Raw genomic sequence first — 115,343 nt, forward strand, 5'->3', positions numbered from 1 at the left:
GGCCTTCCGCCTGGCCCGCGAGGAAATGGGCACCGAGAACGAGCGCATCCGCATGCTGCGCGACCGCCTGTACGCCGGCCTGACGCAGATCGAAGAGGTCTACGTCAACGGCAGCATGGATAAGCGCGTGCCGCACAATCTGAACATCAGCTTCAACTACGTCGAGGGCGAGTCCCTGATCATGGCCATCAAGGAACTGGCCGTGTCCAGCGGATCGGCCTGCACCTCGGCCAGCCTGGAGCCTTCCTACGTGTTGCGCGCCCTGGGCCGCAACGACGAACTGGCGCACAGCTCCATCCGCTTCACGTTGGGCCGCTTCACCACCGAGCAGGAAGTCGACTTCACGGTCGAACTGATCAAGAGCCGGGTGGGCAAGCTGCGCGACATGTCGCCGCTGTGGGAAATGGCCAAGGAAGGCATCGACTTGAACACCGTGCAATGGGCTGCGCACTAAGCCCCGACGAATACGCAGTGGAGAAACATCATGGCATATAGCGACAAGGTTCTGGATCACTACGAAAACCCCCGCAACGTGGGCTCGTTCGAAAAGGGCGACGCCTCGATCGGCACCGGCATGGTCGGCGCGCCCGCCTGTGGGGACGTCATGAAGCTGCAGATCAAGGTCGGCCCGTCGGGCGTGATCGAAGACGCGCGCTTCAAGACCTATGGCTGCGGGTCCGCCATCGCGTCGAGCTCGCTGGTCACCGAATGGGTGAAGGGCAAGACGCTGGACGAGGCGATGAGCATCCGCAACACGCAGATCGCCGAAGAGCTGGCGCTGCCCCCCGTCAAGATCCACTGTTCCATCCTGGCCGAGGACGCCATCAAGGCCGCCGTGCAGGACTACCGTGCCAAGCACGGCGAGTCCGCCGAAGCTGCCACGGCGCAATCCGAGGCCGTTGCAGCGAGCTGATCATGGCAGTCACCCTGACCCAGCAAGCGGCCAACCACATCAGCCGCTACCTGACCAAGCGAGGCAAGGGCATCGGCCTGCGTCTGGGCGTGCGTACCACGGGCTGCTCCGGGATGGCCTACAAGCTCGAGTACGTCGACGAGGCCGACACGGCCGACCAGATGTTCGAGAGCTTCGGGGTCAAGGTGTTCGTCGATCCCAAGAGCCTGTCATACCTGGACGGTACCGAGCTCGATTATGCGCGCGAGGGCCTGAACGAGGGCTTCAAGTTCCGCAATCCCAACGAGAAGGCGACCTGCGGCTGCGGCGAGTCGTTCACGGTGTAGGTCTTGGCGGCGGACGATCACTTCAGCCTGTTCGGGCTGCCGGCGCGCTTCGACATCGACACCGGTGCGCTGGAGCGCGCCTGGCGCGACGTGGCGGCGCGCGTGCATCCCGACCGCTACGCCACGGCCAGCGCCGCCGAGCGCCGCGTGGCCATGCAATGGGCGGCGCGCGCCAACGAGGCCTACCGGCAATTGCGCGATCCGCTGCTGCGGGCGCGCTACCTGTGCGAGCAGGCCGGCGTCGACCTGCAGACCGAGAGCAACACCGCGATGGACCCGGCGTTCCTGATGCAGCAGATGGAGTGGCGCGAGATGCTCGACGACGCGCGCCAGGACCCGGCCAAGGCCGCTGGCCTGCAGGCCGAGCTGGACCAGGCGCGCGCCGGCATGCGGCGCACGCTGGCGGACTTGCTCGATGCGCGCGGCGATGCCGCGCAGGCGGGGCAGAAGGTGCGCGAGTGGATGTTCATCGAACGCCTGGCGCAGGAGTTGTCGGCGGTGCAGCCGCTGCATTAGTATCCGCCGCAGTCCGCCGGCCCCTGCCGGCGCCCTGGCCCGTCCGCCTTACATACGTCCAAGAATTCAAGCGAGATATGGCTTTATTGCAGATTTCCGAACCCGGCGAATCGCCCGCGCCGCACCAGCGTCGGCTGGCGGTGGGCATCGACCTGGGCACGACCAATTCCCTGGTGGCCGCGGTGCGCAGCAGCGTGGCCGAAGTGCTGAACGACGATACGGGGCGGCCGCTGCTGCCTTCGGCCGTGCAGTATCTGCCGGGCGGCCGGGCCGTCACCGGCTATGACGCCCTGGCGCAGCAGGCCAGCGACCCGGCCAACACCATCGTGTCGGTCAAGCGTTTCATGGGCCGCTCGCTGGCCGAGGCGCGCGCCAGCGGTGCGCCGTACGAATTCGTGGATGCCGTGGGCGTCGATACGTCCGGCGTGGATACGTCCGGCGTGGATAAGCCGCAGGCGAGGGCCGCCGCCACCGCGGGCGCCGGCATGGTGCGCCTGCGCACGGTGCAGGGCGACCTCAGTCCCGTCGAGGTCTCGGCGCAGATCCTGGCCGTGCTGCGCCAGCGTGCCGAGGACGTGCTGGGCGACGACCTGGTGGGCGCCGTCATCACGGTGCCGGCCTATTTCGACGATGCCCAGCGCCAGGCCACGCGCGACGCCGCTCGGCTGGCCGGGCTGAACGTGCTGCGCCTGCTGAACGAGCCCACCGCCGCGGCCATCGCCTACGGGCTGGATAACGCGGCCGAGGGTGTGTATGCGGTGTACGACCTGGGCGGCGGCACGTTCGATGTGTCCATCCTGCGCCTGACGCGCGGCGTGTTCGAGGTCATCGCCACGGGCGGCGACACCGCGCTGGGCGGCGACGATTTCGATTCGGTCATCGTCGAGCGCGTGCTGGCGCAGCAGGCCGGCATGACGTCGCGGGACGTGGCGTCGCAGCCTCGCGCCGGCAGCGGTGGCGGCGACCGCGCAACCACCGATTCATCCGCCGCCACGCAAGCCGCGCGCGCCGACCGCCGCCGCCTTCTGGTGGCCGCGCGCGCCGCGCGCGAGGCGCTCAGCTCGCAAGAGCAGGTGCGCTTCGAGGCCATGCTGGACGACGGCACGGCTGTCGCCTGCGACCTGAGCCGCGCGCAATTCGAGGAATGGGCCGCCGAACTGGTCCAGCGCACGCTGGACAGCGCCCGCCGCGCATTGCGCGATGCCCAGCTGAAGCCCGCCGACGTGCGTGGCGTGGTGATGGTGGGCGGCGCCACGCGCATGCCCGTGGTGCGCCGCGCCGTGGGTGAACTGTTCGGCACCGAGCCGCTGGTCGATCTCGATCCCGACCAGGTCGTGGCGCTTGGCGCCGCGCTGCAGGCCAACCTGCTGGCGGGCAATCGCGCGCCGGGCGAGGACTGGCTGCTGCTGGACGTGATCCCGCTGTCGCTGGGCCTGGAGACCATGGGCGGCCTGGTCGAACGCATCATCCCGCGCAACAGCACCATCCCCGTGGCGCGTGCACAGGAATTCACCACTTTCAAGGACGGCCAGAGCGCGATGAGCCTGCACGTGGTGCAGGGCGAACGCGACCTGGTGTCCGACAGCCGTTCGCTGGCGCGCTTCGAGCTGCGCGGCATTCCGCCCATGGTGGCGGGCGCCGCGCGCATCCGCGTCACCTTCCAGGTCGATGCGGATGGCTTGCTCAGCGTCACCGCGCGCGAACAGAGCACCGGCGTCGAGGCGGCCGTCACGGTCAAGCCCTCGTACGGCCTGTCCGACGACGAGATATCCAGCATGCTGGCCGACAGCGTGCGCCTGGCCGACAGCGACGCGCGCGCCCGCATGTTGCGCGAGCAGCAGGTCGAGGCGCGGCAGCTGGCCGAGTCCGTGCGCGCCGCGCTGCAGGTCGACGGCGACCTGCTGGAAGCGGATGAACGCGCGCGCGTGGACCAATGCCTGGTGGCCGCCGATGGGGCCGAAGCACTGGACGACGTGGAGGCCGTGCGCGCCGCGGTGCAGGCGCTGTCCGACGCCACTGAAGACTTCGCCGCGCGGCGCATGGATCGCAGTATCCGCCGCGCCCTGGCCGGCCGTAAACTCGACGAAATCGCCTGACCGACATGCCCAAGCTGACTGTATTGCCTCATCCCGACGTGTGCCCCGAGGGCGCCGTCATCGAGAACGCGCCGCAGGGCGTGTCCATCTGCCGCGTGCTGCTGGACAACCACATCGACATCGAGCATGCCTGCGAACTGTCGTGTGCCTGCACCACCTGCCACGTGGTCGTGAAGCAGGGATACGCCTCGCTGGAAGACGCCACGGACGCCGAGGAAGACCTGCTGGACCGCGCCTGGGGGCTGACCTCCACGTCGCGGCTGTCGTGCCAGGCCAGGATCGCCGACCAGGACCTGACCGTGGAAATCCCGAAGTACACGATCAACCACGCCAAAGAGGCGCACTGAGATGAAGTGGACCGACACCTATGACGTCGCCGCGGCACTGGCCGACACGCATCCCGACGTCGATCCCAAGGCCGTGCGTTTCACGCAGCTGCGCGAATGGGTGTTGGCGCTGCCGGGCTTCGACGACGATCCCGCGCGCAGCGGCGAGAAGATCCTCGAGGCCATCCAGATGGCCTGGATCGACGAGGCCGAGTAAGGTCCTCCCTCCTGGCGCGGCATTCCCGCGGCCGGGAAATCGAGCGGCTCCGCCAGCGATGGCGGAGCCGTTTTGCTTGTCCGGGCGAATGGCCAGCTGGGTGCGCGGACGCCGGCACATCACGATCCGCAAGTAATATCGAGGGCATTCCCTTCCAAGGTGCCCCTTCATGACCGTTCGCCTGCGTTTCGGACTCGCCGCCAACCGCCTGCATCACGAAACGGCCGACGCCGCGTTGTTCGACTGGCTGCGCGCCAGCTCGGCCGGCATCCGCGAGCTGGGCATGGAGCTGCACACGGTCGGGCGCACGTACGACGCCATCCAGCGCGAGGAGATGCTGCAAGGCTATCGCGGCCTGATCCGCTATCCCTATGGCCGCGAGGGCGGGCTGATGAAACTGGTGGCGCGGGTCACCGAGGGGCGAGACGGCGCGGAGCCCTTCGATGGCGCCATCTACCTGATCGACCCGGTGGATCCCTCGTCCATCTTTCCCGAGGCGCTGGCGCTGAAGCGGCAGTGCATCACGCATGGCCGGCCCTTCATCTCGACGCTGGCGGGCGCCATCGAATGGATCGAGGCGGAGCGGGTGCTGGCGGGGCTGGCGCCCGATCCCGCGGTGTCGCGCCATTTCGATTTCGGCCGCCAGACGCTGGCGCTGATCGCGCACGATGCCTTGAAAAGCGAGATGCTGACGTTCGCCGCGGAGCACTTCGATCTGCTGTCGCAGTTCGCCGGGCGAGTGGCCACGGGCACCACGGGCGGACTGTTGAACGACTTGGCCTGGTCGCGTGGCTGGCCGGCGGACAAGCCTTGGGTGCGGCGCTACCTGAGCGGTCCGCTGGGCGGCGACGCGCAGATCGCCGAACTGGTGCTGGAACAGCAATGCCAGCGGGTGGTGTTCTTCGAGGATCCTCACGTGGCGCGTCAGCACGAGGCCGACATCCAGCTGCTGGAGCGCGCCGTCCGGGTCGTCACGGCGCACGCTGCGTGCGCGACCTCGCCGGTGGTGGCGCGGCGCTGGGCGCAGGCGGCGCGGCTGCGTGCCGAGCGGGCAGCCGCGTAGAGAGGCAGTCGGTCCGCGCGGAGGCTCTCTGCCCGCGCCGCTCTGGTCGTCAGGGCGATCGGCCGGCTCCGTCACGATGTGTGAGTCGTGCCTGCGTTCCGCCGACTTCGATTGCGGTCCCCCGAATTGTCGTGAAAATCCAACATCCATCCGCCATCCGGGTGAAATCCTGCTGTCACTTATTTAAACGCTAACGAGAACAATTAACATTTGTGCTCCAATAATCATTATTCCGGAGCTGTTCCCGTGCGTTCCTACTTTGTCTACCGCCGCGCCACCCTGGCCGCGGCGCTCGGCCTGCTGCCCACCGTGCTGATCGCGCAGCAGGCCCCCGTGACGACCTCCACGCTGCCGGCCGTCAAGGTCGAAGGGGTAGGCGAAGAGACCGCGACCGGGCCTGTGTACGGCTATTCGGCGCGACGCTCGGCCACGGCCACCAAGACCGACACGCCACTGATCGAGACCGCCCAATCCATCACCGTGCTGCCGCGCGAGCAGATCGTGGATCAGGGCGCCACCAGCCTGCAGGACGCGCTGGGCTATGCCGCCGGCGTGCGTTCCGATGCCTATGGGGTGGACTCCCGCTCGGACGGCGTGCGGGTGCGCGGCATCGATCCGGTGATTTACCTGGACGGCCTGCGCCAGGCGTACGACTACTACACCAGCACGACGCGCACCGATCCCTACATGCTTGAGCGCATCGAGGTGCTGCGCGGTCCGTCGGCCATGCTGTACGGGCAGGGCAGCACGGGCGGCGTCGTCAACATGGTCAGCAAGCGGCCGTTGGACGAGGCGCAGCGCGAGGTGGGCGTGCAGTTGGGCAATCATGGCCGCAAGCAGGCCCAGATCGACCTGACCGGCCCCGTGACGGAAGACGGGCAGTGGCTGTACCGCCTGGTGGCGCTCAAGCGCGACGCCGATACCCAGGTGCACTACGTGCCGGACGACCGTTCGCTGGTGGCGCCCTCGCTGACGTGGCGTCCCAGCGCGGCCACGTCCCTGACGCTGCAGGCGCTCTACCAGAAGGACAAGTCGGGCTCGACCGCGCAGTTCATGCCGTGGGAGGGCATGCGCCTGGACAACCCGAACGGCACGATCCCCACCTACCGCTTCATCGGCGAGCCGGGCCATGACCGCTACGATTCCGAGCGGCGCAGCATCGGCTGGCTGTTCGAACACAAGTTCAACGACCAGTGGTCGTTCAGCCAGGGCTTTCGCCACGCGCGCAACAAGGTCGACTACCTGACCCACTATGCGGACTCGTTCACGGTGCCGGGCGGCTGGTCGCTGGATCCCATCGACAAGCGCATCATCGGCCGCTACGCGGACGACTCCATCACCAAGGTGCGGATGAACACGCTGGACCAGCACCTGCTGGGCAAGGTGCGCACAGGCATCATCGAGCATCAGGTGCTGGTGGGGCTGGACTGGTCGAATTACCGTCGCGAACGCCGCAGCGGTTTCGGCTACGACTCGATCGACGCCTATGCGCCGGTGTACGGCAATTACGTGGCGCCCGAGCTGAGCCGGGACCCGCTCTACAAGCAGCGCCAGACCGGCTTCTATCTGCAGGACCAGATGAAGATCGACCGCAACTGGATCGTGACGGCGGGCGTGCGCCACGACCGCGCGCGCAGCGAGCAGGAAGGCAGCGAGGCCGAGAAGGCGCAGGCCACCACCAAGCGCTTCGGCCTGATGTACGCGTTCGAGAACGGCTGGTCGCCGTACGTCAGCTACAGCGAGTCGTTCGTGCCGGTGGCCGGCACCACGCGCACCACGCCTGACGGCGATGTGCCCGAGACGTACAAGCCCTTGCGCGGCAAGCAATGGGAAACCGGGGTGAAGCACCAGTCCGCCGACGGGCGACGCATGTTCACGGCGTCGGTGTTCCACCTGAAGGAAGAGAACCAGCTGGTGCCCGATCCCTCGGGCGGCCTGAACAACGTCCAGACCGGCGAGACCACGACCAAGGGCCTGGAACTGGAATGGCGCGGCCAACTGACCTCGTCGTTCGACCTGCTGGCTCACTACAACTATCTGGACCTGGATTCGAAGCTGGAAGGCATCCCGCGCCACCAGGCGGCGGTGTGGGGCAAGTATCGCTTCGCGGTGGGCGGCCTGGACGGCTTCGCGGTGGGCGCCGGCACGCGCTGGATGTCGTCGTTCCATGATGGCGCCGGTCCGCAGATCGCGTCGGTCACGCTGGTCGACGCCATGCTTTCGTACGAGTCGAACCAGTGGCGCTATGCGCTGAACGTGAACAACCTGGCCGACAAGACCTACGTGGCGACGTGCCTGTCGCGCGGCGATTGCTGGTATGGCGCGCGCCGCAGCGCCATCGTCAGCGCGACGTACAAGTTCTGAATCTGGCGTTTTGGAGCCGGTCAGTCCATGACGGCCGCGGCGGCGTCCTCGCGGGAGTCGCCGGGTTCCGGGGCTTCCCTCCTGACCGTATCGAGGAACCGCCGCAGCAACGGCGCGTCGTCGTCGGGCCGGTACGCCAGCAGCAGCTGGCTGGCGGCATCCGGCGTGTCGATCGGGCGATAGGCCACCCCGGGCACGCTGCTGCGCGCATAGGTCTCCGGCAGGATGGAGATGCCCATGCCGGCCGCCACCAGCCCCAGGATAGTGGTGCCTTCCCGGGCTTCCTGCACCAGGCGCGGCGCGTAGCCCGCGCGGCTGGTCAGCACCATCACGTGTTCGAACAGGCCGCAGCCGAGGCCGCGCGGAAACAGGATGAAGGGCTCGTCGCGCAGCGCCGCCAGGGACAGCGGCCGGGTGCCCCGCGACAGCGGATGATGGTCGGGCAGCACCGCGACCAGGCGATCGCTCCACAGCGGCAGCGTAGCCAAGCTGGCCGGCGGGCAGAAGAGCAGGGACGGGCGCAGGAAGCCGACGTCGATGCTCTTGTCCGCCAGCGCGCGCAGCTGCTGGCCCGTGGACATGTGGGCCAGGTCGGCGCGCGCCTGCGGATGGGCCGAGCGAAAGCGCTGGATCAGGCGGGGAAAGGCCTCGAACATGGGCAGCGAGGCGGTGAACGCCACGCGCAGCTCGCCGGCCAGGCCGCGCGAGGCCAGCCGCACCACCTCGCCCGCGCGGTCGACGTGCCGCAAGGCGGCGCGCGCCTGTTCCAGGAACAGCGCGCCGATCTCGGTCAGCGCCACGTGGCGCTTGCTGCGTTCCAGCAGTATCGATCCCAGTTCCTCTTCCAGCGCCTTGATCTGCAGGCTGAGCGGCGGCTGGCTGACGTGCAGGCGCCGCGCGGCGGCGCTGAAGCTCAGTTCCTCGGCGACGGCGACGAAGTAGCGCAGCTGGCGTAGTTCCATGGTTATCTGGAAGCCAAATAAATAGGTGTCGGAAAAAGTATTGGATCATATTACTGGTCCCGCGGGATGATGGTCGCCTGCATACCCACAATGGGACGCCCCTGGCGTTCCTCACCACAGGAGACAACTCATGCAACGGACTTCCCCCGTCCTGAACCGGCTGATGCGCGCCTGCGGCCTGGCGTTCGCGCTGGCCCTGGCGGGCGCGGGCGCCGCCCACGCCGCCCAGCCCTTTCCCGACAAGCCGATCCGCGTGGTCGTGCCGTATTCGCCGGGCGGCGGCGTGGACATCGTCACGCGCCTGGTCACGCAGAAGATGGCGGAAAACCTGGGGCAGCCGGTCATCGTGGACAACCGGCCGGGCGCCGCCACCAACATCGGCATGGAAGCGGTGGCGCGCGCGCAGCCGGACGGCTATACGCTGTTGACGGCCTCGAACACGCTGGCCGCCAACGGCGCGTTGTTCTCCAGGCTGCCTTTCGATCCCGCCAAGGATTTCGCGCCGGTGGGCGCCATCGGCTACGCCTCGCTGGTGGTTGTGGTGCCGTCCGACTCGTCCTACAAGCGCCTGCGCGATCTCGTGGCGTACGGCCAGGCCAATCCGACGAAACTGACCTATGCCTCCGCGGGCAACGGCAGTTCGGGCCACCTGGCCAGCGAGCTGCTCAAGACCGAGGGCAAGTTCCAGGCCCTGCACGTGCCGTACAAGGGCGGCTCGCCGGCCGTGACGGACCTGCTGGGCGGGCGGATCGGCTTCATGTCCATCAATCCGCTGGAAGTCGTGCCGCACATCCAGTCCGGCAAGCTGCGCGCGCTGGCCATGCTGGACGACAAGCGCTCGCCTTTGCTGCCGGACGTGCCGACCGCCGCCGACCAGGGCCTGCCCGGCGCGCAGGCGTCTGTGTGGTGGGGGCTGATCGGGCCGGCGGGCATGCCCGCGCCGGTGGTCGAGCGCCTGAACCAGGCCTTGCAGAAGGCGCTGGCCGATGCCGCCGTGCGCCAGCGCATGGCCGAGATGGGCGCCGAGCTGACCCCGGGCAGCGCGGCCGATTTCGGCAAGTTCGTGCAGGCCGAGACCGTGAAGTGGGATCGCGTCATCAAGCAGGCCGGCGTGCGCGCGGACTGAGGCCTGCCGTCGTTTTCGTTATGGAGAAGCCCATGAGCAGCACCCAACAACAGACCGGCCTGGTCGTCAGCGCCCATTCGGCGGACTTCGTCTGGCGCGCGGGCGGCGCGATCGCGCTGTATGCCAGCCGCGGCTGGAACATGGTCGTCGTGTGCCTGTCGTACGGCGAGCGAGGCGAGTCGGCCAAGCTGTGGCGCGAGCCCGGCATGACGCTGGACCGCGTGAAGGCGGCGCGCCGCGAAGAGGCCGAACGCGCCGCGGGCATCCTGGGCGCCTCGGCGCGCTTCCTGGACTGTGGCGACTATCCGCTGCGCGTGCCGGACGAAGCCCTGTTCCAGCTGGTCGACATCTACCGCGAACTGCGGCCGGCCTTCGTGCTTACGCATTCGCAGCGCGACCCGTACAACTTCGACCACCCGCTGGCCACGCACGTGGCGCAGGAGGCGCGCGTGATCGCGCAGGCGCATGGGCACAATCCCGGACAGGGCGTGGTCGGCGCGCCTCCGGTGTTCCTGTTCGAGCCGCACCAGCCCGAGCAATGCGGCTGGAAGCCCGACGTGCTGCTGGACATCTCGCCGGTATGGGAGACCAAGCGCCGCGCGTTCGAGACCATGGCGGCGCAGGAACACCTGTGGGAGTACTACACGCGCGTGGCGCTGCAGCGCGGCGTACAGGCGGCGCGCAATTCGGATCGGGCGATCCGGTATGGGGAAGGGTACCAGCGCGTGTTCCCGCAGGTGACGGGGGAACTGGCCTGAGCGGGCCCCGCACGGGCGTGGGGAGGCCGCCCGGCCCGGCCGCGTGCGGCGCCTAGCGGCGCCGCTTCAACAACGCCACCCCGGCGCAGGCCACCGAGATGGCCAGCAGCACGCCGGCCACGGGCAGCAGCGTGCTGCGTTCCTGGCCGGCGCCGGACGACAGCTGGCCCAGCCAGAAGGCCACGCAGCACAGCGACGCGATCAGCATCACGACCGCCGTCAGCAGCAGCGCCGCGTAAGTGCGCTGGTCCGTGCCGGGCGGCGCGGCCAGCACGCCGCGGCGCGGCAGCACCACATACATCAGCAGCACCAGGAAGGCGACGATGACGAGGATTTTGCCGATCATGGCGGGGTCCGTCAGTCTTCGCGGCGCAGGTGCGGGAACAGGATGACGTCGCGGATGCTGGGGCTGTCGGTCAGCAGCATGACCAGGCGGTCGATGCCGATGCCGCAGCCGCCGGTGGGCGGCATGCCGTATTCCAGGGCGCGGATGTAGTCCGCGTCGTAGAACATGGCTTCCTCGTCGCCTGCGTCCTTGGCCTCGACCTGGGCGCGGAAGCGGTTGGCCTGGTCTTCGGGATCGTTCAGCTCGGAGAAGCCGTTGGCGATCTCGCGGCCCGTCATGAACAGCTCGAAGCGTTCGGTGATGCCTTCGCGCGTATCGGAGGCGCGCGCCAGCGGCGAGACTTCGACCGGGTAATCGATGATGTAGGTCGGGTTCCAGAGCTTGGACTCGGCCGTTTCCTCGAACAGTGCCAGTTGCAACGCGCCCAGGCCGGCGCGTGACAGCACCGGGCCGGCGACGTCGGCGCCCAGTTTCTTCAGCTCGGCGCGCACGAACTCGACGTCGTCCAGCTGCTGCTGCGTGTAGCCGGGGGCATACTTGATGATGGCTTCGCAGATGGTCAGGCGGTCGAACGGCCTGGACAGATCCAGCTCGCGCTCTTGATACGTGAGCACGGCGCTGCCGGTGGCGGCGATGGCCGCGCCGCGGATGACCTGCTCGGTGAAGTCCATCAGCCAGCGGTAGTCCGCATAGGCCGCGTAGAACTCCATCATCGTGAATTCGGGGTTGTGGCGCGGGCTGACGCCTTCGTTGCGGAAGTTGCGGTTGACCTCGAACACGCGCTCGAAGCCGCCCACGATCAGGCGCTTGAGGTACAGCTCGGGCGCGATGCGCAGGTACATTTCCATGTCCAGCGCATTGTGGTGCGTGACGAAGGGCTTGGCCGCCGCGCCGCCCGGGATCGGGTGCAGCATGGGGGTCTCGACTTCCAGGAAGCCGGACTCCAGCATGAACTGGCGGATGCTGCCCACGGCCTTGCTGCGCGCCTCGAAGGTGCGGCGCGTGGCGTCCGTCATGATGAGGTCGACGTAGCGCTGGCGGTAGCGCAGCTCCTGGTCGGCCACGCCGTGGAACTTGTCGGGCAGCGGGCGCAGCGACTTCGACAGCAGGCGGGCGGTGGTGGCGTGCACCGACAGCTCGCCCTTGTTGGTCTTGAAGACCTTGCCCTCGATCGCGATGATGTCGCCGATGTCCCATTGCTTGAACGCCGCGTAAACGTCCTCGCCCAGCGTGCCGCGCTCGAGGTACAGCTGGATGCGGCCGGTGCCGTCCTGCAGCGTGGCGAAGCTGGCTTTGCCCATGACGCGCTTGAGCATCATGCGGCCGGCCACCTTGACCTGCACGGCGGCGGCTTCCAGGGCGGGCTGTTCCTGATCGTCGTACCTGGCGTGCAGGTCGGCGGCGCGGGCGTCGGGTACGAAGTCGTTCGGGTACGCGACACCGGCCTCGCGCAGTTTGGCCAGCTTGGCGCGCCGTTCGGCGATCAAGCGGTTTTCGTCCTGGGCGGAGGCGGCGGAGAGGTCGGTCATGGCGGGTTCAGCGGTAATTGCGAATGTCGTCGATGTCAGTGGTGCCGAAATCGTCGCGGTCCAGGTAGGCGAGGATGCGCGCGGCAACGTCGGCGGGAGCGGCCAGTTGGCCGGCGGTCTTGAATTCCTGGAACTTGGCCAGGTTGGGGAAGCTGGCGGGATCGCTGCCGCGAATCGCTTCCTGCATGTCGGTGTCGACGATGCCGGGCGCCAGCGAGACGGCACGCACGCCGCCTTCGCCCTGCTCCTGCTTCAGCACGCGGGTGTACATGTCCAGCGCGGCCTTGGTGGCGCAATACACGCCCCAGCCCGCGGTGGGGTTGCGGCCTGCGCCGGACGAGATGTTCAGCACCCGGCGGTCGGCGGCTTGCAGCCCTTGTACGGCCTGCACGAAGCGGGCGGTGAGCAGCATGACGGCGCTGACGTTGAGGTTGAACGCCGCCGTGATGGCGGCGGGGTCGTCCAGTTCCGCGCAGGACGCCACCGGCTGCACGGTGCCGGCGTTGTTGATCAGCAGGTAGCGTCTCGCGTCGCGCGGCAGCGCGTCGGCGATGCGGTCCGCCGCCGACTGGGCCGCGCCCAGGTCGGACAGGTCGACCTTGATCTGCTCGAGCTGCGCGCCCTGTGCGCGGGCGTGTTCGGCCAGCTCGGCGTCGTCGCGGCGCGCCAGCGTGATCAGGCGCACGCCGGGGCGCGCCAGGCCACGCGCGAGCGCGGCGCCCAGGCCGCGCGAGGCGCCCGTGAGGATGGCAATGGTGTCGGTCATGCGGGGCCTCGCTGAGCGGATGGGGGCAGGGGTCAGACGCCTTGCTTCAGGCTGGCCTGGATGAAGGGGTCCAGGTCGCCGTCCAGCACCTTCTGCGTGTTGGAGATTTCGACGTTGGTGCGCAGGTCCTTGATGCGGCTCTGGTCCAGCACGTACGAACGGATCTGGTGGCCCCAGCCCACGTCGGTCTTGGAGTCTTCCAGCTTCTGCTGTTCGGCCATGCGGTTGCGCATTTCCAGCTCGTACAGGCGCGACTTCAGCATCTGCATGGCTTCGGCGCGGTTGCGGTGCTGCGAGCGGTCGTTCTGGCACTGCACGACGATGCCCGACGGCATGTGCGTGATGCGCACGGCGGAGTCGGTCTTGTTGATGTGCTGGCCGCCCGCGCCGCTGGCGCGGTAGGTGTCCACGCGCAGGTCGGCCGGGTTGACCTCGATCTCGAACGAATCGTCGACCTCGGGATAGACGAACACGCTGGCGAACGAGGTGTGGCGGCCGCCGGAGGAGTCGAACGGGCTCTTGCGGACCAGGCGGTGCACGCCGGTTTCGGTGCGCAGGTAGCCGAAGGCGTACTCGCCCTCGAGCTTGATGGTGGCCGACTTCAGGCCCGCCACTTCGCCCTCGGATTCTTCCAGCACCTCGGCCTTGAAGCCCTTGCGCTCGGCGTATTTCAGGTACTGGCGCAGCAGCATGGAGGCCCAGTCCTGCGCCTCGGTGCCGCCGGCGCCGGCCTGGATGTCCACGAAGCAGTTCAGCGGATCGGCCGGGTTGGCGAACATGCGGCGGAATTCCAGCGCTTCCAGGCGTTCCTGGAAGCCGTTGGCGTCCTGCTCGATGGCTTCGAGGGTGGCGTCGTCGTCGTCGGCCGCGGCCAGCTCGAAGAGTTCGCGCGCGTCGGCCACGCCGTTGCCCAGTTCGGTCAGCGTGGTGACGACGTCTTCGAGGGATTTCTTTTCACGGCCCAGGTCCTGGGCGTGCTTGGGGTCGTTCCAGACGGCCGGATCTTCGAGTTCGGCGTTTACGACCTGCAGGCGTTCAGTCTTGGCATCGTAGTCAAAGATACCCCCGTAACGCCAGCTCGCGCTGCGCGTAGTCGGCGAGGCGGGCGGCGATCTGGTTCTGGCGTTCGGCTTCCATGGCTATCCTTGATGACTTTTCTGCGAAACCTGGCATTTTAGCTTGTCTGGGGCGGGGTGGTTCTCTCTCCCTAGCGAAAGCTGCGAGCACGTAATGCGCCGTCACCGGCCTTCGCATGCTGGCGTGCCGCCGGCGGGCCCGGGCAGCGATGGAATGCCCGGCCTGCGTGCCGCGCATTCCCCCGGTGCCGCAGCCTATTCGGCGTGCTCGATCACCAACTGCGCCGACACCATGCCGTTCCACACGTTCTGCTCCAGCCGGTAGGCGACCTGCACGTGCTCGGGCACGGACTGGTCGTGGCCGAACCAGATGGCGTCGAAGCGCTGGTGGCCGCGCTCCAGCGACAGCTTCAGGTGCTTCTCGCCCACCAGGCGCTGCGCGCGCACGGTGAACTCGTCCAGGAACAGCGGCGCCGCGAAGCCCGCGCCCCAGACCTGCTGCTGCAGCAGGCCGGCCACTTCGGCGTTGGCGTAGCCGGATTCCAGCGCGCCGTCGGTCTCGATCAGCGGCTCGAAGCGGTCGCGGCCGGTCAGCTCGCGCACGGCCGCGTCGAAGGCGGGGGCGAAGGTGGCGAAGTCGTTGCGGCCCAGCGTCAGGCCGGCCGCCATGGCATGGCCGCCGAACTTGCGTATCAGGTTGGGATGGCGCTTGGACACGAGGTCCAGCACGTCGCGCAGGTGCACGTCCGGAATCGACCGGCCCGAGCCGCGGATCTCGTCGTCGCCCGCCGGCGCGAAGGCCAGGGTCGGGCGCCAGAATTTTTCCTTCAGGCGCGAGGCCACCAGGCCCACCACGCCCTGGTGCCAGCCAGGATCGAACACGCAGACCGTGGCGCCGGGGGCGGCGGCCGGGTCGGCCATGGCGGCCAGCGCCTGCTCGCGCATCTCGGCCTCGATGGTGCGGCGTTCGCGGTTGATCTGGTCGAGCTGTCGCGCCATGTCCAGCGCCTCGGCCTCGTCGTCGGTAGTCAGGCAGGCGATGCCCAGGCTCATGTCGGCCAGGCGGCCCGCCGCGTTGATGCGCGGGCCCAGCGCGAAGCCCAGGTCGAAGCCGCTGGCCGTGCGCGGCTCGCGGCCGGCCACGGCGAACAGAGCGCGCAGGCCGGGCTGCATGCGGCCGGCGCGCATGCGCTGCAGGCCCTGCGTGACCAGCAGGCGGTTGTTGGCGTCCAGCTTGACCACGTCGGCCACGGTGCCCAGCGCCACCAGATCGGACAGCGCGTCCAGGCGCGGTCCGCCGTCGGCCGGGTACACGCCGCGGCGGCGCAGCTCGGCGCGCAGCGCCAGCATCATGTAGAAGATGACGCCCACGCCGGCCAGGTTCTTGGACGGGAATCCGCAGCCGGGCTGGTTGGGGTTCACGATGGCCAGCGCGTCGGGCAGCGTGTCGCCCGGCAGGTGATGGTCGGTGACCACCACGCCGATGCCCGCGGCATTGGCCGCGGCCACGCCGTCGACGCTGGCGATGCCGTTGTCCACGGTGATGATGATGTCGGGCTTGCCGCTGCGGTGCGTGCAAGCCAGCTCGATCACCGCGGGCGACAGGCCGTAGCCGGTCTCGAAGCGGTTGGGCACAAGGAAATCGACGTCCGCGCCCATGGCGGCCAGCGCGCGCAGGCCGACTGCGCAGGCGGTGGCGCCGTCGCAGTCGTAGTCGGCCACGATCAGCAGCTTCTTGCGCTGCTGGATGGCGTCGGCCAGCACGCCGGCGGCGTGCGCCGAATGCGTCAGGCCGCTGGGCGGCAGCAGTGCGGGCCAGGCCAGGCGCGTCTGGTCGGGATGCGTGACCCCGCGCGCGGCCCACAGGCGCGACAGCAGGGGATGGATGCCGGCGGATTCCAGCAGCCTGCAGGCTGCGGCGTCGGAGGAGCGTACGGTCAGACGGGGCGAGACCACCAGGTGTTCCAGTCGTGCTTGGGCGCCGGCAGCCATTTCAGCAGGCCGGTGCGCGGTTTCAGGGTGAGCCGGACGCGGCGATCCTCGCCCAGCAGCAGCAGTTCGGTCGGCTGCGCGGGCAGGGCGGACTTGGCCGGCCCGGCCAGCGGGGCGATGCGGGCCTGGTCCACGCGGGCCAGGGCGTCGAGCCAGGCGGCCCAGTCGCCGGCGCGATGCGCGGCGTCCAGGTCGGCGATGACGTGCACGCCGCCGGCGGATGGTTGCATGGCCCACGGCGCGGCGCCGCCGTACAGCCACAGGCCGTTGACCGGCGCGACGCCGCGCGCGCCGCGGGCCTCGTTCACCGGATGTTCGTACCAGGCCATCTGGATCTCGTTGACCAGGCGGCGCCAGGGCCGCATGGCGGCATCCTGTGCCCACCAGGCGTTCAGGCTGTGGCCGGCCACGGCGCGCGGGCTGCCGGTGTGGGGGCGCAGGCCCTCGGGCAGGTGCAGGCGCCAGCGGTTTGGCGCCAAGGGTTCCGCGCGAAAGACGGTGCCGTCGAACAGGGGCGCGGCGGCGGCGTGCAGGGCCGCGGCTTCCTCGGGGCGCAGGTCCATCTGGTCCGGGTCCAGCAGCGAGGCCTGATCGGTGCCCAGGGCCATGTGGACCAGTTCGGCGAGCCAGATGGGGGCGTTCGCGGACGCCGCGGAGGCGGCCGGAGGCGGCACCGCGGAGCTGGCAGAGGCGTCGCCCGTCGCGGCGGGCAAGGCTGGGGGCGGGGCGTCCGCGCCTGCCTGGGCGGCCAGCAGCGGACCGAGGCCCGCGCCAAAGGGCAGGCCGGGCTGGCCGCGAAAGCCGGCCTGTTCCAGCCGCCACGCCTCGAAGGGCGTACAGCCCTGCGCGTGCACGTCGAAGGCTTCGGCCTGGGCCTGGCCTGCCTGCAGCCAGGCATGCAGCGCGGGCGCCTGTTTGGGCAGCCGCTTGGCCAGTTCGGGCGCGACGGACGCCGGGGGCAGGGCGCCGGGAATGACGATGAGCATGGCCGGGATTGTAGTGCGATGAATCCGGCACTGCTCGGACCGGCGGCCGCCAGCGCCGCCCTTGACGGCACGGGCCGGCGGCTTGCCGCCGCCTGCCCGGCTGCCCGCTGCGCCCCGCTACAGGCCCAGGTGGTCGCGCTCGTCCGCCGTCAGCGCGCGCGCCCCCGCGGGCGCGGAGGCGCCCCGGCCCACCACCTGCACCATGTGGTTGGGCGTGTAGTCGCTGGTTCTTTCCCGCGACCGGGCGGCGGGCGAAGCAGGCGTGGGAGCGGTCTCGTCGCCGAAGCCCAGCACCTGCACGCTGATGATGGACGGCAGGGCCTGCTGCGCCGCGGCACGCGACCGGGCGACGGCGTCCTGTGCCGACGTGGCCGCGCTGCTGGCCGCCGCGCTGGCGCTGGTCAGCGCTCCCACGTTCACGGACGCCACCACCGGGATGCCCTTGGACTCGCCCTGCACCTGGATGTTGGCCGCATTGACCACCTGCAGGGCCGCGATGTTGACGTTGCCCGACACGCGGATGCCCGCTTCGCCCGCGTCGATGGTGCCTTGCGGCGCGATGAGGTCCACGTCGCCCGGCGGCACTTCCTGGATCGGCGCCAGCGTGGCGATGCCCGCGCCCGTCGATGGCGTGTTGGGCGACAGCCTCATGTTGCCGACGTCGTCGTACACCAGCCGAGGCGGCGTATAGACCTGGGTCGTCTTCGAACCCCGGCCCGCGTTGATGTCGCCCTCGGCCGACCAGATCTGGATGCCGCCGCCGAAGGTCGTCATGATGCGCGACAGGCCCAGCAGCACGCTGCCCCGCGAGTACATCTGGATGTCGCCCGAGCCCTGGGTGATCAGGCCCGCGGGGTTCACCACCTGCGTCCCCACGGATACCGCCGGCGTCACGCCCTCGATGCCGACGATGGTCTGCCCGCCGGGTGTGAGCGTCTGGATGGCGCCGCCGCTGACCGTGCGGATGCCGGCGTTGGCGAAGGCCCCCTGCGCCGACTGGAACATCGTCAGGTTGCCGACGCGCGCGATGGCATTGCCCTGTGCATCCGTTTCGGGAAACAGGGCTGCGATGGCATTGCGTCCGCGCAGATAGCTGCCCAGGCGCGGACCGGCCGCATCGTTGTATTCGCGGCCGCCCGCCAGCAGTTCGGCGTAGTACACCTTGCGCACGAAGATGCGCTGCTGCTCGCCAGGCAAGGCGAGGAAATACGCCAGCGCATCGGCCGCCGTACCCGCATGGAACCCGAAGCGGGCGCCCAGCCACTGTTCGAGCTCGATGTCGTAGGTCTTGGCCACCTTGCCCGGCTGGTCGGCCAGCGGATGGTCGGGCGCGAGGTCGGCCTGGTTGGCCGGATCCAGGTACAGGCGGGCGAAATCGTCGTAGCGAGTGGCGCCCACGCCGGGCGCGCCCGCACCCAGGCCGGCCTGCACCGCGATGTCGGCACCCGCCCGCGTATCGCCGCTTGCGATGGGACCCAGGCTGTTCAGGCTGGTCGTGCTGCCCTGGTACAGCTGGCCGCCGGCCGAAACCTCCAGCGTGCCCGGGCCCGCGATCGAGAGACCGGCATAGAGGATGTCGCCCTCGGCGGCGACCACCGAGACGTCGGTGGCGTTGCCCTGGACGATCAGGCCTCCGAGGTTGACGATGTCGCCGCCCGCCAGGACGCGGACCGGTTTGGAGGCCTGGTAGTAGGTCTGGGCGGGACCGTTGCCGGTGCTGGCGACGGCCCTTCCGATCTTCATCCCCAGCAGGTCTCCGTTCACGGCATAGAGGTGCGACAGCGCGCCCTGGCCATCGGCGGAGCCGTCGGTCACGGTATTCGGCCCGAACATGAACAGGGTGCCGCCCAGGCCCGAGCCCTGCAGGGCGTAGGTGTCGTACTGGTAGTCGTAGATGCTGGGGACGTCCGTCGGCGCGGCCGCGTCGCCCCAGTAATTCGAGTCCCTCAGGACATGATCCTCGCCCGCGACGCGCCAGGCGGCGTGCAGCGGGGTGGCCATCGACGTCGAGGCCGTGCCCAGCGTGGTGATGGCCGAGGTGGAGTACTGCGCGGTGATCAAACCGTGCGCCAGCAGGTCCAGGTAGCCATCGGCCGCGGGCATCAGCAGGGTGGGCTGTCCCTGGAAGAAATCGTCGTAGTAGATGTTGCCGCTTGCCGCCACCACGCTGACGTGGGCGGGAACGACCTGCGAGATGTTGGCGACGTCGAACACCCCGCCGGCATCGACGCTGCGCCCCCCGAACGGCGACACGTTGGCGCCCGCCGAGTACAGGTCCACCGCCGTCCTGCCGGTCCACAAGGTGAACCAGGAGGCGGCCGAACCTTCGGCGCCGTTGAACGAGGCCCGGGTGTCGGTGCGCTCGCCCACCCGGCCGGCGTCCAGCAGCCCGCCCATGACGGCGTCGCCCAGCGTACGCACGCGCAGCACCCCGTCGCCGGGCGCGAAATTCACCGCGTCGCGGCGTTGCGACGCATAGGCGGTGTAGGGATCGGCGGGACGCGGATCCCCGGGATTGGCCGTGCCGTAGCCGTTCAGCACCAGAGTGCCGAGCTCGGCGGCGGACACCGCGATGTCGCCGCGCAGGTTGGCGTACAGCCCGCCGCTGATCTGGCCGCCGGCCGTGACCGTCAGCGTGCCGCCGCCGCTCTGCGCCAGCGTGCCGTCCTGCGCGACGCGGCCGCTGCCCGCGACCGCGGCCAGCAGGCCGCTCCATTGCTTGCCGGCCACGCCGATGTCGCCGCCGGCGTGGACGGCGGCATTGCCGCCGCCCAGCGCGCCCACCCCGGCATAGCCGGCCAGGCCCAGCGCGGGCGGCACGCCGATGCCCGTGAAATCGGTCACGTAACTGCCGAAGTTCAGGCCCCACGCGGTGCGCTGGCCCAGTTCGGCGCCGCCCTGGCGCCACAGCCAATCGCCCAGCGACAGCGTCTGCGGCTGCAGGTAGCCGACGATGTCGCCCTGCGCCGACAGCGTGAAGTCGCCGCCGTCCTGCGTGAACCACAGGCGCTGCGCGGCCAGCGTGCTTTCGTAGTCGCCGTACTGCGCGCCCAGCACCGTGCCATCGGAATTCAAGGCGCGCGGCGCGTTGTAGCCGGAATCCGGCCCGGTGCCGGCCACCTGCGTGCCGGCGGTGTAGACGCCGTACAGCGAGTCCTGCCGGTAGTCGCTGCCGACGTACAGGTCCAGGTCGCCCGTGCCGGTGCGTACGACGCTGAGCGCCTGCACCGGCACGCTCGTCGTCGCGGCGTTGTGCGGGTCGTCCAGCACCATGTTGCCGTGTCCTGCCAGTTGCGCCGCCGGCCGCAGCGCGCGGCTGTCGGCGGCGTCCAGGTCGGCGCCGCTGACCAGCCGGATCGACGCCGACAGGCTGCCGGCCGCGAGCATCGGCGAGACGGCCCACATGCGGCCCGGTTCGGCTCGCGGGCCATTGAGCAGGATGTCGGCGCCGCCAGGCACCGTGGAGGTCAGCACCGTGCCGGCGGTGATGGTGACCGTGCCGTACAGCAGGCCCGGAATCTCGGCGCCGGGGCCGTAGAAGGCACCCGTCGAGTCGGTGACGGAGCCGGACTGCACCACCGGGTAGCCGACGCCGGTGAGGGCGCTGGGGAACAGATAGTAGTAGTCGCCCCAGGGCGCGTAGAAGGGAATGTCGAACGTGATGTCCTGCGGCACCGCCTGGCCGCCCAGCGCGATTTGCTGGCGCAGCAGCCAGCCACCGTCGTCGGGCGTGGCGGGCGCAGGCGCGAAGCCGTCGTTGATGCTGCCGTGCAGGGTCAGGTCGCCGCCGGCGCGCAGCACCAGCGCCATGGGCTCGCCCGCCCCATACCGGGCCGACGCCGGATCGCGGTCGGCATCCGGACCGTAGCGGTAGCCGGACAGGTCCAGGTCGCCCTTGACGGTGAGGTTGCCGCCCGGCGTGCGGCTGTCGATCTCCACGCCGGGGCGCAGGTGCCAGGCCGTGCCGTAGGCCGCCAGGCCGGCCGTGCGCGCCTGCAGGTCGGCATTGCCGCGCGCGGCAGTGTCGAAGGCCTGGCTGTCCCGGTCGATCGCATCGAGGTAATCCTGAGTGATCACCTGGCCATTGCCGTCGCCCGGAGCATTGCCATACCGCGCCATGCCGTTCAACGCGATGCTCTGCGCGCCGCGTATCGTCAGCGGGCCGGACGCCGCGATGGCAATGTCGCCGCCGGTGGCGTTGGCCGGGGTGGCCGGGTCCGTGCCGCCGGGGTCGGTGGCGCTGGCGCCGGTGCTGCCCACCCGCGGCGCTTTGATGTCCAGATGGCCGCGGGCGACGTGGTCGGGCGAGCCGAGATCCAGCGTGGCGCCCGGAGTCAGGCTGACCGCGCCGTTCACGGCGGACAGCGTGATCCTGGCGCGGTTGGACGCGTCGATCGGCGCGCCGTAGCTGTCGGTGATCAGCGTATTGCCATGCGCATCGAGCACCGCGCGCCCGGTCAGCGTCAGGCTCCCTTGCGCCGCCAGTTCGATGCGGCCGGGGCCGTCGCCGCTGGCATCGATGGCGCCATCCACCGTGAGGCTGCCGCCGTCGGTGGCAATGCTGACCTGGTGCGCGCGTACGCCATCGCCCACCGTCAGGTCGCCCGTCTTTAGCACGAAATCGCGCGCGCCGAAGAAGCCGGCATCGTTCAGGCGCTGGTTCAGCGCCGTGAAGTCATCGCCGCCGATGCGCAGCGCGGTATAGGCGAAGCGGCCGTCCTGGAAGCCTTCGGCTGCCTGTCCCGCCAGCGTGCCGCCCAGCGTCACCGTGCCCGCCGCCGCGCGGGCGGCCAGTGAGCCGGCGTCGCCGCCGCCCGCCGAGACGTCGATGCGCGATCCGGCCGCCTGGACGATGTTGCCGCCGGCGCTGGTGATGTCGACGCTGCCGCCCCAGCTGTACTTGGTGATGTCGAAGAACGTCACCGCGCGGCCCGAGAGATTCACCTGGGCGCCATCGCCCAGCATGACGTCGCCGTCCGAGACGATGGTCAGCGAACCGCTGGGCAGCGCCACCGCCGTGTTCAAGGCCACGCCGGGACCTTGCAGCGTCAGCGAGGCGCCCAGCTCGTCCACCGCGGCGGTGTCCCCGGCGGCCGCGCCCGCGGGCGCCGACACCGAGATCGCGCCGCTCGCGACATAGCGCATGGCCGAGCCCGCCTGCCCCGTCAACAGCGGCGTCACCAGCGACAGCGAGCCGCCGTGCAGCGTGCCATCGGCGTCCTGCGACTGGCCCACTGTCAGCACGCCCTTGTTGTTGGCGGTGATGCGCTGCGCGCCATCGATCTGCACCGACGCGAAGCCCAGCGCCAGGCGCGGCAGTTCGGCCTGGCGCTGCGGCTGGCTCAGGACGTCATAGCCGAACTGCACGGTCTGCGCATCGATGAGCAGCCGGCCGCTGCCGGTCCCCGGTCCGCCGGGCTGAACCGCGACCGGCTGCACGCCGGCATACGGAGCAGCGCTGCTGCCATCGCCGCCGGCAATGCCGTTCCACACGAAATCGCGCGTGGCGATGCGCACCACGTCGCCATCGCCGCCCAGGCCATAGAAGGCGGGGGTGTTGAACACCATCTGCGCCGACGAGTCGCCCGTGTCCAATGCGACGGACCCGTAGAAATTGAACGCTCCGCCGGCCGTCAGGCTCAGGCGCTCCAGCGCCGGCACGCCGGCCGACGTGGACGGGCGCAGCAGCCGGTCCAGTGTCTCCTGCGTCAGGCGCAGGCCAGGCTGCAGGGTGCCGGCGGCCTGCGCCGCGGCCAGGCTGGCGCTGGTGCCGATGTTGACCTGGTCCTGCGACACGGCCACGTAGCGCGCGCCCAGGTTCACCTCGCCCAGGTCCAGCCCGCCGGGCGCGGCGAAGGCCACCGTGCCCTCGGTCAACAGGCTTGCCCCGTCGCGCACCGTCATGCGTCCCGGTCCCCGTGATGGCAGGAAGTCGACCCAGCCATTGCTGACCGTCAGCACGGCGACGTCGGACCCGGCGCCGTACAGGTAGCCCAGCCTGGAATCGATGCCGGGCTCTCCCATGCCGCGCGTATCCAGCACGGCCGAGCCGTCGACGGTGATCTGGCTGCCCACCAGGAAGATCTGGCCGGCGCGCAGCGTCGCGCCGTCATGCACCTCGACCGCCCCGCCGCCGTAGGGGCCGCTGCTGAAGAAAAGGCCCGTGTCCTGGTCGAGCGAACCCTGTCCATTCACGTACTGGTACGGGCCGCCGATGGCCAGCGTCCGCGCACGGAAGGCGCTGAGCGTATCGGCCGACACGGTGATGGCGCCGGGCGTGGGCTGGGTCACCGCACCGCCCACGATATCGATCGGCGCGTTGCCAACCACCGACACCTGGCCGCGCAGGCCGCCCTGGGCCGCATCCAGGATGGCGCGGCCGTCGAATCGGAGCGTCACGGCCTCGTCGTTGCGCTGCAGATTGAAGGCAAGGATCTTGCCGTCCGACGGCAGCATGGGGCGCACGTTGCCGAACAGCGCCGCCTGGGACGTGGCGAAGTCCGAGTACGGCATCTCGTTGTATTGCGAGAACCGCCGCACGGCCTGGCCAGGGGTGATCACCACGTGGCTGGGCAGCGCGTCGCGCACGGCGGTGTGGGCGGTGGCCAGCACGGCCTGGGTGGCCCACGAACCGATGGACGTGGCGGCCACGCCGGCGGCCAGGGCGCCCACGTGCGCGCCGATCTCGACCCGGTACGCGCCCGGCATCAGCGCGTAACTGGACGGCAGCAGGGTATAGGTGCCGGCGGGCAGGCCCGGCACGCCAGCGCCTACCGTGATCTGGCGGCCGATGGCTGGATCGCCGGCGCCCTTGTCCGCGATCAGCGGGGCGTAGTCCGAGGCATAGCCGGGCCAGATCGCATAGACGGCGTTGCCCGCATTGCTGTATTGGTTGGCCACGGGATTGGCGTTGGCCAGCGGCGTGGTCAGCACGTCGACCGAACCGCCACGGCCGGTAATGAAGCCCGCGCCGCGCAGGTCGCCGCCACCCGACAGGTCCAGCACCGCGCCCGCCTCGGCAACGATCGAACCGCCGCCCAGCGTGATTCCCTGCGGCAGCACGCCCGTATCTGGCGATTCGTTGGGATTGGCACGGTTGACGACATTGCCGGCCAGGCTGAAGAGCGTGCCGTCGGCGCCGCGATAGGTCAGTCCATCCGACGTCCCGCCATAGGGCATCGCCAGGCCGGCCGCGCTGACGGAAGTCAGGCTGCCGTCGCGCAGCACCAGCTGGAGGGTGCCGTCCGGAGCCGGGACGACCGGCCATACGGTGAAGCTCAGCGCGCCGCCCTTGTCGTTCAACGCGATCGTGCCCAAGGGCGCGCGCACCACGCCGCCCTGGTCCAGCAGCGGCGCGGCCAGTATCAGCACGCCGAACACGGAATCGGGCACGGGCGCGGGTCGGCCGTTCGAGCGGATCACCAGGCTGCGGCCCGCGTCCCATCCCATTCTTTCGTTGTCCTGCGTGACCACGCCGGCCACCACCATGCCGCGCTGGCCGCTGGCCGGATAGATCTGCGCCGCATCGATGGTGAGGTCGCCGCTGACCAGCAGGGCGAACGGGTCGTTCAGGCGCACGCCGCCGCTGTTAAGACGCACGTCGCCCGTGCTTTGCAGCGCGACGGTGGCGAAGCCCGGCGCCTCGACGGCCCGCGGCGCGCTGACACCCGAGAAGCCCGACGGCGGCATGATGAAGCCCTCGCCGGCCATGCCCACCAGCCCGGACTGCACGCGGCCGTAGATATCGATCAGGTCGGCCGACAGGGTCAGCCTGCTGGCGCCGTCCACGTGGCGGCCGGCCCCCACCTGGTACACGCCCGGACTGTAGAAGCCGGGAGTGCCTGCCCAACTGCCGCCATTGAGCCGGATGTACGGCGCGGCCAGCCGCACCTGCGCATCGTGCGTGGCGGACGCGGTCGACAGGAAGCCGTTGCGCAGGTTGAGGCTGCGGCCCAGCGACAGGTCGATGTCGCCGTCGAACACGAGCAGGTCGTGCGTCGCCAGCGTCAGGGCGTCGAAGCCGCCCGCCTGCACCTGGTCCACGCCCAGCACCGCGGTGCCGTATCGCAGGGCAGCATCGGCCTGTCCCGGCGCCAGCCCGTCGGCCAGCCCGCTGGGCCTGTGCTGCTGCACCAGCGTCAGGTTGTGCAGCACCTGGTATGCGGCATCGATCATCTCCTTGCCCGGGGTGTAGAGCCGGTTGGCCATCTCCACGGTCAGCGATCCGCCGGCCGCGCCGGGTCCGCCGGCATGGGCCGACAGTGTGCCGTCGATGGCCATGCCGACATAGGAGTGCAGGCCGATGCTGCCGCCGGCGCCGGCCAGTGGCAGCGGCCGCGGCAACGCGGTGGCCGGACCGCCGGCGGTCCCGTCCAGTTGCGCCGACGCGCCGGACGCATCCAGCACCGCCCCCGGCCGGATGACGATGAATGCATCGCTCATCCCGATGTCGATCGAACCGCCGTCGGGTGCGGCACCATAGGCGCGGCCCTGCTGGTCGCGAGCCACATGGGCGCGCCCCGCGACGTCCAGCACCGCATCGTCGCCGATCCACACCGAACGCGTGGCGGAGGCCTGATATGCATCTTGCGTCCCGGGCAACGTCGCGATCGAAATGCTGCCGCCCCAGGCGTTCAGCCGGCCTTCTATCGTCACCTGTCCGCCATTGCTGCGCAGGTCGATGGACTGGCCCGGATCGACGGAGACCGTGGCGCCGGCGCCCACCGTCAAGGGCGAGGCCACGACGGCGGACGCGGGTGAGCCGGCCTGCAATGCGAGGCTGGCTCCGCCACGCTGCGACAGCGTCGCGCGTGCGGCATCTTCCTGATAGAGCGGTGGCGTCCAGGCCGCGAAGCGCGCCGCAAGGCTGCCGCCCGTGGCCAGCGCCTGGACCGCGGCAGGGTCCACGTGCAGCACCGGCATGGCCACGTCGAGCGCGGTGCCCTCGGCGACCGTCAGGCCGTCATGCGCCGATATCCCGTAGTGTGCGAAGCCGCTCTGGAACAGGCCCGCGTCCAGGCGCGTCACGGATTGCACGGCGGCCTGGCGCGCGAGGGCCTGGCCCGCCATGATGTACGTGCCTGCAACGGCGGTCACGTCCGATATCGCGATATCGCCCGTGTGGAACCGCATTCGCGCGGGCGCGACGAGCGCCAGGCCGTCCGGAAAGGACTCGGCCGATACATAGTCGCCCGTTCTCAGTCCGCCATTGAAGGTGGTGAGCACCGTGCCGGCCGGCACGATCTGTCCGCCGATGTACCTGTCGCCCGTCGATGAGAAGACGGTCAGCGTGTAGGGCACGGCCCATTGGGCGCGCACGGTCACCGTCTGGTCCGGCGCCAGGGTGGCGGCCTCGGCCAGTTGCCGGCCTGGCACCAGCGTGCTGCCGGGCACCTGCATGTCCGCTGGCAGAATTTCCCCCGCATGCACGACGTAGTCGGCGGCCAGCCGCAGATTGACCGTGGCGGCCTGGCCCGGCCGCAGCACGCCATTCCCGGCCAGCAGATCCGCGCCGATGCCGATGGCGCGGCCCGATTCGATCGTCAAGGTGCCGCCGCCCGCGACGCCGTAGGCACGCAGGTCGCCCAGCATCCGCAGCAGGCCGCCGGCGCCGGAGCCCGCGGCGCCGGTGTCGGCGATGAAACCGGCCGCCAGCGCCACGTCGCCGCCCATGCCGCCATGCAGCGAGCCGTCGCGCAGCAGCGCCGCGCCGGAAGATACGTCGATCACGCTGCCTGGCGACAGTGTCACGTCGCCGGTGCTGCGGATCGTGACGGCGCCGCCGTCCTGGTAAGGCAGGAACCCGAGCTCGTCCGCGTCCCGCCGCAGGTTGGTCCACAATCCTGCCGCATCCAGGACCACGTCCGCGTCCACCACGGTTTCGGCAGGCGCATCGCCCGCGGGCAGGGCGACCAGCACGGATTTGCCCACCACGGTGCGGGAAAGCACGTCGCCCAGCACGATGCCGCCGCCGCGCGCCGTCAGGTCCGCCCCCACGTGGACCTGCGGGGCGTGGAGCTGGATCGTGCCGCCGGGCGCCACCTGCAGGGCGCCGTCCACCGACAGGCTGTCGCTGGCGGCGGCCAGGATGCCGCCCAGCCGCCAGCGGTCGAACGCGGCGCTGTCGATATAGACGGCGTTCTGGCGATCGGCGGGCAGCGGCACGGGAGCGGCCGGCGCATGATCCCCGCCGTCGCCGTCCGTGCCGCCTTGCGCGCCGCGCACCGGCGGCATCAGCGCATCGGCGATGGCCCCGGGGGCGCCGAACACGATCTTCTGCTGTGCCGGCGTCAGGTTGTAGAAGACGCCGGCTGGCGCGGTGGCGGCGTCGGACTTGAAATCGGTCTGGTACTTGCCCAGGATCAGCCGCGCGCCGCGCGCCGCGGCGTTCTGCGATTGCAGATAGCCGTCCCAGCCGCCGTCGGCCGCGTTGACCTGGCGCATGCCCTGGTAGGTGTCCGCCACGAGATCGCCTTCGAGCACGGCGGCCCTCGTGGAAACCACCAGCCGGCCGGCGTCGCGGCCCGCCGTGTAGCCCGGCTCGTTGCGGCTGGTCGGCGCGATGACGGGGTTGTAGAAGTAGCGCGTGGCGTTGTCGCCCCAGCGCGCGTGGGTGTCCTCGAAGCCCTTGTACAGGCCCTGGTACGTGAGGTCGCCCGGTGCAGTCGATATCTCGTACAGCCGGCCATCCGCGCCGCGCATCCAGCTCATGTGGATCCTGCCGCTCTGCACGTCCAGCGTGCCCCCCGACACGTTGATGGACGAGCCTTGCTGCGTGACCAGTTCGCCGCCGTCGAACACCACGGTGCCGCCTTGCGCGGCCCATTCGCCGATGCCGTGCGGCTGCAGTCCAAGATAGCCGCCGACCTCCAGCAGGCCGCCTGCCGTGTACCAGCGGTCGCCGTTGTAGCCGCCCACGCCGGGCAGCACGTGCACCAGCGTGCGCTGGTCCACCCATACGTCGCTGTTGTTCAGGTTTTTGGCATCGCGCGCGCCGGGCGCATCGCGCTGCTCGTTGCCCTGGATGTTGATCTGGATGTTGTTGGACTCCATCGCCACCCGCACACCCACGGCGCCGGCGGCATCCAGCGTGGACCCCTTGGCGACCGTCGTGCGGCCGGCCGCGCCGGCCATCACCTGGCCGCCCGTGGCCAACGTCATCGAACCCGTGTCGAACTGCGCCGTCCCGCCCGATACGATTTCGATGCGCGACAGGTCGCGCCGGTCATCCTGCTTCGACAGGTTGGTGAATGGATCCGCCGCCGCGATCCGGCGCGCCTGGTCCTGCCTGGCCGACTCCCGGATCAGCGCGTCCCGCTGGCTGTCCAGGGCCGTGCCGCCGCTGTCGTCCAGCAGGATGGCCGTCGTCGAGGCGCCGCCCAGGATGACCGTGCCTTGCGCGTCGTCGGCGGGGGTCGACAGATGGATGGTGCCGCGGTTGTTGATGGTGGTGGTCGACAGCGCCACGCCGTCCTGGATCACCGCGCGGCCCGTCAGCGTGATGTCGCCCTCGGGCGACTGGATCAGGCCGGTATTGGCCACCCGGCCCGACGCACCGCTTCCATCGAGACGGCCCAGGACTTCGTTGCCACGGGTGGTGGAGTACTGGTTCGCATCGGTGCCGACGCCGCGCCGGATGAGGAAGCTGTCGCCGGCCGCCAGCATCGCCTGGCCCCGCGGCGTGGTGATCGAGCCGGCGTTCTGCACGTCCGCGCCCAGCAGCATCACATAACCCCCGCCTTGCGTGGCCGTGGGCGGCATCGGCGTGGCCAGCCGCGCGCCGGCCTCCACGCGCACCGTGCCTCGCGCGGCCGTGAAGGCCGGATCGTAGCTGCCGTTGGCCTGCAGGCTGTAGATGCCGCGGCGGGTGAACTGGTCATCGGCGATCGCGGCGGCCGCCGCCACCAGATTGCGCACGTTGACCTGGCTGCTGCCGCTGAACACCACGCCGTTCTGGTTCACCACCAGCACCGTGCCGTCACCCTTGATCGCGCCCTGTATCTGGCTGGGCTTGCCGGCAGCGCCGACGACACGGTTCAGCACCGCGTCGGTGGACTGCTGCTGGAACTGCACCGTCGTATCGCGGCCGACGTTGAAGGTATCCCAGTTCAGGATGGCCCGGGCGGCGGTCTGGTGGATGGACACGGTCGGCCTGCCGCCGGCGCTGGACACCGCAGGACGGTCCGCGCCGCTCCAGGCCAGCGCATTGCCCGCCGCATCCTTGTCCCAAATGCCGCCCGGCGCATAGCCGTCGGGCACGCCGACGCCCGCCTGCGCGGCCGAGCGCTGCGCGGCCTGGGCGGCCTGAGCCGCCGCGATGGCGGCCACCGAACGGTTCACGTTGTCCAGCGAACGCTGCAGTTGCTGCCGCGATTGCGCCTGCTGGCGCGCCGCGGCGTCCTGGCCGGGCAACAGGCTGCCCGCGCGTTGCAGGTTGCCCGACGAAAGCGCCGACCTGCCGGCCTGCGGCGCGGCGAACCACGCGCCGCTGCCTGCGCGGGCCTGGGCAGGCAGCCCGGTCCCCGTCAGCAGCGCCGCGGACAGCGCCACCGCCAGCGGCGTGAGAGACCAGGGCGCGCGACCGGGGCACCGTGCGGAGCGCGGGACGGGGCGGCGGGGGGGCGAAGTCGACGAAACAGGAAAAGTCATGGTCTAGGCGAGTCCAGGTCGGACGGGAACGTGGCGTCCCGCGGAAAGCAACGTTCACTAGACGTTTGACTTCCGATACCTGGAAATGAATTGCCGTGAATATTTCGTGACACGTCACGCCATTGGTGTTGGGCCCTCGCCGCGCGCGCCGCGGCTAGCCGACCAGCACCAGCTGTCCCATGCGCCGTACCGGCACGTGATAGCGCGCCTCCAGCAACCGGAGCGCCTCATCCAGGTCGGCCACCTTGACGCGCGCCGAGAATCGCCGGGAGGCCAGCGCGGTGTCGACCAGCACCACCCGTCCTGCGCGATAGCGGTTGATCTCCTGCACCACCTCGCCCAAAGGCAGGTCGTCGAACACCACCACGCCCTGTTGCCAATCGGACGCAGCCGGTCCCAGCGGCGTCGGCAGGCCGACCTGGCGATCGTCGTAGACCACCTCCTGCCGCTGCCGCAGCCCCACGGCGCGGACGGGGTGATGCAGCATGGCGCTGCCTTGCTGGCAGCGCACGCGCACGCGTCCGTCGGCCAGCCGCCGGATTTCCAGGTCCGCGTGGTCCATCACCACCCGGCCCATGCCGGCGGCCACGGTGCATCCGGCGCGCGGCGCGGAAACGGCGGCTTCGCCGGACAGCACCTCGATGCGCGCTGCGGCGGCGTCATCGTGCACGGTGATGCTCGTACGGGTGTTCAGCATGACGCGCACCGCCTGGGCGAGCATCACGGTGCGCTGCTCGCCGGGGGCGGTGCGATAGTCGGCGCCCAGGTCCTGCCAGGATGGCCACAGGCCCAGCGGAGGCCGCACGATGCCCGCTACGGCCAGGGCGCCGGCGCCCGAGACGGCGCCGGCCAGGAACAGCCGGCGGCGTTGCCGGAAGCGCTCGGGGCGGGGCGCCGGCTGCGTCGCGGCATGGCGCCGCGCCGCGTCCTCGACCTGCCGCCAGTCGTGCGCGGCGCGGGACCAGGCCTGGGCGTGTGCCGGGCTTTGCGCGCACCAGGCGCGCAAGGCCGCCAGGTCCCGCACGGAGGGACGGCCCGTTTTCAGCTTCACCGCCCAGGCGCGCGCCTGGGCCGACAGCCTTGGGTCAACCATTGCCGTCCTCGCTGTCCAGCGCCGTCATACAGGCGGACGCGGCCTTCTGGATCTCCAGCCGTACCATGCGCGTCGAAATCCCCCAGCGTCGGGCCAGCGCGTCGATGGCCTCGCCATTGACGCGATGCGCCACCAGCAGGGCGCTTTGGCGCGAAGGCAGCCCCTGCAGGACCCCGACCACTTGCGACAGGCGCTGGCGGGCGGCCAATTCGGTATCCACGCCCGGCTGGGCCTGGCGTGCCTGTTCGAAGACCGATTCGATCTCGTCGTCGCCCAGCAGGCGCGAGTCGCTGCGGATGCGGTCGATGGCGGCGTTGACCGCGGTATTCACAAGATAGGTGCGCGGATAGCGCACCTGGTCCAGGTCTCGCATGGAGGCCAGCCGCACGTAGGCGTCATGCAGTGCGTCCGATGCCATGTCGGTGGAACCGCCCAGCCTGCGCGCCACCCGCAGCCGCAGGGTGTCGTAGCATTGCCCCAGCAGTTGCTGCAGCCGCGTCAGACCTTCGCTCATTTCGGACAGCCTCCCCAACGCGCCGCGGCCTGCGGCGACACGATCATGACCACCGGCTGCGGCACGTCCGGTGGAGGCTGTGTCAGCGAGATGTTCGTCAGTGCGCGGCGTACCAGCGGCTCCAGTTCGGGCTGCTCCGCCACGCGCACGCGCAGGTCCTGGATGCGCGAGGACGCCACCGAGAACCGCATTGCGATGCGCTGCCGGTCGGCGCGCAGGCCGGGTTCGGCGCACAGCGCCCGCATGACGGCCTGTTGCAGGTATCCGTCGTAGTGGGGGTCAGGGCCGCTGCCGCGTACCGGGCTGGCGGCTTCGGAGGACGGCACCGGCTCGACGGTGACGACCTGCGGCGACAGCGGCCAGGCCCGCATGCCCGTGCCGGCCAACAGGCGGCGCAAGGCTTCGTCGCGGTCCAGCCGGCCGTGCACGGGTGCGGAGCGCCGGCCCGCCAATTGGCCGGTTTCGAAGAATATGGATCGGTCCGCCGCCTCGCCATAGCGGCGCAGGGCTTCGGCCAGGGGCAGGATGGGCAGGTCGAAAAAGGCGTCCGAGGATTCGGCGGCCACTGTCCGGGGGACCTGCGTGTCCCCCCAGGCCGGCATGCCTGCCAGGCCGGATGCCAACGCGGCGAGCGCGGCGCCGGCCATCAGTGTGGCTGCCGCACGCATGGTGCAACGCTCGAGAATGTGGGGATGACCGGCACGAGAGGGACGGAAAGAGGGCCCGGCAGGGTAGCGGACGGCAAGTCTAGGGGCGGGATATGGCCGAAGTATGACGGCCGCTCGTCCCGGCGGCGCACCGGGCGGTTTGCCTGGCGCCGGCGGTGATCGTCGCCACGGGGTCGGGGGAACCTGGGGACACATCGGCGCTCCAATATCGACCCGGGCCCAGGCTCCTGCACTCACTAATGCCATAATCCCGCTCGTGCTGAAAATCCCCTACGAACTCTGGGTAGGCGCCCGTTACGCGGGTATGGCCTCCATGCGCGGGCGCCGCGGGCGCGACCGCTTCGTCTCCTTCATCGCCGCCTCGTCCATGGCGGGCATCGCGCTGGGCGTGGCCGCCCTGATCGTGGTGCTGTCGGTCATGAACGGCTTCCAGAAGGAAGTGCGCGACCGCATGCTGTCGGTGTTGCCCCACATCGAACTCTACGTGCCCGGCGCCGCGCCCGAGCGCGTGCTCACGCTCTGGCAGCAGTTCGCCGGCGACGCGCGCACCAACCCGGCGGTCACGGGCCAGGCGCCGTTCGTGGCGGCGCAGGCCATGCTGGTGCGCGGCGAGGCCGTGCGCGGGGTGCAGGTGCGGGGCATCGATCCGGCCAGCGAGGGCGCGGTGTCCGACATCCCCCGCGAGATGACCAGCGGCAAGCTCGAGTCGCTGTCGCCCGGCAGCTACGGCGTGGTGCTGGGCGAGGAACTGGCCAAGGCCATGAACGTGAAGGCGGGCGACACGGTGCTGATGCTGTCGCCGCAGGGCCGCAACGATGCCAATGCCAACGCGGATGCCAATGCCGAGGCGGCCATGCCGCCGGGCGGCTTCGCGCCGCGCATGCGCCAGTTCACCGTCACCGGCATTTTCTCGTCGGGCCACTACGAATACGACTCCTCGCTGGCCTTCGTCAACGACCGCGACGCGGCGGCCGTGTTCGCCGACAGCGGCACGGCGGGCGTGCGGCTGCGCGTGAACGACATGCAGCGCGCGCCCGAGATCGCGGCCGAGCTGCAGCAGTCGCTGCCGCCGTACGTCATGGCCAGCGACTGGACGCGCAACAACCGCACCTGGTTCGCGGCCGTGCAGACGCAGAAGCGCATGATGTTCCTGATCCTGGCGCTGATCGTGGCCGTGGCCGCCTTCAACCTGCTGGCTTCGCTGGTGATGGCCGTGAAGGACAAGCGGTCCGACGTCGCCATCCTGCGCACGCTGGGCGCGCGGCCCGGCGAGATCGCGCGCATCTTCCTCGTGCAGGGCTCGCTGATCGGCGTGATCGGCACCGCGCTGGGCGTGGCGGGCGGCATCCTCATCGCCTACAACATCCACATCATCGTGCCCTTCATCGAGCGCCTGCTGGGCATCCATTTCCTGGCGCGCGAGGTGTATTTCATCAACGAACTGCCGTCCGACCCGCAGATGGGCGACATCCTGTCCATCGGCCTCACGTCGCTGGCGCTGTCGCTGGTGGCCACCCTGTACCCCAGCTGGCGCGCCTCGCGGCTGCAGCCGGCCCAGGTGCTGCGGCAGGACTGAGCCATGCTGAAGATTCCCTACGAATTCTGGATCGGCGCCCGCTACGCGGGATTGGTCTCGGCGCGCGGCCGGCGCGGACGGCGCGACCGCTTCGTGTCCTTCATCGCCGGATCGTCCATGGTGGGCATCGCGCTGGGCGTGGCGGCGCTTATCGTGGTGCTGTCGGTCATGAACGGCTTCCAGAAGGAAGTGCGCGACCGCATGCTGTCGGTGCTGCCCCACGTCGAGCTGTCGCAGCCCGGCGAGACTTCCCAGGCCGTGCTGGCGCAGTGGCGGACGCTGGCCGGCGATGCGAAGAAGAATCCCGCCGTCATCGGCGAGGCCCCCTTCGTGGCGGCGCAGGGCATGCTGGTGCGCGGCCAGGCGCTGCGCGGCGTGCAGGTGCGCGGCATCGATCCGGCCATCGAGGGCGCCGTGTCCGAGCTGCCGCGCCAGATCAGCAGCGGCAAGCTGGCGGCGCTGGCGTCCGGCAGCTACGGCGTGGTGCTGGGCGACCAGTTGGCCAACGGGCTGGGGCTGCGGGTCGGCAGCACGGTGCTGATGCTGGCGCCGCAGGGCTCCATCAGCCCGGCCGGCTTCACGCCCCGCATGCGGCAGTTCACGGTGGTGGGCATTTTCTCGTCGGGCCACTACGAATACGATTCCACGCTGGCCTTCATCAACGCCGAGGACGCGGCGCGCGTGTTCCGCGACAGCGGCACGGCCGGCGTGCGGCTGCGCGTGAACGACATGCAGCGCGCGCCCGAGATCGCGGCCGAGCTGCAGAAGGCGCTGCCCGAGGGGGTCAAGGCCAGCGACTGGACGCAGAGCAACCGCACCTGGTTCGCCGCCGTGCAGACCGAGAAGCGCATGATGTTCCTGATCCTGGCGCTGATCGTGGCCGTGGCCGCGTTCAACCTGCTGTCCTCGCTGGTGATGGCCGTGAAGGACAAGAAGTCCGACATCGCCATCCTGCGCACGCTGGGCGCGGGGCCCGGCGAGGTCGCGCGCATCTTCCTGGTGCAGGGCGCCCTGATCGGCGTCATCGGCACTATCGTGGGCGTGGGCGGGGGCATCCTGCTGGCCTACAACATCGACGTCATCGTGCCTTTCATCGAACGCCTGTTCGGCATCCAGTTCATGCCGCGCGAGGTGTATTTCGTCAGCGCGCTGCCGTCCGATCCGCAGGCCGCGGACATCGTCACCATCGGCGTCACGTCGCTGGTGCTGTCGCTGCTGGCCACGCTCTATCCCAGCTGGCGCGCGTCGCGCCTGCAACCGGCACAGGTATTGCGCCATGACTGACAGCCAAACGAATCTCCACGGCGACAAGACCTCGCCCGCCCTGCATGCCGAGAACCTGGCCAAGATCTACGACGAGGGGCCTGCCCGCATCGAGGTGCTGGGCGGCGTTTCGCTGACGGTGCAGCGCGGCGAGATGGTCGCCATCATCGGCGCGTCGGGCTCCGGCAAGAGCACGCTGCTGCACATCCTGGGCCTGTTGGACGTACCCACCAGCGGCAGCGTCACCGTGGACGGCGTGGCCGCCCAGGGCCTGGGCGAAGCCGCCAAGAGCCAGCTGCGCAACCGCAGCCTGGGCTTCGTCTACCAGTTCCACCACCTGCTGCCCGAGTTCTCGGCGCTGGACAACGTGGCCATGCCGCTGATCGTGCGGCGCCAGTCGCGCGAGTCCGCCCGCGCGGCCGCGCGCGAGGTCCTGGCGCAGGTGGGGCTGGCGGCGCGCGAAGGCCACTTCCCGGGACAGCTGTCCGGCGGCGAGCGGCAACGCGTGGCGCTGGCGCGCGCGCTGGTCACGCGGCCGGCCTGCGTGCTGGCCGACGAGCCCACCGGCAACCTCGACCGCCATACCGCCCACGGCATGTTCGACCTGCTGGCGCGCGTGAACCGCGAGTCGGGCACGGCCTTCGTCATCGTCACGCACGACCGCGAGCTGGCGGCGCGCGCGGACCGGCAACTGCACATGGAACGCGGTAAGCTGGTGCAGGACCTGGTGCCGGGCTGACGGGCACGAGGCTTGCTCGACCTTTTTCATGCTGATCGACACCCACTGCCACCTGGACGCCTCCGAGTTCGACGCCGACCGCGCCGAGATCGGGCAGCGGGCGGAGCAGGCCGGCGTGCGGGCCATCGTCATTCCTGCCATCGCGCGCTTCAATTTCGACGGCGTGCGCGACCTGGCGCACGCCACGCCGGGCGGCGCCTACGCGCTGGGCATCCATCCGCTCTTCGTGCGGCAGTCGCGCGACGAAGACCTGGACGCGCTGCACCAGGCCGTGGCCACCGCCATGGACGATCCGCGCTTCGTGGCCATCGGCGAGATCGGGCTGGACTTCTTCGTGGAAGAGATCGCCAGCGGCGCGCAGCGCGACAGGCAGGAACAGTTCTACGCCGCCCAGCTGGACATCGCCGCCGAGTTCGGCCTGCCGGTGCTGCTGCACGTGCGCCGTTCGCAGGACATCGTGCTCAAGCACCTGCGCCGCAAGCCCAGACTGCGGGGCGGCATCGCGCATGCCTTCAACGGCAGCGCGCAGCAGGCGCAGGGCTTCATCGACCAGGGCTGCGCGCTGGGCATCGGCGGCGCCATGACGTTCCCGCGCGCCTTGCAGATCCGCAGGCACGCGGCCGAGCTGCCGCTTGCGCACCTGGTGCTGGAGACCGACGCGCCCGACATCCCGCCCGCGTGGCTGCACGAGCCGGACCGCCGCAACGCGCCGCATCAGGTGGCGGGTATCGCAGCGTCGCTGGCGGAGCTTCGTAACGCGTCCGTCGAGGCTGTAATGGCTGGAACGGGAGCAACGGCGCTACGGGTGCTTCCTCGTTTGGCCGCCATCGCCGCCGGGTCCTGATTTTGGCAAGGGTGAGGCGGCTGCGGTAATCGAGCCAGCAGATCAAGTCTCAAGAACGGTCGTTTCACCCAATTCCGAGAAATTGCTGATCCTGACGGCCCCGTCCGGAAACCGGGCAACGATATCCAATTGGCCGCCCATGGCTTCTATGTGGCTACGCAGCGTGGAAATATACATGTCCGTCCGCTTTTCCATCTTTGCTATGGACGGCTGTTGAACGTGCAGTATTTCGGCCAACACTTTTTGAGACAGGCCACGGGCTTGCCTCAGTTCCTGAAGCGGCATTTCGCTGAGCATTTGTTCTGTCGCAGCCTTCGCGCGAGCCCGCGACGCGGAGGGCATGGCAGCCCGCAGCGCTTCAAATTTTTTTGCCATTGATCAACCCTTCTTTCCTTAGTTCAGCCAGGTGCGCGTCGTAGAGTCGGTCGGCCAAGGGGATGTGTCTGTCGTACCAGCGTTCATCTCCCGTCTTGTCTCCACCGATCAGCAAGATTGCTGTGCGTCTCGGGTCGAATGCATAGAGGGTCCGTATAGGATTGCCACCAGACTGGGTTCTCAACTCCCGCATGTGGTCATGCCTTGATCCATTGATTCCGCTGGAGTGAGGAAACTCGAGGCTTGGTCCCCTTGCTTCCAGCAGGCCTACGGAAGCCGCCACCGACTCTTGCTCCGTAGTGGACAGTGTCAGCCACCACGCTCAAACTCATCCGTATACTCAACTTCTCAAGCCATCGTTTCCCGCTGCGCTTGTCATTCATTCGTTGAATTATTCCTTCAAGGGAATATTCCGTCAAGGGAATTCACTAGATGGCTCAGATGGCCTGCGCCACCACCTGCGGCAGCTCGACCCTTACCACCAGCCCGCGCGGCTTGCGGTTCCGCGCGCGGATGCTGCCGCCGTGCGCCTCCACTGCGGCGCGCGCGATGCTCAGTCCCAGGCCCGCGCCCTTGGCGCGCGAGGCGGCGCCCGGCACGCGGAAATACGGTTCGAACAGGTTGCCCACGTGCTCGGCCGGCACGCCGGGACCGTTGTCCTCGATATCCAGCAACAGTCGGCCCTCGTCGGCGTGCAGCGCCACGTGGATGGCCGCGGCCGCGCCGGCGTAGCGCAAGGCGTTGCGCAGCACGTTGTCGACGGCGCTGGCCAGGCTTTGCGGGTCGCCGCTGACCCACAGCGGGGCCGGCGCGGTCCAGGCGATGCCGATGCGCTGCGCGCCGGCCTCGAAGCGCGCGTCCTGCACCAGGGCGTCCACCAGATGGCTCAGGTCCACCGGCGCGCGCGGCGTGTCCAGGGCGGACAGCCGCGCCAGCTGCAGCGTGTGGCCGACCAGGGCATCCAGCCGTTCGCATTCGCGCTCGATGCGGTCCAGCTGCAGCGCCAGCGTATCGTCGTCGCGGCGCGCCAGCTCGGTGGCCAGCCGCAGCCGCGCCAGGGGCGAGCGCAGCTCATGCGCCACCGTGTGCAGCAGCTGCTCGCGCGTGTCGACCAGGGACTGCAGCCGGTCCGCCATGCCGTCGAAATCGCGCGCCAGCAGGCCCAGTTCGTCGCGCCGCCGCGCCAGTTCGGGCGGCGTGCGGGCGTCCAGCCGGCCCTGCGCCAGCGCGCGGGTGGCTTCGCGCAGGGTGCGCAGCGGCCGCGTGATGTGGCGGGTCAACGCCCAGCACAGCGGCGCCGTCACGGCCAGCGCGAAGGCCAGCAGCGCCACCACCACGGGCGTGAAGCTCAGCAGTTCCCAGTGCGACGAATCGAAGGGCAGGTACAGCATCAGCAGGGTGGCGCCATCGGGCAGCCGCAGCCATTGCGGCTCCCACCACGACGCGCGCACGCCGGGCTGTTCGCGCATCTGCTGCTGTTCCTCTGGGATCGACACGGCGTCCTGCGAGGACCGGTAGGCGTTCAGCCAGTCGTCCAGGCGGCGCGGCAGGCGGCGGCCCAGCAGGTCGCGGTCCTCGCTGTCCACCACGTAGATGTTCAACGCCGAATAGCTTTCGGACATGGCGCGTATCCAGCGCTCCAGGCCCTCGGCGCCCTGCGTGCGCGCCACCTGCTGCGCCTCGCGCGCCAGGCCGCCGGGGCTCAGGCCGTCCAGCGAATTGAAGCGATACCATGCGGCCGCCGCCGTCAGCAGCATGCCGCAGGCGACGATGACGGCCATCGCGCCCCATACCGACAGGAAGGCGCGCCAGTACAGCGAACGGACCATGAAGCGGCCCATCAGGCCGCGCCGGCCAGGATGTAGCCCACGCCGCGCAGGTTGCGGATGGCGGGCGCCTCGGGGTGACTGTCCAGCCGCAGCTTGCGGCGCAGGCTGCTGATGTGGGTATCGATGCTGCGGTCGTAGCGGTCGGGCGCCCGGCCCAGCGCGTACTGGCCGATCTGCTCGCGGGCGATGACCTGGCCCGGCGCGCGCATCAGCACTTCCAGGATGCGCTGCTCGGCGCCCGTCAGCGCCACTTCCTCTACGCCCATGCGGGCCAGGCCCGTGGCCGGATCCAGCGACAGCGCGCCCACCGACAATCCGGGCGCGGCCGCCGCAGGCGTTTCCTGGAAGCGCCGCAGCACCGCCGTCATGCGGGCCTGCAGCTCGCGCGGGCTGAAGGGCTTGGCCAGATAGTCGTCGGCGCCCAGTTCCAGGCCCAGCACGCGGTCGGTCTCGCCGCCGTGCGCGGTGAACATGATGACCGGGCGGCGCGAACCCGCCCGGTATTGCCGAAGCAGGTCCAGTCCGCTGCCGTCGGGCAGCATCAGGTCCAGCAGCGTCAGGTCGAAGTCGTCGCGCGCCAGCAGGGGCAGGGCCTGCGCGCGGGTGTGCGCCAGCGTCAGCTGGCAGCAGCTGGGTTCCAGGTATTCGCGCAGCATCTGCGCCAGTTCGACATCGTCGTCGATGAGCAGAACGCGGCGCGTCGCGGTGGGGGGAGCGTAGGCCATGTCGATGCTTCCTGCGGCCGTCCGCCTGTCTGTCCCGTGCCGGCGGCGGCGCTGTGTGAAGAAGTGCAAAGAAGATAAAAGTTGGGGAAAGCGCGTTGCGGCAATCCTTACAGTCAAATTCTAATATGAGAATCGTTTTCATTCATAAGTGCATTTGCACGGGGAACCGCGGGCCGGGGGGCGTGCGGACCGGGTAACAGGAGAAGCAGAAGAATGAGCAGCAAGAATACGGGCGGGCGCGGCATGGCCCTGGGTCCGCGCACGCGGCTGGCCGCCGCCCTGTGCGCGGCGGGTTGGGGCGTGGCGGGCGCCGCCTGGGCGCAGCAGGCTGATGCGGACACGCGGACGCTGGACACCGTGGTGGTGACGGCCAGCGGCTTCGCGCAGCAGATCCAGGATGCGCCGGCCTCCATCAGCGTGATCACGCGCCAGGACCTGGAAAAGAAGTTCTACCGTGACGTGACCGACGCGCTGCTGGACGTGCCGGGCGTGGTGGTCACGGGCGGCGCCGACCGCCAGGACATCAGCCTGCGCGGCATGGCCTCGCAATACACGCTGATCCTGATCGACGGCAAGCGCCAGAACTCCCGCGAGACCCGCACCAACTCCGACGGCCCGGGCGTTGAGGGCGGCTGGTCGCCGCCGCTGGCCGCCATCGAGCGCATCGAGGTGGTGCGCGGGCCGATGTCCTCGCTGTACGGCTCGGACGCCATGGGCGGCGTGATCAACATCATCACGCGCAAGGTGCCGCAGGCCTGGGGCGGCGAGATCCGCATGGACACCACCATCCAGGAGAGCAGCAAGTCGGGCGACATCTACCAGGGCAACTTCTACCTGGCCGGCCCGATCAAGAACGACCTGCTGGGCCTGCAGATCTACGGCCAGGGCACGCAGCGCGACGAGGACGACATCTACAACGGCTTTCGCCAGCGCGCCGCCAGCACGGTGACCGCCAAGCTGGCGCTGACCCCGACGCGCGACCACGACATCGTGCTCGAGGCCACGCACTCGCGCCAGAAGTACGAGAACACGCTGGGCAAGACCGTCGAACCGCTGGCGCCCGGCGTGGCGTGCGGGCGCACCGGTTGCCCGGCTTCGTCCGAGACCGACTACCGCAGCAACAAGTGGGCGCTGTCGCATACCGGCCGCTGGGGCTGGGCCGTGTCGGATTCGTACGTGCAGCAGGAAGAGTTCGACAACCGCTCGCGCCAGATGAAGATCAAGAACACCGACCTGAAGACCAGCTGGTCGGTGCCGCTGGGCAGCCACATGCTGTCGGTGGGCGGCTCGTTCCTGGAACAGAGCCTGGACGACCAGACCGGCAACCAGCTGGCGGGCGGACCCAGCCACGTCGAGCGCTACCAGTGGGCGCTGTTCGCCGAGGACGAATGGCGCCTGACCGACAGCTTCGCGCTGACGGGCGGCCTGCGCATGGACAAGGACGAGAACTTCGGCGACCACTTCAGCCCGCGCCTGTACGGCGTGTGGCACCTGGCCGAGCGCTGGACGTTGAAGGGCGGCGTCTCCACGGGCTTCCGGGCGCCGGACCTGCGCCAGACCGTGGCGGGCTGGGGCCAGGTCAGCCGGGGCGGCAACATGTACGGCAACCCCGACCTGAAGCCCGAGAAGTCTGTCACCGAGGAGATCGGCCTGCTGTACGACGACGGCGCGGGCTTCAATGCCGGGCTGACCCTGTTCAACAACGACTTCAAGGACAAGATCACCCGCGTGGCTTGCCCGCTGTCGCAGTGCACGGAAGGCCCCAACCAGTTCGGTTCCAATCCGACCACGTACCTCAACGTCGACGAGGCGGTGTCGCGCGGCGTGGAGGCCAGCATGCGCCTGCCGCTGGACCGCGCCTGGTCTCTCACGGCCAGCTACACGTACACGGATTCGGAGCAGAAGTCGGGCCAGTACAAGGGCCAGCCGCTGAACCAGCTGCCGCGCCACCTGTTCACCACCACGGTCAACTGGCAGGCCTCCGACGCGCTGCAGGCCTGGGCGCGCGTGAACTACCGCGGCAAGGAAAGCCAGCCCATCACCGGCCCGTCGTCCTCGTCGGTGGTGGCGCCTTCCTACACCTTCGTCGACCTGGGCGGCTCGTACGCCGTCAACAAGATGGTGTCGGTGTACGCCGGCATCTACAACCTGTTCGACAAGGACGTGGGCTACGACGACTACGCCTACGTGGAAGACGGCCGCCGCTACTGGCTGGGCGTGGGCATGAAGTTCTGAACATGGAGCAGGGAGCACCCGCAATGACGATGCAAACACATACCCGCCGCTGCGCACGCCGCTGGCTTGCCGCCACCGCCCTGGCGTTGGCGCCGGCGCTGGCCGCCGCGCAGGCCACGGTCGAGGTCAAGCACGCCCGCGGCGTCACCGCCGTGCCGGCCGATCCCGCCAAGACCGTGGTGATGGACCTGGCCGTGCTGGACACGCTGCACGCGCTGGGCGTCGACGTGGCCGGCCTGCCGGCCGCGGCCAAGCTGCCGCCGCAGCTCGCGCAATACCAGGACAAGCGCTACCTCAAGGTGGGCTCGATGTTCGAGCCCAACTACGAGGTGATCCACGCGGCGGCGCCGCAGGTCATCTTCGTGGCGGGACGTTCGGCGCCTAAGTACGACGAGCTGGCGAAGCTGGCGCCCACGGTGGACCTGACCGTCGATCCCAAGGACCTGCTGGGCAGCGTCAAGCGCAATACCGAACTGTTGGGCGGCCTGTACGGCAAGCAGGACGTGGCGAGCCGGAAGATCCGGGCGCTGGACGACTCGGTCGCGGCGCTCAAGTCCAAGGCTGCCAACGCGGGCACCGCGCTGATCCTGCTGACCACGGGCGGCAAGATGAGCGCCTATGGCCCCGGCTCGCGCTTCGGCATCATCCACGATGCCTTCGGCGTGAAGCCCGCGGTGCCCGGCCTGAATGTGTCCAACCACGGGCAGGCGGTGTCCTTCGAGTTCCTGGTGCAGAACGATCCCGACTGGCTGTTCGTGATCGACCGCGACGCCGCCATCGGCCGCGAAGGCGTCTCCGCCAAGCGCCTGCTGGACAACGAGCTGGTGCACGCGACCAAGGCGTGGCGCACGGGGCACGTGGTGTACCTGAACGCCTACGACTGGTATCTGCTGGGCAGCGCCGGCCTGACCGGCATGCAGCAGAACGTCGATGAACTGGCACGCGCGCTGGACTAGGAGTTGCTGTCGATGAAGGCGGTTGCGGGGACGCGCGGGTGACGTTGCGGTCGTATCTGCAGGGGTGGGGCGGGCTGGCGCTGGTGGCGGCGCTGCTCGTGGTGCTGTGCGTGGCCAGCATCGGGCTGGGGGCGGGCGATTTCTCGTTCGGCGCGCTGCTGGGCGGGCCCGACGCGGCCCGCACGTGGAAGCTGCTGCTGGTCAGCCGCGTGCCGCGCACGCTGGCCCTGCTGCTGGCCGGCATGTCGCTGGCGGTGGCCGGGCTGATCATCCAGATGCTGGTGCGCAACCGCTTCGTCGAGCCCTCGACGGCCGGCACGCTGGAGTCCGCCACGCTGGGCATCCTGGTGGTGACGCTGGCGATGCCCGACATCCCCGTCATCGGCAAGATGCTGGTGGCCACCGTGTTCGCGCTGGCCGGCACGCTGCTGTTCCTGGCGCTGCTGCGCCGGGTGCCGCTGCGCACGCCGTTCATCGTGCCGCTGATCGGCCTGGTGCTGGGCGGCGTGATCAGCGCGGTCACCACCTTCGTGGCCTATCGCTACGACCTGCTGCAGTCGCTGCACGCCTGGACGGTCGCCGACTTCTCCGGCGTACTGCGCGGCCGCTACGAGCTGCTGTGGATCGGCTTCGCGCTGACCGGGCTGGCCTGGCTGACGGCCGACCGCTATACCGTGGCGGGCATGGGCCGCGCGTTCGCGTCCAACCTGGGCCTGAACCACGCGCGGCTCACGCTGGCGGGCCTGCTGATCGTCTGCGCGATCTCGGCCATGACGGTGGTGACGGCGGGCAGCATTCCGTTCCTGGGCCTGATCGTGCCCAACGCCGTCAGCCTGGTGATGGGCGACAACATGCGGCGCGCCATCCCGTGGGTCGCGGTGCTGGGCGGCGGCTTCGTGCTGGCCTGCGACATCATCGGGCGCCTGGTCCTGTATCCCTATGAAGTGCCCATCGGCGTGGTGGTGGGCGTGATCGGCAGCGCGCTGTTCCTGTGCCTGCTGCGCAGCCGGAAGACGCGTCTTGGCTAAAGTGCTGCAATCCCTGTCTCCCGAAGCGCGCCTGGGCTGGCTGGCCGCCCTGGCCGTGCTGTGCTGCCTGGCCTTCATGACGCTGGGCGCCAACGGCCAGTGGTCGTTCGTCATCCCGTTTCGCGGCGGCAAGCTGCTGGCGATGCTGCTGGTGGCGTACTGCGTGGCCGTGTCCTCGGTGCTGTTCCAGACCATCACGCACAACCGCATCCTGACGCCCGCCATCATGGGCTTCGACGCGCTCTATGTGCTGATCCAGGCGCTTGTCATCTACGGCTTCGGGCTGTCGGCCACGGCCACCGACGATCCGGTCTGGAAGTTCCTGCTGGAAGCTGGCGCCATGACGGGCTTCGCCTGCCTGCTGTTCCGCTGGCTGTTCTCGGGCGAGGTGCGCAGCCTGCATCTGATGATGCTGGTGGGCATCGTGTTCGGGCTGCTGTTCCGCAGCCTGTCGGGCTTCGCCATCCGCCTGATCGATCCCAACGAATTCCTGATGCTGCAGGACCGCATGTTCGCCAGCTTCAACGCCGTGCGATTGGGCCTGCTGCCCATCGCGGCGGGCGCGGCGCTTGCCGTCACGCTGGTGATCTGGCGCATGCGCCGGCGCTACGACGTGCTGGCCATGGGCCGCGACATCGCCGTCAACCTGGGCGTGGACTATCGCGGCACGCTGCTGGCCACGCTGGCCTGCATCGCGGTGCTGGTGTCGGTGTCCACGGCGCTGGTCGGTCCCGTCACCTTCTTCGGCCTGTTGGTCAGCAACCTGGCCTATCACGCCATGGGCAGCGACCGGCACCGCCATACCGTGCCGGCCGCCGTGCTGCTGGGCGTGCTGTTCCTGGTGGGCGGGCAGGCGCTGCTGGAGCGGGTGCTGGCTTTGAACACCACCGTCAGCGTCGTCATCGAGTTCGCCGGCGGCCTGATGTTCCTCATCCTGGTCCTGCGCAGGGGGCGTAGATGATAGAGATCCGAGCAGTCACCAAGCGCTACGCCGACAGCGTGGTGGTGGACGACGTCACCCTGACGCTGCCCGCCGGCGGCATCACCGCCATCATCGGGCCCAACGGCGCGGGCAAGTCGACGCTGCTGTCCATGATGAGCCGCCTGCTGGCGCCGTCGTCGGGGCAGGTGCGTGTGGACGGCCTGGACGTGGCCCGCGCGGACAGCCGCGAGCTGGCGCGCCGCCTGTCCATCCTGCGGCAGGACAATCACCTGCCGCTGCGCCTGACGGTGCGCGACCTGGTTGCCTTCGGGCGCTATCCGCACACGGGCGGGCGGCCGACATTGGACGACAAGGAGCACATCGACCGCGCCATCGACTACCTGGCGCTTGCGCCCATGGCCGACCGCTACCTGGACGAGCTGTCGGGCGGCCAGCGGCAGCGCGCCTTCGTGGCCATGGTGCTGTGCCAGGACACGCGCTACGTGCTGCTGGACGAGCCGCTGAACAGCCTGGACATGAAGCACGCGGTGGCCATGATGCGCATCCTGCGCCGCGCGGCCGACGAGCTGGACAAGACCGTGGTGCTGGTGCTGCACGACATCAACTTCGCCTCGTGCCATGCGGACCGCATCGTGGCGCTGAAGCAGGGCAGGGTCGCGTGCCAGGGCACGCCCGGCGAGATCGTCCGCCCCGAGGTGCTGCAGGCCCTGTACGAGCTGCCCATCTCGGTGCACGAGCTGGACGGGCAGCGGATCTGCACGTATTACCGCTGAAAAGGGGCCGGACGGCGGTCGAGTATCATGCTGGCGCCGGGCCCGCACGGGGCGCGGCTCATCCGGAACCCGCATGCCCATCATCGAATTCACGCTTGCCGAAGGCAGCCCCTACATCGAAGTCAACCAATTGCTGAAGGCCACCGGCGTCTGCGACAGCGGCGGCGCGGGCAAGATGCTGGTGGCGGAAGGGTACGTCAGCGTGGGCGGCGTGCTGGAGACGCGCAAGACCGCCAAGATCCGCGATGGCCAGATCGTCACGTGCGGCGACGTGCGCATCGTGGTGCGCGCGCATCCGGCCGTGCAAGAGGATTGACGCGGCACGCCCGCCGCCACCCCCAACACCGCCACGCCGCGAGCCGCCATGAAAAGCACCCGATTCCAGAATTCCATCTTCGCCAGGCTGTCACGTTCTCCGTGGTGGTGGAGCGCGGGCGTGGCCGTGCTGCTGAGCGTGGGCGGCTTCGCCGCGCTGCCGGTCGAGTTCGCGGCGATGGGCGTGTTCGCCGCCATCCCCTTCGTGGTGGTGGCGATCGTCGCCGCGGTCAAGCAATGGCGCAATCCTTCGGACGCCCGCGTGCAGGCGGTCGCGCAGGCTGCGGCCGGCATGTCCTGGGCCACGTTCTCGACCCTGGCCGAGGCCGGTTTCACGCGCGACGGCTGCCAGGTGCAGCGCCTGCAGACGGCCGGCGCGGATTTCTCGCTGACCAAGGACGGCAACGAGGCCATCGTCAGCGCCAAGCGCTGGAAGGCGGCCCGCATCGGCATCGAGCCGCTGCGCGAGCTGCAGGCCGTGCGCGAGAAGCGCGGCGCCCGCGAGGCCATCTTCATCGCGCTGGGCGAGGTCTCCGACACCGCCATCCAGTATGCGAGGACGCAGGGCCTCGCGCTGATGACGGCGCCGGAACTGGCCAAGCTGCTGCGCGACCAGAAGTTCTAGCCGCGCGCCTCGGTTCGCCGGGCCTGCGCCTGCCTTCGCGTGCGCGCCCGGGTCGCGCGCCGCGTCACATCCGATAGCGCAGCGTCAGCATCGCGTTGCGGCCATCGCCGAACACGCTGTAGAAGCGGCTGGGCGGACGGATGTAGTAATCGCGGTCGAACAGGTTGTTCACCTGCAGCGCTAGCTCCACGTCCGGATTGAAGCGGTATCCCACCTGCGCGTTGTAGATGGCGTAGCCGCCCTGGGTGACGCCGCGCGTGATGGCGCTTTGCGCCAGCATGCCGCCGCCCACGCTGAAGCCGTCCAGCACGCCTTCCGTGAACTTGTAGTTCGTCCAGAGCTTGAACAGGTGCCTGGGATCCGTGCCGTCGGTCAGATCCGGTTCGTCGTTGTCGTACCGGACGTTCAGGTAGGTATAACCGGCCGTCACGTTCCAGTTCGGCGTGGGCTGGCCCGACACTTCCAGCTCGACGCCCTGGTTGCGCGCGCGGCCGCCCGGAATGCTGCCGGCCGGATGGTCGGGATCGCCGACCGCGCGGTTCTCGTCATTGATGCGGAACAGCGCCAGCGTGGTGTTCAGCCGGTTCTCGAAGAACGCGTTCTTCACGCCCACTTCGTATTGCTCGCCCGTGCGGGGCGGCAGCATGGCGCCCGTGTAGTCCGTGCTGGCCTGTGCCGTCAGGAAGCGCGAGAAGTTGGCGTAGGTCGTGGTGGACGGCGTGACGTCCCACACGATGCCCGCCGAGGGCAGGAAACGGTGGTTCACGCGGGCGATGGTCTCCCAGTCCTGCGGCGTGGGAATGACGGACTGCGAACGCTGCTGCAGGAAGGTCTCGCGGGCCCCCAGCACCAGCGTCAGCGGCTCGGCCAGCTTCACGCGCGCCTGGCCGTAGAAGCTGTACTGCTCCATGCGGCCCTTGCTGCCGAAAGTGTAGGGCACGTCGACGTCGGGCACGTCGTTGGGGCTGTACAGGCTGAACAGTCCGCCCGGGTACGGCCCCGCCACGACCCGAAAACCGCGCTTGTCGGTATTGGCCAGCTGCGAGTAGTTGGCGCCCATCGTCAGCGTATGCGTCAGGCCGAAGGCCTGGATGGGGCCCGAGGCGTGGGTGTCCAGGCCGAACCAGTTGAATTCGCCGTATTGCGCCTGGTCGCCAAAGCGCGCCAGGCCCTGCTGCGTGGCGCCGGGGCCGGAATAGGCGTACTTCGACCGCAGTTCGCCGTGGCGGTAGAAGGCCGTCGTGCCCCAGGTCCAGCCGTTGTCGAAGCGGTGCGTCAGGTCCGCGTTCGCCTCCGTGGTCCTGACGTTGGACCAGTTCCAGTCCGGGCTGTAGTTGTCCGAATACGAACCCGGCACTCGGCCGACCAGCGCCGTCAGGGTGGAGTCGAAAACGCCGGCCGCGCCGTAGTCCACGCCGTGCACCGAGTTGACCTGGTATCCCGCGGACAGCGACAGCGTGGTGCGCGGCGAGAAGTCGTAATCCAGCGCGCCGTAGACCATCAGGTTCTTGTTGCGCGTGCCATCGACCGACTGCAGCGCGTTGCTGCCGGCCACGACCGCGCGGCCGCGCAGCGTGCCTTCCTCGTTCAGCGGACCCGTCACGTCGACCATCTGGCGCAGGCTGCCGAAGGTGCCGGCCTGCGTCTCGCCGGCCATGTGGAATTCGTCCTGCGGACGCTTGCGCACCAGGTTGACCGTGCCGCCGGGCTGGCCCAGCGCATCGTCCGTCACGCCGGCCGGGCCGCGCAGCACTTCCACGCGGTCGTACATGGCCATGTCGAACTGCTGCTGGTACTGCAGGCCGTTCATGATGGACACGCCGTCGAATTCGATGCCCATCTGGTTGCCGCGTGCCCGGTAATAGGCCGTGCCGTCGCCGTAGTCCGTGGATCCCACGCCGGTGACGTAGCGCAGGCCCTGCTGGATGGTGGAGACGTTCATGTCGTCCATCTGCTGGCGCGTCAGCACGGACACCGACGCGGGGATGTCCCGGATCGGCACCGGAACCTTGCCCACCGTGGCCGTCGTGGCGGCGTAAGAGCCGCTGCCTTCGGTGGTGGCCTCGGCCAGGGCGCTGCCCACCACGCGCACCGCGGGCAGGGTGTTGGCGGTGGCGGGCGCCGGACGCAGCAGATAGCCGCCGTTGTCCTGCCGCACCGCCTGCAGGTCGGTACCGGCCAGCAGCGCCGCCAGCGCGGCGCGCGGCGTATGGCGGCCGTGGATGCCGCCCGTGGTCCTGCCGCGGGTCTGGTCCTCGGTGAAGGTCAGCAGCACGTTGGCCGAACTGGCCAGGCTGCGCAGCGCCGGGGCCAGGGGACCGCCGGCGATGTCGAAGTCCTGCTGCGCGTCAGCGCGGTCCGGCGCGGCCGCCTGGGCCTGCGCCTGGGCAGCGGCCGGCAGCGCGGCCGACAGCGCCAGGCCGCACGTCGCGGCGGCCAGGGCATGCGCCACCGGCCGCAGCCGGGCATGGCCGGGCGTGCGGCGGTTGGAAGATTGATTGAGACGCGCACCACGGCGCCCGGCGATCCGCATGGTTTCCCCATAAATTTGGCGGTTGGAATGAAGTCCTCATGGGATATGTGCCGCGAGAAAGCGGATCGGGCAGTCCGCGCCGAAAAATTCTCGAGGCGGGAGGAAATCAGCCGCGGCCTTCGACCGTCACCCAGTGGCGGGTGCGTTGCCGGACCTGCACGGGCAGCACCTTGGGCAGCATGGCCAGCACGCGATCGGTGTCGTCCAGCGGGAAGACGCCCGACACGCGCAGGTCCGCCACGGCCGGGTCGCAGCGCAGCAGGCCCGGCCGGTAGCGCGCCAGGTCCGTCAGGAAGTCGGCCAGCCGCGCGTCCTCGGCCACGATCTGGCTGCGGGTCCACGCCAGGTCGTACTCGGCCAGGGCCGACGGCATGTCGACCGCCAGGCGGGTGAAGGCGGTGCGTTCGCCCGCGCGCAGCAGCCGGGTCTGGTCCTGGGCGGCGGCCGGCGCGATCTCGACGGCGCTTTCGGCCACCGCCACCAGGGTGCGGCCATCGTCCTGGCGCACGGCGAAGCGGGTGCCCAGCGCGCGCACGCGGCCTTCCCCGGTCTGCACGATGAAAGGGCGAGGATCGGGTACGCCATCGATCGGGGCATGGCCGGTGGCGATCATGGCTTCGCCGGCCAGCAGCGCTACCAGGCGCGTGTGGCTGTCGAACCGGACGTCGATGGCGCTGGCGGTGTTCAGCAGGATGCGGGTGCCATCGGCCAGCGCGATGCCGCGCTGCTCGCCCGTGCCGGTGCGATAGTCGGCCGCGATGCGATGCCAGGTCTGCGTGTGCGAAGCCAGCAGCGCCGTGCCGCCGAGGACGCCCCCCCACGCCAGCAGGCGCAGCGCCTGCCGGCGGCCGCGCGCGGCGGGGCCGGCGTAGGGCGACAGCGCCTGGTAGGCGGCATGGCGCTGCAGCACGCCCAGCCGGCCAGCCATCACGGCCTCGATGTGCTGCCAGGCGCGTTCGTGCTCGGGATCGGCGGCGCGCCATTGCTGCCAGCGCGCGTGGTCGTCGTCGGTGGCTTCGCCGGACAGCATCACGGTCAGCCATTCGGCGGCCGCGTCTGCGGTGGCCTCGCGGATGGGCTGGCCGCCGGCCATGGGCCGCGAGGCGTCCCGCGGGGCGGCGGGCGGATTCGTCGAGGGCGTACAGGAGGCGGCAGGCATGACCGACGCGGGTTCTTCTAGGCCGACAGGCAGAACAGGCACTGCCGGTGCGCGCGCGTCAGGTACTGCTTGACCGAACTGGTGGACACGCCCAGCCTGGCAGCGATGTCGGCGTAGCTGAGCTCTTCCAGGTGGGCCAGCAGGAAGGCTTCCTTCACCTTGGGCGGCAGGCCGTCCAGCACGCGGTCCACCTCCTGCAGGGCCTCGATGGCCAGGGCCTGGGCTTCGGGCGAGGGCGCCAGGGGCTCGGGCAGCGCGGCCAGCATCTCCAGGTAGCTGGTTTCCAGCAGCTGGCGGCGATGGCGATGCGCCAGCAGGCGGCGCGCGATGGTCACCAGGAAGGCGCGCGGCTCGCGGATCGCCACCGTCGCGTCGCCGGTCATGACGCTGACGAAGGTGTCCTGCGCCACGTCGGCCGCGTCGAAGCTGTTGCCCAGCCTGCGCCGCAGCCAGCCGGACAGCCAGCCGTGGTGATCGCTGTAGAGCGTGTGCAGATCGTGCTGCGCGGGAAGATCGGCGACGGGCATGGGGCGCCGCGGCGAGGCGCGGTCCGGACGTTCGTAATTATCGAATAAGAATCTTTATCATTTATAACTCAGGTGGAAGAGGTTGCGCAATGTGCCCGGCATGGGCGCCGCCGGGCCGGATGCCTGGCGGCGCTCGCCGCTCGCCGCTCGCCGCTCGCCGCTGGCCGCGCGCCGCTGGCCGCGCGCCTACGGCTTCAGGTCCAGTTTCCGTACCAGCGCCTTGAAGGTCTCGTTCTGCCTGTCGATGTCCGCCGCGAAGGCCGGGGTGTCGGCCCACGACAGGGTGAGGTTCTGTGAAGTGACCGACTTCTGGAAGGCCGGCGTGTCGTACACCTTGCGCGCCACCTCGCGCCACGCGCCCAGCGCTTCCTCCGGCGCGCCCTTGGGCAGGCCGATGCCGCGCCACACGCTGAACTGCAGGTCGTGGCCGCGCTCCTTGAACGTGGGCACGTCGGGAATCGCGGGCAGCCGCTGCGCGGACATGACGGCCAGCGGCTTCAGCTTGCCGCTTTCCACGTACTGCCGCAGCTCCGCGTAGGCCACCGTGGTGGCCTTCACGTCGCCGGCCAGCAGGCCCATGATGGCCGGCGACGAGCCTTGGTACGGCACGTGGGTGAAGGTGGCGCCGATGCTGTTGCCCAGGGCCGCGGCGGCCAGGTGCGGGATCGTGCCGTTGCCGGCGTTGCTGACGGTGACGGCTTCGGGATTGGCCCGGGCGTACGCGATGAACTCCTCGATGGTGTTCCAGGGCGCGTCGGCCCGCACGGTGATGGACGAGGGATCGTCCGTGAAGCGGGCCACGGGCTGGAAGTCGGCGATGGTCGCCTTGCCGATGCCCATCAGCGGCACGAACAGCATCTCGGGATTCATCAGCAGGACCTTGTAGCCGTCGGGCTTGCCCGCCAGCACATAGGACCAGCCGATCGAGCCGCTGGCCCCGGGCCTGTTCGAGACGTAGACCGGCTGGGGCAGATGCTGACGCGCCACGTCCGCGATGGCGCGGGCGGTGTTGTCGCTGCCCCCGCCGGGCTGGTAGGCGACCACGAGTTCCACCTGCTTCGCGGGATACGGCGGGGCGGCCGTTGCAGCGGCCGCGGCGCCGGCCAGGAGCAGCACTACGAGTTGAGGCAAGGTTTTCATGATGGAGATTCCATCCGCGCAAGGCACCGACCATGTCGGCCATACCGGGGTGCCGTTCCGGTACGGCCCGGGAAAGCGATGGGAACGCCTCGTCGTCCGGCGTCCCGGTGCGTGCGGCGGGGCCGCGGCGGCGCAGCCTCAGAACCGCGTGACGGCGTACGGGCGCAGGTCCATGGCGGCCTGGCGGCCGTCCAGCAGGTCCGCGACCAGTTCCGCCGTGGTGGCCGATTGGGTCAGCCCCAGGTGTCCATGGCCGAAGGCATACAGCACGCGGTCGCCGCGTGCGGACGGTCCGATCACGGGCAGCGAATCGGGCGTGGTGGGCCGGTTGCCCATCCATTGCCGGGCATGGCGCTCGTCCAGGCCGGGCAGGTAGCGCCGCGCCAGTCGCAGCAGCGCGTCGCTGCGCCGGTAATTCGCGGGCGCGTCCAGGCCGGCGAACTCGGCCGCGCCGCCGATGCGCAGGCCGATTGCCAGCGGCGTGGCCACGAACATGCGCTCGGCGAAGATGACTTCGCGGTTCAGCAGGGTCGCGCTGCCGGGCAGCGTGGTGTTGTAGCCGCGCTCGCTTTCGAGCAGCACGCGGTCGCCGATGGACCTGGCCAGGCGCGCGGACCAGGCGCCGGCGGCGACGATGACGCGCTCGCCGGATATCTTGCCTCCTCCGGCCAGCGTCACGCTGGCGGCCTGCGCCCCCACGCCATCCAGGGCCAGCCCGACGGCGTCGCCCGCCAGCAACGTCGCGCCCTGCGCCGCGACGTGGTCGCGCAGCCGGTCGACGATGCGCCTGGGATCGTCGATGTGCGCCCAGTCTTCCAGCATGACCGCATGCGCGAACACGGGCGCCAGCCCCGGCTCCAGCTGCCGCAGTTCGTCGCGGGACACCGGGCGCCAGCGCACGCCGCGCTCGCGCTTGAACTGCCAGGCGTGCTGCTCGCGCGCATAGCCGTCCTCGGTCTCGTACACCGTCAGCGCGCCGCGTTTGTGCAGGTCGCCGGACAGGCCGATCTCGGCCAGCAGCGATTCGAAGTCCGCCAGCGATCGCCGGTTCAGCGCGGCCAGCGCATCGCCGATCCGCGCATGGTTGAGCGGTGTCGAGGCCCGGCGCAAGGCCATGTACCAGGGCAGCAGGTTCGGCGCGTGTCCGGGCCGGATGGCCAGCGGCCCCAGCGGGTCCAGCAGCCACTTCAGCGGCTTCCACCCCATGCCGGCCAGCGAAAGCGGCACGCATTCCGACACGGCGATGCCCCCCGCGTTGCCGTGCGAGGCGCGGTCGCCCTCGAAGTCGCGATCGACCAGCGTGACCCGCCAGCCGCGCCGCTGCGCCGCGAGGGCGCAAGCCAGGCCGACGATACCCGCGCCGACGATGACGGCATGACCCATGTGCTCGTTCTCCGGATGCTTGAATGAATGCGTCGCTGCGATTGCCTGCCCGCCTACTTCAGCAGGAAGCCCTTGTACAGCGGGTCGCGGTCATCCACGAAGATCGTGTTCAACCCCGTCACCCGCGCCCAGCCTTCGACGGTCGGTCGGATGCCGTCGTACTCGCCCACCCGCACGCGCTCGGTCGCCATGCCGTTGAAGGTCGTGCCGATGATGCTCTCGTGCACGAAGGCCTGGCCGATGTCCAGCTGCCCCCTGGCAACCAACTGCGCCATGCGGGCCGAGGTGCCCGTGCCGCACGGCGAGCGGTCGATGGCCTTGTCGCCGTAGAACACGGCATTGCGCGCCGATGCGCCGGCGCCTTGCGGCGTGCCCGTCCACATGACGTGCGACAGGCCGTTGATGGCCTCCGTCTCGGGATGGACGAAGCGGTACTTCTCGTTGGCCTTGCGGCGCAGGATGGGGCTCAGGCGCTGGATGTCGGAAGGCGTGAAGTCTTCCAGGTCGCGGTAGTTCGGCTGGCTTTCCACGATGGCGTAGAAGTTGCCGCCGTAGGCCACGTCGAACCGGATCTCGCCCAGGCCGTCCACCTCGACCGACAGGTCCCGCGAGTGCAGGAACGAGGGCACGATGGTCAGGCGCACGGAGCGCACGTGGCGGCCGTCCATCTCGTAGTGCGCCAGTACCAGGCCCGCGGGCGTGTCCAGGCGCAGCACGCCGGGCTCGCGGGGCGTGACCAGGCCGTGCTCGATCAGGAAGGTGACGGTGCCGATGGTGCCGTGGCCGCACATGGCCAGGCAGCCGCTGACCTCGATGAACAGGATGGCGACGTCGCAGTCCGGCCGGGTGGGCGGATAGAGGATGGTGCCCGACATGACCTCGTGGCCGCGCGGCTCGAACATCAGCGCCGTGCGCACCCAGTCGAAGTCGCGCTCGAAATGGGCGCGGCGCTCGATCATGGTGTTGCCCTGCAGGGCGGGCGCGCCGCCCGTGACCAGGCGCACGGGATTGCCGCAGGTGTGGCCGTCGATGCAGAAGTAGGTGTGGTTCATGATGGTGGTTTCCAGGTCGGTGGGTTCGTTCCGGGACGGCCTTTCAGGCAAGCGCCGCGCCGGGGTCCTTCACCCAGGCGCCGTCCTTCATGATGCCCACGATTCTCTCCCCCTGGTTGTGCACGAGCACCGACATGTCGGCCAGCGGGTCGCCGTCCACCACCAGGATGTCCGCCAGCGCATTCTCGGCGATCACGCCCAGTTCGCCCGCGCGGTCCAGGATCTCGGCGCCGATCGCGGTGGCCTGGCGGATCACCTCGTAGTTGCCCAGCACCGCGGCGCGCAGCGTCAGCTCCTCGGCCTGGCACTGCTGCATCTCGCCAAGCAGGTCCGTGCCGATGCCCATCTTCACGCCGTGGCGCGCCAGGATCTCCAGCGCCTTCAGGCCCTGCAGGCGCACGTTCTCGTTCTTGGCCAGCACGTCCCGGGACAATCCCTGCTGCGCGCCGAAGCGGTTCATGGCGTCGTAGGTGACCAGCGTCGGCACGGCGTAGGTGCCGTGCTCGGCCATGACGGCCGCGGCCTCGTCGTCCACCAGGTTGCCGTGCTCCACGGTCTTCACGCCCAGGGCGGCGACCCGCTTGATGGCGGCCGAGGTGTAGGCATGCGCCATCACGTAGGTCTGGTGCGACTGCGCCTCTTCCACCACCGCCTTGATCTCGTCCACCGAGAACTGCAGGTTGCCGATGGGATCGGTGGGCGAGGCCACGCCGCCGGACGCCATGATCTTGATCTGGTTGGCGCCCGCCCGCATCTCTTCGCGCACGGCCTTGCGGATGGCGTCCACGCCGTCGACCACGCGTCCGATCGCGCCCGCGTTGCGGTTGCAGCCGCACGGGTCCGGGTCGGAGAAATCGAAGCGGTCGCGGAAGTCCGCATGGCCGCCGGTCTGCGACAGCGCCTTGCCGCTGACGAACAGGCGCGGGCCGTCGATGGTGCCGTCCTGGATGGCGCAGGACAGCGCGTAGTCGGCGCCGCCCGCGTCGCGCACGGACGTGAAGCCGCGATGCAGCATGGCCTGCAGAATGGGCACGGCGCGCAGGATGGCCAGGGCGTTGGGCAGCTTGCCGTTGAGCCCCAGGCTGGCCACGGAGGCGATCACGTGGACGTGGCAGTCGATCAGGCCCGGCATCACGGTCCTGCCGCCGACGTCGATCACCTGGACGCCGGTCGTGTCCACGCCGGTCGTATCCAGGCGGCCCTCGTCCACGTCGCCCGCCACCACCTTGGCGATGCGGTTCCCGGACACGACGACGCTGTAGCGCACGTCCTCGTCGCGATGGGACACGTCCAGCAGCTTGGCGTTCTTCAAGACAATCATCGGTTTTCCTTCAGACTTCACGCTTCATACGGATTCCAGGCCTTCCACGGAGGCGTCGGCCGACAGCGTGTCGACCCGCCTGCGCAGCCTGGGGGCGATCAATTGCGCGGCGACGCTGGCCTGTGAGACGTCCAGCGCGTCGTAGTGCGCCGCGCCGTGCAGCAGGTTCAGCGAGCCCAGCACCTCGCCGTCCAGCCGCACCGAGACGTTCAGCACGCTCTGCAGGCCGTGCGACAGCAGCAGTGCGTGGTCCGAGAACACGGCCCGGATGTCGTCGGCGGACGAGCCCAGATAACCCTCGCCACGCACCAGCACGCTGTCCACCCACGCCGACTGCGTGACCCGCTTCATGCCGCCCACCGGGTTGATGTCCGGCCGGCTGCTGTACAGGCGCTGCATCACGCCGGCCGAGCGGTTGTAGGCCAGCAGGGTGAACAGGCCATGCCCGTACGATTCGGCCAGCGTTCGGTCCAGGCATTGCCATACGACGTCGTCGTCCGCGCCTTGCGCCAGCGCGCGGGCCAGGGAAAGCAGCGGGGTAGGGGCGGGGCGCGGCATGGCGTCGGTCCTCGGTCGGCCGGGCCTACAGGCCCTGTTGCTCGCGGGTGCGGGAGATGTCCTCCAGCGTGCGGTTGTTGGTGTTGATGCCGAAGATCAGCACCACCAGCGCGCCCGTCAGCAGCACCACCGTGGTCATGCCGAACACCCCGCCGAAGCCCAGGACGGGATAGATGGCCCCCACGATGGTGGGCGAGGCGATGGCGCCCAGGCGCGCGAACGACGAGGCCGATCCCATGCCCGTGGCGCGGATGCTGGTGGGATAGAGCTCGGGCGTGTAGGCGTACTGGCCCGCGTTCACGCCGTTCATGCCGAACGACAGCAGGATGGACGCGATCAGCACGTGCGTCGGATCCTTCACGAACACCAGCGCCATCGCCGACGCGCAGGCGAACGCCATGTACATCACGATGGTGTATTTGCGGCCTATCCTGTCGTTGAAGTATGCGGCCGAGTAGTAGCCCGGGATCTGGGCCAGGTAGATGGCGATGGAGTAGCCGAAGCTCTTGGTGATGGTCATGCCCTGCTGCACCAGCAGGCCCGGAATCCACGTGAAGAACGCGTACGAGCAGAACGTGATCGACAGCCAGAACGTCCACGTCATGGCGGTCACGCCGCGCCAGTTGGGCGACCACAGCACCTTGAACTGCTCCAGGAAGGACGTCTTGGCGCGAGTGATCTGCGCGTCGTCCTCGACGCGCGGCGGCATGGGCGGCAGCGGGCGGCCCAGCGCGGCTTCGGCGCGGGCCTCGAAGCGGTCCACCACCGCGCTGGCCTCGTCGTGCCGGCCCTGGCTTTCCAGCCAGCGCGGCGACTCGTCCAGCGCATGGCGCCACCACAGCAGCACCACCACGGGCACCGCGCTGATCACCAGGATCCAGCGCCACCCGTTGTCCGACAGCGGCACGATGAAGTAGCCCAGCAGGGCCGCGGCCACGAAGCCGAACGAGAAGAAGCCGGCCAGCGCGCCCGTGAAGCGACCGCGGTACTTGCTGGCCACGAACTCGGCCAGGAAGGGCGCGATGATGGCGCCTTCCGCGCCCATGCCGATGCCCGCCAGCATGCGGAACAGGAAGAACAGGTGCCAGTCGTGCGTCATCGCGTTGGCGATGGACATCACGCAGAAGATGGCCAGCGCCCACATCATCACGCCGCGCCGTCCGAAGCGGTCGCCCAGCAGGCCCGCCAGCAGCGCGCCGATCAGGAAGCCGATGTAGGTGCTGCTGGCCAGGAAGCCCACTTCCAGGCTGGACAGGCTCCACTGCGTGCGCAGCACCGGAAGAATGAAGGCGATGATGCCGGCGTCCAGGGCCTCGAAGGCGAAGCCCAGGCCCCCCATGACCAGCAGTTTGAAGTGCGCCCGGCAGAACGGGATGCGTTCCAATCTGGCTGCGACGTGAGACATGATGTGTTCCCTTGCTTGTGGATGTTCTTCGTTCGGGGGTGCGCTCGGTCGGGCAGGCCGGGACTCGCCGTGCAAGGCCTGGCCCGCCGCGGGCCTTCGGTAGGCGGGCCTCGTCAGTAGCCCAGCGCCTTCAGGTCGGCCAGGGTCTGCTTGACGATGGCGATGGTGCGTTCGCGCTCGGCGCCTTCCAGGTTCAGGCGCGGCGGCTTCACGGTTTCGGCCGAGCCGCTGATCAGGTTCTCGGCCAGCTTGATGTGCTGGACCAGCTTGACCACGGTGTCCAGGTGGAACAGGGGCGTCAGCGCGCGGTACAGCGTGCGTGCCTTGGGCAGGTCGCCGGCCACGGCCAGGTCCAGCAGTTGCACCGACTCGCGAGGCAAGGCATTGGCCATGCCGGACACCCAGGCGGTCACGCCCAGCGCGGCGCTTTCCAGGATCAGGTCGTCCACGCCGCACACCACGTTCAGGCGGTCGCCGAAGCGGGCGATCAGGTCGGTGACGCGGGTGGTGTCGTACGACTCTTCCTTGATCGCCACGATGGTCGGCTCGGCCAGCAGCTGCTCGACGACGTCGGGCGTCAGGTCCACGCCATAGCCGCGCGGATTGTTGTACAGCAGGATCTCCAGCTTCGAGGCGCGCGCCACGGCCTGGTAGAACGCGATGGTCTCGCGCGTGTCCGACTTGTACGTCAGGCCCGGGAACACCATCAGGCCGTCTATGCCCAGCTTCTCGGCTTCCTTGGCGTAGGCCACGGCCTTCTCGGTGCTGGTCTCCCCCAGGCCGGAGATGATGGGCACGCGGCCCTTCACGGTCTCCTTGGCGGTGCGCAGCACCGTCAGCTTCTCCTCGGGCGACAGCTGGGCGTTCTCGCCGACCATACCCATCATCACGACGCCGGCGACGCCGCCTTCGATCAGGCGCTCCAGTCCCGCGCGGATAGCCTCCACGTCCAGGGTGAAGTCGGATTTGAGCTTGGTGGTGACGGCGGGAAACACGCCATTCCATTGAATCGTCATGATTTTCCTGTGAAGACGGAGCGGCGACGGTGGGCGCCTCAGGTAAGGATAAAAAGTACTTTATATTGGATCCAATCGTATTCGGCGTAAAAAAACAGCGCTTTTCGCTGTAGGTCGCCGGCTAGGAAAACGGACTCCTGGCCGGAGGATTTTGGATCCAATATAATCAAGGTAAACCAAGCAGACCTCGCGTGTCTTCTCGGGTTTTCCCTGAACTTCCCGGATCGTACCTATCCATGCAGCCCGCCTCTCGAACGAAAATCGTCAGGAAGACCACGACCGAACTGGCGGCGGATGCGATGCGCGACCGCATCCTGTCGGGCGAATTCCCGCCGGGCACGGCGCTGCGGCAGGAACTGCTGGCCGATGAACTCGGCGTCAGCCGCATCCCCATCCGCGAGGCCCTGCGCCTGCTCAGCGCCGAGGGCCTGGTGGACACGGTGCCGCACAAGGGTGCGTTCGTCACCATGCTGTCCAAGGCTGAGGTGCGCGAGTTCTTCGACATCCGCAAGCGCCTGGAACCCTGGATCTTCCGCGAGGCCATCCCCAATATCTCCGAAGCGGACCTGCAGCGCGCGGAAAAGCTGGTGCAGGAGATGGTTGCCATCGAGCCCGGCCAGTGGGGTGCGATGAACTGGGCGCTGCACGAGAACCTGTACCGCGCGGCCGGGCGCCCCGCGGCGCTCGGCATGGTGAGGGCGCTGCACGAGAAGTCGGAACGCTATTTCCGTTTCCAGGTGGTCAACGCGCCGATTCGGCAGCAGGCGCACCGCGAACACATGGAGATGATCGCGCTGTGCCGCACGGGACAGGTCGAGCGCGCGGAAGCCCTGCTGGAAAAGCACATCGACGATGCCGCCCAGCAGATCCTGGTGATCGTGGACCGGCTGCTGGACCACACGGCGGCGCAGGCGGGCTGATCCGGGGCGGTTGGCCGCCGCACGATTGCCGGCGGCAGGCGAAGGCGCCGGGCGAGGATGCCGCCGTGGCCGCCCGACCTGCGCCGTCGCGACCAGCCGGCGTCAGCGCGGCTTCAGGCGCCGGACCACTCCGATCGACAGAACGGCCGCCACCGCAATGGCCGCGGCCACATAACCCAGGTTCTGCTGGCCCAACGCCGCGATGCTCGCGCCGCCCGCCACCGCGCCCAGCGCGATGCCCGCGTTGGCGGCCGAGACGTTCAAGGTGCCGGCCAGCGCCTGGGCACTCGGCGCGGCCTGCATGACGCGCACCTGGCAGATGGGATACAGCGCGGTGTTCGCGATGCCCCACAGCGCCAGCGCCGGGACCAGCGCGCTCCAGTGCGCGGCGAACAGCATGGTCGACGCCATGCCCACGGCTAGCAGCAGCGTGAACAGGCCGGTGGCCTTCAGCGCGGATCGTTCGAGCCCGCGCCCGCCCAGCCAGTTGCCCACCAGGCCGATGGCGCCGAATCCCATCAGCCACCATCCCACCTGCGCCGGCGGCACGTGCGCGACAGTTTCCAGGATATCGGCCAGATAGGTGTACGCCGTGAAATTCGCTGTGAAGACCAGCGCCGACAGCGCGATGTTGCCGACGAAGAACGCATCCTTGAAGATCCGGGCCTGCTCTTTCAGGCTCACGCGCGCGGCGGCTGCCTGGCGCGGCATCTGCGTCCACAGCAGCAGCGCGCACAGCAGCGACAGCCCCGCCAGCAGCCAGAAGGCGCCGCGCCAGCCGATGCCATCGGCGGCCAGCGTGCCGACCGGGATGCCGAACAGCATGGCCGCCGAGATGCCCGAATACACCGTCGACACCGCCCGGCCGGCGCGCGCCGGGCCCGCGATCTGCGCCGCGGTGTCGCTGGCCGTGCCCCAGAAGACGGGCAGGGCCAGTGCGGGGATGATGCGCGCGACGGCCAGGATCCAGTAGTTGGCCGAAAGGGCGGCAAGCGCGTTGGAGCCCGCGAACAGCAGCAGGATCAGCACGAAAAGCTGTCTGCGTTCCCAATGCGACAGCCACGCCGTCAGGATCGGTCCGCACACCATGACCACGAAGGCGAACAGCGTCACCAGCTGGCCCGCCGTGGAGATCGGGATCGACAGGTCGCGGGCGATCGGCGGCAGCAGGCCGATGATGAGGAACTCGGTGGTGACGATGACGAAGGCGGCCACCGCGAGCACCAGCGTGGTGGCGCTGCCTGTCTGGTCGGGCGCCGTCTCGGCGGTCGGCGGCAACTGCGCCGCGCGTGCGTGGGTCAAGATGAGGCTCCAGCTGCTTGAACGAAGCCACGGAGCATATTCGGGAACCGGGTTTCCATCGCCGATGGAAATTCCAGGCATTCAGGAACTTGGTTCCTCTATTGTTTGACCGGCCTATATGCGCAAGGTCCTGGCCAGGTGCTCGATCAATAGATCCACCCTGGGCAACACCTGCCGGCTGCGCAGCCACAGCACGTAAAGCGGCAAGCCCTGCACGCGCAGGGACGGCGCCAGCTCGACCAGCTCCCCGCTTTCGAGATGCGTGTCGATCAGCCACGTCGGCAATTGCGCCACGCCGAAGCCTCGCAGCACGGCCTCGACGTGCGCCTCGGCGCTGCCGACTTCCAGCCGCGCCACGGGAAGATGGTGTTCGACCGGCCCCTGGTCGCGCTGGATGAACCACGGGCTGGGCGTGCCGTCCGCGCGGCTGTACAGCACGGCGTCGCACTGTTGAAGCGCCCGCAGGGAACCGACCTCGCCGTCCCGCCTGGTCAGATAGGCGGGGGCGCAGCAGAACACGCGCCGCTCATGGCCCAGGTAGCGATGCCCGATCTGCGCGGGCCAGGTGTCGCTGCCGCCGATGCGGACCGCCACGTCCACGCCGTCCTCGTGCAGGTCGACGAAGCGGTCGGTGAAGGAGATCTGCGGCACCACGGCGGGATGCTGTTCCAGGAAATCCAGTATCCGCGGCATGGCCCGCAGCTTGCCGTAGGTGGCCGGCAGATCCAGCCGCAGGCGGCCCGCGACGCTGGTGTTCTCCGCCTTCAGGATTTCCTCGGTGTCTTCCAGTTCGCCCAATACGCGCAGGCACGTGCGATGGAAGGCCAGGCCGGCGTCGGTCAGGGCGAGCCTGCGCGTGGTGCGCGCAAGCAGCTTGACGCCCAGCCGCGCTTCCAGCCGCGCCACGGCCTTGCCCACGGCGGAGTTGGTCAGGTTCAGGCGCTCGGCGGCGGCGGTGAAACTGCCCGCCTCGACCACGGCGACGAAGACGTCGATGCCCTTGAGGCGTTCGGAGGAGTACATGGTGGGAAATGAATTCCGTGGATTCCGATTGAACGCCTGGATTTTAGAATCCATTTCACAGGCCGACGGGCGGCTTGGGGTGATGGCCTGCGGGCGGACTCGGCAGGGATGCCATGAACGGTCCGGGCCGTGCGAGCCTGAGCGGTCTGCCTCGCGGCACAGGCACGTCCGGCCACGTCGGCGCGACAGGCTGCCCTGGGGCGAAGTCACGCCCACCGGCGCCGGCACGACGTGCGGTGATCGAATGATCTCCCTGTGTCCCGATGCCCATCGCGCTTCGATAAGCTGCCGGCTTTCGGAGCCTTGCCATCGCCGGCCGTTTCTTCCTGATTGCATTCATGCTGGGCAATGGGTCCATCCACACCATGGCCCGTCTGCCCGCCATGGGGTGGCTGTGGTTCGCCGCGGGCGCCGCGTCGCTGGCGGGCATCGCCGCGGTCCGCGTGGCCTGGCGCCGGCGCTTGCCGCGCCATGCCTGCATCCTCGCCGCGGGCCTGCTCGCAGGCATCGCCAACGCCGGCCTGCAGGCCCAGGCGCGCCTGTCGGACGAACTGGCCGACCGCCACCACGACCACGTCACGCGCCTGACCGTGCAGGTCACCAGCCTGCCGCAGGACGACGAAGGCCAGCGCCGCTTCATGGCCCAGGTGGACGACGGCCGCCCGGACGGCATCCCCGCCCGCATCCGCATCGCGTGGCGCGCCCGGCCCGGCGAGGTCGACCGGTTGCCCGACGTGCTGCCCGGCCAGCGCTGGCGCATGGCGCTGGTGCTGCGCCGGCCGTACGGCGCGGCCAATCCGTATGCCTGGGATGCCGAACTGCGCGACTTCGCCGACGGCGTGCGCGCCGTGGGCACCGTGCGTGGCAGGCCGGTGTTGATCGAAGACCAGCCCTGGGCATCCGTCGGCATCGCCATCGAACGGCTGCGCTACCGCATCCGCGCGGGCATGCGCCAGGCGCTGGAAGGCGACCGCTACGGTCCCGTGCTGGTCGCGCTGGCCATCGGCGACCAGGCCGGGGTGGCGCGCGCCGACTGGGACGTGTTCAACCGCACCGGCATCACGCACCTGATCGGCATCAGCGGCATGCACATCACCCTGCTGGCGGCCTGCAGCAGCCTCCTGGGCGCATGGCTGTGGCGCCGCGCGCGCTGGCGCGGCACCGGCCTGGCCGAATACCTGCCCGCGCAACTGGCGGGCAGCATCGTGGCGCTATGGGTGGCGCTGGGCTATTGCCTGCTGGCCGGCTGGGGCGTGCCCGCGCGCCGCACCTTCTTCATGCTGGCCGTGGTGGCCGCGGCGGGCTGGTCGCGCCTGCCGCTGGGGGCGTCGCGCATTCTGATACTGGCAGGCGGTTGCGTGGTCGCGATGGACCCATGGGCCTTGCTGTCGCCGGGCTTCTGGCTGTCCTACGGCGCGGTGGCCGTCCTGATGCGCGTGGCCGAGCGGCAGACGAAAAAGCCGGATGGACTGCGCGAACGCCTGCGCGGCCTGGTACGGGAGTTCGTGCGCGTGCAAGGCGCCATCACGCTGGCGCTGACGCCGCTGCTGGCGTTCCTGGTCCATCAGGTGTCCTTGTCGTCGCCGCTGGCCAATGCCATCGCCGTGCCGCTGATCGGTTCGGTGGTGACGCCGCTGGCGATGTTGTGCGCGGTGCTGGCCGTGGTGCCGGGCGCGCAGCCGGCGGCGTGGCTGGCCGGCTGGGCGGGGCACGCGGTGTTCGAGGCAGCGATGGTGACCGTGACGGGGATCGCGCAGTTGTCGTGGGCCAGCGTCGACGTGGCGGCCGCGCCCTGGCCGCTGATGGGGCTGGCGCTGTTCGGCTGCGTGTGGGCGATGCAGGTACGTGGCTGGCCTCTGCGGCATCTGGGATGGGTGTTCGCGCTGCCGCTGCTGTGCTGGCGGCCCGACCGCCCGTTGCCCGGCGAATGGCGCATGGCCGCGCTGGACGTGGGGCAGGGCATGGCCATCGTCATCGAGACGGCCACGCGGACGCTGGTCTACGACACGGGTCCGCGCCGCTACGACGGCACCGACGCGGGCGAGCGCGTGGTGGTGCCGTACCTGCACGCACGTGGCATCCGGTCGCTGGACACGCTGGTGGTGTCGCACGCGGACGTGGACCACGCGGGCGGCCTGCGCAGCATCCTGCAGGCCATGCCGGTGCGGACGTCATATGCCTCGTTCGACATCGCTGCGCATCTGCGCCGCGAGGGAGCGCTGCAACGGGACCCGGCCGCGAAGCCGCCCGCCATGCCCGCTGACGCGCAGGCTTGCGAGACCGGCGTGCAATGGCAGGCCGACGGCGTCGCCTTCCGCTTCCTGCATCCGCCGCCGGGCCGCGTGCGCAAGGGCGCGCGCGACGGCGACGACAACGCACGCAGCTGCGTGCTGCTGGTGCAGGGCGCCACGCACGCCGCCCTGTTGCCCGGGGACGCGGGCACCGCGCAGGAAGCGATCTATGCACAGGAGATGCCGCACGTGGACGTGGTGGCCGCGCCGCATCATGGCTCGTCCACGTCGTCCGGGGCAGCGCTGGTGAGGGCCGCGGGCGGGGCGCACGTCATCGTGCAGGCGGGCTACCTGAACCGCTTCCACCATCCGTCCGGGCCCGTGATGGCGCGCTGGCGCGCGGCGGGGTCGCCGTTGTGGCGCACGGACCTGCAAGGGGCCGTCGTCGTGGCATCGACGGAAGCGGGGCTGTCGGTAGTGGCGCATCGAGACGTGGCGCGGCGGTATTGGCATGCGCCGTTGCCGGCGCCCTAGCGGTCGTCCGCGCATCCGTTCATCCCTGCATGGCGGCGTGGCCGGACGCCGGACGCCAGGCACCACGCGCGCACCGTGGCCGCCTTTGACTCCGCCCAAGCCGCGCCCCATCGCATGGCGATAAGATGACCCCTCGCAGATCCATCACCCCGCCTCGGAGCCCTCAGCATGCTGGAACCCCGTCTCGACTACGTCACCTGCGCCAGCCCGGCCGGCCTGCACCGCATGGCCTACTGGGAGTGGGGCGATCCGGCCAACGACCAGGTCGTGGTCTGCGTGCATGGCCTGACCCGCACGGGCCGCGACTTCGACGAACTGGCGCGACAGCTGGCCGGCCGCTACCGCGTCGTCTGCCCCGACGTGGTGGGCCGCGGCGCATCCGACTGGCTGGCCAATCCGGCGTTCTACACCATCCCGCAGTACGCGGCCGACATGGTCACGCTGCTGGCGCGCCTGCGGCCCGCGCGGCTGTACTGGGTGGGCACCTCGATGGGCGGCCTGATCGGCATGGCGCTGTCGGGCTCGGCCACGATGGCGCGCGCCATCCGGGCCGGCGGCGCCTATACGGGCGGCCACCCGCAGGCCTTGCCGTCCACGGGCGGCATCCGTTTCGACAAGCTGGTGCTGAACGACGTCGGCCCGCGCCTGGACGCGCAGGCCTTGCAGCGCATCGGCGAATACGTGGGCGCCAAGGGCGAATACGCCACCCTCGCGCAGGCCGTGCAGGCCGTGCGCGAGAGCTCGGCCACCTTCGGCCCGCATACCGACGCGCAATGGGAAACCTTCACGCGCCGCGTCTATAGCGAGCGCGACGGGCAGTGGGTCAAGCACTACGACCTGGGCGTGGCCGTGCCGATGGCGGCGCAGGGCCCCGAGGTGCTGTCGGCCGGCGAACAGCTGCTGTGGCAGGCCTACGATGCCGTCGACTGCCCCATCTTCATCCTGCGCGGTGCGCAATCCGACCTGCTGTCGGAGGCGACGCTGGCCGAGATGCAGAAGCGCAATCCGCGCGCGCGCGCCGTGTCGTTCGACGGCGTGGGGCATGCGCCGACCCTGATGGCGGCGGACCAGATCGAGCCCGTGACGCGGTTCCTGGACGAGGCCTGAACCTTGCCGGGGCGCGGCGGGCGAGCCCGGCGCCCACGTCGCGCGCGGCCGGATGCGGCGACGCTGCGCGGGCCGTCCGCCGATGCCGCAGGCCACATCGCAGCGCGGCCGCTCACATCGCCGCGCCGCCGCTCCGTCCCCGTTCGCGATGTCATGGTGGCTCGCCCGCCCACCCGCCTCTACAATACGGCCATGGACACCGCCATGCTCAACTTCGACCTGCACTGCCATTCCACCGTTTCCGACGGCGCCTTGCCGCCGGCCGAGGTGGCGCGGCGTGCGCACGCCAATGGCGTGGACGTGTGGGCATTGACCGACCACGACGAGATCGGCGGCCTGGCCGAGGCCGGGCAGGCGGCGCGGGAACTGGGCATGCGCTTCATCCCCGGCGCCGAAATCTCGGTGACCTGGGCGAAGCAGACCGTGCACATCGTGGGCCTGAAATTCGACCCCGCCAACGCCGCCCTGGTCGCGGGCCTGCGCGCCACGCGCTCGGGCCGCGCCGAGCGCGCCAAGCGCATCGGCGAACGCCTGGCCGGCATGGGTATGCCAGGCGCCTACGAAGGCGCGCTGCCGTTCGCGGGCAACCCCGAGCTGATCAGCCGCACGCATTTCGCGCGCTACCTGGTCGAGGCCGGCTACTGCCCCGACGTGCAGACCGTGTTCAACCGATACCTGGGCGATGACTGCCCCGGCCACGAGCCCATGCAGTGGGCGACGCTGGCCGACGCCGTGGGTTGGATCCGCGGCGCGGGCGGCCGCGCCGTCATCGCCCATCCGGGCCGCTACAAGTACACGCCCGTGCAGTTCGGCGCGCTGTTCGACGAGTTCATGCAATTGGGCGGCGAGGGCATCGAGGTCGTCACCGGCAGCCACACGCCCGACGAGGCCCGCCAGTATGCCGACGTCGCACGCCGCTACGGCATGCTGGCCTCGCGCGGCTCCGACTTCCACAGCGAACGCGAGAGCAAGGCCGACCTGGGCATGCTGCCCATGCTGCCCCCCGACCTGAAGACGGTCTGGCACGACTGGGTCTAGCGCTGTGCGGCTACCCGGCCAGACCTGATCCGGCCCAACCCGATGTTTGCTTCGGGCCAGCTTCCATGGTCCGCGATATATTCCCCCCATGAACAAGGCTTTCGTCAAAGAATCCGACCGCGACGACGAGGACGACGTCCCCGAAGCCGCGGCATTGCCGGCCGGCACGCGCAACTACATGACCCCGCAGGGCTACGAGCGCCTGCGCGGCGAACTCACGCACCTGATGAACGTCGAGCGTCCGTCCGTGGTGCAGGTGGTGTCCTGGGCCGCGTCCAACGGCGACCGTTCCGAGAACGGCGACTACCTGTACGGCAAGAAGCGCCTGCGCGAGATCGACCGTCGCATGCGTTTCCTCACCAAGCGCCTGGACATCGCCGAGGTCGTCGATCCTGCCCTGCAGCCCAATCGCGACCAGGTGTTCTTCGGCGCCACCGTGCAGTACGTGGACAAGGCCGGCGAGGAACACACCGTCACCATCGTCGGCGTGGACGAGGCCGAGCCGCTGGCCGGCCGCATCAGCTGGATCTCGCCGGTGGCGCGCGCGCTGACCAAGGCGCGCGAGGGCGATACCGTCGTGCTGCGCACGCCGGGCGGCGTCGACGAGCTCGACATCCTGGAAGTCCGCTATCCCGAGTGATGGCACGGCTATCGGACCCGGCGCATGGCATGCCGCGTGCCGCACCTGCACAGGGTCATCCCCTCCGCAGCCGCCATCCCGTTCGTTGACAGCACAGCCGCGCGTCAATACGATTGAGTCTCTCTGAAGACGCCCTCCCGGTCCGCCGGGAGGGCGGTTCTTTTTGACTTCCTCCTCATATCAGGGAGCGTCTGAAATGAACCCGCCTTCCAGCATCACCCCCGCGGCGCTGGGTTACGTGCAATACGGCAGCGGTCCCGCGCACGTGCTGGTGCTGCACGATTGGCTCGGCGACCGCGCCAACTACGACGCCATCATTCCCCACCTGGACGGCAGCGCGTTCACCTACGTCTTCGCCGACCTGCGCGGCTATGGGTCCTCCATGCACCTGCCGGGCGCGTACACGGTCGACGAGATCGCCGCCGATTGCCTGGCACTGGCCGACCGGCTGGGCTGGCAGCGCTTCTACGTGATGGGTCATTCGATGACGGGCCTGGCGACGCAGCGCATCGCGGCCGATGCGCCCGAGCGCGTGGCCGGCGCCATCGCGGTCTGCGCGGTGTCGGCGGCCGGCAAGCCGCTGGATCCGCCGTCCTATGCGTTCTTCCGCGCCGTGGCCACCGACGACGACGCCTTTCGCCGCCTGGTGGGCGTGGTGGCGCCCGGCTTGCCCGCCGACCAGGTCGAGGCCAAGCTGCTGCGGCACAGGCAGTCGACCGCGCCGAAGTCGCGCGTGCCGTACCTCGACATGTTCGTGCACGCCAATTTCGCGCAGGCGGTGCACGGCCTGCCCACGCGCTACCTGGTGGTGGCGGGCGAGCACGACCAGGGCCTGGACGTGGACATGATGCAGCGCACCTTCATGGTCCAGCATCCCAACGCCCGCCTGCACGTCATGAAGAACTGCGGCCACTATCCCATGCAGGAGCGGCCGCGCGAGTTCGCGGAGCTGGTGCAGGGCTTTCTGCGCGGCTGAGCCCGCCGGCGCCGCCGCGCATCCGCCCGCCCATCCGGCATCGCAAAAGAAAAAACGGGTGCCGGCTTTTGACCGGCACCCGCCGATGGGCAGGACTCTACGTTCCATGCCCGCGATGGGCGACGTCTGGCGCCGCCATCTCCCCTGGGCTGCTGCTTATTTCTTGCGGGCGGCGATGGCCTTCTCGGCCATGTTGACGAGGTCTTCGCCGATCTGCTTCTTCCATTTCTCGTAGACGGGCTTGGTGGCCGACACGAAGGCGGCGTGCTGCTCGGGCGTCAGCGCGTTGACGGTCACGCCGTGGCCCTCGATCTCCTTCAGCAGCGACGCGTCTTCAGGCGTCACGCCCTTGCGCGCGATGACGATCTGCTGCTTGGCCGCCTCCTGCGCGGCCTGCCGCACGATCTCGCGGTCCTTCTCGGTCCACGAGTTCCACACGTCGCGATTCACCACGAAGATCAGCGGATCGGCCACGTAGTTCCACAGGGTCAGGTACTTCTGGCCCACGTTGTACAGCTTCGAGCCGGTGTAGATCGACAGCGGATTCTCCTGGCCGTCGACCGCGCCGCTGGCCAGCGCCGGCTGGGCATCGGCCCAGCTCATCTGCGTGGGGTTGGCGCCCAGCGCGGTGAAGGTGTCGATGTACAGCGGCGAGCCCACCACGCGCAGCTTCATGCCCTTCATGTCGGCCGGCTTGGTGATGGGCTGCTTCGAGTTGCTCAGCTGGCGATAGCCGTTCTCGCCCCAGGCCAGCGGCACCACGCCCGCCTTCTCGACCAGCTTGGCCATTTCCTTGCCCACGTCGCCTTGTACCAGCGCGTCGATGGCGGCGTAGTCGGGCATCAGGAAGGGCAGGGAGAACAGGTTCAGCTGCTTGACCTGCGGCGACCAGTTGATGGTCGAGCCCACGGCCATGTCGATCACGCCCTGGCGGATCGCGGTGAACTCGCGCGTCTGGTCGCCCTGGACCAGCGAGGTGCCGGGATAGACCTTGATGTTGATGCGGCCGCTGGTGCGCTCGCGCACCAGGTTCGACCAGATCTCGGCGCCCTGGCCCCACGGGAAGGTCGTGCCCACCACGATGGATAGCTTGTATTCGGACTTGTAGTTCTGCGCCTGCGCCGGCATCACGCCGAACGCGGCCGCGGCGCACAGGGCGGCACCCAGCAGTTGCTTCAGTTTCATGGTCGTTCTCCTCTCTTTTGTCCTTGGGCGGCCGGCAGGCCGTTGCCATCGTTGTTGTCCCGCGATTCCCGCACTGTCCTAGTAACCCAGCCGCTGCGGCAGCCACAGCGCCAGCTGTGGCCAGATCAGCACGGCGACCAGCACCAGGAACATCGACGCCAGCATCCACACCACCCAGCGCACCGTGGACTCCATGGGCACGCGGGCGATGCGGCACGACACCATCAGGTTCACGGCCAGGGGCGGCGTGAACTGGCCCAGCGCCACCTTCAGCGTCAGGATCACGCCGAACCACACCGGATCCCAGCCGTAGGCATTGGCGATGGGCATCAAGAGCGGCACGAAGATCAGGAAGATCGAGATGCCGTCCAGGAACATGCCCACCGTCATCAACAGCAGCACGATCAGGGCCAGCACGCCCCATTCGCCCAGGCCCGAATTGACGATGGCGTGGGTGATGGGATCGATCACGCTCAGCGTGGACAGGGCCCAGGCGAAGATGCCGGCCAGCGTGACCACCATCATGATCACGGCCGACAGCTCGGCGGCCTCGCGCAGGATAGTGAACAGATCGCGGACCTTGATGGTGCGATGGATGCACATGCCCACGAACAGGCCGTAGAACACCGCCACCACGGCGGCTTCCGTCGGCGTGAACCAGCCCATGCGCATGCCGCCCAGTATCAGCACCGGCGCGGCCAGGCCCCACAGCGCGTCGCGCAGGCTGGCCCAGAAGGGCGGGCGGGGCAGGTGGGCCTCCAGCGTGCCCAGCTTGTGGCGGCGCGCCAGCCACACGGCCGGCACGATCAGCGCCAGCCCCGTCAGGATGCCGGGCACCATCCCGGCCGCAAACAGCGCGGGCACCGAGGCGCCGGGCACCAGCACCGAGTAGATGATGAAGGCCACCGAGGGCGGGATCAGGATGTCGGTCGCCGCGCCGGCCGCCACCACCGCGGCCGAGAACGAGCCCGGGTAGCCCGCGCGCGACATGGCGGCGATCATCACCGCGCCCACCGCGGCCGCGCAGGCCGGGCCGGAACCCGAGATGCCGCCCAGGAACATGGCGACCATGATGGCCACCATGGGCAGCATGCCCGGGCCGCGGCCCACGATGGCGATGGCGAAGTCCACCAGGCGTTTCGCCACGCCCGAGCGGTCGAAGATCGAGCCCACCAGCACGAACATCGGAATGGCCAGCAGCGGATACTTGGCCAGCCCGGCATAGAAGTTCTGCGGCACGGCCAAGAGGCCGAACCACGACACGTCCAGGTTGGACAGCACGATGGCCACGGTGCCCGCCAGACCCAGGGCCACGCCCACGGGCGTGCCGACCAGCATCAGCGCGATGAACAGCGCGAAGAGGATGCCGGCGATCATGATGCCGGCGCTTCGCGGAGCAGGCGGCGCAGCATGCCCAGCACGCGCAGCGAAATGGCCCCGGCCATGATGGGCATCCAGATCGAATACCACCAGGTCGGCACGCCGATGGCGGGCGAAGTCTCTTCGTAGATGAACTCGTCGTACACCAGCCGCGTGGACAGCACGGTCAACAGCACGAAGAATCCGAGCACGCAGCCGGTGGCGGCCAGCGCCATCAGCTTCTGGCGTCTGGCGGAGCCCTTGTCGGCCAGGATCTCGATGCGGATGTGGTGATTGCGCACGAATGCCGACGCGCCGCCCGCCATGGTCAGCACGATCAGCAGGAAGATGGAGATTTCCTCGGTCCAGGCGAACGACTGGTCGGTGAAGTACCGGACCAGCACGTTGGCGAAGGTGATCAGCGCCAGCGCGGCCAGCACGATGACGGCCAGCCAGTCTTCGATGGCCAGCGGCACCTTGACCGCCGGATCCGGCTCGGGGGGGATGATGGGCTCGACGGGTTCTGCCGGATCGTCAGAGGAATGCATCGGACAACGTATGGGATGGATGGCGCCGGGGCGCGACTGCGGACGGATGCATCCTAACCAAGCGTCGCCGTGGCGTTACCTCGTGTTTTCCCGTGGATGCGGGGTGCGTGCAACATGTTGCGCAGCAATATGCGGCGCGGGTTTTGCGACCGCTCGCTGGCCGATGGCGAAGGTTTGAAAGGGAATTGCAAGCCATGTGCGCCGCAGCAATCGGTCCGATGCGTCGCGGAATTTTTTTGTAACTTCGACGGGTCATGGGGACGGCCCGCTTGCCCTCGGAGGGCGCGGGCCGCCGTGGCGCCGGGCGCGGCCGGACGAGGCGCCGCCCGCCCGCGCTGCCGCCCCGCCGCGTCAGTTCGAGCCCTTGACCCCCAGCGACTGGATGATCTTGCCCATGGCTTCGTACTCGGCGTCGATGCGCTGGCGCAGTTCGGCTTGCTTGTAGATATGGACCTTCTCGGCGTTGTCCTTCAGGAATTTCTGCACCTCGGGGGCGTCCATCGCCTTGATGAAGGCCTGCGTGATGTTGTCGATGACCTTCTGCGGCGTCTGGTTGGGCACGATCAGCGCGCGCCACAGGACGGTCTCCTGCGCCGGGATGCCCAGGTCGGTCAGGCTGGCCGCCTTCGGCAGCAGGGCGACCTTGTCGGCCTGGGTGACGATGAAGCATTTCGCCTGGCCGCTTTCGACGTGCGGAAGAATGGGCGGGATCGAGCCCACGTAGATGTCCACCTGGTTGCCCAGCGTGGCCAGCAGCGTCTCGCCGGCGCCCTTGTAGGGGACGTCGCGCTGGCGGATGCCCTGGGTGGCGAATACGCGCATCGCCGCGATCTGCGCCAGGCCGCCCGGACCGTCGGTTCCGTAGGTGTACTTGTCGGGGTTGCGCTTGAGCAGGTCCAGGAATTCCCGGGCGGTGTTGGCGGGGAATTGCGGCTTCGTGCACAGCGTATAGGGCGTGCTGCTCAGTTCCAGGATGGGGGTGTAGTCGTGCAGTCCGTAAGGCACCTTCAGGGTATGGGGCGCGACGGTGATCGGGTTGGTCCAGACGGCGGCGACGGTCGTGCCGTCCGGCGCGGACCGCACCACGCGGTTCAGCCCGATGCTGCCGCCGGCGCCGCCGACGTTGTTGACGATGATGCTGGCACCGAGGTGGGGTTCCGCCGCGCGCGCCACCATGCGGAAGAAGCCGTCGGTGCCCCCGCCGGGCGGCGTGGGGATGACCAGGTTGATGGGCGGTGCGGCCTGGGCCGCGCCGCCGGCCGCGAGTGCGGCCGCGATCAGCATGCTGCGTAGGGGTTTCATTGGAGTCTCCTCGAATTGGTATCTTTGAACCCGTCCTGCCTGCGGCGCGCGCGGCGGGACCGCCCCGCGCGCCGATGCTGCCCTCTCATCGATCGAAGCCGAACAACGCGCGCGGCGTGTCGACCAGAATCTGGTTGCGCGCGCGTTCGTCGGGCACCCACTGGAACATCCAGTCGATGCATTGCCGATACGTGATCTCCTTCTCGAACTTCACCCACGGACAATCGGTCGCCCAGACCAGCCGCTGCGGACCGCCCGCGCGCAGCAGGGCATCGACGTAAGGCTGGACATCGTCGACACCCTGGCGATAGGGCGCCGACAGCTTGACCCAGGTATTGCCCTGGGCGACCAGCCCGAGCAGGTACTGGAAGCCGGCGCTGCGCACGCCCGTTGCCGGATCAGGATGGCCGAAATGGTCGATGACGATCTTCGGGCCGGCGCGCTGGATGTTCGGCACCACCCTTTCCAGCAGCTCGCCTTCCAAAAATACTTCGACGTGCATGTCCAGGTCGCGCAGGGTCGCGAACAGCTTGAGGTAGTCGTCCGACCCGCTGTCGGGCAACGCGTCGCGCCGGATCCAGTTCAGGCGCACGCCGCATGCCCCGCGGTCCCGCATGGCCGCCAGCGCCTGCCGCGTGATGACGGCGGGATCGACGATGACCGTGCCGCGCAGGCGGCCCCCGGCGGCATCGAGCGCCTGCAACAGCAGCGTGTTGTCCGGACCGTAGAAACTCGGCGCGGTGAGCAGTGCCGAGGTCACGCCGTGCCGGTCGAGCAGCCCGAGGTAGTCTTCGAGCGTGAAGTCGAAGGCCGGGGCGGAGTGGCGCTCGGCGACCAGGGCCGCGTCCCTGAGCATCACGTGCGCGTGGCAATCCACCGCGCCCGGCGGCAGGCGCTGCCCGCCGTGGTCCTCAGTGGCCATGGCCGTGCCCTCCGACCGCGACCGGTGCGATGGCGTCGTCCCGGTACTTGGCGGCTTTCTGGGCCGGCGTCAGGTATTGCTGTTCGAGCCGCGATATCTCCGCCATCCCCATGATCTCGTTCAGTTCCTCGAACGACACCAGCGCGTCCGGACGGTCGACCACCTGGCCTGTCTCCAGCGATTCCTTCAGGTGCTGCAGCCCTTTTTTCATGCCCATCAGCGCGCAGGCCGTCAGCATGCGCGGATAGATGACGGCGGCCACGCCCAGGTCTTCCAGTTGCCGCGCGGACATCAGCGGCGTGGTCGAGCGCTGGCGGATGCCGAAACCCATGTTCACGCACAGCGGGCCCGGCACGTTCTTCACGACCGTGGCGATCTGGTCGGCGGTCAGCAGCGCATCGGCGAACAGCAGGTCCGCCCCGGCTTCCGAATACGCGGTCAGCCGCTTGATGACTTCGTCGACGCCATGCGTGGCCAGCGTGTCCGTGCGCGACTTGATCACGAAGTCCGGGTCGCGGCGCGCCTCGGCCGCGGCGCGGATCTTCTCGACCATCTCGTCCATGGGGATCACTTCCTTGCCCTTCATGTGGCCGCACCGCTTGGGCCAGACCTGGTCTTCCAGCATCAGGCCGGCGGCTCCCGCCCGCTCGAAGGCCTGTGTCGTGTAGTACGCATTCACGGCGTTGCCATAGCCCGTGTCCCCATCGGCAAGCAGGATCAGGTCGGTGCAGGCCGACATGCTGCGGCAACCGGCGACGTTCTCCTCCAGTCCCATGATGCCGACGTCGACCATGCCCAGACGGGACTCGCTGACGCCGCTGCCGGTGATGAACGCGGCCTCGTAGCCGCTGTGTTCGATGATGCGGGCGCTGAAGCCGTCGAAGCACGAGGGCAGGGGAAGGATGCCGGGGGCGTTGATCAATTCGCGCAGGCGCTTGGCCTTGCTCATGGTTGTCTCCTTGGATGTGGGGTGAATCACGGGTGACGAGCTGCGTGAGCCATGCTATCAATAAAGAAAATCCGCATCCAATGAGTTCCAGGCCGCAAAATCTATAAGAATTTCCAATGAAAAGTCCTACGCTACTCCAACTGCAAGCCCTGCTGGCCGTGGTCCGCACCGGAAGCTTCAGCAAGGCGGCCGATCAGTTGAACGTGACGCAGCCGTCCATTTCGCTGCGGATCAAGGAGCTGGAAGCCGTGCTGGACGCAAGCCTTCTAGTCCGCCAGGGGCGCAGCGCGGAGCCGACGCCGGAAGGGCTCGTGGCCGTCAGATATGCAGAGCAGGCGCTCGGGCTGCTCGACGAGCTGGGAACGCGGCTGCGCACCGGCGACCCACTGCACGGCTCGCTCAGGCTCGGGTCGTCGGAGACGATATCCATCACCTGCCTGCCCGAGATCATCGCGCTGCTGGAGGACACATTTCCCAACCTGCGGGTCGAACTCTCGATCGCCAACAGCTTCCTGCTGTGCGACCAGGTGGCCCGCAACAAGCTGGACATCGCGTTCGTGACACGGCCCGATTCCGACAAGCACGTCTCGCTCGAACCCCTGGCCATGGCGGAAATCGCCTGGCTCGGAAGCGCGAGGCGCCCGCTTTCCGAAGTGCTGCGGCCGCGCGACCTGAGCGGGCTCAAGATCCTGAGCACCCCGCCGCCGTCGCCGCTGCACGACGTCGTGACGAAATGGTGCGCCACGGACCGCATCCCGCTGCCGAACTTCAGCACCTGCAACAGCACCGCGGCGCTGGCGCGCCTGGTGGCGCGGGGCGTGGGGATGAGCGTGCTCCCGGTGTGCGTCCTGGCGGAGGAAGTCCGGCTGGGCAGCGTCGTCCGCTACCGGCAGCGCGAAGCGTTCAAGCCCCTGCGCATCTACGCCGCCCGTCCGGCGGCCGTGGAGCCCGCCCGGCTGGACACGGTGGTGCGCATCGCGCGCCACGTGATGCAGAAACAGCACTTCTTCAAGCCGATCCCGGCATAGCTGGGCGCCCGCGCGCAGGATGCGGGCCCCCGGTGCCACGAAAAGGTAAAATCCCGCTTTATCTTTCAGCCCCGGTTGCCTCCATCGTGTCACTCGTCCAGCATCTGCCCGGTTCTTCCGTCCTGTCCGCCTTTCGCCGCGAGCGTCTGCTGGCCCAGTTGAAGGCCGCCGGCCTGCCGGTGGCCGACGTCTCGGCCCGGTACGAGCACTTCATCAGCCTGGACGCCGCGCTGGACGCCGACGCGCAGCGCCGCCTGGACGAACTGCTGGACTACGGCACCCCCGAACCCGACCGCGCCGCCGCGAAGGGCCAGCTCGAACTGCTGGTCATTCCCCGTCCCGGCACCGTGTCGCCCTGGGCCAGCAAGGCCACCGACATCGCCCACAATTGCGGCCTGGACGCCGTGTACCGCATCGAGCGCGGCATCCGCTACGTGCTGACCCCCGAGCGCGGCCTGCTGGGCGCCAAGTCCTTCGACGCCGACGTGCTGGCGCGCGCCGCCGCCTGCCTGCACGACCGCATGACCGAAACCGTGGTCGACGCCGGCTTCGACGGCCAGGCGCTGTTCACGCCGCTGGCCGGCAAGCCCATGAGCACCGTGCCCGTCGGCGCGCAGGGCCGCGGCGCGCTGGTCGAGGCCAACACGGCCCTGGGCCTGGCGCTGTCCGAGGACGAGATCGATTACCTGGCCGAGTCCTTCGGCGCGCTCAAGCGCGACCCGACCGACGTCGAGCTGATGATGTTCGCGCAGGCCAACAGCGAGCACTGCCGCCACAAGATCTTCAATGCCCAGTGGGTCATCGACGGCCAGCCGCAGTCCGAGACCCTGTTCGGCATGATCCGCGCCACGCACAAGGCGCAGCCGCAGGGCACCGTCATCGCCTATTCCGACAACGCCGCCGTCATGGAAGGCGGCGACGCGCAGCGCTTCGAGGCCGGCGTGCCGGCCGACGGCGGGCAGGGCGTGCAGGCGGCGGCCTATCGCCGCCGCGCCGCCACCATGCACACGCTGATGAAGGTCGAGACGCACAACCACCCGACCGCCATCGCGCCGTTTCCTGGCGCGGCCACGGGCGCGGGCGGCGAGATTCGCGACGAAGGCGCCACCGGCCGCGGCTCCAAGCCCAAGGCGGGCCTCACGGGCTTCACGGTGTCGCACCTGCGTTTCGACGACGCGCTGCAACCCTGGGAGGCCGACCACCACGGCCTGCCCGACCGCATCGCCAGCCCGTTGTCCATCATGATCGAGGGCCCCATCGGCGGCGCCGCGTTCAACAACGAGTTCGGCCGTCCCAACCTGCTGGGCTACTTCCGCAGCTTCGAGCAGACCGCCGGCGGCACGCGCTGGGGCTACCACAAGCCCATCATGATCGCGGGCGGCCTGGGCAGCATCGACGCCGGCCTGACGAAAAAGGAAGTCATCCCGCCGGGCGCGCTGCTGGTGCAGCTGGGCGGCCCGGGCCTGCGCATCGGCATGGGTGGCAGCGCCGCGTCCAGCATGGGCGTGGGCAGCAACTCCGCCGACCTGGATTTCGACTCCGTGCAGCGCGGCAATCCCGAGCTCGAACGCCGCGTGCAGGAAGTCATCGACCGCTGCTGGCAGCAGGGCGCGGCCAACCCCATCCTGGCCATCCACGACGTGGGCGCGGGCGGCCTGTCCAATGCCTTCCCCGAACTGGTCAATGACGCCGGCCGCGGCGCCATCTTCGACCTGAAGCGCGTGCCGGTCGAGGAATCGGGCCTGTCGCCCGCCGAGATCTGGAGCAACGAGTCGCAAGAGCGCTACGTGCTGTCGGTGCTGCCGCAGGACCTGGAACGCTTCGACGCCATCGCCCGCCGCGAACGCTGTCCGTACGCGGTGGTGGGTGTGGCCACCGAAGAACGCCAACTGCGCGTGGTCGACGGCGAAGGCCTGCCCGGCCTGGACGCCGGCCGTCCGCAAGCCGACGGCGAGGTGCGTCCGGTGGACGTGCCCATCGACGTCATCCTGGGCAAGCCGCCGCGCATGACGCGCGACGTGCAGCGCCTGCCGGGCGTCAGCGGCCCGATCGACCTGGCCGGCATCGACCTGACCGAAGCCGCCTACCGCGTGCTGCGCCACCCCACCGTGGCCAACAAGACCTTCCTCATCACCATCGGCGACCGCACCGTGGGCGGGCTGTCCAGCCGCGACCAGATGGTCGGCCCATGGCAGGTGCCGGTGGCCGACTGCGCCGTCACGCTGGCCGACTACGAAGGCTTCCGCGGCGAAGCCATGTCCATGGGCGAGCGCACGCCGCTGGCCATGATCGACGCGCCGGCCTCGGGCCGCATGGCCGTGGCCGAGGCGCTGACCAATCTGGCGTCGGCCGACGTGCAGCGCATCGAGGACATCAAGCTGTCCGCCAACTGGATGGCCGCCTGCGGCGTGCCGGGCCAGGACGCGGCGCTGTACGACACCGTGTCGGCCGTCAGCGAGCTGTGCCAGGCCGTGGGCCTGTCCATCCCGGTGGGCAAGGATTCGCTGTCCATGAAGACCTCGTGGCAGGAAGACGGCGAATCGCGCCAGGTGGTGGCGCCGGTGTCGCTCATCATCACGGCCTTCGCGCCCGTGGCCGACGTGCGCGCCAGCCTGACGCCGCAGCTGCGCACCGACGCCGGCGACACCGTGCTGATCCTGATCGACCTGGGCCGCGGCCGCCACCGCATGGGCGGCTCCATCCTGGCGCAGACGTACGGACAGATCGGCGAGCAGGTGCCGGACATCGATCACCCGCAAGACCTGCGCACGTTCTTCATCACCATCCGCACGCTGGCCGAAGCCGGCATCGTGCTGGCCTACCACGACCGTTCCGACGGCGGCCTGTTCTCCACGCTGACCGAAATGGCCTTCGCAGGCCACACCGGCATCTCGGTCAACCTGGACATGCTGACCATCGATCCCAACTCGGCCGACTGGGGCGACTACAAGATCCGTCCCGAGCAGGTGGCCGTGCAGCGCGACGAACTGACTTTGAAGGCGCTGTTCTCGGAAGAGGCGGGCGCCGTCATCCAGGTGCCGGCCTCGCAGCGCGACGCCGTCATGCAGGTGCTGCGCGGCGCCGGGCTGTCGGCCCATTCGCACGTCATCGGCGGCCTGAACGACGCCGACGAGGTCGAGTTCTTCCGCGACGGCCGCAAGGTCTGGAGCGCGCCGCGCGCCGAACTCGGCCGCGCCTGGAGCGAAGTCAGCCACCGCATCATGGCGCGCCGCGACAACCCGGCCTGCGCCCAGGCCGAGCTGGACGTGTGGAACGATGCCGCCGATCCCGGTTTCTCGCCCCGTGTGGCCTACGATCCGCAGGAAGACGTGGCCGCGCCGTTCATCAGCACCGGCCGTCGTCCCAAGGTGGCGATCCTGCGAGAGCAGGGCTGCAACAGCCAGGTCGAAACGGCCTGGGCCTTCGACACCGCGGGCTTCGACGCCATCGACGTGCACATGACCGACCTGCTGTCGGGCCGCATCGACCTGACGGGCATGCACGGCCTGGTGGCCGTGGGTGGCTTCAGCTACGGCGACGTGCTGGGCGCGGGCGAAGGCTGGGCGCGCACCATCCGCTTCAACAGCCGCCTGTACGACCAGTTCGCCGCGTACTTCGCGCGTCCCGACACCTTCGCGCTGGGCGTGTGCAACGGCTGCCAGATGATGGCCGCGCTGGCCCCGATGATTCCGGGCGCGCAGCACTGGCCGCGCTTCACCCACAACCAGTCGGCCAAGTACGAGGCGCGCCTGTCGATGATCGAAGTGGTGGAGTCGCCGTCGATCCTGTTCGCGGGCATGGCCGGTTCGCGCATTCCGGTGGCGGTGGCGCACGGCGAAGGCTATGCCAACTTCGCCCAGCAGGGCGATGCCGCGCAGGTGCTGGCGGCGGCCCGTTTCGTGGACAACCGCGGCGCGGCCACCGAGACCTACCCCTTCAACCCCAACGGCAGTCCGGGCGGCCTGACCAGCGTGACGACCGCCGACGGACGCTTCACCGTGATGATGCCGCACGCCGAACGCGTGACGCGCAACGCCATGATGTCGTGGGCGCCGCAGACCTGGGGCGAAGCCGATACGGGCGGCCAGTTCAGCCCGTGGATGCGCATGTTCCGCAACGCGCGGGTGTGGCTGCGCTAAGCGCGAGCCACGCTGGTGGCTCGAGGTAATCAGGCCCCGAAGGTTGGATGTTCATCCGGCCTCGGGGCCTGTTCTTTTCTGGGCTGGTCTTCTTCGGGGCCTGTTCTTTCCGGCGCGGAAATCCCGGTTCGGCCGCGGCGGCGGAAGGCGTCGGTCAACGGCCCACCGCGCGCAGGAAGATCCTGTACAGCAGCCCGCTGGTGCCGGCCAGCACGAAGCCCAGCATCCAGCGCAACAGGTTGTACTGGCCTTCGCTGGTGCGCTGGAACTGCTCGAGCTTGTGTTCGATGGACGTGAGGCGGGCGTCCAGCCTTCGTTCGCCGACATCCATGCGCGTCTCCAGGCGATGTTCGACATGCGTGATGCGGGTATCGAGCTTGTCTTCGGCGGCGGTCAGGTCGGATCGGGTGGCGGCATCGAGCGTGTCGGCGTTGACCACGGCGGCCAGCACCGTCGCCTGTACCCTCGCTTGTTCGCGGGAGAAGCCGCCGCGCTCCAGGCGTTCCACGACGTCGAGCGTATCGAATTTGATGGCCATTGCTGTCATGCGGATCTCGTGAATGAAGGGGAGGGGATGCAGGCGTCCGCGTTGTGCGCAGGGCCTGCGGAAGAACCTTCATGGTGCCTTCATCCCCAACGACAGGCTATACGTAGATGCCGCAAATCCGTCCCTGTTCGCCAACAACCAGACCGATCCTACGTCTCAGTGCCTCACGGCGCGGGCAGCAGTTCGAACGCCAGCAGCAGCGTGACCTGCTCCGCGTTGAAATTGTCGTCGGACACCAGCACCAGGCTGTCATGGCCGTTCGACAGCTTCGGCCCCCACGCGATGCCTTCGATGTTGTCCAGCCGGGGCAGGCCCAGCGTGTTCAGGTCCAGCACCAGCCGCTTGGCGGCGGGTTGGACGTTCGCGTCGGTCAGCGACGCCAAGGCCGCCACGTCGGTGGCCTGCGAGACATCGGCTTCGTAGAGGCGGATGTAGTTGGCGAACTTGCCGTCGGCAGCCTGCACGCCGGAGCGTTCCAGCACCAGCAGGCGCGTGTCGTCCAGCGCCAGGATCTCGGACACGCCGTTGTCCGCATACTTGCCGCGCCCGGGCTGGGCCGGGATCGGATCGACCGGGTAGGCCACCTGCCGCAGCGCCTTGCCCGTGCGGTCGTATTGCGTGAAGCGCGCCAGCGCCCCGGCCTGGGGCGTCGGCGGCTCGCCGTCTTCGTGGATCGGGCCTTCCATGCCGACCCATAGCGACTGCCCGTCGGGGGCGAACGCCAGGCCCTCGAAGGACAGGTTGTTGCGCGCGCCCTTGCTGCCGAACACGTGCGTCTGGAACATGGGGGACGTGGGCAGTTCCGCCAGCAGGCGGCCGTCGCGCGAGACGTGCCGCACCACCGGATCCAGGGCCAGCAGGCGGTCGCCTTCGCTGGCGTACCAGATGCTGCCGTCTCGCGGATCGACGCGTATCGATTCCGCGTCGGGTACGCGGCCGCCCAGCAGCCGGCTGGGGTAGGGCGTGCCGTCGTCGCGCAGCAGCGGGGTCACGCCGGTCAGCCCGACGCTGGTGAAGCCCTGCGCGTCGTAGCGCAGCGCCGCCGTATACCAGCGCGCCGGCCCGAAATCGGAACGGTCGTCGCTGATCATCACCCAGTTGCCGCTGCGCGGATCGTAGTCGATGCCGGACAGCCCGCCCACCGTGGTGCCCTGGTACGCCAGCTTGTGGGCGATGCGCTGTTCGCCGATGAAGCGCAGCGTGCCCATTACATGCGCGTCCGCCGGCTGCGCCCGCGCGGAGCCGGGAAACCAGGCAATGGTGCATGCGCACAGCATGGCCAGCACGGACGGATACGAGCGGAGCAAGAGGAGCATGGCGGGACGGGGACGCTGCGTGGACGGGTTCGAATCATAGGCCACTGGCGTGACAGGCCCAGGTCCGCATGCCGCGCTTTCGGCACGCCGGGCGTGCACGCAAGCGTGCGCGTGCACCGGAAATCGCACCATCGTCGTGCCGGTGCGGCCGCCGTTCGTCCCGCATTCCCCGGGGAAGCCTCCTGGCACGCAATTTGCTTGAGTCTTATGCAAGTGACTTGCATGAGATGCATGGAACTTACGCGGCGGGCATGTTGCCCGTGCGTGTACGACTCGAGGCCCAGGGGAATTGCGATGCTGTTACGTCACGTTGTAGCGGGAGTCTTCGCCTTGCTGGCGGCCGGGGCGGCGCATGCCGACCAGCTGGATACCATCAAGGCCAAAAAGGAAATCGTCATCGGCACCGAAGCGCAATTCGCGCCGTTCGAGTACCTGCAGGACGGCAAGATCGTGGGCTATGGCCCCGACCTCATGAATTACGTGCTGCAGGATCTGCCCGGGGTGCGCGTCAAGCAGCTGGACCTGCCGTTCCAGGGCATCCTGCCCGGCCTGGCGGCCAAGCGCTTCGACTTCGTCATCACCTCGGTCACCATGACGCGCGACCGCGCGGCCAAGTTCGCCTTCACGGTGCCCATCGCGGACGCCACGACCGCCCTGGTCAAGCGCAAGGACAATGCCGCGCTGACGGATCCCGCGGGCATTGCCGGCAAGACCGTGGGCTCGCAGGCGGGCTCCGCCCAGCTGAAGGCCTTGCAGGACTACGCGGCCAAGCTGCAGGCGCAGGGCAAGCCGGCGGTCACGGTCCGCGAGTACGTCAGCTTCGACGAAGCCTATGCGGACCTGGGCGCCGGACGGCTGGACGCGGTGGCGCAATCACTGGCCAACCTGTCCACGCTGGTGAAGACGCGTGGCGACGTCTATGCGGTCATCGACCAGCCCATCGGTCCCAAGACCTATTTTGGATGGGTGGGCCGCAAGGACGCCGACAGCGCCTCGCTGGTGAAGCTGTTCAGCGACGGTATCGCGCGCGCCCAGCAGACCGGCAAGATGAAGGAACTGCAGATGAAGTGGTTCGGGTTCACCATGGACGTGCCGACGGGTTCGGTGCCCGAGCCCGAGCTTTGATCCTCGGGACCGCAGCATGAACGCAGCCACCTTGCCCGAACGCCTGTACGCCTACCTGCCCGTGCTGCTGGATGGCGCGGCCTACACCCTGCTGGTGTCGGCCGTGGCCATCGCCGCCGGCTTCGGGCTGGGCGCGCTGCTGCTGGGCCTGTCCCTGGTGCGCGGCGGGCGCGGCCCGCTGCCCGCGCTGGTGGCGGCGTACGTCAGCTTCTTCCGCGGCACGCCGATGCTGGTGCAGCTGCTGATGATGTTCTACCTGCCGGCGGCGATGGGCCTGGACCTGCCGCCGCTGCTGGCCGCCATGATCGCCATGGCGGCGAACTCGGCGGCCTTCCAGTGCGAGATCCTGCGGGCCGGGCTGTCGGCGGTGCCGGCGGGGCAGGTCGAGGCGGCCCTGTCCTTCGGCATCTCGCCGCGCCAGGTCTTCCGCTACGTGCAGTTGCCGCAGGTGGCACGCGCCGTCTGGCCCGCGGTGGTGTCGGAGGCCATCGACGTGATCAAGAATTCCGCCATCGTCTCGGTCATCGCGGTGGCCGACCTGGCCCGTGGCGGACGGCAGATCGTCGCGGCGAATTTCCGTCCGCTCGAGGTCTACCTGGCGGTAGGCGGCATGTACCTGCTGATGACGGGCGCCGTATTCCTGGCGGGCACCCTGATCGCGCGCCGCATGGGCATGGGCGGCAGGATCAGCGCCCGCGTGATCAACCGCAGGGCGATACGCACATGATCGACTTCACGTTGCTGGGACAACTGCTGCCCGTGTTCGGCCTGGCGGCGCTGCGCACCGCGGCGCTGGTGGCGGCCGGCGTGGCGGGCGGGTTGGCGCTGGGTTTCCTGATGAACGCCGCGCGCGAGACCGGCTGGCGCCCGCTGTCCTGGCTCTACTGGGCCTATACCGGCATCTGGCGCGGCGTGCCTTTCCTGGTGCATCTGTTCATCGTGTATTTCGGATTGCCCAACATGGGCATCCGGCTCGACCCCTTCCACGCGGCCGCCGTCACGCTGGCCGTCTACAGCGGCGCCTATTTCGCCGAGATCTTCCGCGCCTGCTGGCAGGCGATTCCGCGCGGCCAGATCGAGGCGGCCCGGTGCATGGGCCTGACCCGCCGCCAGGTGTTCGTGCACATCTGCTGCCCGCAGGCCCTGCGTGCGAGCCTGCCGCTGATCGCCAACCAGACCATTCTGGTCATGAAGGAATCGGCGCTGGCCTCGGTCATCACCTATCCCGAACTGACCATGACCGCCGGCAAGGTGGTCGCGGAGCAGTTCGTGTACGTCGAACCCTATCTGATGCTGGCCCTGAGCTACTGGGTGCTGGCCGTGCTGATCAACCGCCTGGGCCGCCATCTGCGTCGGCGCGCCGCGCTTTGAATGAGGACATCGATGCATAACGCTGCCGAATCCGCCGTGCCCATGATCTCGCTGCGCGGCGTGGGAAAGTCCTTCGACGGGCACCGCGTGCTGTCGGACATCGACCTGGACATCCGCCAGGGCGAGGTGGTCTCCTTGATCGGGCCATCGGGCTCCGGCAAGACCACGCTGCTGCGCTGCATGAACTTCCTCGAGGCGTACGACGTAGGCGAGGTCTGGATCCGCGGCGCCCTGCTGGGCTACCGCAAGACCGCCGGCGGCACGCTGGCGCCCGAGAGCGACCGGGGCATCGCCGAGGTGCGCGCGCCCCTGGCCATGGTGTTCCAGCAGTTCAACCTGTGGCCGCACATGAGCGTGCTGGCCAACGTGACGGCGCCGCTGACCCTGGCCAAGGGCATGCGGCCCGACCGCGCGCGCGACGTGGCCCGCCAGGCGCTGGCGCGCGTGGGCATGCAGGCCAAGGAGCATGCCCTGCCCGGCGAGTTGAGCGGCGGACAGCAGCAACGGGTGGGCATCGCCCGCGCGCTGGCGGTGCATCCCGAGGTGATGCTGCTGGACGAGCCCACGTCGGCCCTGGACCCTGAGCTGGTCGACGAGGTGCTGGAGGTGATCAAGTCGCTGTCGCGGGACGGCATGACCATGGTGATGGTCACCCACGAGATGAGTTTCGCGGCCGAGGTGTCCGACCGCATCGTCTTCATGGAAAAGGGCAGGGTCGTGGTGACTGGGTCCGCGGACTTGATCCGGCGTCCGGAGCATCCGCGGCTGCAATCCTTCCTTCAGCCGTGGATACGGCGCAGTCTGCAAGGCGCCGAGGCGCCGGTACGGGAGCACGCATGAACGCGTCCATTCACGAGGAAGGCATCGTGGTGCAGGGGGGCGGCCAGGACTTGCCCGCCCGCGTGGCGCGGGCCGTCGATGCCGAGCGCCTGGAGCGCCGCCAGCGCGGGCTGGCCGGGTTCGGTGGCGTGGCCTCCGGCGGGGTCGCGCGGCAGGCATTGACCGCAGAGGAACTGGCGGCGCGCCGGTGGCTGGTGGCGGATTTCGCGGCGCGCCCGGGCTACGGCGTGGGCGTCGACGTGGCCGGCAACGTGCATCTGCGTCGCGACGGCGCCGAGCCCGGGCTGACGCCGGTCATGACGGGCAGCCATATCGACACCCAGCCGCTGGGCGGCTGGCTGGACGGCGCGTTCGGCGTGGTGGCCGGCCTGGAGGTGTTCGACGCCCTGGACGCCTGCGGCCTGCGCACGCGCCGTCCGATCGACGTCGTGATGTGGACCAATGAAGAGGGTTCGCGCTACGCGCCGGGCCTGATGGGCTCGCATTCGTATGCCGCGCCGCATCGCCTGGACGGATTCCTGGATGTGAAGGATGGCGGCGGCCTGCGGTTCGGCGATGCCTGCGAGGCCGCCGTGGCGGACCTGCGCGCCGCGGCGCGCGAGCATGGCTGGGCCTGGATGGACGTGGAACTGGGCCGCCCCGTCCATGCCTACCTGGAGGCGCACATCGAACAGGGACCGGTGCTCGAGGCCGAAGGCCTGCAGGTGGGCTGCGTCGACGCCATCCAGGGCGTGCGATGGTTCAGGGTGACGATCACGGGCCGCAGCGCGCATGCGGGAACGACGCCGCTGGCCGCGCGCGACGACGCGCAGGCGAAAGCCGTGCATCTGGCGCATGCGCTGCTGGACCATGCGCGGACCTGCGGCGACGAGCGCCTGCGGCTGACTATCGGCCGCTGGGAGTGCGCGCCGGGCTCGATCAACACGGTGGCGGACCGCGTGGTGTTCACCGTCGACATGCGCCATCCCGAGGCCGGCGTGCTGGACACGGTCCAGGCCTTGCTGGCGCGCGCGCTGCCGGCGGGCGGGCGCATCGACGTCCTGCAAAACCAGCCCACCGTGCGCTTCGACGCCGGCCTGACGGCCCTGACGCGCGAGGCCTGCGCGGCGCTGGCGCTGCGCCACCGCGCCATGCCATCCGGCGCCTTTCACGACGCGATGCCCATGGCGGGCTTCTGCCCGACGGCGATGCTGTTCGCGCCCAGCATCGCGGGCGTCAGCCACCACCCCGGCGAAGACACCCCCATCGACGACCTGGCCGCGTGCACCCGCGCGCTGGCCTGGTGCCTGGCGCGGCTGGCCGAGCCGGCCGTCGCGCCCTGATCTCCCGATTTCCATGCACTGCCCCCAATGACCAAGGAGCCTTCCATGCAAGCCATCACCCCCGCGGCCGACAACGGCGATCCCGTAGGCCAGAACGGCACCTGGCGCGAGCCGATCTCGAAGGACGGCCTGCCCGAACTGGGCAAGGTCTACGAAGTGCCCGCGCGCCACGGCCGGGCGGTGCGGCTGGCCAAGGGCCAGGTGATCCGCATCATCAACACGCACGGCAGCCAGGTCTGCGACACCTGGGCCTTCAAGGCCGACGACCTGAACGAATTCATGTCGATGGAGCACGCCCGCGCGGTCATCGACCGCATCATTCCCAAGGCGGGAGACCCGCTGGCCACCAACCGCCGCCGGCCGATCATGACGCTGCTGGAGGACACCTCGCCCGGCGTGCACGACACGTTGATGGCGGCCTGCGACGCCTATCGCTACCAGAACCTGGGCGTGGAGCACTATCACGACAACTGCGCGGACAACATGCGGCTGGCGCTGAAGGCCATCGGCCTGCGCGCGCGCGAAGTGCCGCAGCCGTTGAACCTCTGGATGAACATCCCCGTCGGCGCCGAGGGTGGCGTAGACTGGCTGCCTCCGGTGTCCAAGGCGGGCGACCACGTGGACCTGCGCGCCGACATGGATTGCGTGGTGGTGATGTCCGCCTGCCCCCAGGACATCGTGCCGATCAATGACAACCGCCCCGTCGAGGTCCATTTCATGGTCATGGCGGGCGCATAAGCGCCGGCCCGCCGCCGCCAACGCCTCGAACCCATGGCAAAGAAGCACACCGATCCGGTCACTCCCTCCGACGACAACGCCGGCATGATCGCGCTGGGCCCCCGCCTGCGCCACGCCCGCATGGTGCATGGCCTGACGCTGAAGGCGCTGGCCCAGGCCGCCGAGTGCTCGGAGAGCCTGCTGTCGCGCGTCGAGCGCGGGCAGGCGATGCCTTCGCTGGCGACCCTGCACCGGCTGGCGCGCGCACTGGACACCAACGTGGCCGAGCTGACGGTGGCGCAGGCGCTGCCGGCGTCGCCCGTCACGCGGGGCGGCCAGCGGCCGGTCATTTCCTTCACCGGCCGGGGGCGGCGCAAGAGCGGCGTCAAGCTCGAACGCGTCATCGTGCCCACGCGCGGCCAGTTGCTGCAGGCCGACATCCACGTGCTCGAACCCAAGGCCGAAAGCCTGGAGAAGATCGCGCATGCGGGCGAGGAAATGGGGTACGTCATCGAAGGCGAGTTCGAACTGCGCCTGGGCGACGAGGTGTACCGGCTGGCGGCCGGCGATTCCTTCTATTTCTCCAGCGACGTGCCGCACAGCTATCGCAATCCGGGCCTCGAGCCCACGCGCGTGCTGTGGGTGAACACGCCGGCGACCTTCTAGGCGCGTGGCCGGCGCCGGCCACGCGCGGGACGACTCATGGCTACCGATACTTCCATGCAGAAGCTGCCGCGCTACAGTGGCATTCCCACGTTCATGCGCGTGCCGATGGCGCACAGCCTGGACGAAATCGACATCGCCATCGCGGGCGTGCCCTTCGATGGCGGCGTCACCGCACGCAGCGGCGCGCGCCATGGCCCGCGCGAGATCCGCAACATGTCGTCGATGACGCGCGCGATCCATCACGTGACGCGCTTCAACCCCTTCGAGGCCTGCCGCGTCGGCGACGTGGGCGACGTGCCGTTCACCGACGTCTATCACCTGGAGCGTGCGCACGCCGACATCCGCCGCTTCTTCGAGCCGATCTATGCGGCGGGCAAGCGCACGCTGGTGGCGGGCGGGGACCATTCCATCACGTTCCCGATCTTCCAGGCGATGGCGCCGCGTCAGCCGCTGGGCATGGTGCACATCGACGCCCATACCGATACCTGGGACGAGTTCCTGGGATCCAAGTTCAACCACGGATCGCCGTTTCGCCGGGCCGTCGAGGCCGGCCTGCTCGACCCGAAGCGCACCATACAGATCGGCATCCGCGGCGCGCAGAACTCCGACGAGGGATGGCGCTATTCGCTGGAAACCGGCATGCGCGTGGTGTTCATCGAGGAGTTCGACGCCCTGGGCGTGGCCGAGGTGGTGCGCGAGGCGTGGCGGGTGGTGGGGGAGGGGCCGGCCTATCTGTCGGTGGACGTGGACGGGCTGGACCCGGTGTATGCGCCGGGTACCGGCACGCCGGAGGTGGGCGGACTGTCCACGCGGGAGGCCCTGAGCCTGCTGCGCGGCCTGGAAGGCATGGATTTCCGGGGCGCGGACGTGGTCGAGGTGGCGCCGCCCTACGATCCCAGCGGCAATACGGCATTGCTGGGCGCTACGCTGATGTACGAATGCCTGTGCCTGCTGGCGCGCCGTTATTAACGCGCACGGCCGGCTTGGGAATAAAATCGGGGGTTTCCGCCTATGCACGCCGGAGCCGCCATGAACGCCCGAATCCCCGAAGAAGCCCTGCCGCCCCTGAACCCGCAGACGTTGCAGGCCTTCGTCGACGACATGTGGGACAGCCGCATCATCCCCGCGCTGACCGACTACATCGCCATTCCCGCCAAGAGCCCGGCCTTCGACGCCGACTGGGAAAAGAACGCCTACATCGACCGCGTGGTGCGCGACGCCGCCCAGTGGGTGGAATCGCAGAAGGTGCATGGCCTGACGCTGGAGATCATCCGGCTGCCGGGCCGCACGCCGGTCATCTTCTTCGATGCGCCGGCCACCCGTGCCGACAACGGCGACACCGTGCTGCTGTACGGCCACCTGGACAAGCAGCCCGAGTTCTCGGGCTGGCGCCACGACCTGGGCCCCTGGACGCCCAAGTACGAGGACGGCAAGCTGTACGGCCGAGGCGGCGCCGACGACGGCTACGCGGTGTATGCCTCGCTGACGGCCATCATGGCGCTGGACAAGCAGGGCGTGCCGCGCCCGCGCTGCGTGGGCATCATCGAGACCTGTGAGGAATCCGGCAGCTACGACCTGCTGCCCTACATCGACGCGCTGCGCGACCGCCTGGGCAACGTGGCGCTGGTGGTTTGCCTGGACTCGGGCGCGGGCAACTACGACCAGCTGTGGATGACCACGTCGCTGCGCGGCATGGTGTCGGGCACGCTGGAAGTGCAGGTGCTGGACGAGGGCGTGCACTCGGGCGACTCCAGCGGCGTGGTGCCGTCGTCGTTCCGCATCCTGCGCCACCTGCTGGACCGCCTGGAAGACAGCTCCACCGGCCGCCTGCTGCCGCAAAGCCTGCACTGCGAGATTCCCGCCGACCGCATCGAGCAGGTGCACGCCACCGCGAAGATCCTGGGCGACGAGGTGTGGCGCCGTTTTCCCTGGAGCTGCGGCGCCGACGGCGGCTTCGTGCTGCCCATGACCACCGAGCCCGAGCAGGCGCTGCTGAACCGCACCTGGCGTCCCACGCTGTCGGTGACGGGCGCCGAAGGCCTGCCGCCGCTGTCGTCGGCCGGCAACGTGCTGCGCCCGCGCACCGCCTTCAAGCTGTCGCTGCGCCTGCCGCCGCTGATCGACGCCGTGGCCGCCGCGCAAGAGATCAAGACCCTGCTGGAAGACGATGCGCCGTACAACGCCAAGGTCATCTTCCATGCCAACGAAGGCGCCGCCACGGGCTGGAACGCGCCGACCTCGGCGCAGTGGCTGTCCAGCGCGCTGGACCGCGCCTCGCAGCAATACTACGGCGCGCCGTGCGGCTACATCGGGCAGGGCGGCACCATCCCGCTGATGAGCCTGCTGCAGAAGGGTTTTCCGAAAGCGCAGTTCATGGTGTGCGGCGTGCTGGGCCCGCGTTCGAACGCGCACGGCCCGAACGAGTTCCTGCACGTGCCCTACGGCAAGAAGCTGACCGCGGCCGTGGCGCAGACCATGGCGGCCATGCCGGGTTGATGCCGTGACCCACCGCTGCACCAAGGAACCGGCATGATCCTGCCTCCCGATGACCTGACCGCCCGCGAGGTGGCCGACGCCACGCGCCATTGGCTGGAGAAGGCCGTGATCGGCCTGAACCTGTGCCCCTTTGCCAAGGCGGTGTACGTGAAGGACCAGGTGCGCTACGCCGTCAGCGACGCCATCGATGCCGAGGGCGTGCTGACCGACCTGGAAGACGAACTGCTGCGCCTGCATGAAGCCGACCCCGAGGCCATCGACACGACGTTGCTGATCTTGCCCGACGCGCTGGACGATTTCCTCGACTTCAACGAATTCGAGGATTTATCCGACAGGCTGCTCAAGCGGATGCGGCTGGTGGGCTCCCTACAGGTGGCCACGTTCCACCCGCGGTTCCAGTTCGCCGAGACGGACCCGGACGACATCGAGAACTACACCAATCGCTCGCCGCATCCCATCCTGCACCTTTTGCGGGAAGACAGCGTCGAACGCGCGGTGGAAGCCTTTCCCGAGCCCGAAAGCATCTACGAGAAGAACATCGAGACGATGCAGCAGCTGGGGCTGGAGGGGTGGAAGAAATTGATGGCGGGGGGCGGCACGTAAGCCGGACGGTGGGTGGCGCCCTCCGCCATCCCGCCGTGGTCAGACGAAGGACTTGACGACCAGCGCGATGACGCCCGCGGTCAGCGTGCCCAGGATCCAGCGCATCGTGCCCAGCTCGCCGCGAAGATCGGCGGACAGGGTTTTCATCTCGCCACGCAATTCTGTGGAGACCTGCTTCATTTCTCCGCGCAGATCCTTGCCGAGTTGGGTCATCTCTGCGCGCAACTCCTTGCCGAGTTGGGTCATTTCTCCGCGCAACTCCGTAGAGAGTTGCTTCATTTCCGCTCGCAGCTCCGTGGAAAGTTGCTTCATTTCTCCACGTAGCTGGGTAGCTGATTGCGCCGTTTCGCCACGCAACTCCGTGCCCTGTTGCCGGATTTCGGCGCGAAGTGTGGTCGTTGCCCGTTCCAGGTCGTTCTTGGACGGTAAGTCCTGCATGGCAGTCTCCATGGCTTGCGCAAGGGCGTCTGTCTGCGCTTGCGCCTGGGCGTCGCTTGCGCCGGCTTGGATAAGGCGGCTCGAGTACTGCAGCGTGTCAAAGGCTGGCATGGCTTGGCGCACGGCGGGTCCTGGAAAGAGACGATGCGATGTACTGATCAGCATATCCAGCAGACCTGGGCCTGTCAGCGACCCCGGGACACATTCGCGACACCATTCCTGATCAAGAGAAAGGGGTGGTCAGCATCCCGGCGACGTAAGGCTAACGCCGTCCTGATGCCTGTCGTCCTCGTTCCGCTGCATTTCGGACTCTTGTACGGCCCATGTCGGACCGAAGCACATCCTGTACGCGCCGCACTCAGCCAGCCGTCTCCACCCGCGGCACGAAGAACCGGTCCCGCAGCTCCTGCAGCCCTATCCGGTCCAGGATCTCGGCCAGCCGCTCGGCCGGCTTGCGGCGCGGGCGGTCCTTGTACTGGGCCACGATCAGTTCGTTCTTCATCGAGTGTTCCCAGCCCACCAGCTCGGTCACGGTGACCTGGTAGCCGTGCGCTTCCAGTTGCAGGCAGCGCAGCACGTTGGTGATCTGGCTGCCGAACTCGCGCGTGTGCAGCGGATGGCGCCACATCTCGGCCAGCGGGTCGGCCAGCGCCGCCTGCTTGTGCCGGCGCAGCACGCCGGCCACTTCGGCCTGGCAGCAGGGCACCACCACGATGTGGCGGGCGCGCTTCTTCAAGGCGAAGCGCAGCGCGTCGTCGGTGGCCGTGTCGCAGGCGTGCAGGGCGGTCACCACGTCCACCGTGGCGGGCAGGGCCTTCGACTCGATCGAATCCGCCACCGACAGGTTCAGGAACGACATGCCCTTGCCGAAACCCAGCCGGTCGGCCAGCTCGCGCGAGCGCTGCACCAGCTCGTCGCGCGTCTCGATGCCGTAGATGTGCGAGGCGTCGTGCAGATCCTTGAAGAACAGGTCGTACAGGATGAAGCCCAGATACGACTTGCCCGCGCCATGGTCGACCAGGCTGACCGTGCCCTGGCTGTCCTTCACGTCTTTCAGCAGGGGCTCGATGAACTGGAACAGATGGTAGACCTGCTTCAGCTTGCGGCGGCTGTCCTGGTTCATCTTGCCGTCGCGCGTCAGGATGTGCAGGGCCTTCAGCAGTTCGATGGACTGGCCGGGGCGGATTTCGTGGGTATTGGAGGACATCTGGAAAAAAGCGGGTGCCAGGCCGGCGCCTAAAGCGCCAGTGTAACCGCGCACGGTTCGACCGCCGGCAGGGCGGATGCGCCATATCGTCCGGGTAAATATGGTGCATTTCGCCAACATCCCGGCCGCATCAGGGCAACTACCCTGTCAACCTTAGGGAGAACACCTAGAAAAAAACCCGTCAAAGCGTATAATCCTGCTTTGCGCCCGGAGTTCCCCATGCGTCTCGTCCAACAAGCGCTCACCTTCGACGATGTGTTGCTGGTGCCTGCTTACTCCGAGGTGTTGCCGCGCGACACCTCCCTCGTCACCCGTCTCACCCGCAACATCACCCTCAATATTCCGCTCGTGTCCGCCGCCATGGACACGGTGACCGAGGCGCGCCTGGCCATCGCCATGGCGCAAGAGGGCGGCATCGGGATCATCCACAAGAATCTGTCGGCCGACGCCCAGGCGCGTGAAGTCTCCCGCGTCAAGCGCCACGAGTTCGGCATCGTCATCGACCCGGTCACCGTGTCGCCCGACATGAAGGTCCGCGACGCCATCGCGCTGCAGCGCCAGCATGGCTTCTCCGGCCTGCCGGTGGTCGAGGGCAAGAAGCTCATCGGCATCGTCACCAACCGCGACCTGCGCTTCGAAGACCGCCTCGACCAGCCCCTGCGCAACATCATGACGCCGCAGGACCGCCTGATCACCATGAAGGAAGGCGCCACGCTGACCGAAGCCCAGGCCCTGATGCACAAGCATCGCCTGGAACGCGTGCTCATCGTCAACGACGCCTTCGAGCTGCGCGGCCTGGCCACGGTCAAGGACATCGTCAAGAACACCGAGCACCCCGTCGCCAACAAGGACGCCCTGGGCCAGCTGCGCGTCGGCGCCGCGGTCGGCGTGGGCGACGGCACCGAGGAACGCGTCGAGAAGCTGGTCGCCGCCGGCGTCGACGTCATCATCGTCGACACCGCCCACGGCCACTCCAAGGGCGTGCTCGACCGCGTGCGCTGGGTCAAGGAAAACTTCCCCAAGGTCGAGGTCATCGGCGGCAACATCGCCACGGCCGCGGCCGCGCGCGCCCTGGCCGATCACGGCGCCGACGGCGTCAAGGTCGGTATCGGTCCCGGCTCCATCTGCACCACCCGCGTCGTCGCCGGCGTCGGCGTGCCGCAGATCACCGCCATCTCCGACGTGGCCGCCGCGCTCGAAGGCACCGGCATTCCCCTCATCGCCGACGGCGGCATCCGCTACTCGGGCGACATCGCCAAGGCCCTGGCCGCCGGTGCGTCCGCCTGCATGATGGGCGGCATGTTCGCCGGCACCGAAGAGGCGCCGGGCGAAGTCGTGCTGTTCCAGGGCCGTTCGTACAAGTCGTACCGCGGCATGGGCAGCCTGGGCGCCATGGCCGAAGGCTCGGCCGACCGTTATTTCCAGGATCCGGCCAACAACGCCGACAAGCTGGTGCCCGAAGGCATCGAAGGCCGCGTCCCCTACAAGGGCAGCGTGCTGGCCATCATCTACCAGATGGTCGGCGGCATCCGCGCCTCCATGGGCTACTGCGGCTGCGCCACGATCGACGACATGCGCACCAAGAGCGAGTTCGTGCAGATCACGTCCGCGGGCTTCCGCGAGTCGCACGTCCACGACGTCCAGATCACCAAGGAAGCGCCCAACTACCGCGCCGACTGATCCCGGTCTATCCTTACGCAATACCCACGCACCGGCAGGACACCCGTTCTGGCCGGTGCGCTTCATTTACATCCGGCAGAGTCACCATGCACCAGCGCATTCTCATCCTGGACTACGGTTCGCAAGTCACCCAGCTGATCGCCCGTCGCGTACGCGAGGCCGGCGTCTATTCCGAGATCCATCCCGGCGACGTGGACGACGCCTTCGTGCGCGCTCAGAAGGAAGCCGGCGTGCGCGGTGTCATCCTGTCGGGCAGCCATGCCTCAGCCTACGACGAAGGCTCGCTGCGCGTGCCCGCCGCCGTGTTCGAGCTGGGCGTGCCCGTGCTGGGCATCTGCTACGGCATGCAGTCCATGGCGCACCAGCTGGGCGGCAAGGTCAGCTACTCCGACCACCGCGAATTCGGCTACGCCGAAGTGCGCGCCCAGGGCCACACCAAGCTGCTGGAAGGCCTGGCCGACTTCACCACGCCCGAAGGCCACGGCATGCTGAAAGTCTGGATGAGCCACGGCGACAAGGTCACCGAACTGCCGCCTGGCTTCAAGCTGATGGCCTCCACGCCGTCCTGCCCCATCGCCGGCATGGCCGACGAAGACCGCGGCTTCTACGCCGTGCAGTTCCACCCCGAAGTCACGCACACGGTTCAGGGCAAGGCCATGCTGGGCCGCTTCGTCAACGAGATCTGCGGCTGCGCCGGCGACTGGAACATGCCCGACTACGTCGAGGAAGCCGTCGCCCGCATCCGCGAGCAGGTCGGCACCGACGAGGTCATCCTGGGCCTGTCCGGCGGCGTGGATTCGTCCGTGGCCGCCGCGCTGATCCACAAGGCCATCGGCGACCAGCTCACCTGCGTCTTCGTCGACCACGGCCTCTTGCGTCTGGACGAAGGCAAGCAGGTCATGCAGACCTTCGCCGAGAACATGGGCGTGAAGATCATCCACGTCGACGCCACCGACCAATTCATGGGCAAGCTGGCCGGCCAGGCCGACCCCGAGGCCAAGCGCAAGATCATCGGCCGCGAGTTCGTCGAAGTCTTCCAGGAACAAGCCGGCAAGCTGAAGAGCGCCAAGTGGCTGGCCCAGGGCACCATCTATCCCGACGTCATCGAATCCGCCGGCGCCAAGACGGGCAAGGCCACCTCGATCAAGTCGCACCACAACGTGGGCGGCCTGCCCGACACGCTGAACCTGCAGCTGCTGGAGCCCCTGCGCGAACTGTTCAAGGACGAAGTCCGCGAACTGGGCGTGGCGCTGGGCCTGCCGCCGGCCATGGTGTATCGCCATCCGTTCCCGGGTCCCGGCCTGGGCGTGCGCATCCTGGGTGAAGTGAAGAAGGAGTTCGCCGACCTGCTGCGCCGCGCGGATGCGATCTTCATCGAAGAGTTGCGCAGCACCATCGACGAGATCAGCGGCAAGAGCTGGTACGACATGACGTCGCAGGCGTTCGCCGTGTTCCTGCCGGTGAAGTCGGTGGGCGTGATGGGGGATGGGCGGACGTATGAGTACGTCGTGGCACTGCGTGCGGTGCAGACGTTTGACTTCATGACGGCCGATTGGGCGCCGTTGCCTCATGCGTTGCTGGCTCGGGTGTCTTCGCGGATCATCAATGAGGTGCGGGGGATCAATCGGGTGGTTTATGACGTGAGCAGCAAGCCGCCTGCGACGATTGAGTGGGAGTGATCCCAGCTCAGTTAGCAAGGTAGAACAAAGGCGCTTCGGCGCCTTTTGTTTTTGGGTAATCGGATGGACTTGCTGGCCCGTTTCCCACGCGAGAGCCGATGCGGCAGAGAGCGGTAGCGCCACCGTTGCTCGAAGCCTGCGTGCCGCGGGCGAGCGGTTGTGTTCGCGATGGGAGGCTGTTCGAGGGTGGGGGGGGGGCGGGCGTTGTCTGGGGATTTCGCCGCTGTTCGTAATCGCTGCGCAGGCCGACGGGCAACTGGTGAACTACTGCTTCTGCCTGCAGCACTACATGGTCGATCGGCCGTTCGGTGCGGCTGAACTTCCCCTGGGCGGGGACGGGGGTGACGTGGTGCGCATCGAGCGCACGGATGGCACGCGGAGGAAGTGACCATGAGCCAGGACCACACTCCCGACGTTGCCGTGCCGCAGGCGGGCAAGGTCGAACCCGAAACGGTGGCGCTACGCGCCCAGCCGTGTCCGGTCACACGGCTGAACCGGCTCATGCTGGCTATCCTCGCCGGCGGCCTGTCGGTCGCCGTGCTCGGCGCGCTGATGTGGTCGTTGCAACCGCAGCGGCGCGCGGCCAACGAGCAGACCGAGCTTTACAACGTGGATCGCGTTTCACGCTCCGAAGGACTCGACCAGCTTCCGGCCAACTACTCGAAGCTGCCGCCGACGTTGCCGCCAGAGGTGCCCGAGCTGGAGCCGCCGCTGCCGGGCGACCTTGGGCCGCCCATCGTGAATTTGCAGCCGCCGGCCGTGGCCGCCTACGCCACACCCGGTCACGACCCGGCCGAGGCGGAACGCCTGGCGCGGTTGAATGAGGCCGAGGAAGCGGCTGCATCGTCGGTATTCTTCCGCACCGGCACCCAGCAAGCCGCGCCGGTGGCGCAGTCGCAGGTGGCCGCCGAGCCGGGATTCGCCGCCAATGCGGCCTTCGACCCGATGGCGGCCGGGCCGGCTTCGACGGCGGCCCAGCCCGCCGACCCAACGGCCGTGCAGAACAGGCAAGACCAGAAAGAGGCGTGCCAGCAAGCCGGAACCACGGAAACCCGTAATTCCGGCAACCTGCAAATGCCCGCATCGCCGTATCAGGCGATGGCCGGAACGGTGGTCGCCGGGGCGCTGGTCACGGGCATCAAGTCGGACTTGCCCGGCGACGTGATCGCCACAGTGACGGAGCCGGTCTATGACACGGCCACCGGGCGCTTCCTGCTGATTCCGCAAGGTTCGCGCATCCTCGGCCGCTACAACAGCCAGGTCAGCTACGGGCAGAGCCGCGTTCAAGTCGTCTGGAATGGTCGTCGCTTCCATCATCAGGTCGAGAGCGGACAACGCGAGGTAGTGGGTGTCGATACCGTGGAACAGTGTCCTGTCCGCACTGCCTTCATCACCAAGCATCGTCTTGTAGCGCTCGAGCTGGAAGATTGGGCGCAGGAGTAGCAGGTTGCGCTGCTGACGCGACAGATCAAGCAGGTCTGTGGCGCCGCCATCCAATCGCACGCCATCCTCGGAGGACGCCCGCGGCCCAGGCTCCACCGGAACTATCCGGGGCGACGCAAGGCCCTGTTCCGAGTCCAATGGTGGTTCCTCCTGGTACGGTATGGTTCCCTTCTTACGAACGTCTGCCTAATGTCCTGTCGAATGCACGGCTTGTTCTAGGCGTGCTCGGCTGGAGGCCCGTAGTTGCTGAAGGCCCAGTTTCCGCGCCATTGCGTAATACACGGCTTCGCCTTCCGTCCCTTGCGCGATCACAGCACGGGCCAGAGAAGCCAGTTCTGGAAGACTGACCTCATCGGCCGCTCGCACGCTGTCCTCGTCGGCGGGCGCCCGGAAAGGCGGCTCCGTTGAGGGGGCAAGATGCTCGGGCCAGTAGAACGTACCAACCTCCTCATCTGTCGTCCGATAGCGGGCCCGAGCATGTTGGAACACGCGCTCGCGGATCCGTCCGCCCGTGCGCAGCCAGCCGTGGGCACGGGCAATGCGACGGGCCAGCAGGGCGTCGAGCACGGGCCCCTCGTGATCGACGACGTGGGCGATCATGGCCGACAGGATGTCGTTGTACTCACCGTCAAAGAATCTATCGGGGTTGGCCCCGGCGACAGCTTCGGTGGGATCGGTGACCCGATAGAGCGAGGCTTCTCGTGGCGTTGTTTGTTCGGCATCGGCATCGGCTGCTACTGCGGAGACCTGACGAGCAAAGACTTCCTCGACTTGCTCTGATGGAGCGGTCGCCGAGACTTCCGGTGCGATCGGGTCCGCGTTATGGACTGGGGGCGCTGTTTCCTCGTCTGGCTTCGTCACCGATGCCATGGCTTGCGCGATGGCCGCTTGCGCCAGTCGCTCGGCCTCGGCTGTGCGCTCGGCCTCTTCGACGCGCCGCTGGCGCTGGGCCGTGAGCAGGGCTTGCAGCCGGGCATCCAGCCTGTCGAGCGTGCCGGCCGGATCGATCCACCAGTCGGTGGACCAGACTCGCACAATTTCCCATCCAAGGCCGCGCAAAACTTGCTCGCGCAGCTTGTCGCGGTCGCGCGCAGTGGCGCTGCGATGGTAGGTGGCGCCATCGCATTCCACACCGGCCAGATAACGTCCAGGTGCGTCGGGATCAACGATGCCAAGGTCGACTCGGAACGAAGACGCGCCGATCTGTGTCTCAACGCGCCAACCTCGCTGAGCGAGGGCAGTGGCTACGGCCTGTTCAAAGGGGCTGTCGAAGCCGCCCAAGCTGCCACGGTTGGCTTCCGCCAGTGCGCGAGCGCCGCGTTCAGCGAATTCCAGGAAGTGTTTGAGATCGCGCACACCGATGGCCTGGGTGCGCGCCAAGTCCATTTGCTCGGCACGGAAGCTGGCGAACACGCACAATTCGTGACGCGCACGGGTGATGGCCACATTGAGCCGGCGCTCGCCGCCTTGGCGGTTGAGCGGACCGAAGTTCATGCCCAGTTGACCTGTGGCATCCGGGCCGTAGGTGATGGAGAAATAGATGAGATCGCGTTCGTCGCCCTGCACGCTTTCCAGGTTCTTGACGAACAGCGGTTCCAACTCGTCCTCGGCGAAGTAAGGCTCCAGACGTGGGTCCTTGCGTCGTGCGTCATCGAGCAGGTCCTCGATCAGCTTTTGCTGCTCGCCGTTGAAGGTGACCACGCCGATCGTTAGTCCGCTTTCTCGGAAGCCAGGTGCCGTTAGGCGCGCCACCACGTCGGCGACCAGTGCTTTCGCTTCGGCCGGGTTGGTTCGAGCGCCGCCTTTCTGATAGGTGCCGGAAACCGGCTGCAGGCTGACCGCGCGATCGTTGGTGACGGGGGAAGGAAAGGTGACCAGTTCGCCGTCGTAGTAGGCATGATTGGAGAACGCGATTAGGCTTTCATGACGGGAGCGGTAGTGCCAGTTCAGATTCCGTGTCGGCAGGTTGGCGCCAATGCACTCGTCGAGGATGCTTTCCAGGTCCACCTCGACGTCTTCGTCGTCCAGCCCGGATTCGGCACGGTCGAAGAAGGAAGTCGGCGGCAACTGTTTGGGGTCGCCGACCATGACGACCTGGCGGCCGCGGGCGATGGCACCGATCGCATCCCAGACCGGGATCTGCGAGGCTTCGTCGAAGATGACTAAGTCGAATGCGTTGGCCCCGGCCTGGAGGTACTGGGCGATGGACAGCGGGCTCATCAGCAGGCAGGGCGTGAGCTTGGTCAGCGCCTCGGGAATCTGGGCCATCAGTTCGCGCAAGGGTAGGTGCGCGCGCTTCTTGCCCATCTCGTGCCGCAGCAGCCCCCATTCGGAGTTGCGGCTGACGTTGTCCTGCGAGGGCAGGTCAGCGCACAGGCGGGCACGCAGCCAGTCCCGGGTCAGGGAGGTGAAGCGCTCATCGAGCTCGCGGAAATCGCGGATGCGCTGTTCGTGCTCGGCGCTGACGAAACCGCGAATGACCGGCTCATGATCGACCACGGCGTTGAGCCACCAGCGCGCGTAGTTGGTCTCGAAAGTTCGGCGTGCTTGGTCCGGGCCGACCTGGCCTTGCTCGATGCCCTGGACTAGCTTGGTCAGCTCGAGTGCCAGCGCCTCGTCGCGCGCCTGGCGCCATGCGCACCAACTGCGCAGACCGTGTTCGGCGCGCACGATGGACTGACTTTGCTCGATCAGCCCGTCGAGTGACAAAGACTGCCACTGCGTCTGGGCGGCCTCGGCAAAATGTCCGGTTGTCGCTAGTGCCTCGCGTCGGGGTAGCAACTGTTCCCATTTCTCCACGTATCGCGCGCCGGCCAGCGCGATGTGGCCACCTGGCTCCAGCAGTGCGTTGGCATCGCCCAATAGCGCATGCAGCGGTGCCTTGCAGGCAGAGATCTGTTCGGGCGTGGTGGCCAAGCGGGCCAGCACGGCAGCCAGATCCTCCCGCAGTTGGCAGGCCTGTCCGAGGTCATCCGGATTGGTGGCGAGACCTTTCCACAAGCCCGCGGTTGACTCTCGCAAGTCGTCCAGGGCGGTCAGCGCCTGTTCTGTATCGGCTCGCTGGCGAAGCGTCTGGTGGTCGCGTGCCAGCTTGGGGCCGCAAGCGCCTTCTTCAACCAAGGTATGGGTGTCAAATGCACCTTGCTGAGCATGGCTGCGCCAGTCGCTCAGGAAGTCGAGTGCGGCACGCAGGCGGTCGATTTGCGTGGCATGGCCTGCCCATAGGCCGTCGGTCGTTGTTTCCAGCGATGCCTGTGCAGCAATGTCCTGGTCGAGTTGGCGCAGTCGCCGAGCCCGTTGCAGATCGGCTTGCATGGTGGCTCCGCATTGGCCATTGGCGATGACGTCGAAGCCGTCGTCTTCCCAGGCTTGGCTTTCGCGTACGGCAGCCAGGGCGGTTTGCCAGCGTAGGGCCGTGCGCACCTTGTCCTGTTCTGTGTCCAGTCCCGTCCAGACGTCCGCACATTCCGCGCCTAGAGCGATGGCCTGGATCTGCTGGCGCAAGACGCGGATGGCATTCCAATGCTGCAGATCGTTGGCGACGTCTGGCTGCGAGCCGCCTGTAGTGGCGCTGAAAAGTTGAGCTGTGACCTTGCGTTTACCCAGCCAAGACTTTGGCCAGAACGTCTGCTCGGCCTGTTCCCACATTTGCTGCAAGTGGGCGACGTCAAGCTGTTCGATCGTCTCACCGTAGGGAGCCGACAGGGCAGCATGATGCTCGCTGATCTGGGCCAGCAGGCCTAATGCCTGGTTGAGCTGGACGGTGATGCGTACCGGCCAGGGCTCGCTAAGCTCGTCATGAGTCTGCCGATGTTCGGTGAGCAGGGCCAGCCCGTCGACGCAGGCGGTCATGACAGAGGTTGGCCATGGCGTGGACAACTGCATGTTCAGTTCCGCATGGCGGAGCACCAGTGCCGCGCCTTCCAGCAAGCGTTGGCTCAGGCTGCGTGAGTCGGGCCGCAGGACAAAGCGCCAATCATGTCCCGCCGCCAAAGGCAGGCGTTGAGCGAGCAGCAGCAGCGCTTCGCAGGTTTCAGGCGTCAACGTGGGTGAGGGCAGGCCGATGGCCTGGATAAATGCCTGGGCTGATTCGATCGTCGCCTGGGCGGCGGGAAGCACCTCACGCGCAGCGGCGATCAGCTGTTGCTGCCAGGTGGGCGACCAGTCTCCCTGGCCAACCAGGGCGAGGGGGTGCTGCGCCAGCGCGGAATGGCCAATGGCTTGTGCATTGACTTCCAGGCGGTCCACGGCACTGCGCAGCTGTTCGATGCCAGCATGATCGTGTTGATCAGCAGCGGGCCAGGCCAAGGGGAGTGTCGGGACGTCGTGTCCCGCGCTGACGGTGCCGATAGCATCGAACAGGCTCAGGCCGTTGCGGCGACGTTGGTGAAGGCGTTCCACATAGATGTTCAGCGCATCGCGCAAGCGTTTGAGTTTGTCGGCTTCGGCTCTCCATTGCTCGGAATCGGCCTTGCCGCTGCTGGTCCAGGCGGATTGCAACTGTGCGAGCACGTCGAGCTTGCGGGCTTTGCTCGAATGCAGTTCCAGGCAGAACTCGCCCAAGCCGATTTCGCGCAGGCGGCGGTATACGACGTCCAGGGCCGCAATCTTCTCGGACACGAAGAGCACGCGCCGGCCTTGCGCCAGGGATTGAGCGATCAGGTTGGCGATGGTCTGGCTCTTGCCGGTGCCGGGTGGGCCGATCAGGACAAAATCCTTGCCCTGCGACGCGGCCAGCACGGCCGACAACTGCGAGGAGTCTGCCGGCAGGGGGCAGAACACTTGTTTGGGATCGAAGTGCTGGTCCAGTTCACGCACCTGCGGGAACGGAGCGCCCGGTGGATAGGCATCGCGCGGGGTGTCCAGCAGGTGGCGCACGACCGGGTTCTCGCGCAACTGTTCGCTGTGCTCGGCCAAGTCTTTCCACATCAGGTACTTGGCGAACGAGAACATGGACAGCACCACGTCCTCGGTGACTTCCCAGCCCTTGATGTCCTTGATGGCGTGACCGACGATTTTCCAGACCTCAGCGACATCCAGGCCGGTCTCGTCTCGCGGCAGTGCACCTTCGAGGGCGCCCAGGCTCAGGTCGAAGTCCTGGCGCAACATCTCAATCAAGGTCGGATTGAAGCGGGGCTCGTCATCATGCAGGCAGAGCGTGAAGCCCGAGCGGGCGCTCTTGCGCTGCAGGCTGACCGGCACCAGGATCAACGGAGCGCGGTAGCGCTGGCCGTCGCGGTCTTCGCGTGTCCAGGACAGGAAGCCCAGGGCGAGATACAGTGTATTGGCACCGCCTTCCTGCAAAGTTGTGCGGGCGCCCCGGAACAGCTCGGTCAGGCGTGAATCGAGCTCGGTTTCGGGAACGCCGACGAAAACCTCGCGTTTCTGCAGAGACTCCAATGCGTGCGCGCGGCGTACGTTCTCGCGTTCGCGGGCCTCGTAGATGGCCTGATCACGAGGATCGGCGCCATCCATCAGGTCCGGATGCGGGCGCAGCTTCAGGGGCTGGCCGCTGGCCAACAGGTCTTCCAGCGCACCAGGGTCCGGTGCTTCCAGTTTGAGTGCCTTCTTGCCGGACTTGAAGTTGAGTAGGTTATTACGTAGCGAAAGATCCAGGAGCTTGCGCTGCCAGCGAAGCAGCCGGTCCTTAGGATCGAACTGGCTGGCATCTTCTGCATTGGCCGGTGCGCTGTCGGGGAGGTCAGGCGCGTCTTCGATCACTGGCAGGGTGGGTCTAGACGGTGCCTCTTTGCTGTCCGACGCCGTTGCAACTGCCGCTTCTGCACTGGCCAATGGCTTGATGCGCTGCAGTCGCGCCCGGCGGATGTCCACGGCCAAGCGGAATCCTGCATCCCGGGATTCGTCAACCTGCTGGACGCCGCGTTCAGTGGCATAGCTGAACGCGACGGTGGGACGCTGGGTGATCAGGGTAGTCTCGAACAGAACCAGTTCCTTGAGCCTGAGGCGCTTGCGCAAGGCGGTGACGTCGTCGACGACCGTGGTGGAAAACTCCTCCGGTTGCAGCCAGACACCCGCAAAGGCGTGTCCCTCGGTGAAGACCAGAAGAGGGTTTAAACCAGCCTGCTCCAGCGCAGCGCAGAACAGCAGTGCAAGGTCGAAGCATGTTCCCAGGCCCGAGCTTTCGATCTGGCTGGGGCTGCGCACCTTCTGACCCGACCGCTCGAAGCTGGCGGGCGGCAGGGCATAATCCAACTGCATTCCAGCCACGGCACCCCAAATGGCCGAGGCCAGTTCCCAGGCGCGCTTGCCGCCGCCGGTGTAGCCATCCAGCGCCGGATTGCGATCGTTCTGGCGCAGCACCTCGGCGGTTTGCTTGAGCAGCCGATCCACGGCTGGATCGTTGGGCTGGACGAAGGCGGCGACGAGGTCGGGCAGATGCGAGATACCGCCCCATTGATTGCGGGGGAGCAGCTCCAGGTGGATATCGCGTTGCGCGAGGGCAGGGGCGGAGGCATCTGCGTCCACTTTGCGCAATGCCAGTGAGACCGCGGCCGTCTCGGCTTCGGTCAGCCGAGCCAGCAATCCGCCGTCCAGGTTCACATCCAGATCGCGGATCGGATAGCGGGAGCCCGCCGCCAGCGTGTCGATCCGCCACCGGCGTGGCTTCAGGAAGGGCGGATCGGACGTCAGGACCAACTCGACCTGCTCATGCGTCTGGTCGGTTTCGTTGATTAGCCATAGATCCCGGACCAACGGGACCGCATTCTGAAAATCCGCCAAGTTCAATTTGGCGATCAGAGTTGTGTCAATCTTCAGTTCGGCAGCAATGGCCGAACCTTGCGGTTGTGTCTCGTCCATGGAATCCTCTGTGGTCCCTCGCCGTAACATGGATTACGCCCTGTTACGCGCTGCCACGATATTAGCTCTAGTTGCTAGAAATATCGGCAGGTAAGAGCTACGACAGCGAATCAGGAGGAGTGAACCGTCGAATCTGGGTTTCTTGCAGGCTTCGATAGGTGGGTATAAAATGATAAAAATTTTGGACATTTCCCGATCTAAGCTTGCCATGTACCTCACCGATATCGGCCAGGCCGTGCGGACCCGACGCGCCGAGTTGGGCCTGTCCCAAGAGCAGTTGGCGCACCTGAGCGGGCTGTCTCGTCAGACGCTGGTCGGCCTGGAGAACGGCACTCTGAGCGATTTGGGTGTCAACCGGGTGGGGCAGATCATGGCGGTGCTGGGCCTGGACAGTCCGAAGCTGGACACCCGGGCGCGGCGCAAGAAGCGCGGATTGTGGATGGCGGCCAAGACGGCCAGTGTCAGCTATGCACAAGAACTGGCGCCCGAGACGCTGGAGCAGGTATTGGCGAGTGGAGAAGTGCCTGCTTCATTTGCTCCGCACCTGACGCATTTGCTGGATGAGGCCCCCGTGCCTGTCGTCGTGATGGCTGTGGAGGAGGCTGCCTCGCATACGCATCAGCCACCAAAGCAAGTCTGGCGCAACGTGGCGAAGCTGGCCGGATCATTGTCCGTGCATCGTCGCGAGCTGTGGGCATGAAGTCCGGAGCATTGCCCAGAGGTCCCTGGGAGAAGCTGTTCCCGCGGGCGCTAGTGCTGATTGACGAGATCAGTCGGTATGGTGGCATCACGGACCCCTTCTGGACCTTGGGTGGTGGAACGGTGCTGATGTTTCGGTACCGTCATCGGCTGAGCAAAGACATCGACATCTTCGTGCCTGACCCGCAGTACCTCGGTTTTGTCTCGCCGCGATTGAGCGACACAGCCGCGGATTTGACGCAGGACTACACCGAGCAACCAGGTACCTTCGTCAAACTGCAGTTCGAGGAGGGCGAGGTCGATTTCGTCGCTGCTCCCAATTTGCTGGACGATGCCTGGGACACATGGGATATCGGCGGTCGCGCAGTCAAAGTAGAGACTGCCTCTGAAATCATTGCCAAGAAGATGTACCACCGCGGTGATCGGGTCACGGCGCGGGATCTTTTCGACTTTGCGCTCGTGATCGAGCGCGAGCCTCGAGAGCTTCTGGCAGCGACGCCATTCCTTCTACGCCATCGGGAGGCATTCCTGTCCCAGATCCGAGCGCCGCATGCCAGCTTGCGCGCCGCGTTCGAGGCCATCGCCACGCTGGAGTACACGCCCAGCTTCGATCATTGCGTAGCCGTGGTTGGGGACTTCCTAGGCGAACTGTAAATGGCGACGGTGCAGATTTGTCGGCCACTAAAAATCCCTTAAATCATAGGAACTTATGATGCCCGTTGAGGACCGAGTGGGGTGATCCTGCTCAATGTAGGACGGTAGAAGAAAAGGCGCTTCGGCGCCTTTTCTTTTTTAGCTCATTCGGTGAAGACTCTGGATCGACGTTCAGGCCGAGAGCTCCTTCCGAACAATCTCCGCCCCCGCACTAAGCGCCCCCAACTTCCCCGTCGCAACCCGACGCGACAACGGCGCCATCCCGCAGTTCGTGCACGGATAAAGCTTGTCCGCATCGACGAACTTCAACGCCTTGCGCAGCGTATTGGCCACTTCCTCCGGCGTCTCGATGGTATCGCTCGCCACATCAATGGCGCCCACCATCACCTTCTTGCCCCGGATCAACTCAATCAAATCGATCGGCACATGCGAGTTATGGCATTCCAGCGACACGATGTCGATATTGGATTGCTGCAGCTTCGGGAACGACTCCTCATACTGACGCCACTCCGACCCCAGCGTCTTCTTCCAATCGGTATTGGCCTTGATCCCGTACCCGTAGCAGATATGCACGGCGGTCTCGCACTTCAGTCCATCGATGGCCCGTTCCAGCGTGGCAATGCCCCAGTCATTCACCTCGTCGAAGAACACATTGAACGCCGGCTCATCGAACTGGATGATGTCGACGCCGGCAGCCTCGAGTTCCTTCGCTTCCTGATTCAGTATCTTGGCGAACTCCCAGGCCAGTTTTTCGCGGCTCTTGTAGTGGGCGTCGTAAAGCGTGTCGATCATCGTCATGGGGCCCGGCAGCGCCCACTTGATGGGCTGCTGCGTCTGCTGGCGCAGGAACTTGGCGTCTTCGACGAAAACGGGCTTCTGGCGGCTGACGGCGCCGACGACGGTCGGCACGCTCGCGTCGTAGCGATCGCGGATCCTGACGGTCTCGCGCTTTTCGAAATCGACGCCGTCCAGGTGCTCGATGAACGTGGTGACGAAGTGCTGGCGGGTCTGCTCGCCGTCGCTGACGATGTCGATGCCCGCTTGCTGCTGCTCCTGCAGCGCCACGCGCAGGGCGTCCTGCTTGCCTTCGATCAGCTCCTGGTCCTGCAGTTTCCAGGGCGACCACAGCTTCTCGGGCTGGGCCAGCCAGGAGGGTTTCGGCAGGCTGCCGGCGGTGGAAGTGGGCAGTAGTTTCTTCATGATCGGTGTTCCGTGTGTTGCGGGTGATTAGCGTGCGAAATTGGCGGCCCAGCTTTCGAGCACATTCCTGTATGGCTTGATGAAGTGTTCTTCGGTGAACTTTCCTTGCTTGACGGCCAGTTGGCTGCGTTCCTCGCGGTCGTAGACGATCTGCGTCAAGGAATAGTCCTGGTTCTTCAGGCTGGGCCGATAGAGTTTCCCCGCCGCGGAATTGGCGTTGTAGATCTCGGGGCGGTAGATCTTCTGGAAGGTCTCCATCGTGCTGATGAGGCTGATCAGCTCGAGGTTCGTGTAGTGGCCGAGCAGGTCGCCCTGGAAATAGAAAGCCAGGGGTGCGGCGCTGCCCGGCGGCATGAAGAAGCGAACCTGCAGCCCCATTTTCTCGAAGTACTGGTCAGTGGACGAAAACTCGTCCTGCAGGTATTCGACGCCCAGGACGGGATGCTGATTCTCGGTCCGATGGTAGGTCTTGCTGCTCGACGCACTGATGCAGATGACCGGAGGCTTGCTGAACCGGTCCTTGTAGGCGCGCGAGTTCACGAAATGCTTGAACAGCTTGCCGTGCAGGTCGCCGAAGTTGTCCGGCGTGCCGAAGGTGGACTTATCGTTGTTGTATTCGGGGAGAACGACGCTGAAGTCGTAGTCGCGGACGTAGGACGAGAAGTTGTTTCCTGCGATGCCCTCGATGCGCTCGTTGTTCTTGCGGTCGATGATATTGGTTTGCAGTATCTCGATCAGCGGAAAAGCATCGTTGCCGCCGCCAGCGCCGATGTTCATTTCCGCGGAGATGATCTCGAGTTCGACGGTGTAGCGATCGCCCGTCGGGTTGTCCCAATGCGCCAGGTTGTTGAAGCGCTTGTCGATCATCCGCAAGGTGTTGCGCAGGTTCTCCTGTCGACTGGTGCCCCTGGCGAGATTCGCGAAGTTGGTCGTGATGCGCGTGTTGTCCGAGGGATGATAGTTTTCATCGAAACGGATGCTCTTGATGCTGAATTCGAACTCGTTGCTCATTTTGCGTGGTGCGCGATCTGCGCGAGGAAGTTTGCAGGATTCAAGGCCGGTTGTTGCGCGACGCGGGGCGGAAGAGGGCACGCTGCGCGAAGGTTCAAAGGGCGTATGTCGGTCGAAGGTCTGTATGGCGGCCAGCTGGAAGGCTGCCGGGCGCGGTCCGGCGTCAGGCGGCCACTGCTTCCTCCGCGACGGCCGTTCTTGGATGGCGCATCAGCGCGACCAGGGGCAATGCCCGCTGGACCGCCAGCCTGGCCCGCTCGATCAGGGCCTCGTCCCGCAGGCGGTAGTCGGCGAAATCCTTGTCGGTGGCGTAGACGCCCAGCGGCAAGGTGCGCGCCTGGAAGAAGCTGAACAGCGGCCGCAATTGGTGGTCGATCACCAGGGCATGGCGCTCGCTGCCGCCGGTGGCGGCCAACAGGACGGGCTTGTCGATCAGGGCATCCTGATGGACGAAGTCGAAGAAATGCTTGAACAGCCCCGTGTAGGCGCCGCGGAATACCGGGGTGGCCACCACGAGGACGTCTGCCTGCTCGACCGCGGCAAGTTCCTGCTCCACCGTGTCGGGCAAATGTGAGCGCCAGACCGCGCCGGCCAGTTGCGTTGCGAACTGTCCCAGTTCGACCAGGCGTCGTTCGCACGGGATTTCGTCGGCGATCAGGTCCAGCAAGTGCGTTGCCAGGGCAGCGGACTTGGAGGGGCGTTGCAAGCCGCCGGAAACTGCTACGAGACGGAGTGGACGGGTCATCCTGGATGTCGTGAAGGTTGGTCTATGCGTCGCCGTGGCCTTGTCGCAGTCGTGCGCAAGCTCGTCGGAACGCGAACGGTTAGATCGCATACTAGGGTTGGGGATTGATGAAGTAAAATGGTTTTATTTCACTAATCCATGAGCGGAAATCATCTGAATGCTTGAGCGCATCCACCTCAGCATCGTCCAGCAGGTCGAGAAGCAGGGATCGTTGACGGCCGCCGCGGGCGTTCTGAACCTGACGCAGTCGGCCCTGAGCCACAGCATGAAGAAGCTGGAGCAGCAGCTGGGTACCGACGTCTGGCTGCGCGAAGGCCGAAGCCTGCGCCTGACGCAGGCCGGCCAGTACCTGCTGGCGGTGGCGAACCGCGTGCTGCCGCAACTGGACCTGGCGGAAGAGCGCCTGGGCCAGTTCGCGCAGGGCGAGCGCGGCGCGCTGCGCATCGGCATGGAATGCCACCCGTGCTACCAGTGGCTGCTCAAGGTGGTTTCACCGTATCTGGCCGCATGGCCCGACGTGGACGTGGACGTCAAGCAGAAGTTCCAGTTCGGCGGGATCGGGGCGCTTTTCGGGTACGAGATCGACCTGCTGGTGACGCCCGACCCGCTGTTCAAACCGGGCCTGTCGTTCGAGCCCGTATTCGATTACGAGCAGGTTCTGGTCGTGGCCAAGGGCCATGCCCTGGCGTCGGTGGCGTACGTGAAGCCGGCGCAGCTGAACCATGAAGTGCTGATCAGCTATCCGGTGGACATCGAGCGCCTGGACATCTACAACCAGTTCCTGTTGCCGGCCGGCGTCACGCCCCGGCGGCACAAGGCCATCGAGACCACCGACATCATGCTGCAGATGGTGGCCAGCGGACGCGGCGTCGCCGCGCTGCCGCGCTGGCTGGTCGAGGAGTACGCGGCCAGGATGGACGTGGTGCCCGTGCGGCTGGGCGCGCGCGGCATCGCCAAGCAGATCTTTCTGGGGGCACGCGAGGCGGATACCGCCATCGACTACGTGCGGGCGTTCATCGAGCTGGCTCGGCAGCCGGTTGCCGGCATTGCCGGTGGGCAGGAGGCTAATGCGCTCGGCAAGGCGTTCCCCACGTAGGCCGCGGACGTGGCATCAGTCTGGCGGCACGTCCTCCCCCGCAGTCCGTAATCCGAACCCGGGCATGCGGCCCGGCCAGGCGCACGAATATGCACATCTATTCGCCGGTTCCTGTGTGAGCCGCGCACATAGCCCGCGTCCGTCATTGCGCCCAGCATAGTCCCAGGCGGCGACACGTCCGCCGCCCGCGGACGATACCAAGACAAGGAGGAGACAGCGATGAAAGAGCCCTATGCCATTGGAAGACCCCTGTTGTGGGGATGCGTGATCGCCACGGCGGCGGTGCTGGCCGCCTGCGGTGGCCACGACGACGACGATGACGACGCCCCCCCGGATGAGGGCGTCGCGACGCTGAGCTGCGCGGAGCTGGCCGGGTTCAGCATTCCCGCGTCGGCCATTGGCTTGCCGACGGCCGGCGCCAGCGTGTCGAGCGCGACGCCCGTCGCGGCCGCCGGTACGGGCGCGGCCATGGTGCCGGCGCATTGCCTGGTGGCGGGCACCATCGCGCCGGTCAGTCCGGCGGCGTCGGCCATCCGGTTCAACGTGGCATTGCCGGTGAACTGGAACGGGAAGGCAGTGATGTTCGGCGGTGGAGGCTTCAATGGATCGATTCCGAATGTCCGGGGCAATGTGCCGGCGGGCCCGATCGACCAGCCCACGCCCATCGGCCGCGGCTATGCGACCTTTGCCAGCGACTCGGGCCACCAGGCCAACGAATACGGCTCGCAGGACGGGACCTGGGGGCTGAACGACGAAGCGGTGGACAATTTCGGCGGCGACGCCCTGAAGAAGACGCGCGATGCGGCGATGCAGATCATCAAGGCGCACTACGCGGCAAGCCCGCAGCGCACGTACTTCGCGGGCGGCTCGACGGGCGGGCGCGAAGCGCTGGCGTCCATCCAGCGCTGGCCGACCGACTGGGATGGCGCGATCGCCTGGTATCCGGCGTGGAACGACGCCGCGGCCCTGCTGGGCGGGCATCGCGCGAGCCGCGCGCTGTCCCTGCCGGGCGCCTATCCGAACACGCCGAAACGCAAGCTGGTGTACCAGGCGGCCGTCGAGGCCTGCGACGCGCTCGATGGCGTACAGGACGGCCTCATCAGCGACCAGGGCCAATGCAATGCGCAGTTCGATCCGATGACGGCCACGGTGGGCGGCGCGCCGCTGCGCTGTGCCGGCGGGGCGGATACCGGCGATACCTGCCTGTCCGATGCGCAGATCCAGGCACTGCAGGCCATGAATACCGACACGGTGTTCAACTTTGCGCTGGCCAGCGGCGAGACGCACTATCCGGGCTACAACGTGTGGGGCGCGGATCTGGGCATCACCAGCAACCTGTCGCCGCTGCAGCCGGTGGTGACGTCGCTGGCGCTGGGAACCACTCAGCCGGTCATTCCGATGCCGCGCACGGCGCCGTATATCAGTGTGCTGGTGGACCAGTGGATCAAGTATTCGGTCACCCGCGATCCCTCGTTCGACTCCCTGCAGCTGGACCCGGAAAACCCCGGGCCATGGGGCCCGCGCATCAGCGAGCTCAGCCGCAAGCTGGACACCTCGACCGACATCTCGGCCTTCGCTGCGCGTGGCGGCAAGCTGCTGCTGGCGCATGGCCAGTCGGACGTGCTGGTCAGCACGCGGGCCACGGAGGAGTACTACCGGCGGCTGCAAAGCCAGCTGGGCGCCGAGCGGGTCGCGTCCTTCGCGCGGTACTACGAGGTGCCCGGCTATGGCCATGCCGCCAGCACGACCTTCAACGCCGCCTGGGATTCGCTGACGGCGCTGGAGCAATGGGTCGAACAGGGCACGAGCCCCGCCAACCAGGTGGTCGCGGACACCGCCGGCGTGCCCGGGCGCACGCGGCCGCTGTGCGATTACCCGCAATGGCCGCGATACAAGGGTTCGGGCGATCCCAACCTGGCTGCGTCGTTCGCCTGCGCGCAGTAGCGTAGGGCGTTCTCGCGAAGGCAAGGGAGAAGGCGCCGCGGCGCCTTCTTTCATTGCGCCGCGACAGCTATACCGCCTTGCGATACCCCGGATACCGCGCTGCGAAGTCGGGCACCGGGTCGGGATGGTCCAGCCCGAAACGCTTGCAAAGCAGCACCAGGGTTTCATATGCCAGCGCCCCGGCCAGCGCGGCCGCGGCGCCGTTGACGTCGTGCGGCGGACTGACCGTGTTGATGTCCACCGCCACGATGTTCAGTCCAGCCATCTCGCGCACGAAGGCGATCGCTTCGCGCGCCGACAGGCCGCCCCAGCTGGGCGCGCACACCCCGGGCGCGGCGGAGGGGTCGATGCAGTCCATGTCCAGGCAGAAGTAGACCGGCGCGTCGCCGACCTGCGCCTTCACCTCGGCCAGCGTGGCGGCGATGCCTTGGGTCAGCAGCTGGTTCTGCGGGATGACCTGGTAGCCGAGGAACGTGGCATGCGGAATCACGTGCTGCGTGAACGTGGTGCCGCGCATGCCGATGTGGAAGGCGCGGCTCATGTCGAGCAGGCCTTCCAGGGCGGCATGGGTGAACTGCGTGCCGGCGTTGTACTCGTTGCCCGGCACGAACGGATTGGTGTCGGCATGGGAGTCCAGGTGGACGAGAGCCAGCCCCGGATGGCGCTTGCCGACGGCGCGCACCGCGGGCAGCGACACGCTGCCGTCGCCGCCGAAGGTGATGGGCACCGCGCCGGCATCCGCGATGGCGCCGACGGCCTGTTCGATGGCGTCGAAGGCCGCGTGGATCTGGCTGGGCACCAGTTTCACGTTGCCGCAGTCCACCAGGCCCAGGCGCGCCAGCGGGTTGTAGTCGGCCAGTTCGGGGTTGAAGGTGCGCATCAGCCGCGATTGCTCGCGGACGGACTGCGGGCCCTGTCGGCCGCCGATGCGGAATGGATGCGTGCCGCAGTCGAACGGCAGGCCCAGGATGGCGGCGCGGCTGCCTTCCAACTGGCGTACGTGCGGCACGCCCATGAAGCTGAGGGGGGCGTCGCACAGGGCCGACAGTTCGCCGGTCGGGCGGGTCGCGGAGGGATGATTCATGTTGCGTGTCTCCTTTACTCGATGACGATGCCGCTTTTCTTGACGACGTCTTTCCAGTGCGTGAAGTCGCGCTGGATGGTCTGCCCGAAGGCCTGCGGGGTAGTCAGGCCCGGCACGACGCTCAGGACCTCGAACTGCTTCAGGATGGCGGGATCCTGCAGCGCCTTGCCGAGCGCCGCGTTCAGCTTGCTGGTGGCATCCGCCGGCATGCCCTTGGGGCCCAGCACGCCCCACCACGTCTCGAAGGTCATCGCGGGCATGCCGGCGTCCTTGAAGGTGGGCACGCCGGGAAAGGCCGCGAGCGGTTGCGGCGCCGTCATGGCCAGCACCTTCAGCTTGCCCGACGCCACGAAGGGCTGCGCCGATGCGTAGGAGGAGAACGATGCGTCCACCGTGCCCGCCACCGTGTCGGTCATCGCCGGCGCGGAGCCGCGATAGGGGATGTGGTTGAGCTTGACGTTCGCCTCTTTCATCATGACTTCGAACAGCAGGTGCGAGAGGGTTCCGGCGCCGGCGCTGGCCGCGCTGAGCTGGCCCGGCCTGGCGCGCGCGGCGTCGAGGAAGGCCTGCAGGCTGTCGTAGCGGCCGACCGGCACATACAGGAACGACGGCGACGTGCCGACGATGGCGACGGGCGCGAAATCGTCGACGGGGTCGTAGGGCACGCGCGGGTTGGCGGCCGGGTTGACCACGAAGGGGCCGTCCGCCAGCAGCAGGGTATAGCCGTCGTTGTTCGACCGGGCGACGTAGGCGGTGCCGATGGCGGTGGCGGCGCCCGACTTGTTGACGACCACGAACGACTGCTTGAGCGTTTCGCCGAGCGACTTGGCCAGCAGGCGGGCGATCACGTCCGAACTGCCGCCGGCCGGGTAGGGCACGATCAGTTCGACCGGCTTGTCCCGGGGCCAGTCGGAGGCCTGGGCGGGTCCGGACAGGGTGGCGGCGACGGCCAGGACCGCGGCAAAAAGGGCGCGCAGGGCGGGTCGGCGCGGGCTGGGCGGCGCATCGGAGCGGTTCATGTCGGTTTCCCCTGGAATATAGAAAGTATCGTTGGATGCCGGCTCGGTCCGAGAGCATTGGCCGGCATGGACAGTGTAGGGATACCGGTTCAAGCAAACCACTAAGGATCCGCTTAGATACCTATAGGTTTACTTATGGATTTTCACCATAATGGTGCGAATTCAAATCCAGCAAGGGAACCGCCATGCGCCTGCGGCATCTCGAGGTCTTCCACGCCGTGATGGTCTGCGGCACGCTGAGCGCCGCGGCGCGCATGCTGAACATGACCCAGCCTGCCGTCACGCAGGCCGTCAACAGCCTGCAATTGCAGTTGGGATACAGCCTCTTCCAGCGCATCAAGGGCCGGCTGGCGCCCACGCCGGAAGCCCTGGCGCTGGCGGCGGAAGTCGAGAAGCTGCATGGCCAGCTGGAGGCCGTGAAGCACCTGGCGCTGAACCTGCGCCAGAGCGGCCACGAACGATTGCGCGTGCTGGCCGCGCCCGCGCTGGCCATGGAACTGGTGCCTTCCGCCATGCAGACGCTGCTGCAGGCGCATCCGCAGGCCCAGGTCACGGTCAAGACGGGGTACTCCAGCCAGATCCTGGCAGGCCTCGCGCTGCGCAAGGCCGACATCGGGCTGGTCTTTCACACGCCGCAGGCGTATCCGCTGATCCACCAGGAAACCATAGGCTCCACCACCCTGGTGTGCGTCGTTCCGCTCGGGCATGGGCTGGCCGGCCGGACGAGCCTGGATCTCGAGGCATTGAGCGGCCAGACCGTGTTCGTGCCCGAACGCCAGCACCCCCTGGGCGCGATGCTGGCGCTGCGCTGCGCCGACCATGGCGTGGATACGTCGCGGCACATGGCGGTGGAGCAGACCCACGTGTCCCTGCAGCTTGCCGCGTCGGGACTGGGCCTGGCCGTGGTGGACAGCCTGACCGCCGGCAGCGCCGATCCCAGGCGCGTCGGCGTGCTGCCTTTCACCCTGGAGATGGCCAGCCCGATCTGCGTGGCGTTCTCGGAAAACAGCACGCACCCGCACCTGGCGTTCCGCTTCGCGCGCGCGGCGCAGCGGGCATTGTCGGAGCGGGCCGCCATCCTTCCCGCGGCATATTCCCGGCTTGAATAAATGTCATGCCCTGCCGGATGCTTCTGCCGCGAAGGTCGGGCGCCTATCTTTCGTTCTGGCCACGATCCGTGGCGCTACTTCCACGAAAGGTACAGATATGACCATCAAGATTCATGGCGACCTGGGCTCGGGCAGCCTACGCCGCGTCATTGTCGCTGCAAGAATCATGGGCATCGACGTCGAGCGCGTGAACGTCGATCTCTTCAACGGCGAGAGCCATACGCCGGAATTCCTGAAACTCAATCCCCACGGGCTGACGCCGGTGCTGCAGGACGGCGACACGATCATCTGGGAAGCGTCGGCGATCAACCTCTACCTGGCCGAGAAGGCCGGCTCGCCGCTGCTGGGCAGGAACGCGGCCGAACGCTACGAGGTCCTGCAGTGGATGTTCTGGTCCGGCGAACAGTGGCGCGTCTTCTCGACGCTGCTCTTCAACCAGCGCGTCGCCGGGCGCGCGATGGGGCGCGGCGAGGATGTCTCGATCGTCAGTCTCCTGCTCGAGAACATTCGGGCAGCATCGTCGGTGCTCGACGCCCATCTCGCGAACCGGACGTTCATCGTCGGCGACGCGCTCACGCTGGCGGACATCGATATCGCGGCGCCATTCTCCCAGGTTCACCGGACCAAGGCGCCTTTCGCCGAATTCCCGAATCTCTGGGCGTGGCAGCAGCGCCTGCTGGAGACGGTTCCGGCATGGGCGGACAC

The 115,343-nt window shown here is 68.4% G+C and carries 90 protein-coding genes and 3 pseudogenes (2 of these 93 running past the window's edge); 50 read left to right on the forward strand and 43 right to left on the reverse strand.

Features of this window, described 5'->3' with window-relative positions; genetic code table 11:
• The 9 genes from FS845_RS09525 to FS845_RS09565 form a co-directional block, all read left to right on the forward strand.
• Nucleotides 1–454, forward strand: the 3' portion of a protein-coding gene (locus FS845_RS09525; protein ID WP_144633513.1) for an IscS subfamily cysteine desulfurase. 758 nt of this gene lie to the left of the window's left edge; only the last 454 of its 1,212 coding nucleotides appear in the window; its start codon lies off the left edge, out of view; its stop codon occupies nt 452–454.
• A gap of 30 nt (nt 455–484) precedes the next feature.
• Nucleotides 485–913, forward strand: coding sequence for a Fe-S cluster assembly scaffold IscU (gene iscU, locus FS845_RS09530; protein WP_144633516.1), 429 nt, complete (start codon nt 485–487; stop codon nt 911–913).
• Between the two features lie 2 nt (nt 914–915).
• Nucleotides 916–1,239: an iron-sulfur cluster assembly protein IscA gene (iscA, locus tag FS845_RS09535; protein ID WP_144633519.1), complete on the forward strand. Its 324-nt coding sequence runs from the start codon at nt 916–918 to the stop codon at nt 1,237–1,239.
• 3 nt (nt 1,240–1,242) lie between these two features.
• Nucleotides 1,243–1,755 carry a Fe-S protein assembly co-chaperone HscB gene (gene hscB / locus FS845_RS09540; protein WP_144633522.1) on the forward strand — a complete coding sequence of 171 codons (513 nt, stop codon included), beginning with the start codon at nt 1,243–1,245 and terminating at the stop codon, nt 1,753–1,755.
• A 77-nt stretch (nt 1,756–1,832) separates the two neighbouring features.
• Nucleotides 1,833–3,851 (forward strand): Fe-S protein assembly chaperone HscA, encoded by a 2,019-nt coding sequence (gene hscA / locus FS845_RS09545; protein ID WP_144633525.1) that lies wholly within the window; start codon nt 1,833–1,835, stop codon nt 3,849–3,851.
• Nucleotides 3,852–3,856: 5 nt separating this feature from the next.
• Entirely contained in the window at nt 3,857–4,198 is a 342-nt protein-coding gene (fdx, locus tag FS845_RS09550; RefSeq protein WP_144633528.1) for an ISC system 2Fe-2S type ferredoxin, read from the forward strand.
• Nucleotide 4,199: 1 nt separating this feature from the next.
• Complete coding sequence (iscX, locus tag FS845_RS09555; RefSeq protein ID WP_144633531.1) at nt 4,200–4,394, forward strand: Fe-S cluster assembly protein IscX; 195 nt, start codon at nt 4,200–4,202, stop codon at nt 4,392–4,394.
• A 169-nt stretch (nt 4,395–4,563) separates the two neighbouring features.
• Nucleotides 4,564–5,457, forward strand: coding sequence for a methylglyoxal synthase (locus tag FS845_RS09560; RefSeq protein ID WP_144633534.1), 894 nt, complete (start codon nt 4,564–4,566; stop codon nt 5,455–5,457).
• 246 nt (nt 5,458–5,703) lie between these two features.
• On the forward strand, nt 5,704–7,821 hold the full coding sequence (locus FS845_RS09565) for a TonB-dependent siderophore receptor (RefSeq protein WP_144633537.1): 2,118 nt from the start codon (nt 5,704–5,706) through the stop codon (nt 7,819–7,821).
• 20 nt (nt 7,822–7,841) lie between these two features.
• Here FS845_RS09565 and FS845_RS09570 read toward each other — a convergent pair whose 3' ends face one another.
• Entirely contained in the window at nt 7,842–8,783 is a 942-nt protein-coding gene (locus tag FS845_RS09570) for a LysR family transcriptional regulator (RefSeq protein WP_144633540.1), read from the reverse strand.
• 130 nt (nt 8,784–8,913) lie between these two features.
• Here FS845_RS09570 and FS845_RS09575 point away from each other — a divergent pair, with 130 nt between their 5' ends.
• Nucleotides 8,914–9,909 carry a tripartite tricarboxylate transporter substrate binding protein gene (locus FS845_RS09575; protein WP_260986225.1) on the forward strand — a complete coding sequence of 332 codons (996 nt, stop codon included), beginning with the start codon at nt 8,914–8,916 and terminating at the stop codon, nt 9,907–9,909.
• A 32-nt stretch (nt 9,910–9,941) separates the two neighbouring features.
• Nucleotides 9,942–10,667: a PIG-L deacetylase family protein gene (locus FS845_RS09580; protein WP_144633543.1), complete on the forward strand. Its 726-nt coding sequence runs from the start codon at nt 9,942–9,944 to the stop codon at nt 10,665–10,667.
• Nucleotides 10,668–10,719: 52 nt separating this feature from the next.
• Here FS845_RS09580 and FS845_RS09585 read toward each other — a convergent pair whose 3' ends face one another.
• From FS845_RS09585 to FS845_RS09630, 10 genes are all read right to left on the reverse strand, one after another.
• A complete protein-coding gene (locus FS845_RS09585) occupies nt 10,720–11,013 on the reverse strand; it encodes a hypothetical protein (RefSeq protein ID WP_144633546.1) in 294 nt (97 codons plus the stop codon).
• Between the two features lie 11 nt (nt 11,014–11,024).
• Nucleotides 11,025–12,542, reverse strand: coding sequence for a lysine--tRNA ligase (gene lysS, locus FS845_RS09590; RefSeq protein ID WP_144633549.1), 1,518 nt, complete (start codon nt 12,540–12,542; stop codon nt 11,025–11,027).
• Nucleotides 12,543–12,549: 7 nt separating this feature from the next.
• Nucleotides 12,550–13,308 carry an SDR family oxidoreductase gene (locus tag FS845_RS09595; protein ID WP_144633553.1) on the reverse strand — a complete coding sequence of 253 codons (759 nt, stop codon included), beginning with the start codon at nt 13,306–13,308 and terminating at the stop codon, nt 12,550–12,552.
• 32 nt (nt 13,309–13,340) lie between these two features.
• On the reverse strand, nt 13,341–14,369 hold the full coding sequence (gene prfB / locus FS845_RS09600; RefSeq protein WP_144633556.1) for a peptide chain release factor 2: 1,029 nt from the start codon (nt 14,367–14,369) through the stop codon (nt 13,341–13,343).
• 270 nt (nt 14,370–14,639) lie between these two features.
• A complete protein-coding gene (gene recJ / locus FS845_RS09605; protein WP_144633559.1) occupies nt 14,640–16,340 on the reverse strand; it encodes a single-stranded-DNA-specific exonuclease RecJ in 1,701 nt (566 codons plus the stop codon).
• Nucleotides 16,322–17,362 (reverse strand): hypothetical protein, encoded by a 1,041-nt coding sequence (locus tag FS845_RS09610; RefSeq protein WP_144633562.1) that lies wholly within the window; start codon nt 17,360–17,362, stop codon nt 16,322–16,324. The genes recJ and FS845_RS09610 overlap by 19 nt, the downstream gene beginning before the upstream one ends.
• 117 nt (nt 17,363–17,479) lie before the next feature.
• Nucleotides 17,480–29,911, reverse strand: a complete 12,432-nt coding sequence (locus FS845_RS09615; protein ID WP_144633565.1) for a filamentous haemagglutinin family protein — start codon at nt 29,909–29,911, stop codon at nt 17,480–17,482.
• 253 nt (nt 29,912–30,164) lie between these two features.
• Nucleotides 30,165–31,103: a FecR family protein gene (locus FS845_RS09620; protein ID WP_144633568.1), complete on the reverse strand. Its 939-nt coding sequence runs from the start codon at nt 31,101–31,103 to the stop codon at nt 30,165–30,167.
• Complete coding sequence (locus tag FS845_RS09625) at nt 31,096–31,617, reverse strand: RNA polymerase sigma factor (RefSeq protein ID WP_144633571.1); 522 nt, start codon at nt 31,615–31,617, stop codon at nt 31,096–31,098. Before FS845_RS09625 ends, FS845_RS09620 begins: the two co-directional genes overlap by 8 nt.
• On the reverse strand, nt 31,614–32,285 hold the full coding sequence (locus tag FS845_RS09630) for an STN domain-containing protein (protein ID WP_144633574.1): 672 nt from the start codon (nt 32,283–32,285) through the stop codon (nt 31,614–31,616). Before FS845_RS09630 ends, FS845_RS09625 begins: the two co-directional genes overlap by 4 nt.
• Before the next feature lie 256 nt (nt 32,286–32,541).
• Between FS845_RS09630 and FS845_RS09635 the strand changes: the two genes are divergently transcribed.
• From FS845_RS09635 to FS845_RS09650, 4 genes are read left to right on the forward strand one after another with little or no spacing between them, the layout of a single operon-like run.
• Nucleotides 32,542–33,861 carry a lipoprotein-releasing ABC transporter permease subunit gene (locus FS845_RS09635; protein WP_260986226.1) on the forward strand — a complete coding sequence of 440 codons (1,320 nt, stop codon included), beginning with the start codon at nt 32,542–32,544 and terminating at the stop codon, nt 33,859–33,861.
• 3 nt (nt 33,862–33,864) lie between these two features.
• Entirely contained in the window at nt 33,865–35,145 is a 1,281-nt protein-coding gene (locus tag FS845_RS09640; RefSeq protein ID WP_144633580.1) for a lipoprotein-releasing ABC transporter permease subunit, read from the forward strand.
• A complete protein-coding gene (locus tag FS845_RS09645; RefSeq protein ID WP_144633583.1) occupies nt 35,138–35,863 on the forward strand; it encodes an ABC transporter ATP-binding protein in 726 nt (241 codons plus the stop codon). The genes FS845_RS09640 and FS845_RS09645 overlap by 8 nt, the downstream gene beginning before the upstream one ends.
• Before the next feature lie 28 nt (nt 35,864–35,891).
• Entirely contained in the window at nt 35,892–36,707 is an 816-nt protein-coding gene (locus FS845_RS09650; protein ID WP_144633586.1) for a TatD family hydrolase, read from the forward strand.
• A 42-nt stretch (nt 36,708–36,749) separates the two neighbouring features.
• On the opposite strand, the gene FS845_RS09655 is transcribed toward FS845_RS09650, so the two are convergent.
• From FS845_RS09655 to FS845_RS09670, 4 genes and pseudogenes are all read right to left on the reverse strand, one after another.
• Entirely contained in the window at nt 36,750–37,082 is a 333-nt protein-coding gene (locus FS845_RS09655) for an XRE family transcriptional regulator (RefSeq protein ID WP_144633589.1), read from the reverse strand.
• A pseudogene (locus FS845_RS09660) lies at nt 37,066–37,430 on the reverse strand (type II toxin-antitoxin system RelE/ParE family toxin); the annotation flags it as partial. The gene FS845_RS09655 and the pseudogene FS845_RS09660, both read right to left, overlap by 17 nt.
• A gap of 89 nt (nt 37,431–37,519) precedes the next feature.
• Nucleotides 37,520–38,923: an ATP-binding protein gene (locus tag FS845_RS09665; RefSeq protein ID WP_144633592.1), complete on the reverse strand. Its 1,404-nt coding sequence runs from the start codon at nt 38,921–38,923 to the stop codon at nt 37,520–37,522.
• Nucleotides 38,923–39,636 carry a response regulator transcription factor gene (locus FS845_RS09670; RefSeq protein ID WP_144633595.1) on the reverse strand — a complete coding sequence of 238 codons (714 nt, stop codon included), beginning with the start codon at nt 39,634–39,636 and terminating at the stop codon, nt 38,923–38,925. The genes FS845_RS09665 and FS845_RS09670 overlap by 1 nt, the downstream gene beginning before the upstream one ends.
• Before the next feature lie 213 nt (nt 39,637–39,849).
• On the opposite strand from FS845_RS09670, the gene FS845_RS09675 reads away from it, so the two are divergent.
• The 7 genes from FS845_RS09675 to FS845_RS09705 all read left to right on the forward strand — a co-directional run bounded on the left by FS845_RS09675 (nt 39,850) and on the right by FS845_RS09705 (nt 46,511).
• Nucleotides 39,850–41,871: a ligand-gated channel protein gene (locus FS845_RS09675; protein ID WP_144633598.1), complete on the forward strand. Its 2,022-nt coding sequence runs from the start codon at nt 39,850–39,852 to the stop codon at nt 41,869–41,871.
• A gap of 23 nt (nt 41,872–41,894) precedes the next feature.
• The gene (locus FS845_RS09680) at nt 41,895–42,827 is read left to right on the forward strand and encodes a siderophore ABC transporter substrate-binding protein (RefSeq protein ID WP_144633601.1); all 933 of its coding nucleotides are present in this window, start codon (nt 41,895–41,897) and stop codon (nt 42,825–42,827) included.
• 38 nt (nt 42,828–42,865) lie between these two features.
• Nucleotides 42,866–43,855: an ABC transporter permease gene (locus FS845_RS09685; RefSeq protein ID WP_144633604.1), complete on the forward strand. Its 990-nt coding sequence runs from the start codon at nt 42,866–42,868 to the stop codon at nt 43,853–43,855.
• Between the two features lie 76 nt (nt 43,856–43,931).
• Nucleotides 43,932–44,816 (forward strand): iron chelate uptake ABC transporter family permease subunit, encoded by an 885-nt coding sequence (locus FS845_RS09690; protein WP_260986249.1) that lies wholly within the window; start codon nt 43,932–43,934, stop codon nt 44,814–44,816.
• The gene (locus tag FS845_RS09695) at nt 44,813–45,571 is read left to right on the forward strand and encodes an ABC transporter ATP-binding protein (RefSeq protein WP_144633607.1); all 759 of its coding nucleotides are present in this window, start codon (nt 44,813–44,815) and stop codon (nt 45,569–45,571) included. The genes FS845_RS09690 and FS845_RS09695 overlap by 4 nt, the downstream gene beginning before the upstream one ends.
• 73 nt (nt 45,572–45,644) lie before the next feature.
• The gene (locus FS845_RS09700; protein WP_144633610.1) at nt 45,645–45,887 is read left to right on the forward strand and encodes an RNA-binding S4 domain-containing protein; all 243 of its coding nucleotides are present in this window, start codon (nt 45,645–45,647) and stop codon (nt 45,885–45,887) included.
• 48 nt (nt 45,888–45,935) lie between these two features.
• The gene (locus FS845_RS09705) at nt 45,936–46,511 is read left to right on the forward strand and encodes a restriction endonuclease (RefSeq protein ID WP_144633613.1); all 576 of its coding nucleotides are present in this window, start codon (nt 45,936–45,938) and stop codon (nt 46,509–46,511) included.
• Nucleotides 46,512–46,575: 64 nt separating this feature from the next.
• Here FS845_RS09705 and FS845_RS09710 read toward each other — a convergent pair whose 3' ends face one another.
• The 10 genes from FS845_RS09710 to FS845_RS09755 form a co-directional block, all read right to left on the reverse strand.
• Complete coding sequence (locus FS845_RS09710) at nt 46,576–49,044, reverse strand: TonB-dependent siderophore receptor (RefSeq protein ID WP_144633616.1); 2,469 nt, start codon at nt 49,042–49,044, stop codon at nt 46,576–46,578.
• Nucleotides 49,045–49,150: 106 nt separating this feature from the next.
• Entirely contained in the window at nt 49,151–50,203 is a 1,053-nt protein-coding gene (locus FS845_RS09715; RefSeq protein WP_260986227.1) for a FecR domain-containing protein, read from the reverse strand.
• Between the two features lie 17 nt (nt 50,204–50,220).
• Nucleotides 50,221–50,730, reverse strand: a complete 510-nt coding sequence (locus FS845_RS09720; RefSeq protein WP_144633619.1) for a sigma-70 family RNA polymerase sigma factor — start codon at nt 50,728–50,730, stop codon at nt 50,221–50,223.
• Nucleotides 50,731–50,916: 186 nt separating this feature from the next.
• The gene (locus FS845_RS09725) at nt 50,917–51,870 is read right to left on the reverse strand and encodes a tripartite tricarboxylate transporter substrate binding protein (RefSeq protein WP_144633622.1); all 954 of its coding nucleotides are present in this window, start codon (nt 51,868–51,870) and stop codon (nt 50,917–50,919) included.
• A 138-nt stretch (nt 51,871–52,008) separates the two neighbouring features.
• Nucleotides 52,009–53,253 carry an NAD(P)/FAD-dependent oxidoreductase gene (locus tag FS845_RS09730; RefSeq protein ID WP_144633625.1) on the reverse strand — a complete coding sequence of 415 codons (1,245 nt, stop codon included), beginning with the start codon at nt 53,251–53,253 and terminating at the stop codon, nt 52,009–52,011.
• Nucleotides 53,254–53,306: 53 nt separating this feature from the next.
• Nucleotides 53,307–54,305, reverse strand: coding sequence for a 4-hydroxyproline epimerase (locus tag FS845_RS09735; RefSeq protein ID WP_144633628.1), 999 nt, complete (start codon nt 54,303–54,305; stop codon nt 53,307–53,309).
• 43 nt (nt 54,306–54,348) lie between these two features.
• Nucleotides 54,349–55,626 (reverse strand): metal-dependent hydrolase family protein, encoded by a 1,278-nt coding sequence (locus tag FS845_RS09740; protein ID WP_144633631.1) that lies wholly within the window; start codon nt 55,624–55,626, stop codon nt 54,349–54,351.
• 24 nt (nt 55,627–55,650) lie between these two features.
• Nucleotides 55,651–56,184, reverse strand: coding sequence for a GAF domain-containing protein (locus FS845_RS09745; RefSeq protein ID WP_144633634.1), 534 nt, complete (start codon nt 56,182–56,184; stop codon nt 55,651–55,653).
• A gap of 25 nt (nt 56,185–56,209) precedes the next feature.
• Entirely contained in the window at nt 56,210–57,589 is a 1,380-nt protein-coding gene (locus FS845_RS09750) for an MFS transporter (protein ID WP_144633637.1), read from the reverse strand.
• Between the two features lie 113 nt (nt 57,590–57,702).
• A complete protein-coding gene (locus FS845_RS09755; protein WP_144633640.1) occupies nt 57,703–58,605 on the reverse strand; it encodes a dihydrodipicolinate synthase family protein in 903 nt (300 codons plus the stop codon).
• A gap of 236 nt (nt 58,606–58,841) precedes the next feature.
• Here FS845_RS09755 and FS845_RS09760 point away from each other — a divergent pair, with 236 nt between their 5' ends.
• Entirely contained in the window at nt 58,842–59,525 is a 684-nt protein-coding gene (locus FS845_RS09760) for a GntR family transcriptional regulator (RefSeq protein ID WP_144633643.1), read from the forward strand.
• A gap of 102 nt (nt 59,526–59,627) precedes the next feature.
• Here FS845_RS09760 and FS845_RS09765 read toward each other — a convergent pair whose 3' ends face one another.
• Both FS845_RS09765 and FS845_RS09770 read right to left on the reverse strand, forming a co-directional pair.
• The gene (locus tag FS845_RS09765; protein ID WP_409929281.1) at nt 59,628–60,827 is read right to left on the reverse strand and encodes an MFS transporter; all 1,200 of its coding nucleotides are present in this window, start codon (nt 60,825–60,827) and stop codon (nt 59,628–59,630) included.
• A 114-nt stretch (nt 60,828–60,941) separates the two neighbouring features.
• Nucleotides 60,942–61,850: a LysR family transcriptional regulator gene (locus FS845_RS09770; RefSeq protein ID WP_144633649.1), complete on the reverse strand. Its 909-nt coding sequence runs from the start codon at nt 61,848–61,850 to the stop codon at nt 60,942–60,944.
• A gap of 338 nt (nt 61,851–62,188) precedes the next feature.
• Between FS845_RS09770 and FS845_RS09775 the strand changes: the two genes are divergently transcribed.
• From FS845_RS09775 to FS845_RS09795, 5 genes are all read left to right on the forward strand, one after another.
• Nucleotides 62,189–64,615, forward strand: a complete 2,427-nt coding sequence (locus FS845_RS09775) for a DNA internalization-related competence protein ComEC/Rec2 (RefSeq protein ID WP_260986228.1) — start codon at nt 62,189–62,191, stop codon at nt 64,613–64,615.
• 168 nt (nt 64,616–64,783) lie between these two features.
• Nucleotides 64,784–65,722 carry an alpha/beta fold hydrolase gene (locus FS845_RS09780; RefSeq protein ID WP_144633652.1) on the forward strand — a complete coding sequence of 313 codons (939 nt, stop codon included), beginning with the start codon at nt 64,784–64,786 and terminating at the stop codon, nt 65,720–65,722.
• A 192-nt stretch (nt 65,723–65,914) separates the two neighbouring features.
• On the forward strand, nt 65,915–66,760 hold the full coding sequence (locus tag FS845_RS09785; RefSeq protein ID WP_144633655.1) for a 3',5'-nucleoside bisphosphate phosphatase: 846 nt from the start codon (nt 65,915–65,917) through the stop codon (nt 66,758–66,760).
• 88 nt (nt 66,761–66,848) lie between these two features.
• Nucleotides 66,849–67,400, forward strand: coding sequence for a transcription elongation factor GreB (gene greB, locus FS845_RS09790; RefSeq protein ID WP_144633658.1), 552 nt, complete (start codon nt 66,849–66,851; stop codon nt 67,398–67,400).
• Nucleotides 67,401–67,596: 196 nt separating this feature from the next.
• Nucleotides 67,597–68,376 carry an alpha/beta fold hydrolase gene (locus FS845_RS09795; RefSeq protein WP_144633661.1) on the forward strand — a complete coding sequence of 260 codons (780 nt, stop codon included), beginning with the start codon at nt 67,597–67,599 and terminating at the stop codon, nt 68,374–68,376.
• 156 nt (nt 68,377–68,532) lie between these two features.
• On the opposite strand, the gene FS845_RS09800 is transcribed toward FS845_RS09795, so the two are convergent.
• The 6 genes from FS845_RS09800 to FS845_RS09825 all read right to left on the reverse strand — a co-directional run bounded on the left by FS845_RS09800 (nt 68,533) and on the right by FS845_RS09825 (nt 74,641).
• The gene (locus tag FS845_RS09800; RefSeq protein WP_144633664.1) at nt 68,533–69,561 is read right to left on the reverse strand and encodes a DctP family TRAP transporter solute-binding subunit; all 1,029 of its coding nucleotides are present in this window, start codon (nt 69,559–69,561) and stop codon (nt 68,533–68,535) included.
• A 78-nt stretch (nt 69,562–69,639) separates the two neighbouring features.
• A complete protein-coding gene (locus tag FS845_RS09805; RefSeq protein WP_144633667.1) occupies nt 69,640–70,938 on the reverse strand; it encodes a TRAP transporter large permease in 1,299 nt (432 codons plus the stop codon).
• Complete coding sequence (locus tag FS845_RS09810; protein WP_144633670.1) at nt 70,935–71,468, reverse strand: TRAP transporter small permease; 534 nt, start codon at nt 71,466–71,468, stop codon at nt 70,935–70,937. Before FS845_RS09810 ends, FS845_RS09805 begins: the two co-directional genes overlap by 4 nt.
• A 351-nt stretch (nt 71,469–71,819) precedes the next feature.
• A complete protein-coding gene (locus FS845_RS09815; protein WP_144633673.1) occupies nt 71,820–72,770 on the reverse strand; it encodes a Bug family tripartite tricarboxylate transporter substrate binding protein in 951 nt (316 codons plus the stop codon).
• 85 nt (nt 72,771–72,855) lie between these two features.
• Entirely contained in the window at nt 72,856–73,692 is an 837-nt protein-coding gene (locus FS845_RS09820) for an amidohydrolase family protein (RefSeq protein WP_144633676.1), read from the reverse strand.
• Entirely contained in the window at nt 73,682–74,641 is a 960-nt protein-coding gene (locus FS845_RS09825) for an oxaloacetate decarboxylase (protein ID WP_144633679.1), read from the reverse strand. The genes FS845_RS09820 and FS845_RS09825 overlap by 11 nt, the downstream gene beginning before the upstream one ends.
• Nucleotides 74,642–74,757: 116 nt before the next feature.
• Here FS845_RS09825 and FS845_RS09830 point away from each other — a divergent pair, with 116 nt between their 5' ends.
• Both FS845_RS09830 and purL read left to right on the forward strand, forming a co-directional pair.
• Nucleotides 74,758–75,669 carry a LysR family transcriptional regulator gene (locus tag FS845_RS09830; protein ID WP_144633682.1) on the forward strand — a complete coding sequence of 304 codons (912 nt, stop codon included), beginning with the start codon at nt 74,758–74,760 and terminating at the stop codon, nt 75,667–75,669.
• A gap of 86 nt (nt 75,670–75,755) precedes the next feature.
• The gene (gene purL, locus FS845_RS09835) at nt 75,756–79,808 is read left to right on the forward strand and encodes a phosphoribosylformylglycinamidine synthase (protein ID WP_144633685.1); all 4,053 of its coding nucleotides are present in this window, start codon (nt 75,756–75,758) and stop codon (nt 79,806–79,808) included.
• A gap of 154 nt (nt 79,809–79,962) precedes the next feature.
• Here purL and FS845_RS09840 read toward each other — a convergent pair whose 3' ends face one another.
• Nucleotides 79,963–80,355: a hypothetical protein gene (locus FS845_RS09840; protein ID WP_144633688.1), complete on the reverse strand. Its 393-nt coding sequence runs from the start codon at nt 80,353–80,355 to the stop codon at nt 79,963–79,965.
• A gap of 164 nt (nt 80,356–80,519) precedes the next feature.
• Entirely contained in the window at nt 80,520–81,671 is a 1,152-nt protein-coding gene (locus FS845_RS09845) for an esterase-like activity of phytase family protein (RefSeq protein ID WP_144633691.1), read from the reverse strand.
• A gap of 294 nt (nt 81,672–81,965) precedes the next feature.
• On the opposite strand from FS845_RS09845, the gene FS845_RS09850 reads away from it, so the two are divergent.
• The 10 genes from FS845_RS09850 to FS845_RS09895 are packed head-to-tail and all read left to right on the forward strand — an operon-like array spanning nt 81,966 to nt 90,811.
• A complete protein-coding gene (locus FS845_RS09850) occupies nt 81,966–82,796 on the forward strand; it encodes a transporter substrate-binding domain-containing protein (RefSeq protein WP_144633693.1) in 831 nt (276 codons plus the stop codon).
• A gap of 16 nt (nt 82,797–82,812) precedes the next feature.
• Entirely contained in the window at nt 82,813–83,523 is a 711-nt protein-coding gene (locus tag FS845_RS09855) for an amino acid ABC transporter permease (protein ID WP_144633695.1), read from the forward strand.
• Nucleotides 83,520–84,167, forward strand: a complete 648-nt coding sequence (locus FS845_RS09860; protein ID WP_144633697.1) for an amino acid ABC transporter permease — start codon at nt 83,520–83,522, stop codon at nt 84,165–84,167. The genes FS845_RS09855 and FS845_RS09860 overlap by 4 nt, the downstream gene beginning before the upstream one ends.
• Nucleotides 84,168–84,179: 12 nt before the next feature.
• On the forward strand, nt 84,180–85,007 hold the full coding sequence (locus FS845_RS09865; protein ID WP_144633700.1) for an amino acid ABC transporter ATP-binding protein: 828 nt from the start codon (nt 84,180–84,182) through the stop codon (nt 85,005–85,007).
• Nucleotides 85,004–86,329 (forward strand): M20 family metallo-hydrolase, encoded by a 1,326-nt coding sequence (locus FS845_RS09870; protein ID WP_144633702.1) that lies wholly within the window; start codon nt 85,004–85,006, stop codon nt 86,327–86,329. Before FS845_RS09865 ends, FS845_RS09870 begins: the two co-directional genes overlap by 4 nt.
• Before the next feature lie 45 nt (nt 86,330–86,374).
• The gene (locus FS845_RS09875; RefSeq protein WP_144633704.1) at nt 86,375–87,067 is read left to right on the forward strand and encodes a DUF1989 domain-containing protein; all 693 of its coding nucleotides are present in this window, start codon (nt 86,375–86,377) and stop codon (nt 87,065–87,067) included.
• A 33-nt stretch (nt 87,068–87,100) separates the two neighbouring features.
• On the forward strand, nt 87,101–87,712 hold the full coding sequence (locus tag FS845_RS09880) for a cupin domain-containing protein (RefSeq protein ID WP_186332221.1): 612 nt from the start codon (nt 87,101–87,103) through the stop codon (nt 87,710–87,712).
• A gap of 36 nt (nt 87,713–87,748) precedes the next feature.
• Nucleotides 87,749–88,681, forward strand: a complete 933-nt coding sequence (speB, locus tag FS845_RS09885) for an agmatinase (RefSeq protein WP_144633706.1) — start codon at nt 87,749–87,751, stop codon at nt 88,679–88,681.
• Nucleotides 88,682–88,741: 60 nt separating this feature from the next.
• Entirely contained in the window at nt 88,742–90,208 is a 1,467-nt protein-coding gene (locus FS845_RS09890; protein ID WP_144633709.1) for a M20 family metallopeptidase, read from the forward strand.
• Between the two features lie 33 nt (nt 90,209–90,241).
• On the forward strand, nt 90,242–90,811 hold the full coding sequence (locus tag FS845_RS09895; protein ID WP_144633711.1) for a DUF1415 domain-containing protein: 570 nt from the start codon (nt 90,242–90,244) through the stop codon (nt 90,809–90,811).
• Between the two features lie 39 nt (nt 90,812–90,850).
• Here the strand turns inward: FS845_RS09895 and FS845_RS09900 are convergent, their stop codons facing one another.
• Nucleotides 90,851–91,372 carry a coiled-coil domain-containing protein gene (locus tag FS845_RS09900; RefSeq protein WP_186332222.1) on the reverse strand — a complete coding sequence of 174 codons (522 nt, stop codon included), beginning with the start codon at nt 91,370–91,372 and terminating at the stop codon, nt 90,851–90,853.
• Nucleotides 91,373–91,607: 235 nt separating this feature from the next.
• Complete coding sequence (locus tag FS845_RS09905) at nt 91,608–92,456, reverse strand: class I SAM-dependent methyltransferase (protein WP_144633716.1); 849 nt, start codon at nt 92,454–92,456, stop codon at nt 91,608–91,610.
• Nucleotides 92,457–92,675: 219 nt separating this feature from the next.
• Between FS845_RS09905 and guaB the strand changes: the two genes are divergently transcribed.
• From guaB to FS845_RS09925, 4 genes and pseudogenes are all read left to right on the forward strand, one after another.
• The gene (guaB, locus tag FS845_RS09910) at nt 92,676–94,136 is read left to right on the forward strand and encodes an IMP dehydrogenase (RefSeq protein ID WP_144633719.1); all 1,461 of its coding nucleotides are present in this window, start codon (nt 92,676–92,678) and stop codon (nt 94,134–94,136) included.
• Between the two features lie 86 nt (nt 94,137–94,222).
• Entirely contained in the window at nt 94,223–95,815 is a 1,593-nt protein-coding gene (gene guaA, locus FS845_RS09915) for a glutamine-hydrolyzing GMP synthase (protein WP_144633722.1), read from the forward strand.
• Nucleotides 95,816–96,029: 214 nt separating this feature from the next.
• A pseudogene (locus tag FS845_RS26805) lies at nt 96,030–96,203 on the forward strand (P-type conjugative transfer protein TrbG); the annotation flags it as partial.
• Nucleotides 96,204–96,205: 2 nt separating this feature from the next.
• Nucleotides 96,206–97,114, forward strand: a pseudogene (locus tag FS845_RS09925) (TrbI/VirB10 family protein); the annotation flags it as partial.
• Nucleotides 97,115–97,444: 330 nt separating this feature from the next.
• Here the strand turns inward: FS845_RS09925 and FS845_RS09930 are convergent.
• Entirely contained in the window at nt 97,445–104,077 is a 6,633-nt protein-coding gene (locus tag FS845_RS09930; RefSeq protein ID WP_186332223.1) for a DUF3320 domain-containing protein, read from the reverse strand.
• A 208-nt stretch (nt 104,078–104,285) separates the two neighbouring features.
• Between FS845_RS09930 and FS845_RS09935 the strand changes: the two genes are divergently transcribed.
• Entirely contained in the window at nt 104,286–104,777 is a 492-nt protein-coding gene (locus FS845_RS09935; protein WP_144633729.1) for a helix-turn-helix domain-containing protein, read from the forward strand.
• Entirely contained in the window at nt 104,774–105,430 is a 657-nt protein-coding gene (locus tag FS845_RS09940) for a nucleotidyl transferase AbiEii/AbiGii toxin family protein (protein WP_144633732.1), read from the forward strand. Before FS845_RS09935 ends, FS845_RS09940 begins: the two co-directional genes overlap by 4 nt.
• Before the next feature lie 171 nt (nt 105,431–105,601).
• On the opposite strand, the gene FS845_RS09945 is transcribed toward FS845_RS09940, so the two are convergent.
• From FS845_RS09945 to msuE, 3 genes are all read right to left on the reverse strand, one after another.
• Nucleotides 105,602–106,630 carry a methionine synthase gene (locus tag FS845_RS09945; RefSeq protein ID WP_144633735.1) on the reverse strand — a complete coding sequence of 343 codons (1,029 nt, stop codon included), beginning with the start codon at nt 106,628–106,630 and terminating at the stop codon, nt 105,602–105,604.
• Between the two features lie 27 nt (nt 106,631–106,657).
• Nucleotides 106,658–107,641, reverse strand: a complete 984-nt coding sequence (locus tag FS845_RS09950; RefSeq protein WP_144633738.1) for a DUF1852 domain-containing protein — start codon at nt 107,639–107,641, stop codon at nt 106,658–106,660.
• 163 nt (nt 107,642–107,804) lie between these two features.
• A complete protein-coding gene (gene msuE / locus FS845_RS09955) occupies nt 107,805–108,386 on the reverse strand; it encodes an FMN reductase (RefSeq protein ID WP_144633741.1) in 582 nt (193 codons plus the stop codon).
• Nucleotides 108,387–108,543: 157 nt separating this feature from the next.
• Between msuE and FS845_RS09960 the strand changes: the two genes are divergently transcribed.
• Both FS845_RS09960 and FS845_RS09965 read left to right on the forward strand, forming a co-directional pair.
• Nucleotides 108,544–109,482, forward strand: coding sequence for a LysR family transcriptional regulator (locus tag FS845_RS09960; protein WP_144633743.1), 939 nt, complete (start codon nt 108,544–108,546; stop codon nt 109,480–109,482).
• Between the two features lie 219 nt (nt 109,483–109,701).
• Nucleotides 109,702–111,426, forward strand: a complete 1,725-nt coding sequence (locus FS845_RS09965) for a tannase/feruloyl esterase family alpha/beta hydrolase (protein WP_144633746.1) — start codon at nt 109,702–109,704, stop codon at nt 111,424–111,426.
• Nucleotides 111,427–111,493: 67 nt separating this feature from the next.
• Here the strand turns inward: FS845_RS09965 and FS845_RS09970 are convergent, their stop codons facing one another.
• Nucleotides 111,494–112,441: an arginase family protein gene (locus FS845_RS09970; RefSeq protein WP_409929283.1), complete on the reverse strand. Its 948-nt coding sequence runs from the start codon at nt 112,439–112,441 to the stop codon at nt 111,494–111,496.
• Nucleotides 112,442–112,524: 83 nt separating this feature from the next.
• On the reverse strand, nt 112,525–113,529 hold the full coding sequence (locus FS845_RS09975; RefSeq protein WP_144633752.1) for a Bug family tripartite tricarboxylate transporter substrate binding protein: 1,005 nt from the start codon (nt 113,527–113,529) through the stop codon (nt 112,525–112,527).
• 185 nt (nt 113,530–113,714) lie between these two features.
• Between FS845_RS09975 and FS845_RS09980 the strand changes: the two genes are divergently transcribed.
• Together FS845_RS09980 and FS845_RS09985 are read left to right on the forward strand one after the other, a co-directional pair.
• Nucleotides 113,715–114,638 (forward strand): LysR family transcriptional regulator, encoded by a 924-nt coding sequence (locus FS845_RS09980; RefSeq protein ID WP_144633755.1) that lies wholly within the window; start codon nt 113,715–113,717, stop codon nt 114,636–114,638.
• A 97-nt stretch (nt 114,639–114,735) separates the two neighbouring features.
• A protein-coding gene (locus tag FS845_RS09985) for a glutathione S-transferase family protein (protein WP_144633758.1) crosses the window boundary here: on the forward strand, nt 114,736–115,343 show its 5' portion. It continues 61 nt past the right edge of the window; 608 of the gene's 669 nt are visible here — the first part of the coding sequence; the start codon lies at nt 114,736–114,738; its stop codon lies off the right edge, out of view.

This window comes from Bordetella genomosp. 13 (assembly GCF_007679965.1).
Lineage (GTDB): Bacteria > Pseudomonadota > Gammaproteobacteria > Burkholderiales > Burkholderiaceae_B > Bordetella.

Excerpts from the sequence above, each read along its gene's own strand:
- iscU (WP_144633516.1), top strand. The coding sequence starts at position 485 with ATGGCATATAGCGACAAGGTTCTGGATCACTACGAAAACCCCCGCAAC.
- iscA (WP_144633519.1), top strand. The coding sequence starts at position 916 with ATGGCAGTCACCCTGACCCAGCAAGCGGCCAACCACATCAGCCGCTAC.
- hscA (WP_144633525.1), top strand. The coding sequence starts at position 1,833 with ATGGCTTTATTGCAGATTTCCGAACCCGGCGAATCGCCCGCGCCGCAC.
- fdx (WP_144633528.1), top strand. The coding sequence starts at position 3,857 with ATGCCCAAGCTGACTGTATTGCCTCATCCCGACGTGTGCCCCGAGGGC.
- iscX (WP_144633531.1), top strand. The coding sequence starts at position 4,200 with ATGAAGTGGACCGACACCTATGACGTCGCCGCGGCACTGGCCGACACG.
- FS845_RS09560 (WP_144633534.1), top strand. The coding sequence starts at position 4,564 with ATGACCGTTCGCCTGCGTTTCGGACTCGCCGCCAACCGCCTGCATCAC.
- FS845_RS09570 (WP_144633540.1), bottom strand. The coding sequence starts at position 8,783 with ATGGAACTACGCCAGCTGCGCTACTTCGTCGCCGTCGCCGAGGAACTG.
- FS845_RS09575 (WP_260986225.1), top strand. The coding sequence starts at position 8,914 with ATGCAACGGACTTCCCCCGTCCTGAACCGGCTGATGCGCGCCTGCGGC.
- FS845_RS09580 (WP_144633543.1), top strand. The coding sequence starts at position 9,942 with ATGAGCAGCACCCAACAACAGACCGGCCTGGTCGTCAGCGCCCATTCG.
- FS845_RS09585 (WP_144633546.1), bottom strand. The coding sequence starts at position 11,013 with ATGATCGGCAAAATCCTCGTCATCGTCGCCTTCCTGGTGCTGCTGATG.
- lysS (WP_144633549.1), bottom strand. The coding sequence starts at position 12,542 with ATGACCGACCTCTCCGCCGCCTCCGCCCAGGACGAAAACCGCTTGATC.
- FS845_RS09595 (WP_144633553.1), bottom strand. The coding sequence starts at position 13,308 with ATGACCGACACCATTGCCATCCTCACGGGCGCCTCGCGCGGCCTGGGC.
- FS845_RS09610 (WP_144633562.1), bottom strand. The coding sequence starts at position 17,362 with ATGCTCATCGTCATTCCCGGCGCCCTGCCCCCGGCGTCCGTCGCGCCC.
- FS845_RS09620 (WP_144633568.1), bottom strand. The coding sequence starts at position 31,103 with ATGGTTGACCCAAGGCTGTCGGCCCAGGCGCGCGCCTGGGCGGTGAAG.
- FS845_RS09625 (WP_144633571.1), bottom strand. The coding sequence starts at position 31,617 with ATGAGCGAAGGTCTGACGCGGCTGCAGCAACTGCTGGGGCAATGCTAC.
- FS845_RS09630 (WP_144633574.1), bottom strand. The coding sequence starts at position 32,285 with ATGCGTGCGGCAGCCACACTGATGGCCGGCGCCGCGCTCGCCGCGTTG.
- FS845_RS09640 (WP_144633580.1), top strand. The coding sequence starts at position 33,865 with ATGCTGAAGATTCCCTACGAATTCTGGATCGGCGCCCGCTACGCGGGA.
- FS845_RS09645 (WP_144633583.1), top strand. The coding sequence starts at position 35,138 with ATGACTGACAGCCAAACGAATCTCCACGGCGACAAGACCTCGCCCGCC.
- FS845_RS09650 (WP_144633586.1), top strand. The coding sequence starts at position 35,892 with ATGCTGATCGACACCCACTGCCACCTGGACGCCTCCGAGTTCGACGCC.
- FS845_RS09655 (WP_144633589.1), bottom strand. The coding sequence starts at position 37,082 with ATGGCAAAAAAATTTGAAGCGCTGCGGGCTGCCATGCCCTCCGCGTCG.
- FS845_RS09665 (WP_144633592.1), bottom strand. The coding sequence starts at position 38,923 with ATGGGCCGCTTCATGGTCCGTTCGCTGTACTGGCGCGCCTTCCTGTCG.
- FS845_RS09670 (WP_144633595.1), bottom strand. The coding sequence starts at position 39,636 with ATGGCCTACGCTCCCCCCACCGCGACGCGCCGCGTTCTGCTCATCGAC.
- FS845_RS09675 (WP_144633598.1), top strand. The coding sequence starts at position 39,850 with ATGAGCAGCAAGAATACGGGCGGGCGCGGCATGGCCCTGGGTCCGCGC.
- FS845_RS09680 (WP_144633601.1), top strand. The coding sequence starts at position 41,895 with ATGACGATGCAAACACATACCCGCCGCTGCGCACGCCGCTGGCTTGCC.
- FS845_RS09690 (WP_260986249.1), top strand. The coding sequence starts at position 43,932 with ATGACGCTGGGCGCCAACGGCCAGTGGTCGTTCGTCATCCCGTTTCGC.
- FS845_RS09695 (WP_144633607.1), top strand. The coding sequence starts at position 44,813 with ATGATAGAGATCCGAGCAGTCACCAAGCGCTACGCCGACAGCGTGGTG.
- FS845_RS09700 (WP_144633610.1), top strand. The coding sequence starts at position 45,645 with ATGCCCATCATCGAATTCACGCTTGCCGAAGGCAGCCCCTACATCGAA.
- FS845_RS09705 (WP_144633613.1), top strand. The coding sequence starts at position 45,936 with ATGAAAAGCACCCGATTCCAGAATTCCATCTTCGCCAGGCTGTCACGT.
- FS845_RS09710 (WP_144633616.1), bottom strand. The coding sequence starts at position 49,044 with ATGCGGATCGCCGGGCGCCGTGGTGCGCGTCTCAATCAATCTTCCAAC.
- FS845_RS09715 (WP_260986227.1), bottom strand. The coding sequence starts at position 50,203 with ATGCCTGCCGCCTCCTGTACGCCCTCGACGAATCCGCCCGCCGCCCCG.
- FS845_RS09720 (WP_144633619.1), bottom strand. The coding sequence starts at position 50,730 with ATGCCCGTCGCCGATCTTCCCGCGCAGCACGATCTGCACACGCTCTAC.
- FS845_RS09725 (WP_144633622.1), bottom strand. The coding sequence starts at position 51,870 with ATGAAAACCTTGCCTCAACTCGTAGTGCTGCTCCTGGCCGGCGCCGCG.
- FS845_RS09730 (WP_144633625.1), bottom strand. The coding sequence starts at position 53,253 with ATGGGTCATGCCGTCATCGTCGGCGCGGGTATCGTCGGCCTGGCTTGC.
- FS845_RS09735 (WP_144633628.1), bottom strand. The coding sequence starts at position 54,305 with ATGAACCACACCTACTTCTGCATCGACGGCCACACCTGCGGCAATCCC.
- FS845_RS09740 (WP_144633631.1), bottom strand. The coding sequence starts at position 55,626 with ATGATTGTCTTGAAGAACGCCAAGCTGCTGGACGTGTCCCATCGCGAC.
- FS845_RS09745 (WP_144633634.1), bottom strand. The coding sequence starts at position 56,184 with ATGCCGCGCCCCGCCCCTACCCCGCTGCTTTCCCTGGCCCGCGCGCTG.
- FS845_RS09750 (WP_144633637.1), bottom strand. The coding sequence starts at position 57,589 with ATGTCTCACGTCGCAGCCAGATTGGAACGCATCCCGTTCTGCCGGGCG.
- FS845_RS09755 (WP_144633640.1), bottom strand. The coding sequence starts at position 58,605 with ATGACGATTCAATGGAATGGCGTGTTTCCCGCCGTCACCACCAAGCTC.
- FS845_RS09760 (WP_144633643.1), top strand. The coding sequence starts at position 58,842 with ATGCAGCCCGCCTCTCGAACGAAAATCGTCAGGAAGACCACGACCGAA.
- FS845_RS09770 (WP_144633649.1), bottom strand. The coding sequence starts at position 61,850 with ATGTACTCCTCCGAACGCCTCAAGGGCATCGACGTCTTCGTCGCCGTG.
- FS845_RS09775 (WP_260986228.1), top strand. The coding sequence starts at position 62,189 with ATGCTGGGCAATGGGTCCATCCACACCATGGCCCGTCTGCCCGCCATG.
- FS845_RS09780 (WP_144633652.1), top strand. The coding sequence starts at position 64,784 with ATGCTGGAACCCCGTCTCGACTACGTCACCTGCGCCAGCCCGGCCGGC.
- FS845_RS09785 (WP_144633655.1), top strand. The coding sequence starts at position 65,915 with ATGGACACCGCCATGCTCAACTTCGACCTGCACTGCCATTCCACCGTT.
- greB (WP_144633658.1), top strand. The coding sequence starts at position 66,849 with ATGAACAAGGCTTTCGTCAAAGAATCCGACCGCGACGACGAGGACGAC.
- FS845_RS09795 (WP_144633661.1), top strand. The coding sequence starts at position 67,597 with ATGAACCCGCCTTCCAGCATCACCCCCGCGGCGCTGGGTTACGTGCAA.
- FS845_RS09800 (WP_144633664.1), bottom strand. The coding sequence starts at position 69,561 with ATGAAACTGAAGCAACTGCTGGGTGCCGCCCTGTGCGCCGCGGCCGCG.
- FS845_RS09805 (WP_144633667.1), bottom strand. The coding sequence starts at position 70,938 with ATGATCGCCGGCATCCTCTTCGCGCTGTTCATCGCGCTGATGCTGGTC.
- FS845_RS09810 (WP_144633670.1), bottom strand. The coding sequence starts at position 71,468 with ATGCATTCCTCTGACGATCCGGCAGAACCCGTCGAGCCCATCATCCCC.
- FS845_RS09815 (WP_144633673.1), bottom strand. The coding sequence starts at position 72,770 with ATGAAACCCCTACGCAGCATGCTGATCGCGGCCGCACTCGCGGCCGGC.
- FS845_RS09820 (WP_144633676.1), bottom strand. The coding sequence starts at position 73,692 with ATGGCCACTGAGGACCACGGCGGGCAGCGCCTGCCGCCGGGCGCGGTG.
- FS845_RS09825 (WP_144633679.1), bottom strand. The coding sequence starts at position 74,641 with ATGAGCAAGGCCAAGCGCCTGCGCGAATTGATCAACGCCCCCGGCATC.
- FS845_RS09830 (WP_144633682.1), top strand. The coding sequence starts at position 74,758 with ATGAAAAGTCCTACGCTACTCCAACTGCAAGCCCTGCTGGCCGTGGTC.
- FS845_RS09840 (WP_144633688.1), bottom strand. The coding sequence starts at position 80,355 with ATGACAGCAATGGCCATCAAATTCGATACGCTCGACGTCGTGGAACGC.
- FS845_RS09845 (WP_144633691.1), bottom strand. The coding sequence starts at position 81,671 with ATGCTCCTCTTGCTCCGCTCGTATCCGTCCGTGCTGGCCATGCTGTGC.
- FS845_RS09850 (WP_144633693.1), top strand. The coding sequence starts at position 81,966 with ATGCTGTTACGTCACGTTGTAGCGGGAGTCTTCGCCTTGCTGGCGGCC.
- FS845_RS09855 (WP_144633695.1), top strand. The coding sequence starts at position 82,813 with ATGAACGCAGCCACCTTGCCCGAACGCCTGTACGCCTACCTGCCCGTG.
- FS845_RS09860 (WP_144633697.1), top strand. The coding sequence starts at position 83,520 with ATGATCGACTTCACGTTGCTGGGACAACTGCTGCCCGTGTTCGGCCTG.
- FS845_RS09865 (WP_144633700.1), top strand. The coding sequence starts at position 84,180 with ATGCATAACGCTGCCGAATCCGCCGTGCCCATGATCTCGCTGCGCGGC.
- FS845_RS09870 (WP_144633702.1), top strand. The coding sequence starts at position 85,004 with ATGAACGCGTCCATTCACGAGGAAGGCATCGTGGTGCAGGGGGGCGGC.
- FS845_RS09875 (WP_144633704.1), top strand. The coding sequence starts at position 86,375 with ATGCAAGCCATCACCCCCGCGGCCGACAACGGCGATCCCGTAGGCCAG.
- FS845_RS09880 (WP_186332221.1), top strand. The coding sequence starts at position 87,101 with ATGGCAAAGAAGCACACCGATCCGGTCACTCCCTCCGACGACAACGCC.
- speB (WP_144633706.1), top strand. The coding sequence starts at position 87,749 with ATGGCTACCGATACTTCCATGCAGAAGCTGCCGCGCTACAGTGGCATT.
- FS845_RS09890 (WP_144633709.1), top strand. The coding sequence starts at position 88,742 with ATGAACGCCCGAATCCCCGAAGAAGCCCTGCCGCCCCTGAACCCGCAG.
- FS845_RS09895 (WP_144633711.1), top strand. The coding sequence starts at position 90,242 with ATGATCCTGCCTCCCGATGACCTGACCGCCCGCGAGGTGGCCGACGCC.
- FS845_RS09905 (WP_144633716.1), bottom strand. The coding sequence starts at position 92,456 with ATGTCCTCCAATACCCACGAAATCCGCCCCGGCCAGTCCATCGAACTG.
- guaB (WP_144633719.1), top strand. The coding sequence starts at position 92,676 with ATGCGTCTCGTCCAACAAGCGCTCACCTTCGACGATGTGTTGCTGGTG.
- guaA (WP_144633722.1), top strand. The coding sequence starts at position 94,223 with ATGCACCAGCGCATTCTCATCCTGGACTACGGTTCGCAAGTCACCCAG.
- FS845_RS09930 (WP_186332223.1), bottom strand. The coding sequence starts at position 104,077 with ATGGACGAGACACAACCGCAAGGTTCGGCCATTGCTGCCGAACTGAAG.
- FS845_RS09935 (WP_144633729.1), top strand. The coding sequence starts at position 104,286 with ATGTACCTCACCGATATCGGCCAGGCCGTGCGGACCCGACGCGCCGAG.
- FS845_RS09940 (WP_144633732.1), top strand. The coding sequence starts at position 104,774 with ATGAAGTCCGGAGCATTGCCCAGAGGTCCCTGGGAGAAGCTGTTCCCG.
- FS845_RS09945 (WP_144633735.1), bottom strand. The coding sequence starts at position 106,630 with ATGAAGAAACTACTGCCCACTTCCACCGCCGGCAGCCTGCCGAAACCC.
- FS845_RS09950 (WP_144633738.1), bottom strand. The coding sequence starts at position 107,641 with ATGAGCAACGAGTTCGAATTCAGCATCAAGAGCATCCGTTTCGATGAA.
- msuE (WP_144633741.1), bottom strand. The coding sequence starts at position 108,386 with ATGACCCGTCCACTCCGTCTCGTAGCAGTTTCCGGCGGCTTGCAACGC.
- FS845_RS09960 (WP_144633743.1), top strand. The coding sequence starts at position 108,544 with ATGCTTGAGCGCATCCACCTCAGCATCGTCCAGCAGGTCGAGAAGCAG.
- FS845_RS09965 (WP_144633746.1), top strand. The coding sequence starts at position 109,702 with ATGAAAGAGCCCTATGCCATTGGAAGACCCCTGTTGTGGGGATGCGTG.
- FS845_RS09970 (WP_409929283.1), bottom strand. The coding sequence starts at position 112,441 with ATGGGCGTGCCGCACGTACGCCAGTTGGAAGGCAGCCGCGCCGCCATC.
- FS845_RS09975 (WP_144633752.1), bottom strand. The coding sequence starts at position 113,529 with ATGAACCGCTCCGATGCGCCGCCCAGCCCGCGCCGACCCGCCCTGCGC.
- FS845_RS09980 (WP_144633755.1), top strand. The coding sequence starts at position 113,715 with ATGCGCCTGCGGCATCTCGAGGTCTTCCACGCCGTGATGGTCTGCGGC.